General features: G+C 64.3%; 73 protein-coding genes and 1 pseudogene (1 of these 74 only partly in view). 32 read left to right on the top strand and 42 right to left on the bottom strand.

Features of this window, described 5'->3' with window-relative positions:
- The coding region (locus JQ631_RS30665; RefSeq protein ID WP_491018475.1) for a flagellin N-terminal helical domain-containing protein at positions 1-280 on the bottom strand (280 nt) is incomplete at its 3' end.
- Positions 281-599: 319 nt separating this feature from the next.
- Between JQ631_RS30665 and flbT the strand changes: the two genes are divergently transcribed.
- Positions 600-1,040, top strand: a complete 441-nt coding sequence (flbT, locus tag JQ631_RS30660; RefSeq protein WP_212333332.1) for a flagellar biosynthesis repressor FlbT — start codon at positions 600-602, stop codon at positions 1,038-1,040.
- A 72-nt stretch (positions 1,041-1,112) separates the two neighbouring features.
- Here the strand turns inward: flbT and JQ631_RS30655 are convergent, their stop codons facing one another.
- From JQ631_RS30655 to JQ631_RS30615, 9 genes are all read right to left on the bottom strand, one after another.
- On the bottom strand, positions 1,113-2,609 hold the full coding sequence (locus tag JQ631_RS30655) for a pyridoxal phosphate-dependent decarboxylase family protein (protein WP_212333329.1): 1,497 nt from the start codon (positions 2,607-2,609) through the stop codon (positions 1,113-1,115).
- Positions 2,606-3,853 carry an ATP-grasp domain-containing protein gene (locus JQ631_RS30650; RefSeq protein WP_212333327.1) on the bottom strand — a complete coding sequence of 416 codons (1,248 nt, stop codon included), beginning with the start codon at positions 3,851-3,853 and terminating at the stop codon, positions 2,606-2,608. Before JQ631_RS30650 ends, JQ631_RS30655 begins: the two co-directional genes overlap by 4 nt.
- Positions 3,854-3,872: 19 nt before the next feature.
- Positions 3,873-5,474, bottom strand: coding sequence for a hypothetical protein (locus JQ631_RS30645; RefSeq protein WP_212333325.1), 1,602 nt, complete (start codon positions 5,472-5,474; stop codon positions 3,873-3,875).
- Positions 5,475-5,484: 10 nt separating this feature from the next.
- Positions 5,485-6,267 (bottom strand): hypothetical protein, encoded by a 783-nt coding sequence (locus tag JQ631_RS30640; protein ID WP_212333322.1) that lies wholly within the window; start codon positions 6,265-6,267, stop codon positions 5,485-5,487.
- 71 nt (positions 6,268-6,338) lie between these two features.
- Positions 6,339-8,252 (bottom strand): flagellin family protein, encoded by a 1,914-nt coding sequence (locus JQ631_RS30635; protein WP_212333319.1) that lies wholly within the window; start codon positions 8,250-8,252, stop codon positions 6,339-6,341.
- Positions 8,253-8,270: 18 nt separating this feature from the next.
- Entirely contained in the window at positions 8,271-10,151 is a 1,881-nt protein-coding gene (gene flgK / locus JQ631_RS30630) for a flagellar hook-associated protein FlgK (RefSeq protein ID WP_212333316.1), read from the bottom strand.
- 34 nt (positions 10,152-10,185) lie between these two features.
- Positions 10,186-12,492, bottom strand: coding sequence for a flagellar hook-basal body complex protein (locus JQ631_RS30625; protein WP_212333315.1), 2,307 nt, complete (start codon positions 12,490-12,492; stop codon positions 10,186-10,188).
- 191 nt (positions 12,493-12,683) lie between these two features.
- A complete protein-coding gene (msrB, locus tag JQ631_RS30620) occupies positions 12,684-13,196 on the bottom strand; it encodes a peptide-methionine (R)-S-oxide reductase MsrB (protein ID WP_212333314.1) in 513 nt (170 codons plus the stop codon).
- Between the two features lie 86 nt (positions 13,197-13,282).
- Complete coding sequence (locus JQ631_RS30615; RefSeq protein ID WP_212333313.1) at positions 13,283-14,743, bottom strand: NAD(P)/FAD-dependent oxidoreductase; 1,461 nt, start codon at positions 14,741-14,743, stop codon at positions 13,283-13,285.
- Between the two features lie 94 nt (positions 14,744-14,837).
- Here JQ631_RS30615 and JQ631_RS30610 point away from each other — a divergent pair, with 94 nt between their 5' ends.
- From JQ631_RS30610 to JQ631_RS30600, 3 genes are read left to right on the top strand one after another with little or no spacing between them, the layout of a single operon-like run.
- On the top strand, positions 14,838-15,374 hold the full coding sequence (locus JQ631_RS30610; protein ID WP_212333312.1) for a SixA phosphatase family protein: 537 nt from the start codon (positions 14,838-14,840) through the stop codon (positions 15,372-15,374).
- Positions 15,375-15,430: 56 nt separating this feature from the next.
- Positions 15,431-15,856, top strand: a complete 426-nt coding sequence (locus JQ631_RS30605) for a universal stress protein (protein WP_212333311.1) — start codon at positions 15,431-15,433, stop codon at positions 15,854-15,856.
- A 15-nt stretch (positions 15,857-15,871) separates the two neighbouring features.
- Positions 15,872-16,333 (top strand): hypothetical protein, encoded by a 462-nt coding sequence (locus JQ631_RS30600; RefSeq protein WP_212333310.1) that lies wholly within the window; start codon positions 15,872-15,874, stop codon positions 16,331-16,333.
- 212 nt (positions 16,334-16,545) lie between these two features.
- Here the strand turns inward: JQ631_RS30600 and JQ631_RS30595 are convergent, their stop codons facing one another.
- Positions 16,546-16,782 (bottom strand): DUF1127 domain-containing protein, encoded by a 237-nt coding sequence (locus tag JQ631_RS30595; protein WP_212333309.1) that lies wholly within the window; start codon positions 16,780-16,782, stop codon positions 16,546-16,548.
- Between the two features lie 185 nt (positions 16,783-16,967).
- On the opposite strand from JQ631_RS30595, the gene JQ631_RS30590 reads away from it, so the two are divergent.
- Positions 16,968-18,311: an aminotransferase-like domain-containing protein gene (locus JQ631_RS30590; protein WP_212333308.1), complete on the top strand. Its 1,344-nt coding sequence runs from the start codon at positions 16,968-16,970 to the stop codon at positions 18,309-18,311.
- A 10-nt stretch (positions 18,312-18,321) separates the two neighbouring features.
- Here JQ631_RS30590 and JQ631_RS30585 read toward each other — a convergent pair whose 3' ends face one another.
- Both JQ631_RS30585 and JQ631_RS30580 read right to left on the bottom strand, forming a co-directional pair.
- Positions 18,322-18,921: a YdcF family protein gene (locus tag JQ631_RS30585; RefSeq protein ID WP_212333307.1), complete on the bottom strand. Its 600-nt coding sequence runs from the start codon at positions 18,919-18,921 to the stop codon at positions 18,322-18,324.
- A gap of 65 nt (positions 18,922-18,986) precedes the next feature.
- A complete protein-coding gene (locus JQ631_RS30580) occupies positions 18,987-19,574 on the bottom strand; it encodes a hypothetical protein (RefSeq protein WP_212333306.1) in 588 nt (195 codons plus the stop codon).
- Positions 19,575-19,633: 59 nt separating this feature from the next.
- Here JQ631_RS30580 and JQ631_RS30575 point away from each other — a divergent pair, with 59 nt between their 5' ends.
- Positions 19,634-20,068, top strand: coding sequence for a hypothetical protein (locus tag JQ631_RS30575; protein ID WP_212333305.1), 435 nt, complete (start codon positions 19,634-19,636; stop codon positions 20,066-20,068).
- 4 nt (positions 20,069-20,072) lie between these two features.
- Here JQ631_RS30575 and JQ631_RS30570 read toward each other — a convergent pair whose 3' ends face one another.
- A complete protein-coding gene (locus tag JQ631_RS30570; RefSeq protein ID WP_212333304.1) occupies positions 20,073-22,472 on the bottom strand; it encodes a bifunctional diguanylate cyclase/phosphodiesterase in 2,400 nt (799 codons plus the stop codon).
- A 101-nt stretch (positions 22,473-22,573) separates the two neighbouring features.
- Positions 22,574-23,992 (bottom strand): MFS transporter, encoded by a 1,419-nt coding sequence (locus JQ631_RS30565; protein ID WP_212333302.1) that lies wholly within the window; start codon positions 23,990-23,992, stop codon positions 22,574-22,576.
- 226 nt (positions 23,993-24,218) lie between these two features.
- Between JQ631_RS30565 and JQ631_RS30560 the strand changes: the two genes are divergently transcribed.
- Positions 24,219-25,442 (top strand): MFS transporter, encoded by a 1,224-nt coding sequence (locus tag JQ631_RS30560; protein ID WP_212333300.1) that lies wholly within the window; start codon positions 24,219-24,221, stop codon positions 25,440-25,442.
- Between the two features lie 64 nt (positions 25,443-25,506).
- Here the strand turns inward: JQ631_RS30560 and JQ631_RS30555 are convergent, their stop codons facing one another.
- Positions 25,507-26,013 carry a YciE/YciF ferroxidase family protein gene (locus JQ631_RS30555; protein WP_212333299.1) on the bottom strand — a complete coding sequence of 169 codons (507 nt, stop codon included), beginning with the start codon at positions 26,011-26,013 and terminating at the stop codon, positions 25,507-25,509.
- Between the two features lie 428 nt (positions 26,014-26,441).
- Here JQ631_RS30555 and JQ631_RS30550 point away from each other — a divergent pair, with 428 nt between their 5' ends.
- The 10 genes from JQ631_RS30550 to JQ631_RS30505 all read left to right on the top strand — a co-directional run bounded on the left by JQ631_RS30550 (position 26,442) and on the right by JQ631_RS30505 (position 39,415).
- Positions 26,442-27,524: a lysylphosphatidylglycerol synthase transmembrane domain-containing protein gene (locus JQ631_RS30550; protein ID WP_212333298.1), complete on the top strand. Its 1,083-nt coding sequence runs from the start codon at positions 26,442-26,444 to the stop codon at positions 27,522-27,524.
- A 111-nt stretch (positions 27,525-27,635) separates the two neighbouring features.
- Entirely contained in the window at positions 27,636-29,588 is a 1,953-nt protein-coding gene (locus JQ631_RS30545; RefSeq protein ID WP_212333297.1) for an SGNH/GDSL hydrolase family protein, read from the top strand.
- 229 nt (positions 29,589-29,817) lie between these two features.
- Positions 29,818-31,158 carry an MFS transporter gene (locus JQ631_RS30540; RefSeq protein WP_212333296.1) on the top strand — a complete coding sequence of 447 codons (1,341 nt, stop codon included), beginning with the start codon at positions 29,818-29,820 and terminating at the stop codon, positions 31,156-31,158.
- 127 nt (positions 31,159-31,285) lie between these two features.
- On the top strand, positions 31,286-32,191 hold the full coding sequence (locus tag JQ631_RS30535) for a LysR family transcriptional regulator (RefSeq protein WP_212333295.1): 906 nt from the start codon (positions 31,286-31,288) through the stop codon (positions 32,189-32,191).
- Positions 32,192-32,318: 127 nt separating this feature from the next.
- A complete protein-coding gene (gene kdgD / locus JQ631_RS30530) occupies positions 32,319-33,263 on the top strand; it encodes a 5-dehydro-4-deoxyglucarate dehydratase (protein WP_212333294.1) in 945 nt (314 codons plus the stop codon).
- Between the two features lie 26 nt (positions 33,264-33,289).
- A complete protein-coding gene (gene gudD, locus JQ631_RS30525; RefSeq protein WP_212333293.1) occupies positions 33,290-34,633 on the top strand; it encodes a glucarate dehydratase in 1,344 nt (447 codons plus the stop codon).
- Between the two features lie 79 nt (positions 34,634-34,712).
- A complete protein-coding gene (locus JQ631_RS30520) occupies positions 34,713-36,161 on the top strand; it encodes an aldehyde dehydrogenase family protein (RefSeq protein WP_212333292.1) in 1,449 nt (482 codons plus the stop codon).
- 16 nt (positions 36,162-36,177) lie between these two features.
- A complete protein-coding gene (gene garD, locus JQ631_RS30515) occupies positions 36,178-37,719 on the top strand; it encodes a galactarate dehydratase (RefSeq protein ID WP_212333290.1) in 1,542 nt (513 codons plus the stop codon).
- Between the two features lie 29 nt (positions 37,720-37,748).
- On the top strand, positions 37,749-38,954 hold the full coding sequence (locus JQ631_RS30510; RefSeq protein ID WP_212333288.1) for a mandelate racemase/muconate lactonizing enzyme family protein: 1,206 nt from the start codon (positions 37,749-37,751) through the stop codon (positions 38,952-38,954).
- Between the two features lie 191 nt (positions 38,955-39,145).
- Entirely contained in the window at positions 39,146-39,415 is a 270-nt protein-coding gene (locus tag JQ631_RS30505) for a hypothetical protein (protein WP_212333286.1), read from the top strand.
- 51 nt (positions 39,416-39,466) lie between these two features.
- Here JQ631_RS30505 and JQ631_RS30500 read toward each other — a convergent pair whose 3' ends face one another.
- On the bottom strand, positions 39,467-39,823 hold the full coding sequence (locus JQ631_RS30500) for a hypothetical protein (protein WP_212333284.1): 357 nt from the start codon (positions 39,821-39,823) through the stop codon (positions 39,467-39,469).
- A gap of 343 nt (positions 39,824-40,166) precedes the next feature.
- Between JQ631_RS30500 and JQ631_RS30495 the strand changes: the two genes are divergently transcribed.
- A complete protein-coding gene (locus JQ631_RS30495; protein ID WP_212333282.1) occupies positions 40,167-41,309 on the top strand; it encodes a hypothetical protein in 1,143 nt (380 codons plus the stop codon).
- A gap of 31 nt (positions 41,310-41,340) precedes the next feature.
- On the opposite strand, the gene JQ631_RS30490 is transcribed toward JQ631_RS30495, so the two are convergent.
- Both JQ631_RS30490 and JQ631_RS30485 read right to left on the bottom strand, forming a co-directional pair.
- A complete protein-coding gene (locus JQ631_RS30490; RefSeq protein WP_212333279.1) occupies positions 41,341-41,943 on the bottom strand; it encodes a DUF2147 domain-containing protein in 603 nt (200 codons plus the stop codon).
- A gap of 107 nt (positions 41,944-42,050) precedes the next feature.
- The gene (locus JQ631_RS30485) at positions 42,051-43,079 is read right to left on the bottom strand and encodes an NAD(P)/FAD-dependent oxidoreductase (protein WP_212333277.1); all 1,029 of its coding nucleotides are present in this window, start codon (positions 43,077-43,079) and stop codon (positions 42,051-42,053) included.
- Between the two features lie 181 nt (positions 43,080-43,260).
- On the opposite strand from JQ631_RS30485, the gene JQ631_RS30480 reads away from it, so the two are divergent.
- Complete coding sequence (locus JQ631_RS30480) at positions 43,261-43,749, top strand: acyl-CoA thioesterase (RefSeq protein WP_212333275.1); 489 nt, start codon at positions 43,261-43,263, stop codon at positions 43,747-43,749.
- Here the strand turns inward: JQ631_RS30480 and JQ631_RS30475 are convergent.
- Both JQ631_RS30475 and JQ631_RS30470 read right to left on the bottom strand, forming a co-directional pair.
- A complete protein-coding gene (locus JQ631_RS30475) occupies positions 43,740-44,060 on the bottom strand; it encodes a 2Fe-2S iron-sulfur cluster-binding protein (protein ID WP_212333274.1) in 321 nt (106 codons plus the stop codon). The two genes, JQ631_RS30480 and JQ631_RS30475, sit on opposite strands and share 10 nt — an antisense overlap.
- Positions 44,061-44,229: 169 nt before the next feature.
- Positions 44,230-44,574, bottom strand: coding sequence for an Hpt domain-containing protein (locus tag JQ631_RS30470; RefSeq protein ID WP_249161290.1), 345 nt, complete (start codon positions 44,572-44,574; stop codon positions 44,230-44,232).
- 422 nt (positions 44,575-44,996) lie between these two features.
- On the opposite strand from JQ631_RS30470, the gene JQ631_RS30465 reads away from it, so the two are divergent.
- Positions 44,997-50,645, top strand: a complete 5,649-nt coding sequence (locus tag JQ631_RS30465) for an apolipoprotein A-IV repeat region-like domain-containing protein (protein ID WP_212333272.1) — start codon at positions 44,997-44,999, stop codon at positions 50,643-50,645.
- Between the two features lie 219 nt (positions 50,646-50,864).
- Here JQ631_RS30465 and JQ631_RS30460 read toward each other — a convergent pair whose 3' ends face one another.
- Genes JQ631_RS30460 through JQ631_RS30450 form a run of 3 tightly spaced genes read right to left on the bottom strand, consistent with a single transcriptional unit; the run spans position 50,865 to position 53,660 of the window.
- Complete coding sequence (locus JQ631_RS30460; RefSeq protein WP_212333271.1) at positions 50,865-51,737, bottom strand: MlaD family protein; 873 nt, start codon at positions 51,735-51,737, stop codon at positions 50,865-50,867.
- Positions 51,738-51,753: 16 nt separating this feature from the next.
- The gene (locus tag JQ631_RS30455; RefSeq protein ID WP_212333270.1) at positions 51,754-52,524 is read right to left on the bottom strand and encodes an ABC transporter ATP-binding protein; all 771 of its coding nucleotides are present in this window, start codon (positions 52,522-52,524) and stop codon (positions 51,754-51,756) included.
- Between the two features lie 2 nt (positions 52,525-52,526).
- Positions 52,527-53,660: an MlaE family ABC transporter permease gene (locus JQ631_RS30450; protein WP_212333269.1), complete on the bottom strand. Its 1,134-nt coding sequence runs from the start codon at positions 53,658-53,660 to the stop codon at positions 52,527-52,529.
- A 137-nt stretch (positions 53,661-53,797) separates the two neighbouring features.
- Here JQ631_RS30450 and dgcA point away from each other — a divergent pair, with 137 nt between their 5' ends.
- Complete coding sequence (gene dgcA / locus JQ631_RS30445) at positions 53,798-54,793, top strand: N-acetyl-D-Glu racemase DgcA (RefSeq protein ID WP_212333267.1); 996 nt, start codon at positions 53,798-53,800, stop codon at positions 54,791-54,793.
- Here dgcA and JQ631_RS30440 read toward each other — a convergent pair.
- The gene (locus JQ631_RS30440; protein ID WP_212333265.1) at positions 54,763-55,959 is read right to left on the bottom strand and encodes an MFS transporter; all 1,197 of its coding nucleotides are present in this window, start codon (positions 55,957-55,959) and stop codon (positions 54,763-54,765) included. The genes dgcA and JQ631_RS30440 overlap by 31 nt on opposite strands.
- A 75-nt stretch (positions 55,960-56,034) precedes the next feature.
- On the opposite strand from JQ631_RS30440, the gene JQ631_RS30435 reads away from it, so the two are divergent.
- Positions 56,035-57,411: a hypothetical protein gene (locus tag JQ631_RS30435; protein WP_212333263.1), complete on the top strand. Its 1,377-nt coding sequence runs from the start codon at positions 56,035-56,037 to the stop codon at positions 57,409-57,411.
- 172 nt (positions 57,412-57,583) lie between these two features.
- Entirely contained in the window at positions 57,584-59,377 is a 1,794-nt protein-coding gene (locus tag JQ631_RS30430; RefSeq protein WP_212333261.1) for a caspase family protein, read from the top strand.
- A 78-nt stretch (positions 59,378-59,455) separates the two neighbouring features.
- On the opposite strand, the gene JQ631_RS30425 is transcribed toward JQ631_RS30430, so the two are convergent.
- The 4 genes from JQ631_RS30425 to JQ631_RS30410 form a co-directional block, all read right to left on the bottom strand.
- Positions 59,456-60,439: a threonine/serine dehydratase family protein gene (locus JQ631_RS30425; protein WP_212333259.1), complete on the bottom strand. Its 984-nt coding sequence runs from the start codon at positions 60,437-60,439 to the stop codon at positions 59,456-59,458.
- Positions 60,440-60,502: 63 nt separating this feature from the next.
- Positions 60,503-61,546 carry a glycosyltransferase family 4 protein gene (locus JQ631_RS30420; RefSeq protein ID WP_212333257.1) on the bottom strand — a complete coding sequence of 348 codons (1,044 nt, stop codon included), beginning with the start codon at positions 61,544-61,546 and terminating at the stop codon, positions 60,503-60,505.
- A 13-nt stretch (positions 61,547-61,559) separates the two neighbouring features.
- Positions 61,560-62,372 carry a UDP-2,3-diacylglucosamine diphosphatase gene (locus JQ631_RS30415; RefSeq protein WP_212333256.1) on the bottom strand — a complete coding sequence of 271 codons (813 nt, stop codon included), beginning with the start codon at positions 62,370-62,372 and terminating at the stop codon, positions 61,560-61,562.
- A gap of 213 nt (positions 62,373-62,585) precedes the next feature.
- Positions 62,586-63,158: a TetR/AcrR family transcriptional regulator gene (locus tag JQ631_RS30410; RefSeq protein WP_212333255.1), complete on the bottom strand. Its 573-nt coding sequence runs from the start codon at positions 63,156-63,158 to the stop codon at positions 62,586-62,588.
- A gap of 118 nt (positions 63,159-63,276) precedes the next feature.
- Here JQ631_RS30410 and JQ631_RS30405 point away from each other — a divergent pair, with 118 nt between their 5' ends.
- Positions 63,277-63,663 (top strand): DUF4267 domain-containing protein, encoded by a 387-nt coding sequence (locus JQ631_RS30405; protein ID WP_212333254.1) that lies wholly within the window; start codon positions 63,277-63,279, stop codon positions 63,661-63,663.
- Positions 63,660-63,965, top strand: a pseudogene (locus tag JQ631_RS30400) (DoxX family protein); the annotation flags it as partial. The gene JQ631_RS30405 and the pseudogene JQ631_RS30400, both read left to right, overlap by 4 nt.
- 78 nt (positions 63,966-64,043) lie before the next feature.
- Here the strand turns inward: JQ631_RS30400 and thiD are convergent.
- The gene (gene thiD / locus JQ631_RS30395; RefSeq protein WP_212333253.1) at positions 64,044-64,844 is read right to left on the bottom strand and encodes a bifunctional hydroxymethylpyrimidine kinase/phosphomethylpyrimidine kinase; all 801 of its coding nucleotides are present in this window, start codon (positions 64,842-64,844) and stop codon (positions 64,044-64,046) included.
- A gap of 271 nt (positions 64,845-65,115) precedes the next feature.
- Here thiD and JQ631_RS30390 point away from each other — a divergent pair, with 271 nt between their 5' ends.
- Both JQ631_RS30390 and JQ631_RS30385 read left to right on the top strand, forming a co-directional pair.
- Positions 65,116-67,098 (top strand): hybrid sensor histidine kinase/response regulator, encoded by a 1,983-nt coding sequence (locus JQ631_RS30390; RefSeq protein WP_212333252.1) that lies wholly within the window; start codon positions 65,116-65,118, stop codon positions 67,096-67,098.
- An 88-nt stretch (positions 67,099-67,186) separates the two neighbouring features.
- On the top strand, positions 67,187-67,432 hold the full coding sequence (locus JQ631_RS30385; RefSeq protein ID WP_212333251.1) for an Lrp/AsnC ligand binding domain-containing protein: 246 nt from the start codon (positions 67,187-67,189) through the stop codon (positions 67,430-67,432).
- A 27-nt stretch (positions 67,433-67,459) separates the two neighbouring features.
- Here JQ631_RS30385 and JQ631_RS30380 read toward each other — a convergent pair whose 3' ends face one another.
- Positions 67,460-68,386, bottom strand: a complete 927-nt coding sequence (locus JQ631_RS30380; protein ID WP_212333249.1) for a c-type cytochrome — start codon at positions 68,384-68,386, stop codon at positions 67,460-67,462.
- Between the two features lie 152 nt (positions 68,387-68,538).
- On the opposite strand from JQ631_RS30380, the gene JQ631_RS30375 reads away from it, so the two are divergent.
- Positions 68,539-68,958 carry a CHRD domain-containing protein gene (locus JQ631_RS30375; protein ID WP_212333247.1) on the top strand — a complete coding sequence of 140 codons (420 nt, stop codon included), beginning with the start codon at positions 68,539-68,541 and terminating at the stop codon, positions 68,956-68,958.
- Between the two features lie 127 nt (positions 68,959-69,085).
- Here JQ631_RS30375 and JQ631_RS30370 read toward each other — a convergent pair whose 3' ends face one another.
- The 5 genes from JQ631_RS30370 to JQ631_RS30350 all read right to left on the bottom strand — a co-directional run bounded on the left by JQ631_RS30370 (position 69,086) and on the right by JQ631_RS30350 (position 74,208).
- Positions 69,086-70,369 carry a cystathionine gamma-synthase family protein gene (locus JQ631_RS30370; RefSeq protein ID WP_212333245.1) on the bottom strand — a complete coding sequence of 428 codons (1,284 nt, stop codon included), beginning with the start codon at positions 70,367-70,369 and terminating at the stop codon, positions 69,086-69,088.
- Between the two features lie 270 nt (positions 70,370-70,639).
- Positions 70,640-71,089, bottom strand: coding sequence for a cytochrome c (locus tag JQ631_RS30365; RefSeq protein WP_212333243.1), 450 nt, complete (start codon positions 71,087-71,089; stop codon positions 70,640-70,642).
- A 94-nt stretch (positions 71,090-71,183) separates the two neighbouring features.
- The gene (locus JQ631_RS30360; protein ID WP_212333241.1) at positions 71,184-73,493 is read right to left on the bottom strand and encodes a xanthine dehydrogenase family protein molybdopterin-binding subunit; all 2,310 of its coding nucleotides are present in this window, start codon (positions 73,491-73,493) and stop codon (positions 71,184-71,186) included.
- A 113-nt stretch (positions 73,494-73,606) separates the two neighbouring features.
- A complete protein-coding gene (locus JQ631_RS30355) occupies positions 73,607-73,795 on the bottom strand; it encodes a hypothetical protein (RefSeq protein ID WP_212333239.1) in 189 nt (62 codons plus the stop codon).
- Positions 73,796-73,818: 23 nt separating this feature from the next.
- Positions 73,819-74,208 carry a DUF1127 domain-containing protein gene (locus JQ631_RS30350; protein WP_212333236.1) on the bottom strand — a complete coding sequence of 130 codons (390 nt, stop codon included), beginning with the start codon at positions 74,206-74,208 and terminating at the stop codon, positions 73,819-73,821.
- Between the two features lie 362 nt (positions 74,209-74,570).
- Between JQ631_RS30350 and JQ631_RS30345 the strand changes: the two genes are divergently transcribed.
- Positions 74,571-74,813, top strand: a complete 243-nt coding sequence (locus tag JQ631_RS30345; RefSeq protein ID WP_212333235.1) for a hypothetical protein — start codon at positions 74,571-74,573, stop codon at positions 74,811-74,813.
- Between the two features lie 208 nt (positions 74,814-75,021).
- Here the strand turns inward: JQ631_RS30345 and JQ631_RS30340 are convergent, their stop codons facing one another.
- Positions 75,022-75,435, bottom strand: a complete 414-nt coding sequence (locus tag JQ631_RS30340; protein WP_212333233.1) for a helix-turn-helix domain-containing protein — start codon at positions 75,433-75,435, stop codon at positions 75,022-75,024.
- Between the two features lie 217 nt (positions 75,436-75,652).
- Here JQ631_RS30340 and JQ631_RS30335 point away from each other — a divergent pair, with 217 nt between their 5' ends.
- Complete coding sequence (locus tag JQ631_RS30335) at positions 75,653-77,341, top strand: methyl-accepting chemotaxis protein (RefSeq protein WP_212333232.1); 1,689 nt, start codon at positions 75,653-75,655, stop codon at positions 77,339-77,341.
- A 279-nt stretch (positions 77,342-77,620) separates the two neighbouring features.
- Here the strand turns inward: JQ631_RS30335 and murJ are convergent, their stop codons facing one another.
- The 4 genes from murJ to JQ631_RS30315 form a co-directional block, all read right to left on the bottom strand.
- Positions 77,621-79,147, bottom strand: coding sequence for a murein biosynthesis integral membrane protein MurJ (murJ, locus tag JQ631_RS30330; protein ID WP_212333231.1), 1,527 nt, complete (start codon positions 79,145-79,147; stop codon positions 77,621-77,623).
- Positions 79,148-79,194: 47 nt separating this feature from the next.
- The gene (locus JQ631_RS30325; RefSeq protein ID WP_212333230.1) at positions 79,195-80,346 is read right to left on the bottom strand and encodes a DegT/DnrJ/EryC1/StrS family aminotransferase; all 1,152 of its coding nucleotides are present in this window, start codon (positions 80,344-80,346) and stop codon (positions 79,195-79,197) included.
- Between the two features lie 34 nt (positions 80,347-80,380).
- Positions 80,381-81,385 (bottom strand): Gfo/Idh/MocA family protein, encoded by a 1,005-nt coding sequence (locus JQ631_RS30320; RefSeq protein WP_212333229.1) that lies wholly within the window; start codon positions 81,383-81,385, stop codon positions 80,381-80,383.
- 182 nt (positions 81,386-81,567) lie between these two features.
- Positions 81,568-82,980, bottom strand: a complete 1,413-nt coding sequence (locus JQ631_RS30315; RefSeq protein WP_212333228.1) for a mannose-1-phosphate guanylyltransferase/mannose-6-phosphate isomerase — start codon at positions 82,978-82,980, stop codon at positions 81,568-81,570.
- Between the two features lie 428 nt (positions 82,981-83,408).
- Here JQ631_RS30315 and JQ631_RS30310 point away from each other — a divergent pair, with 428 nt between their 5' ends.
- Together JQ631_RS30310 and JQ631_RS30305 are read left to right on the top strand one after the other, a co-directional pair.
- Complete coding sequence (locus JQ631_RS30310; RefSeq protein WP_212333226.1) at positions 83,409-84,368, top strand: lysylphosphatidylglycerol synthase transmembrane domain-containing protein; 960 nt, start codon at positions 83,409-83,411, stop codon at positions 84,366-84,368.
- Positions 84,365-85,372, top strand: coding sequence for an MraY family glycosyltransferase (locus tag JQ631_RS30305; protein WP_349645032.1), 1,008 nt, complete (start codon positions 84,365-84,367; stop codon positions 85,370-85,372). The genes JQ631_RS30310 and JQ631_RS30305 overlap by 4 nt, the downstream gene beginning before the upstream one ends.
- Here the strand turns inward: JQ631_RS30305 and JQ631_RS30300 are convergent.
- Positions 85,360-85,415, bottom strand: the end of a protein-coding gene (locus JQ631_RS30300) for an NAD-dependent epimerase/dehydratase family protein (RefSeq protein WP_212333223.1). The gene runs 892 nt beyond the window's last position; only the last 56 of its 948 coding nucleotides appear in the window; its start codon lies off the right edge, out of view; it ends in the stop codon at positions 85,360-85,362. The two genes, JQ631_RS30305 and JQ631_RS30300, sit on opposite strands and share 13 nt — an antisense overlap.

Here is an 85,415-nt window from a genome sequence, read left to right as displayed (position 1 = left end):
TCGACTTGGCGGAGTCGACGAGCTTCTGCAGCGAGGTGATGCCGGTGTTGGCAGCCTGCAGCACCTGCACGCCGTTGCCGATGTTGTCGAGGAGGTTGTTGATGTCGCTGGCGCGGTTGTCGAGCGACTGGGCCGTGAAGAAGTTGGTCGGATTGTCCAGAGCCGAGTTGACGCTCTTGCCGGTCGACAGACGGTTCTGTGTGGTGGCGAGAAGATCAGCGGTGGACTGGAGGGAGAGCAGGTTCTGACGAACCGATGCGGAAAGAACGATACCGGACATTGGGTGTTACCTTTCTGGTAAACGACGCTACTGTTACGCGTCCTGGGATATTGATCGACCCAGCGACCGGCGGACCGTGGCCCCGAGAATCTAACGAAGCATGAAGTGAAATCCGTGCTTTCGCTGAGTCGCGGCGTGATTCGGGCAATCAGTGCAGCGGCGGCGCAGCGCCGCCCGCCGCTTTCAACATTGAAATTACTGGGCTTTTCCGCGCCGACGGCCCGGATTCACAACTCGTTAACTAATGTTGATGGAGTATTGCACCCTGACCCGCCACAACACGCGCTTGGGTTACGAAAGCGTTGATGGAGAACAGGCAATGGCCCTCAAGGTCGAGCTCAGGCCGCACGAACGCATCATCGTCGGCAACTGCGTCATTACCAATACCGACCAGCGCGCCCGCCTTCTGATCGACGGCGAGAACGTGCCGATCCTGCGCGAGCGCGACATCCTCACGCCCGAGACCGCGGATACGCCCGCCAAGCTCGTCTATCTGGCGGTCCAGCTGATGTACATCTCGCCGGATCCGCAGAGCCAGCACGGCACCTACTTCAACCTGGTGCGTGACATCATCACCGCGGTGCCCAGCGCCTGGCCGATCATCGAAAGCGTCAACAACAACATCATGAGCGGCGATCTCTACCGGGCCCTCAAGGATGCCCGCAAGCTGATTGCCTACGAAGACAAGCTGCGTGAGCAGTTCGAGGCCACTCATCCCAAGAATGAGGCGGACAAGACCGACGTGAGCACGGCTGCCTGATCAGCGCTCCCGTCTCAACGACAACGGCCCCGGATCATCTCCGGGGCCGTTGTCGTTTCAGCCAATGACATTTCACGCCGTCACAAGCGGCGGCGCTTCGACCTCGATCAATCCGCCGGTCCGCTCCGCACCGAACCTGATCACGGCCGACACCAGCGCATCGATATCCGCCTCCGCCGTGCGATGATTGACGATCGCGGCACGGATCGCGAATTTGCCGTCCAGCGTCGTGCCCGACGGCGCGGCAATACCGGACTCCTGGATGTCGGCGACGATCTCGCGATTGACCGCGTCGCCGGCGCGGTAGCGGAAGCAGACGATGTTGAGATTGACCGGCGCGAGCAGCTCGAGCCGCGGATCGGCGAGCACGCGCGTCTCCAGATATTTTGCGAGCGCGCAGCTTCGCGCGATCACCGTACCCAGCCGGTCGGTGCCGAACGTCTTCAGCGTGAACCAAGTCTTCAGCGCGCGGAAGCCGCGCGACAGGTCGGGGCCGAGATCGCAGGGCCAGACAGCGCCGGCCGCGAGCCCCCTCGCCTCGCGGCTGAGATAGGCCGCCGGCTGCACAAAGGCCTGCCGATGCTGTTCGCCGTCGCGCACCAGCAGGAAGCCGGCGTCGTAAGGCACCTGCCCCCATTTGTGGAAGTCGAGCGCGATCGAATCCACAAGCTCGATGCCGTCGAGCAGTGGCGCAAGCTCCGGCGAAAGAATCGCGAGCGCACCGAAGGCCCCGTCGACGTGAAACCAGATTCCCTCTTCGCGGCACAGCTCCGCGATCGCCCTGAGATCGTCGATCGCGCCGATGTCGACGGTGCCCGCGGACGCCGCAACCAGGAACGGCCTGAAGCCGATTTCGCGATCAACGGCGATCTGCGCGCGCAGCGCGGCGACGTCGATGCGATGATCGGCATCGACGTCGATCTTGCGCAGTGCATCAGTGCCGAACCCGGCGATGTCCATCGCTCGCGAGATGCAGCCATGCGCGGCCTTCGACGCATAGGCCGTGAGCAGCGCACCGTCGTTGCCGATACCGAGCTGCCGCGCCAGCGCGCCGAGCGCGTTCGTTCGCGCCACCAGCACCGCCATCAGATTGGCCATCGACGTACCGGTGACGAAGATGCCGCTCACTCCTTGCGGAAAGCCGAACAGGTCGCGCATCCATTCGACGATCTGACGCTCGATCTCGATCGGCATGTGATCGCGTCCGCCAAGATTGGCATTGAGGCCCGCCGCGAGCATCTCCGCAACCATGCCGACAGCAGTGCCGCCGCCGTGCACCCAACCCATGAAGCCGGGATGAACGTTGCCGGTCGCGTAAGGTGCGACGTGCTCGGAGAATTCGCGATAGACCTCCGCAAGATCGGCTGTCTCGCGCGGCACGTCGCTTCGAACCGCGGCGCGAACCTCGTCGGGAATCGGCTGCCAGACCGGACGCGCGCGGACATTGGCGATGCCGTCGATTGCCTCATCCAGCATGCGATGGGCGAGTGCGCGAAACTCACCCCAGTCCTGCGGATCCAGCGATCCCGTCGTCACGTTGACTTGCGTTCTGCGGACGATCTCGTTCATGCTGCGCTTCCCGCATCCGACTTTGCAGTCCCCTTGGCATGCCGCGACAGCATCGCAGTGAATGCGGCAAAGATCTTGCGCATCTGCGGCGGCTTGTATGGGAATACGATTGGCGAATCCATGTTGTGCACGACAGCAGTGTTGTCGGCTTCGAACACCAGCAATTCACCGCTCTGGTTCTCGGCGCAATCGACGATGAAATAATCGAGCCCGACGCGGCGGCTCATTTCGTCGAGCGCGTGCTTGTGGCGCGCGGCGAAGGCGCGATCGAAGTCTTGCATGAAGACGGCTTCTTCGGCGCGCTTCTCTTCGCTGAACGCCATGTAGGCGTTGAGATACCAGATGTCCCAGCGATCGGCGATCGCCATGTGGCAGGCATAGGGCCTGCCATCGACCATCGTGAGCCGGACCTTGCGATAGAGGCCGTCGTGGCTCGCGTAATTGACGAAGCGCGCGACGAAAAAGTCCTGCTCCTGCCGCTCGGCGAGATAGGCAGCCAGCGCCGCCGCATCGTCAACCTTCGCAAGCCCGACGCCGGCATGCGTGCCGCGCGGTCGCACGATCATCGGAAAGTGCAATTCACTCGTGATCTCCGCGCAGGCGATCCTTCCTTCCGAGAGAGCCGTCAATTGCGCACGCGTCGCATTGGCGGTCACGGGAATGTCGAGACCGGGGATGTCAGCGAGCAACCGGAACAGTTTGTCGCGATCAAGATTTCCGATCAACTCGGGGCGATTGAGCAGCGGCCGCGGCCAGTGCGGCGCGGCCTTTTCGATCAACGCAAGCGCTTCGCGGCATTCCTCGGAATCGGATGCGACCACGATGGCGACGTCGTGCTCGGGCAACGCTTCCGGCAGGCCCGTTCCCTTGGTCACATAGAGCGTCAGCAGCTCGATGTCGGAGCCTTCCAGCAAAAATTCGATCGGCGTATTGCCGCCCATGTCGATGTCCGCTGCGAGCGCGAGCACGCGCAAGCCCGGCTTTGGCACGGCGGCGGGCGTGCGAAACAGCTGATGGAAGGAAAGCACCTCGGATTGAATCACGAGTCCTGTTTCCTTCTCGCCCATCAGCTGAGCGATCAGCGACAGATCCAGGCCCTCGCCCGCCTGCGCCGTTCCCTCCGCGATCCGCGCCAGCAGCTGCTCGCGCAACGGGTGCAGGTCAACGCCCTCAAAGGCCTGGCGCGTCAAATGCGCAAAGCCGATGCGGTCGGCATAGTCAGGCGCGGCAAGCGGATGCAACATCTTACACCTCGAATACGGACTACGCCGGCACGGCGGCATTACGGTCAAGCAGCAGTTCGATCTTCACCAGGACATGGGCGATGCGATCGAGGATGAGCTGCACATTGCGTTGCGCTTGCGCGCCATCGGTCGACCAGGCCTCGGTAATCAGCCGCGCGCCGACACATAGCCGCAACGCGGCCTGCGGCGCGCCGTTGGGTCGCTCCAGTCGCACGGGCTGACCGATGAGACAACGTTGCGCGGCGATCTGCCGATCCGCCGAGCCGCTGATGTCATCGCTCATGTCGCGCGCCAACGCACGATAAACGGCGCTGGTGTCGACGATGGGTACCGGTTTTCCGTCGCGCAGCAGCGTGAACGGAAAGATCGAACGTTGCATGAATTCTTCATCATCGGCATCGGCGGTGCCGAGGGGCGCCGATACGGCGCGCAGCCACGGTGACAGCGTGAGCCTGCTTTCGATGCCTTTCGCGAGTTCGGTCATTGCCGCGGCACGGAACGCACCGGGCACGGCATAGTAACTGCCGATCTCGCTCAGCGCCGCTTCCCAGCGCAGCCACTGGCCGAAATTCGGGCGGCGTTCGAAGCGCGAGCGCAGCGCCGTCCAATTCATCGGCCAGTCGCAGCGGCCTGCATAGTCAAAGAAATCAGGCGCGATTCCTTCGATGCGGTCGAGGGCCCGTGACAGGCCTTTTGGCACCAGCAGCGCACCGCTGAAGGCGGGCCCGCCGAAGAACTTCGAGCCAGACGTCAGCACCATGTAGCCGCGATCGAGATAGGAGCGCAGCCGCCGGCGGCCGAGCCGGGCCTGGCAGGCATCGACGACGATCTGAACCTTGCGCGGCCAGCGCCGCGTGATCTCATCGAGACAGAGGGCACTCGGCGCACGCCAGCCTAGCTTTGACGAATCCATGATCTGCAACAGAACCCGCCGGCCTTGCGCGAGGCTGCGCTCGATAGCACGCATGACCGCCGCATCCGCGTCAGCGCGCATCGAGTGGCCGGATGTGGCGTCAAGCAGCGGCACCGCAATGCTGTCGCCGGCGAGACCCGCCATCGCTGCGTCCTTGCGCACCGCAACGCCGCTCGCCGTCATCGTGCTGAAATGGTGACCGCGCGCAGTATTCACCGTGCCGCTGCCGGTCTGGTCGGCCCCGACCACGATCGTGACCGGCGGCGCGCCGAGCACGGCCCGGGCCAGAAACAAGGCATGGAGCTGGGAGTCCGTGCCCGATGGCGAGAACACGACATCGACACGTGGCGGAAGCTGGAAGTGTCCGCGCAATTCATCGCGCATGTCTTCGCAGCGCCGGTCGAAGGCGATCTCGACCTCGTCGAACAGCGATTTGTGGACCAGCTCCTCGCGCGCCAGCGCGGCGCGGTCATAGGCGGCCTGCGAGATCGTCGACGCCGTCGACGACGCGAAATTCCAGATCTCGGGCTCGGGTGACGGCGTACAGCCATAGGCATTGACGCGCTCTTTCAGGTCGAGCGCCAGCCGCCCATCGCCGCCGGAGACGAGCAGCGTATCCAGCGGCGTGAAGAGATCGCGCAGGCGATAGCGCGAGCCGCTCTCGGACGCGCGCTCGTTGTCTAAGGGCTGGGATGCGCCGATGCTCATCCCGACGGGCTCACGCCGCGTCGGCCGCCGCCGCGGGCGCGGCTGCGAATTGCGAGGCGATATCGCCGTGAAACACCGACGGGCCGACGTGGTCGAGTGAGCTCTGGATGTCGGCCCAGATCTCGCCGCCGATATCGGTCCAGCGCTTGCAGAAGGCGAAGTCTTCGGAGAGATAGGTGCCGGTCGCCGGATCGATCATGCATTCGAACAGCGCGAAACGGTTCGGGCTCGTGACGAGCGTGTCGTGCGAGTGCTCACGGAAGAACTGGAGGTTGGCATAATCCGGATGGCGGCACATCGCCTCCAGCGCCTGGCGGCGGATCATCAGGAAGCCGGTGCCGGCGTAGCGCACGCGGGTGAACCCGTTGACCACCACGATGCGATCAGGGTCCTCGATCTCGAGCACGTAGTCGAGCGAAGCCGCCGTGACGTCGCTCCGCCCCGCCTGGATCGCCCGCCTCGCCTTGTCCCAGTTGACCCGCTTGATCGGATAGCAGCCGGCGACGACGTCGGCGCCGCATTCGATCAGGCGGAACACCTGCTCGGGCTTGAAGCCGATATCAGCGTCGATGAACAGGAAATGCGTCGCGTCGGGATCATCGAGAAACATCGCGACCAGATTAGCCCTTGCGCGGGTGATCAGCGCATCGCCGTCGCGCAGCAGCACCTTGAGCCCGAGATTGGACATGCCGTGCACGGCGCGCTGGAGCGCGAAGATCGAGCTTGCGTAAATGCTCGACACCTGCCCGCCGAAACAGGGTGTCGCCACCACCAGTTGCATCTTGTCCGACATTGACGGCTCCGCGTGCCCCAAATCCTCACCAAGAGGTAAAGAGGCATGGTTAACGGCGCCTTAATGCGCCCTTACAGGAACTTGACCAGCGAGAGCTGCGCGAGGTTTGCAGTCGTCTGGTAGGACGCCTGGAGCGCGTTCTGAAGCGACAGGATCTCGCTCGCCACCTGGTCGGGCGATGCCGATTCCGCCTGGTCGACGATGTTCTGAAGCTGCGCCTTGGCCTGGGTCTGGCGCGTGCTCGCGTCCTTCATCGTGTTCTGGGCCATCGCGATGTCGGTCTGGATGTCCTCGATCTTCTGCTGCCCGGCCTGCGGCGTCAGCGCCTGCGTGGTGCGCAGGCTCAGCGCCGCGACCGCGCCGCCCGAGTATTGACCGGTCGGCGAGGTCGAGAACGTGCCGTAGACGGCGACGGCCTGCAACTGCTTGCGGATCGCGTCCTCATCGGCCTGGGCGCCATATTGCACCGTGACGGAATCGTCGACCCGCGCCACCGCAGTCGAGCGCGCCGAGCCCGGACCGTCGTTGCCAGTGTACCACTTCACGGTCGTGGCCGAGCCGTTCACCAGCGTCGTCGCCGAGCTCGCCGGCGAGGAGCCGACGCGGAGTGGCGGCTGTGTCGCCGTGATTGGCGTTGTGCTGAAACCGAGCGCGCCGAGCGCCGCCGTCGCCCCCGGCGTCGAGCCCGAGATGCTCAGGCTCGCGGCATCGTCGGTGTTGATAGTGATCGAGCCGCCATGGATCGTTGACGGCCGCGAGGTCCCCGTGATGGCGTCGATCTTGCTCATCAGGGTCTGGATGCTGTCAGTGACGTTGAGCTGGTTACCGGTCGCGCCCGAAGCGACGAAGCTCAGCGTGGTGCCGTTGACGGTGATGCTGTCGCCGGCGGAGAAGCCCGGCGCAATCGAGTCCGAGGGCGCCGTGCCCGACAGCGCGGTGGTGCCGCTGATCGGTGCGGCCGGGCTCGCCTGGTTGGTCTTGGCAGCGCCGATCGCCGAGCTATCGGTGTTGAAGAAGTTGTCGCCGGCGGTGACGGCCGATGCCGCCACCAGCGAAGTGTTGGCCAGCTTCGTGATCGCGGTGTTCAGCGCGGTGTTGAGATTCGTCGCCGTGGTGACGGGGTTGGGGGCAACCGGCGGAACGGCAGTGGGATTGCCGGTGTCGATCGCAAAGCTGCCGACCGGCGTCGGCGTCGCCGTGGACGCGGTCAGGTCGATCTGCTCGGTCGAACCGTCAGGCAGCGTGAACTGAACACTAAACTTGTCGCCGTTACTGGGGGGCGTGGCACCGATATTCACCGAGAACGACACCGGCGAGCCACTCGGACCCGTGACCGTCGCACCCGTGAGCGTCGATGAGACCGCAGAAATCTTCAATCCGAACGGCGATGCCGCGCTGTCTTCCGCCACCTGCACCGAAGTCGTGGTCGGCTGCGACTGCACCAGCCGACCCATGCCGTTGGCGCCGAGGTCGGCGGCCTGGCGCTCGGCCATGACGGTCTTCAGGCCCGCCTGCGTCGTGGTGCCGTTGATGATGTCGCCGGCGTTGGCGACCGATTGCGTGTTGTAGGCCGTGCCGGAGAACAGATAGCGGTTGCCCGACTGCGTGTTGAGCACGCCGACCATCGAGCCGAACTGTGCGGCGGCGGTGTTCTGTGCCACCGTCTGGCCGTTGACATTGAGGTCCTGCGAGCTGGTGGCGGAACCCGTCTGCACCGTGTTGCGAATCGTCGTCAGCGACTGCAGCGCGGTGTTGGCGAGGTTGATGTTGACGTTGACGTTCGTCATCGTGTCGGTATAGGCGGCGATATTCGAAAGCTGCGCGCGCGAGGCGATCGCAAAGCCTTCGTTGGTCCCCATGCCGGAATAGTTCTGCGACAGCTTGCCGGTCGAGAGCTGCGTCGACAGGTCGGTAAGCTGCTGGTTGATGTTGCGGATCTGCGCGCCGAGGACCGACGAACCGTAATTGATGCTGCTGATCGACATGTTTCAGAGCCCTACTGATTACCCTTGAGCCTGGATCAACGTATTCATCATGCTCTGCACCACCGACATCACGTGGGCGTTGGCGGCGTAGGCATTCTGAAGCTGGATCAGGTTCGACATCTCCGAGTCCAGATTGACGCTGGAGGTCGAGTTGAACTTGGCCTGGAGCGTCGACACCACGACGCTCTGGCCCTGCTGGAGCGCGGTCGCCTGGGTCGAGGCGTTGGCCTGTACGCTCAGGAACTGCTGCAGGAAGTTGGAGACGCTGCCGCTGAACGGTTGATTGGCCGAGCCGAGACCGGTCTGCGGCGAATAGGAAAACACCGTGTTGGTGAGCTGCGAGTAGAGATAGTCCGAGCGCGTGGTGTCGCCGGTGGGCGTCACCGGCGAGGTGCTGTAGATCGACAGCTTGCTCGGGTCAGTGACCAGCGACGGATTGACCGAGATGCGGCCGGCAAGGCCGGTCATCTGCGAGCCCGACGCCGTGATGGCTCCGGTGTAGAGCGCCGTGCTGCCGTCGGTGAACAGCGGCAGTTGCGGGCTGCCCGAGGTCAGCGACGAGATCGTCTTGGTGCTCGTCGCCGAGTTGACCCTGGCGAGGCCAGTGTTGTCGTCCGTGACCCGCAGCGTCGTCGCGGTCGCCGGCGACGGAGCGGCGGAGAAGGTCAGGTGCGCGCCGGATAAGGCCGTGTTGAGCGCAGACGCAATCGCACCCATTCCGCCGGAGAAATTGACTCCGATCTGCATCGGATTCGCATTGGTGGCGTTCTGGAGCGGCAGCGCAGCCGGATCGGTCACGTTCACCAGCGTGATCTGGCGCTGCGTGTTGGTGGCGTCCGTGTAGGTCAGGTTGACGGTATTGCCCGGCTGGGCCCCGGCGAGATCGATGTCGAAGCCCGCGGGCGGACCGGAGACGGTGCTGCCCGCCGTGGTCTTGTCGGACAGCGCGCTCGACATCGTTGCGGCGAGCTGGTCGACCTGATTCTGCGCCTGCACCAGCGTCTGGTCGCGCAGCTTCAGGTCGGCCGCGATCTGGCCGGAAGAGACAACGTTGTTGCCGGCGACGTCGATCGACGAGCCGTTCGGGAGCCTAATGTTGAGTGCGCCCACCCCGGACTTTGCCGGATCGGTGTTGTAGAGGGAGGTCGCCGACAGCGCGCCGCTAGACGCAAAGGTGAATTGCGAGGCGAGCCCCGCGCCAACGAGCTGGATGCCGGTGGTGGTGTAGATGTTGGCCTGGTTCGATCCGTCGGTGGTGACGCGAACGTCGACATATTTCGACAAAGTATTGATGGCCTGGTCGCGCTGATCCATCAGGGTCGCTGCGGACGGATCGTTCGAGGCCAGGCCCTGGATCTTGGTGTTGATGTCGGCGATCTGGTTCATTGCCGCGTTGGCGGCCTGTGCCGAAGTGCCGAGATCCTGCTCGACATTGGAGCGCAGCGACTGGATGCCTCTGGTGGTGACGTTGAGCTGGGTCGCCAGCGCCTGTGCCGCACCGACCGCGACCGTCTGCGCCGACGAGGAGCCGGCGCTTGTCGACAACGCCTGGAGCGAAGACGTGAAATTGTTCAGCGCGGTTTCGAGCGTGCCGCTGTTGCCGGGCGTGCCATACACACTCTGAAGCTGCTTCAGAATGTTGGCCATCTGGTCGGCGTAGCCGCTGCCACCGGTCTCGGTGCGCAGCTGGTTCTGCACATAGCTGTCGATCTCGCGGCTGACGCCTGTCGTCTTCGCCGTCGAGCCGAAATCGCCGGTGGTGACTTCGATCTGGTTCGGCGTCTGGGCGACGTAACCCGGCGTCTGCGAGTTTGCGACGTTCGACGAGACGATCGAGAGCGCAGCCTGGTTGGCACGCAGACCGCTCATCGCACTGGCAAGGGCTGAACTCAAACCCATTTTACTAGCCGCCTTTGGTTACGTCACGCGCCGATCAGCGCAACACGTTCAGGAGGTCCTGCACCATCGAGTTCGCCGTCGTGATCACCTTGGTGTTGGCCGAATAGGCCTGCTGGGTCACGATCAGCTTGGTGAACTCGTCGGCGATGTCGGTGTTGGATCCTTCCAGCGACGAACCGCTGATGGTGCCCGATGCGCCGGCGATCGCCGGACCCGACTGGTCGGTCACGGCGTAGGCGCCGCCGTCCATCGCCTTCAAATAGTTGGTGCCGTTGAAGTGCGACAGCGTCACCTGGGCGAGGTCGAGGTTCTGGCCGTTGGAGAAGGTGCCGACCACGATGCCGTTGTTGTTGACGGAGACCGAACGAAGCTGACCGGCGGCGTAGCCGTTCTGCGTGATGGTGTTGATGGTCACCGCGCCGCTGGTGCTCGCATATTGGGTCAGGCCGCCCGAGGAGATGTTGAAGGCGACCGAGCCGAGCGATTGCCCGCTGACACTGACGTTCGGGATGGTGATTCCCGAGCCGCTCGGCGTCGTGAGCGAGCCGTCGCTGGCGAAGGTGAAGGTCTGGCCGGTATTGACCCAGCCGACCGTCGAGCCGGTCGCGTTCGGATCGGTCTGATAGAAAAGGTTCCAGCTATCGGTATGTCCGGTGCCGAGCGAAGCGCTGTCGGTCTTGGCCCAGCGCAATTGCAGGTTCACGGGCGTGCCCGCCGCGTTGTATGCGGTCACGGCGCCGCCGCTGATCGATTCCTTGGTGAAAGTGGCGATGTCGTTGCCGATCACGGTGCCGGTGCCGGCGGTACCGCCGCCGTCACGGTTCTTGCTGATCGAGGACGTGAAGCCAAGTGCGGCGAAAGCCGCGCTGGCGGTGGACGATCCACCCACGGCAAGCGTGAGATCCTTGGCCGTGCCTGTGTTCAGCGTGATCACGCCGTTGGAGATCGAGGAACCCGTGGCTCCGCTCAGTCCGTCGATCTTGCCGAGCAGGGTCGTGATGTTATCGGTGATGTTGATCTGGTTCGGCCCGGAGGCACCCGACGCCACGAACGTCAGCGTCTGACCCGAGGTCGTGCCGTCGACATAGATGACGTCGCCGGCCTGAAATCCCGTCGACAGCACTTCCGCGTTGCCAGCAGTGGCGGTGCCGCTCAACACGGTCGAGCCGGTGATCGCAGGCGTCGACAGCACGTTGCCACCGCGCGTCACCGTGCTGAGGCCGAGCGCAGTGGCTGCCGCGCCGCTGGTGACCTGTATGTCAGCGGAGGTGCCGCTGGCGATCTGGATATTGCCGCTGGCAGTCATGGTGACGCTGCTGGCGGGGATGCCGGCCGCCGTCGCTATCGCATTCAGGATGTCGGTTACCTGCGCGGCGCTGCCCGATTTCACACCGATCGTGGTGTTGCCACTGGCAGTCGTCACGGTGGTGACGTTGGGATCGAAGGTGATCGTGTGGGGGGTACCGCCGACGCCGGTGATGGTCAGCGTCGTACCCGTCGTGCCGTTGGCGAGCGCATTGAGAATGCTCGTGGCGAGATGGGGTGTCGCCGAAGGATCGAGCGAGGTCGTTGTCGACGCAGCCGCCGAAGCGCTGTCCTGCAACGCGACCGAACTCGTCCCGGTCGTGGACGTATAGGCCGAGCGCAGATTGCCGGTAGCCGCAGCGCCAGAGACCGTCGCGTTGGTGTAGGGCGCGGGCGGCGTGCCGATCGCCAGCGGGTTCGCCGAATAGTCCGACGGATTGAGGCCGCCGGAGGCCAGCAGCGAACCGGTTGCTGCGGTCGAACTCGCCACCGTATTCGGCTGGGTCGGAAGGTTCGCCGCGTACTGGATCGAAGTGGTTGCCTGCGCCGGGACGAAGTTGTTCTGGAATTGCAGCACGGTCGGCACGCTGCCGGTCGGGTTGCCGGTCTTGGGATCGACCGCAACGCCCATCAGATAATAGCCGGCGCCGTTGACGAGGTTGCCGTTGGCGTTGACCTGGAAGTCGCCGCGGCGGGTGTAATAGGAGACGCCGTCGAACACCGGCACGTTGTCGACCACGCCGCTTGCCTTCTGCACCGAGAAGAAGCCGTCGCCGGTGATCGCCATGTTGGTGGCAACCGTTGAGGACGAGATCGTGCCCTGGGTGGTGATGGTCGCCTGCGCGTGCGCGGTGACGCCGCCGGCCACCTGCTTGCTCGGCACGGAGGCGTCGGGGATGAGATCCTCGAAGCTGGTCCCGATGCCCTTGTAGCCGGTGGTGGACGAGTTCGCGATGTTGCCCGAGATGTTCTGAAGCGCGTAGGACTGCGCCTGCAGGCCACCCACCGAGGTGTTCATTGCATCGAAGATACCCATAACTTTGTCTCCAAATCCGATCTCGGCGGCGGGTCGACTTATGGCCGCAGTCGGGGAGACAGTCGCAAGGGCTATGCCAATGCGGGTATTCTCAGGAAATCAATGACTTAAATAGACATGCCCCGGTCAGGCGACCGGGGCATAATTGCCGGACCGGCAACAATTGCCGGGAAAACGCGTCAAATAACGCCTTAGGTCGCCGACGGCGACGCGGGGTGGAAGACCAGCCCGAAACCGTCGATGCAGTAGCGCAATCCGGTCGGCTTCGGACCGTCGTCGAAGACGTGGCCGAGATGGCCACCGCAGCGTCGGCAGTGCACCTCGGTACGCACCATGCCGAAGGTGCGATCCTCGGTTTTGCCGACATTGCCCTCGATCGGCTGGTAGAAGCTCGGCCATCCGGTGCCGCTCTCGAACTTGGTCTCCGACGCGAACACCGGCAGGTCGCAGCCGGCGCAGGCGAAGGTGCCCTTGCGATGCTCCTTGAGCAGCGGGCTGGTGCCCGGCCGTTCGGTTCCTTCCTTGCGCAGAATCTCATATTGCTGCGGCGTGAGCTGGGCGCGCCACTCAGCGTCCGTCTTCTCGATCTCGAACTTCCCGGCGGCCTTCTCTCCAGCCCGGGCCGGGGTTGCTCTCAGCCAGCGGAAGGCCGAAAGGCCGAACAGGCCGGCGACTGTCGTCAACAGGATGCGGCGGTCAAACATCTCATTCTCCGTGCGCAGAAAGTCCACGCCCTGAGATACGGGCTCTAACGGCCGACGTTACACTTCCGGGCGGGATTTTTCTCAACTTATTGCGAGACGCCCTGCTCCTGGGTGGCCGGTTCCGCTTCCGCCGGCGCAGGCGGATGCGGCGGCGCGGCCATCCGCGGTCGAACCCCTGAGGACGGCCGGCGCTGGCCGGTGCCGGCGGCCCTGTTGGCCTCGGCCAACCGCGCCTCGCGTTCCCGATCCTTCATCCGCACCCGCTCGCGGTAGCGGGCAAGCGACCCGGCGGCGGCGGAACTCGCCCTGCCCCACACGCCGACCAATTGGCCCGCGACCCGTCCGGTGGTGCCGCCGGCCCAGACCAGCTCGAACGGCGAGAACAGCTTCCAGCGCTCCTCGCCCCGCAGGATGCTGCGCGCGATCAGCTGCCCAGCCATGGCCGACGTGTTCATGCCCTGGCGGCCGAACCCGCTCGCGACCCACAGGCCTTTGCGCAACTCGCCGATCTGCGGCATGCCGTGCACGGTCTGGCCGGTGGCACCGCCGAATGTCTCCGATATCTCGACATTGCCGAGCTGGGGGAAGATCGACCGGATCCGCCGTTTCACGGGACCTGCAAAGCGCTGCGGCCGCGCAGCCCAGGTCGTCTCCGGGCTCTCCCACATCAGGCGGTCGCCATCGACGATGCGGAAATGATCGACGCCGTCGGAATCCATCACCGATCCCTTGAAGCCGACGATCTCGTGCACGCGCTCGCCGAGCGGCGCGGTGATGCCCGCATAACGCCACACCGGCAGCAGCGTCTCCGACAGCCGCCGCAGCGGCGCGCCGAGATGGATGTTGCCGGCGAGCACGATGTGCGTCGCGCGCAGCCGCGCCGACGGGGTAACGATGCGCTTGCGGATACCGGAATGATCGATGCTGACGACCGGCGTGTCCTCGAAGATGCGGGCGCCCGCGCGCCGCGCCAACGCGGCGAGGCCATGCACATATTTGCGGCCGTCGACCTGGAACGCTTTGGGATAGTAGACGCCGTGGAAGTAACGATCGGTCTTCAGCGCCGCGCGGACGCGGTCGACCTGCCAGCCCTCTGCCTCGGTGTCGAAATCCTCGTTCAGCATCTGGAGCCGGCTGATCAGCCGGTCGCCGGTATCGACATTGGAGACCTCCAGTACGCCGTCGGTGAGGCCGATGCCTGGCATGTTCTCTTCGGTGGCGTTGGCCCGGATGAAGTCGGCCCCCTCCTTGGAGAGCGTCCACAACTCGCTGGCATCCTCGAAGCCGATGCGCTCGATCAGCTCGGTGAGCGGCAGTGCGAAGCCCGGCGTCACGGTGCCGAGCTGGTTGCCGGAGGCGTTCCAGCCGATATGGCGCCCCTCGAGCACCGCGACGCTGGCCCCGAGCCGGGCCGCCTCGAGCGCAATGGAAAGGCCGGCAAGCCCTGCCCCGATCACGCAAATGTCGGCATCAAGATCGAACGACAGCCGGACACGCTCAGGAACGCCGGCTTCTTCCTGGGACACGCTTGTGAAAGTCTCGCTCATGTCGTTTTCTTAAAATATCGAACCGGCGCTTGTCACCTTGTCCTCGACCGGCGCCTGTAGATTATTCTGGACACGGAACGATTCGAGAATCCCAATGCGCCGTTTGATGCTGCTGCGTCACGCCAAGACCGAGACCGACGCGCCGAGCGGCCGTGACCAGGACCGCCGGCTCGACGACCGCGGCCGGCGGGATGCCGCCGAGATCGGCGACTGGATCGCCAACCATCCGCCCGTCCCCGAGACGGTGCTGGTGTCGCATGCCGTCCGCGCTCGGCAGACCTGGGACATCGCCTGGCAGGCGATGAAGGACCGCGTCGCAGCACCTGAAGTCGAAATCCTGCCGGAACTCTACGGCGCCGACCCCGCGCAGGTCCTCGAAACCATTCGCACTGCAACCGTGCCGGCCAACCCGAAGCAACTTTTGTTGGTCGGGCACAATCCGGGCATGCACGAGGCGGCCTTGATGCTGATGGGCGGCGGCGATCCGGCGGGCGCAAAGGCGCTCGCCGACAATCTTCCCACAGCGGGGCTTGCGATCCTGGACTTTGACGTCAAGGATTGGGGTGACGTGGCCTACCGCCGCGGCAAACTGGTGCTGTTCGTCAGCCCCAAGTTGCTTCGACTGGGATGAGACGCGCGGGCGCCGTCTCGTCAGGTTGATCCAGCTTGATCATTAGGGAGGCGCAGATGTTCAAGTCCATTCTCGTGCCCATCGACCTCGCCGATACCGACCTTGCCAAGCCTGCAATCGCGACCGCGACGACGCTGTCGCAGAACTGGAACGGATCGATCCGCCTGCTCAACGTGCTGCCGATGACGCCGGTGATGCTGGCCGAATATGTCCCGGCCGATTTCGACGAACAGCAGCGCCAGACCTCGGAAGAGGCGCTCGCCATCGTCGCGCGCGAATCCGGCATCGAAGCCTCCCACATCTCGAGCGTGGTCCGCCAGGGCGGCATCTACCACGAGATCCTGGAGGAAGCCGTGCACATGAAGGCCGATCTGATCGTGATGACCTCGCACCGGCCCGCGATGCGCACCTATTTCCTCGGCTCGAATGCCGGGCATGTGGTGCGTTACGCCAAGTGCTCGGTGCTGGTGGTCAGGCACTGACCTCGGAGCAATGTCGTGAAGCAATGGTGGCGGAGATGGACCTACGAGGTCCCGCTCGCAATCGGTGATGCGCTGTGGGAGGTGCTGGTCGTGCAACTCGCTGCGATCCTCGACAGGCTGACGCTGCGGAAGGTCATCGCCTTCATCCCCGTCGTCATCCTCATCGGGGCCTACTATCACAGCATCCCGATCCCGCCGGAGCTGATGCTGATCGGCGACTTCCTCGCCTATATCGACATCTTCTCGGTGCTGTTCCTGATCGGCGTGCTCAGTCGCATCAGCACGATCTTGTTTGTCGTCAAACAGGCGACTGCGCGCATCGCGGCGCTAGCCGACAATGTTGTTGCGCGGATGCGCCGCTTCGATGTCGGGCATGGGCGCCAGCGTGGTGCTCCAACGAGGCCTCGCCGCAAACCTAGCGAGCCCGAGAACGATCGAGCCCATGGCGGCGTGTGGGGCCAGTTCGCGTTGGCCTAATCGCGGCGGTGTGAGTCTGGGCTATCACCAACTAGTCATTGCGAGCGCAGCGAAGCAATCCAGGGTCTTTCCGCAGAGGTTGTCTGGATTGCTTCGCTACGCTCGCATGACGATGTGGAGGCAGTCGCGCCCGGAAATTCAGGTCTCGTGCCCCGGACGCTGCGCAACAACGCTCGCGCGTTGCGGCGCGTCCGGGACAAGGGCGAAGACGCTCACAGATACCGCGTCAGCTCGGCCTTGAACTGGCCGTAGACGGCGTCTTCGATCTGGCTGCGATGGATGCCGATGTCGCGCAGGGCGCGGTCGTCGAGCTCGTTCAGCGTCTTGACGGCGGAGCGGCGCTCCAGGCGGTCGAACAGGGCGTAGGCGGCGTTGACGAGCGTGGCAAGAAATCCGCTCGACGAGGATGGGCGTAAACTCTGCCCGGCAGTTTGCGAGATCGTGTTCATTTTTCTTCTCCGGCCTTGTGGCCACGCGGCGATACGGATGCCGTTGACGCAAACGCTCTCAGCGCCTGCACCTCATTTGCCGTCGGATTGCTCTCGCTTTCCTCGGCTCAATCGTGGACCTTGATGGAACTTAAATGCTCCAGTACATTGCTCGGAGCAAGGAAAACATTGCTCTCGGTGCAATAATGTCCAAGTTCGAGTACGTGAAGCTCGCGGATGCCATTGCCGCGGATATCTCTAATGGCACGTTAAGGGCCGGCGACCGCCTGCCGCCGCAGCGTAATTTTGCCTATGACCGTGGCATTGCGGTCTCGACCGCGAGCCGTGTTTATACGGAGCTGTTGCGCCGCGGGCTCGTGGTCGGCGAGGTCGGCCGCGGCACCTTCATCTCCGGCGACATCAGGCGCGAGGTCGAGATCGTCAGCGAGCCGCGCGATGCGCGCATCGATTTCGAGGTGAATTATCCGCTGCTGCCGCAGCAATGGGCGATGATCGCCAAGAGCCTCGCCGGGCTCGAGCGCGTCGATGCGCTCGAAGCCGTGCTGCGCACCTCGACCAGCACCGGCACCAAGAGCGCGCGCAATGCGGCGGCCGCCTATCTCGCGCGCAAGGACTTTGCGCCGCAGGCCGAGCAGATCGTATTCACCGCGAACGGCAAGCAATCGCTCGCGGCCGCACTCGCCGCGCTCGTTCCGACCGGTGGCCGCTGCGGTGTCGAGGCGCTCACCTATCCTTACGTCAAGAGCATCGCCGCGCGGCTCGGCATCACGCTGGTGCCGATCCCGATGGACGAACATGGCGCCCGACCCGACGCGATCCAGAAAGCGCATCGCGAAGCGCATCTGTCGGCGTTGTATCTCCAGCCCATCATCCAGAATCCGCTCGGCGTCACCATGAACGCGACGCGACGCACCGACATCATGCGCGTCGCAGAGAAGCTCGATCTCACCATCATCGAAGACACCGTCTACGGCTTCCTCGCCGACGACACGCCGCTCGCCGCGCTCGGGCCGGACCGCTGCATCGTGCTCGATAGTCTGTCCAAGAAGGTTGCACCTGGTCTCGCGCTCGGCATTCTCGTTGCACCGCCTCATCTGCGCGAAAGCATGATGAGCGCCGTTCGCACCGGTGGCTGGGTCGCGTCGGGCCACGCGCTCGCATCCGGGCAGCGGTTGATGGCCGACGGCACCGTCGCCGAGCTGACGCGACTGAAGCGCATCGACGCCGCGCGGCGCCAGCAGACCGCAGCACGGCTGCTCGCCGGTTACCAGATTGCCGCCGACGCGCGCTCCTATCATCTCTGGTTGACGCTGCCGCCGCACTGGCGCTCGCAGACATTCGTTGCCGCGGCCGCGCGGCGCGGCATTGCGCTGACGCCGTCCTCGACCTTCGCGGTCGCGCATGGCCACGCGCCGAACGCGGTGCGACTCGCGCTCGCCCCACCCTCGTTTGAGCAACTCGATTCCGGGCTGCGCACGCTCGTCTCGCTGCTCGGCACCAAGGAGGAAGATTTCGACTCGACGGAGTAATTCCTCTCCGTCAGCGCTCCGGCCAATCCGCGATAAAATTCTTCGCCCTGTATGGCTCGATCTTGTCCCATTCGTGCAGGATCCGACGACGAAACTCGGCGTCGGTATGCCAAAGCGTGCGCGGCGTCGCAAAACTGTCGACGGTGAGCAGCAGCTTCGTCACTTCCGGCCAGTGCCGGTGCAGCGTCATCGGATAACGTCGCGCCGTCCAGGTGTTGCCGAGGCAAATCACGCTGCGGATGTTGTGCAGTCCCAGCGCCGCATCGATGACCGGCAGCGAGAAGATCACGTTCTCACCGGTGTTCATCGCACGATGCTCTTCGAGAATCCGGTCCGCCGGAATGCCTGCCGCGACCATCGCCGCCTTGATGATCATGCACTCGGATTGCTCCGAGCCGGCCGTGACACCGCCGCTGACAATCGACCAGCGGAAATAGCCCTCGCGCCAGAGCCGCGCCGCGGTCGCGACACGGAGCGCAACGTCCTCGCGGGTACCGAACAGGAACAGCAGATCGGCCGGCTGAAGCGGCGTATCGATCAGATGGGTGCGATTGATCTCGGCGATCTCGTCCGCCGTCGGCAGGCGCCTAGCGTGGTCCGTGACTGTCATCGCATCACGATGCGGGACCGGCGCGCGACTGCGAAGTCACGTTTGATTGCGGCCGATTGCAGGCGCTACGGCAGCAAGGACCGGGGCAACTGGTCGAAGGTGTAGCGGCGCGGCTGGTTGCGCCGGACGAAACCGCCGACCTGCCAGACGAACAGCGCGGCAAAGCCGAGGATGAACAGCACGCCGGCGAATTCACCGATCATCAGCGCGCGGATCAATAGTCCCGCCATCGCCACCGCCAGCAGCGCCAGGAACGCCAGCACTGCGGCATAGGTGTTGCGGCCGAGGCCGGCGGTCAGCGTGGCGCGGCTGCCGGCCTTCGCCATCCGCGCGTGAAGCTCGACGATGAAGTCGCGAAAGCCATTGTCCTGTGGCGCCATCAGCGCCGCGGTCTGCCAGCTCGTCGACAGGATCGCGATTCGACCGCCACTGGCGCGACTGACATCGGCGCGAAAGCGATGCTGCTGCATCGAGACCGGACGGAACGACAGCCTGATTGCACTGATTTCGTCATAGCGCCAGAGGCCGGAACGGCCGGCAATGTGCCAGGACAATCCGTCCTCGGTGAGCTCGAAGCGATGCGCCGAGCCGATCAGCGACGCCTTGTAGGCATAGCCCGTGACCGATCCGCCCTGCCCGTCCAACACCTGCATGCTCAATCCCATCTGCGATCCGCTTGCGCGATCGCCCTTCCCCATCCTACAAGCGGGGCATGGCTGAGACGATCTATTTTCCGCGCCGCCTGATTCTCGGAGCCGCCATGATCGCGGGCGTGCTGCTCGCGCTCGCGGTGCACATGCTGGGCGCGCGCTATGGGCTCGACCTCGGCGGCCTCTGGCGCTCCGACACGCACGAATTCATGCCGACCGGTGCTGCGATCGCCTGGTGGCTGATCGCGACCGTCGGATTCTCGGGCGGCTATTTCACGGCGTCGTTGATGCAAAGCGCCGTCTCCGGCCAGATCCCGCAGAGGATGCGCCAATTCCTGATCGCGGTCGGCGTGCTGCTGCTTGCCGGCGCCGGACAGGCAGCTTCGGCGCCGAGCCCGATCCCGACCGTCTCCGGCGTGCTCGCGGGTCTCGCGGCGCTTTGCCTCGGCGCCGTGATGGCGTTTTGCGGCGCGCATTTCGCGCTGCGCCGCGGCTAACTCCTCAAGCCGAAGCGCGCAGTCGCGGCCGGTCCAGCATCATCGCGACATCGGAGGCCGGCCGCGGCTGGCTGAACAGATAGCCTTGCGCCTGGGTGCAACCTTCGCGCCTCAGCAGCTCGAGCTGCGCGTCGTTCTCGACGCCCTCCGCCGTGGTGACGATGCCGAGGCTGCGGCCAAGGCCGGTCACGGCGCGGATGATCGCCACCGAATCCTCGCGCGTGGCGAGCTCTGACACGAAGGAGCGGTCGATCTTGATTTTGTCGAAGGGGAAGCTGCGCAGGTAGCTCAGCGACGAATAGCCGGTGCCGAAATCATCGAGCGAGATGCGCACGCCCATGGCGCGCAGATCGTGCAACGTGGTCAACGTCGCTTCGCTGTTCTGGAGCAGCACGGATTCGGTGATCTCGAGCTCGAGCCTGTTCGCCGCGAGCCCCGATTTCTCCAGCGCCTCGGTCACCGATGTGATCAGGTTCGGATTCTTGAACTGCACCGGCGACAGGTTGACGGCGACCCCGATGTCAACGGGCCAGGTCGCGGCATCCGCACAGGCACTATGCAACACGATTTCGCCGAGTTGCACGATGAGTCCGGTCTCCTCGGCGAGCGGAATGAAGTTGAGCGGCGAGATCAGGCCGCGCTGCGGATGATTCCAGCGCATCAGCGCCTCGAAGGCGACGACGCGGTCGCTGGCGACATCGCGGATCGGCTGATAATAGGGCTGGAACTCGCTGCGCTGAAGCGCCGCCCGCAGATCCATTTCCAGGAGGCGCCGCGCCTGCGCGCGGGCATCCATGCCGGTCTCGAAGAAGCGGTAGGTGCCGCGGCCATCAGCTTTGGCGCGGTACAGCGCGAGGTCGGCGTTCTTCAAGAGCTCGTCGGGATTGCTGCCGTCCTGCGGTGAAAGCGAGATGCCGATGGAGACGCCGATCACGATCTGGTGGTCGTCGATCTCGTAAGGCGCGGAGATCACCTCGACGAGGCGGCCGGCGAGCGCTCGCGCAGCAGCCTCTTCCGACCGGCCGATCTGGACAACGGCGAACTCGTCGCCGCCGAGACGGGCGACAGTGTCGTGCTCTCCGACGGTCGCCTTCAGCCTGCGACCGACCTCCTTCAGCAGTGCATCGCCAATCGGATGGCCAAGCGAGTCGTTGATATCCTTGAAATGATCGAGGTCGAGGCAGAGCACCGCGAGTTGGTCGTCCGACGCTGCCCGGCGCAATCCCTGTTCGAGCTGCTCGTGGAACAGCACGCGATTCGGCAGATTGGTCAGCGCGTCATGGCGCGCCATGTGCGAGATCCTGGCCTGCGCCTCCAGCCATTCGGTGATGTCCTCGAAGGTGGCGACCCAACCGCCGCCCTGCATCGGCTGGTTGACGACGCGGATCGAGCGATCGAACCGGCGAATGACATCCGTCGTCGTACGTCCTTCCCGGGCATCCCCGACGAGGCGCGCGAAGAACTGCTCGGGATCGCCAGTCCACTGTCCCTTCGCCGCCTCCTCGCGGAGAACCTCGATCAACACGCGCCCCGTAAGCTGCATGTCGGAGCGGCGGAGCATCGCCGCATAGCGTTCGTTGAACAGAATGATCTTGCCCTCGGCATCGAACATGCACAGTCCCTGCGACATGTTCTCGAGCGCGGTGTCGAGCACAACCTGCTGGCGCCCGATCTCGCCCTTGGCGCGACGGTCGAGCACGGCCGCCACAAGTGCGATAGCGAGAATGGCCACAGCCGCACCGGCGGTCATGATGGACAACGATGCCGGCGGGATCGAAAGGCCGTCAATCGCAAGCGTCGGATCAGGCGTCAGTTCCAGTGCGCCCATCGCGGTGAAATGGTGCGAGACGATGGCAACCGTCAACAGGACCGTCGCGCCAAGTGCGTTGGACAGGCTGTCGCCTCGTCCTGCGACGAACAGCGCGCACGATCCGAAGATGATGCCGAGCAGGATCGAGAGCGTCACGGTTCCGGTGGCCCAGCCGACATGGGCAGGAATCTCGAACGCCATCATGCCGGTGTAATGCATCGCTGCGACACCGCCGCCAACGACGGCCCCGCCGAGCGCGATCAGAATTCCGCGCGTCGTCGAAACCGAGATGCTGAGACCGATGAAGGTCACCGCGATTGCAAAGATCAGCGAGAGGATCGTCACGGGGATATTGTAGGCACCACCGGCGCCCGGACCGTAGGCCTGCATGGCGATGAAATGTGTTGCCCAGATTCCGCAGCCAGCCACGACGGCATCGAGCGTGATCCATACGAGGCGAGCACCGCCGTTCGTCGCACGCGCCCTGTGGAACAGGCTGATCGCCGCCGCGCTCGCGAGAAGGCACACCGCGCCACCGAGTGCGACCAGACGCCAATCGTGCTGGTCCGTAAGACAAAACAGAACTTGATACATTGCCGGCCCCTATTCCATCGGGCACTAGAACCGGCAGAGGTGGACAGTCGGTAACTGGCTATGCGGCGGTTAGCGGAATGGTGAACAGGTAATGTGTGCGGTCACTCACATTGTTCGTCCGCCTGCGCCTTTGCACCGAAGCCCATCAGGCCGGCGGCCACCAGTAGCACGGCCGCCGATATGATTAGCGACTGGTGAAAGCCGCTCATGAATGCATCACCGGACGCGACCAGCGACCCGAACAACGCGACACCCATGACGCTGCCGGTCTGCCGCGTCGCATTGAGGACACCCGCGGCAATCCCCGAGCGCGCTTTCTCGACGCTGCCGAGCAAGGTCGAAGTCAGCGGCGGTACCAGGAGGCCAAGTCCCCCGCTGATCGCAATCAGCTGCGCGAAGATCGCCCAATAGCTCGTCCCAGCCTCGATCCAGAGCAGGCCGAGACAGCCAAGTGCGGAGATAGAGGCACCGACGACGATGGTCGGGCACGCGCCGATGCGCTCGGCCAGGCGCGGCGCCAGCAGATTGACCGGCAACACCGCGCCCATCATCGGCACGAAGGCAAGCCCGGTCCACCACGGCGACAGGCCGTTGATCCGCTGGAAATAGAGGCTGAGCACGAAGATCAGTCCGTAGATCGCGACGTTGACGAGGAGGCCGACGATCGTTGTCAGGGTAAACAACCGGTGACTGAACAGGGACAGCGGTAGCATCGGCTGCGCCGTGCGGCTCTCGCGCCAGACGAACAGCGCCGCGAGGACAGCCGAGGCCACGAACGCGGTGATCACGGCCGGGTGGTTCCATCCGAGCGCGCCAGCTTCGATGATCGCGCCCGCGAGCGACCCAAGCGCGCCGATCGCGGCAAGCTGGCCGGGCAGATCGATCTCACGCGATCGCGCCCGGGTGGTTTCGGTCGCATAGCGCCAGCTTAGCCACAGGCCGGCAAGGCCGATGGGCAGATTGACAAGGAAGATCGCACGCCAGCCGACCAGCGTGATCAGTGCGCCGCCGACGAAGGGGCCGGCGGTCAGCGCCAGGCTTGCGCCTGCCGCCCAGACCGCGACGGCGCGGCCGCGGGCGCGGTCATCGGTGTAAGCATGGTTCAGCAGCGCCAGCGAATTCGGCACCAGGATCGCCGCCGCCAGTCCCTGGATCAACCGTGCACCGATCAGCGCGATCGCATTGGGAGATAATGCACAGGCCAGCGAGGCCGCGGTGAAGATCGCGAACCCCGCCATGAAGATGCGTTTGGCGCCGATGCGGTCGCCGAGTGCGCCGGCCGTGAGAATGAAGGCGGCAAAGGCGATGGTGTAGGCACTCACCACCCATTGCAATTCGGCGACGCCGCCGCCAAGCGTCTTGCCGATGGCGTCGAGCGCGGTGTTGACGATGGTGACATCAAGCTGCACGACGCCATAGCCGAGGCTCATCGCGGTCAGCGTCAAAGCGGACGCAGCTTGCGCGCCTCGCGTGTTCCTCGCGCTCAGAGACGAATGCGCATGAAGAAATTCTGCCGGCATGATCCACCTCGATGTTTGCGGGTGAACGCCAGCGATACGCTTTCGTTGCGTGAGCATGCTTCGGTTATGATCGAAACATCATTGTGAAATGAATCGTATGCTGCACTGGAAAACATCGAGGCTTTCGCCCTGCATGCCATGCAAGCCCCGTTCACGCGCAAGCATGGGAACAGTGCGAGATCACTTCGTGTTGAACCGCTTATCTTACCTTCAAGGCATCGAAGTCATGGCAAGAGTTGGCAACACCTCAGTTCCCTCGCGCGCGAGTTCGGAGTTCGGCAAGACCGCAACCATCATTGCTGTCGGATGCCTGATCGGCGCACTGTTTGCCGGCAGCACGGTCGCAACCCCGCTCTACGTCATCTACAAACAGCAACTGGGCTTCTCCCAGATCACGTTGACCCTGATCTACGCCGTCTATGTCGTCGGAAACCTGACGGCACTCATGATCTTCGGCCGGATGTCCGATCAGGTCGGGCGGCGGCGTTCCGCGATCATTGCCGTCGGCATCGCTGCCGTGGGCGCGCTCGTGTTCCTGTTCGCGCATGGTGTCGCCTCGCTCTACGTCGCACGCGTGCTGAGCGGCCTTGCGATCGGGATTGGTGCCGGAACTGGCACCGCATGGCTTGCGGAACTGATCGCCGAACAGGACCGCTCTCGCGCGACCGTGATTGCAACAATCACGAACTTCACCGGCCTTGGCCTCGGCGCATTGATTTCCGGCCTGCTCGCCGAATATGTCGCGTTTCCGCTGCGAACACCGTTCATCGCTTATCTCGCGGTGCTGGTCGTGGTCGCAGCCCTTCTGGCCTTCGCCCGCGAGACGGTCGATCGTCCCCTCGCCGACTTCGCGCAACTGTCGATGCGGCCGCGCGTCGGCGTTCCGTCGTCGATCCGGTCGCGGTTCGTGGCGCCCGCGGTCACCGGCTTCGGTGGCATGGCCCTCGTCGCCTTTTTTGCCGCGCTTGCGCCGAGCGTGCTTGCGGGCGAGCTGCACGTCACCAGCCACGCGATTGCCGGCGCGATTTTCCTCGAGCTTGCAGCTGCCGTTGCACTCGTCATTGCACTGACGCGCAAGCTGTCGAGCCGTGCCGCGATGCTATGGTCGCTCGGCCTGATGCTGCCGAGCCTTGCCCTGCTCGTCACCGCACAGTTCGCAGGATCTCTTGGCGTCATGATCGCGGCGACCGCCACCTGCGGCGTCGCTGCGGGGCTCGGCTATCGCGGCAGCCTTCAAGTGGTGAACCAGATCGCACCGGATGATCGTCGCGCCGAGGTAGTCTCGGCCTATTTCATCTGTTGCTTTCTCGGCAACGCGCTTCCGGTGATCGGAATCGGAGTCCTCTCGACCCTGATCAGCTCGACTGTCGCGAGCCTGATCTTCGCCGTGACCATTGCGGTGTTTGCGGTGGTTGCACTGGTGTTCGGCCTGAAATACCAGGCTAGCTAGACTCGGCTAAAAAAGTGAGACGCCGCGCGGAAGCACGGCGTCTCCTGAAAGCGGTATCTCGCTCTTAGCTTGCCGCCCGCAAATTCACCTTGCTCTCGGCAAGCGACGTCAATTTCTTGTCGGTCGCCTTCTCTTCCTCGAGCGTCTTGGCGAGCACCGCAGCGCAATCGCTGCGGCCGAGCTGCTTGGCCCAGGCGATCAGGCTGCCGTAGCGCACGATCTCGTAATGTTCGGCGGCCTGCGCCGCGTTGATCAGCGCCGCGTCGAGCACCGCCTTGTCCGCGACTTCACCCGCGGTTTCGTCGGCCTCCTCGATGATGCCATCGATTGCCGGACAGTCGACAGCCTTGACCTTGGCGCCGTGCATCTTGAACACTTCCTCGAGCCGCGTGACGTGCTGCTTGGTTTCCTCGAGGTGCGTCAAAAAGCCCTGCTTCAGCTGCGGATCGGTCGCCTTATCTGCCATTTTCGGCAGCGCCTTGGTGAGCTGCTGCTCGGCATAATAGATATCCTGTAGCTGATGCACGAACAGGTCGTTCATGGTCTTGATGTCCTTGGTGAACAGTCCCATCGTTCCGATCCTCGCAGGTTTCGGGAACACGACGACGCCGGCTTGTAAGAAAAGCCGGGACTTTCGCCGTGTTCGATTGCTGATGGGGCGCTAACCGGTGCCCAGCACCGTCGTTCCAAAAATGCCTCGCATCGTTTGCGCCGGAACAATGCTTGCGAGCGCAGGATTTGAAACCATCTGAACATACGGGCGCGCGATCGAAGCCTGGCCGCCGACTCATATGCTTAACGCGCCGGCCATGTGAACCACTTATGACAAAAATGGCCGATCGGGCGCAGAACCTATCGTTGTCAAGGGCTGCACAAGTCGCTGATTTTGCCTTAAATGAGCTACATCATGCCTAGCGATCGACGCCCATTTCGGGCAGTGATCGCAACCGACTGGCCAATGTCTGGCCCGGTCGGCCTTGCCCCCCGCCGGGAGGATGAATGCACGGACTGCTGCCCGCGCTGAAACGCGGCTTCAAGAGATGGATCGGCTGGCGCCGGCTCGGAGTTGCCGCGAGCGTGATGATCATCGCCTTCGCGATCACGACGCTGCTGCGCACCCTCAAGGGCATCGATACCAGCGTAATCCTGACTGCGTTGACCGAAATTCCCCGCGGGCATATCGGGCTTGCCGCGATTTGCGTGTTCTTCGCGTTCTGTACGCTGACTTTCTACGACTTTTTTGCACTGCGAACGATCGGCAAGAAGCACGTGCCCTATCGCATCGCAGCGCTGTCGAGCTTCACGTCCTATTCAATCGGCCACAACATCGGCGCCACGGTATTCACGGGCGGTGCGATCCGCTTCCGGATTTATTCGGACTACGGGCTGAACGCGATCGACGTCGCCAAGATCTGCTTCCTCTCCGGCCTGACTTTCTGGCTCGGTAACATCTTCGTGCTGTCGATCGGCATGGCCATCCATCCGGACGCAGCCTCCTACATGGACCAGTTGCCGTCGTCGATTAACCGGCTGATCGCGTTCGGCGGCCTTGCCTCGATCGGCGCCTATCTGGTCTGGCTGTGCATGGGCGAGAAGCGCCGCGAGCTCGGACAGAAGGGCTGGAAAGTGGTGCTGCCGTCAGCGCCGCTGACGCTGGTGCAGATCCTGATCGGGGTGGTCGATCTCGGCTTCTGTGCCTTTGCGATGTATCTGCTGATACCGTCCACTCCGCCGATCGATTTCCTGTCGCTCGCGGTGGTGTTCATCCTGGCGACCCTGCTCGGCTTTGCCAGCCATGCGCCCGGCTCCATCGGGGTGTTCGACGCCGCCATGCTGGTGGCACTGCCCGAATTCGGCCGCGAGCAGTTGCTGGCGACCCTGCTGGTCTTCCGCATTCTCTATTTCGTGATCCCGTTTGGCCTCGCCATCTCCATCATGGGCACTCGCGAGCTCTGGATGAACGTCGTCCAGCCCTGGCAGGAGCGGCGGCGACTGGCAGAAGCCTGCGCGCAGGCCAACCTGCCCAAGCAGGTGACGGCGATGGAGCACGAGCGGTCGCTGCGCCAGGCCAGCAAGCGGTAAGGCCGACCGACGATCGCGCCAGCGGCCCGTACCGGCCGCAGACAAAGGTTGCAGGCCGAACGGCAATCCTCTCTTATTTCCGCCTCAACTTTGCCGTTGAAGACGCGGGCCATGATCCCTGTTTCCCTTCGCCGATGTATCGCGGGAGCCCTGCTGCTGGCAGGACTTCTCGCCGCTTTGCCGTGTCAACCCGCAGCCGCGCAGGATGCCGGTGCCCTGCAGATCAATTGGGAGGTCCGCAATCGCTTCCGCCTGTTCCGCGAGGAGCGCGACTTCCTGCTGCATGTCGAGAATGCCCGCAATCGCAGCATTCTCGCCGCCGAACAGTCGCTGGAGTTGCAAAGCGAAGGCCGTGGCTGGGCCCGCAACATGGTCAACCGGCTCTGCATCGACCTCCAGGGCCGGGTCAACCAGCCCTGTACCCGCGATAACGTCAAAGAGAACTACCTCACCCCGATCGACCATCCCATCACCGTGCGCCTGACGGGTGCGGTGCCGGTCGGCGCCACCTGCGCGTGGTCGTTCGACGATGGCGACGGACCGCAAACCTCGACCTTCGACTGCGCCGAGCCGGTCAATCTGCGGGTCCGCTACGGCAAGCAGACGGTGGCGACCGTCGACGTCTCCTCCGGCTCCGATCCGAGCCAGCGCATCCAGACCGAGATCCAGGTCCGCGACATCTTCATCGCTGGCCTTGGCGACAGCATCGCCTCCGGCGAAGGCAATCCGGACCGGCCGCTGGCGCTGTCGGACGAGGGTTTTTGCTTCCGCTCTTATCTCGGCACTGCCGGCGGCCAGTATTACCGGCCGAGCCGCGCCGGCTTCAAGGGCGGCCGCGCCTGCGAGGCACCGGATACGCTCGCGAACTGGCAGCGCTACAGCGCCCTCTGGTTCAACTCGCCCTGCCACCGCTCGCTTTACAGCTACCAGGCTCGTACCGCGCTCGCGCTCGCGGTGCGCTACACCCATATCGCCGTCACCTATCTTCCGCTCGCCTGCACCGGTGCCAGCATCAGCGATGGGCTGCTCGGTTCGCAGCGCGCCCGCGAATGCCCGCCTGGCAAGACCGGCGTCTGCAACACCAGCGTGAACGCCCAGGTCGCCGAGTTGCGCGAAGCGCTCACCGCAGCGAAGAAGCGCCAACCGGACCGCAACCTCGATCTCGTGCTGCTCTCGATCGGCGCCAACGACGTCTACTTCTCCGGCCTTGTCGCCGACGTCATCGTTGAAACCGCGACCGAGCGGGCGCTGTTCCGCCGCTCCGGCGTGATGGCGACCGTCGACGAGTCCCGCGACGCATTGCAGCGTGAGCTGCCACAGAATTTCGTCAAGCTGCGCGAGGCGCTGAAGCCGTTGGTCGGCGGCGACCTATCGCACGTGGTCTACGTCTCCTACGCCAATCCGGCGCTGGCCGATGGCGGCGTGCCCTGCCGCGGCGGCCGCGCCGGCTTCGACATCCATCCCGCGTTCAACGCCGATCCGCAGCGCCTCGCCCGCGTCTCGACCTTCGTCGATACCGAGTTTCTTCCGCAGTTGAAGGGGCTTGCCACCTGCACCCGCGGCGCGCTGTGCCGCGATCCGGAAGCCGACCGCATGACCTTCGTCGACACGCATCAGGCTGCGTTCGCCGATCACGGTTTTTGCGCCCATTCCGGCAATGACCCCGAATTCGATCGCACCTGCTTTGCCGAGAATGGCCAGAGCTTCAATCCTGACATCGTCAGCGCAGCGAGCCAGCCCATGCTGTGCGGCCGCGGCGCCTCGGAATATCGCGCCTACCTGCCGCGTGCGCGCTGGATCCGCGACGCCAACGACAGCTATTTCGCGGCGATGACCTATCCGCAAGGGTTGCCGGCGGCGAGCCAGCCGAACGACATCCACGACGCGACCTGGGGCGTGCTTTCGGCCGTCTATGGCGGCGCCGTACACCCGAGCGCCGAAGGCCACGCGGCGATGGCGGATGCGACACTGCCCGCCGCAAGCGCCGTGCTCGGCCTGGACGCTGTGCCACCCAACGTGACGCGCGGCCTGCTCGCACCGCTGTTGCCGGGCGTGCAGCAGTAGCTGCTCCGCATCATTGCGAGCGGAGCGAAGCAATCCAGAGTCCCACAACGGAAAGATTCTGGATTGCTTCGCTCCGCTCGCAATGACGAGTTTGCGGTACGTTCCCCACCTTGCCGTTCCATCAATTCAAAAACGGCATCAATCGATACTCCCTTGAACTTGGACACTTTCCTGCATGCGCCTCTAGGAGTCGCCTCGAGGAAACATTCGAGATCTAAGGAGGCGCCTGATGAGCGCAGTGGTGTCCGTAACGGACGTGAGGAGATCTCGCGTCAGGCTGTTCATCGTGACCATGCTGTTCCTGGTCACCACGGTCAATTACGCCGACCGCGCCACGCTCTCGATCGCGGGCCCCGCACTCTCCAAGGAATTGCATCTCGATCCTGTCGCGATGGGGTGGATCTTCTCGGCCTTCGGCTGGTCCTATGTCGTCGCACAGGTGCCGGGTGGCTGGCTGCTCGACCGCTACGGCTCGCGCCTCGTCTATGCCTTCAGCATCATCATCTGGTCGCTGTTCACGGTGATGCAGGGCTGGGTCGGCTTCTTGAGCGCCGGCACTGCCGTCGCCGTACTGTTCGCGCTTCGTCTGCTGGTCGGCGTCGCGGAAGCGCCGTCCTTTCCTGCCAACGCCCGCATCGTCGCGGCGTGGTTTCCGGGCAATGAGCGCGGCACCGCGTCGGCCTTCTTCAACTCGGGGCAGTATTTCGCCACCGTGATCTTCGCGCCGCTGATGGGCTGGATCGCCCATGATTACGGCTGGCGCTACGTGTTCTTCGTGATGGGCGCACTTGGCGTCATCATGGGCCTCGCCTGGATCAAGACCGTCTACGGCCCGAAGGAGCACCCCTCGATCAACGAGGCCGAGTTCGACTACATCAAGGAAGGCGGCGCGCTGGTCGATCTGGATGCACCGAAAGACGAGCGTGCGCCGGAATCCGGCCCGAGATGGGACCATATCCGCCAGTTGCTCTCCAACCGCATGATGCTGGGCGTCTATCTCGGCCAGTACTGCATCAACACGCTGACCTATTTCTTCCTGACCTGGTTCCCGGTCTACCTGGTCAAGGAGCGCGGCCTGTCGATCCTGCAAGCCGGCTTCGTGGCGACGTTGCCCGCTCTGTGCGGCTTCATCGGCGGCGTGCTTGGCGGCGTCATCTCCGACGCCATCCTGCGCAAGACCGGTTCGCTGACCATGGCGCGCAAGATCCCGATCGTCGGCGGCATGCTGCTGTCGATGTCGATCATCGCCTGCAACTATGTCGACGGTCAGGCGCTGGTGGTCGGCTTCATGGCGCTCGCCTTCTTCGGCAAGGGCATCGGCGCGCTCGGCTGGGCGGTCGTCTCCGACACCTCGCCCAAGGAGGCCGGCGGCGTCTCCGGCGGCCTGTTCAATTCCTTCGGCAACCTCTCCTCGATCACCACGCCCATCGTGATCGGCTACATCGTGGCCGCGACCGGCTCCTTCAACGGTGCCCTGGTGTTCGTCGGCATCAACGCGCTGGTGGCCGCGGTGGCCTATCTCGTGGTGGTCGGCAAGATCGAGCGGGTGGTGCTCAAACGTTCCTCCTGAGCGCTCTGAGTAATCGGAGTGGGACAGGCAACTCAACGGCGGCCCTAAAAAGCCGCCGTCTTTGTTTTGGGGATGATCGATGCTAGAAGTGCCGGGGAAACGCCTTATCCATCTAAGGCATGTATCGATGTTCGACCTCAACCAGCTCCGCTGTTTCGTCACGGTGGCGGAAGAACTGCATTTCGGCCGCGCCGCCGCGCGACTGAACATGACCCAACCACCGCTGTCCCGGCAGATCCAGGTGCTGGAGCACATCATTGACGCGCCGCTCCTGGAGCGCACCAGCCGCTCGGTGCGCTTGACCCCGGCCGGCCGCAGCTTCCTGCCCGAGGCCCGCCGGATCCTGAAGCTTGCGGAAAGCGCATCCCAGGTTGCCCGGCGGATCGCGCTCGGCAAGACCGGTTCGCTGAAGATCGGCTTCACGGCCGCAGCCGCCTACGGCTTCCTGCCCGAACTGGTCGCAGCCTGCCGTGCCAAGCTGCCGGAGGTCGATTTCTCGCTGAAGGAGATGGTCTCAGGCGACCAGTTCGAGGCGCTGACCTCGGGCCAGATCGATGCCGGCCTGCTGCGGCCGCCGATCGCGCGGCCCGAGCTTGCCAGCCGCCGCGTCGTCGCCGAGCCCCTGCTCGCCGCCATCCCGAAAAAGCATCCGCTGGCGAACGCGGACAACATCACCATCAAGGATTTCGACGACCAGCCCTTCGTGATGTATTCGCCCTATGAGAGCCGATACTTCCATGATCTGCTGGTGGCCCTGTTCACCCGCGCCGACATCCTGCCGCGCTATGTGCAGCACTTGAGTCAAATCCACTCGATCCTCGCCATGGTGCGCGCCGGCCTTGGCCTCGCTATCGTCCCTGCCGCGGCAGCGGGCCTCAAAATCTCCGACGTCCGGCTGCGGCCCCTCAAGCTGCGCACGCGTGTTCCGGTCGAGTTGTTCATGGTCTGGCGCCGCGACAACGAGGATCCGCTGCTGTCGGCGCTGGTCAAACTCGCCGGCGAATTGTCCTCGGCCGAGGTGATGGAAGATTGATGCTCAATCCGCATCGGTCGATATAGGCTTTGGCTTGGACGCGCATCGAACGGTCTCCTAAACAACGGCGCATGGACGCGCGGCCTTCTTGCGTCCTCCACAACATGAGAAACAGGGAGCAGCGCCCATGAGCAAGATGACCCCGCAGGAAATGGCCCAGAAGATCGGATCGGGCCTCCTGTCCTTCCCCGTCACGCCGTTCAAGGCGGACTATTCCTTCGACGAAGCGACCTACCGCGCCAACATGGATTGGCTGTGCGGCTATGATGTCGCAGGTCTGTTCGCCGCCGGTGGCACTGGCGAGTTTTTCTCGCTGACCCCGACCGAGGTCCCTCAGGTGGTCAAGGTTGCCGTCGAGGAGACCAAGGGCCGCGTGCCCGTGCTCGCCGGCACCGGCTACGGCACCGCAATCGCCCGCGAGATCGCGATCGGCGCCGAAAAGGCCGGCGCTGACGGCCTGCTGCTGCTGCCGCCCTACCTGACCCATTCCGAGCAGGACGGCCTTGCCGCTCACGTCGAGGCCGTCTGCGCCTCCGTGAAGATCGGCGTCATCGTCTATAACCGCGACAACGCCATCCTCCAGCCCGACACGGTCGCCCGCCTCGCCGAGCGCTGCCCGAACCTCGTCGGCTACAAGGACGGCATCGGCGACATCGAGCTGATGACCCGCGTCCACACCAAGCTCGGGGATCGCCTCACCTATGTCGGCGGCCTGCCGACCGCCGAGACCTTCGCGCTGCCCTATCTCGACATGGGCGTGACGACTTATTCCTCGGCCGTGTTCAACTTCGTGCCGGAGTTTGCCACCAACTTCTATGCCGCCGTGCGTAAGCGCGACCACGCGACGATCCACGCCGGCTTGAAGAATTTCATCCTGCCGCTGATCGAGATCCGCAACCGCAAGAAGGGCTATGCAGTCTCGATCATCAAGGCCGGCATGAAGGTGATCGGCCGCGATTCCGGTCCGGTTCGCTCGCCGCTGACCGATCTTACCGAGCAGGAGATTGCGGAACTGACCGCACTGGTGAAGAATCAGCCCGCCGCAGGATCGACACGGCAGGCGGCAGAATAAAGCAAGACAGCAAGGAGGAGCGTGCGATGGCCCAGACTGAGATCTCCGGCGCGCCGGTCGTCACCGCGATGCAGGTGATCCCGGTCGCAGGCCGCGACAGCATGCTCCTCAATCTGAGCGGCGCACACGCGCCCTTCTTTACCCGCAACATCGTCATCCTCACCGACAATGCCGGACACACCGGCGTCGGCGAGGTGCCGGGCGGGCAAAAAATCTGGCAGACGCTCCAGGACGCCAGGGATCTCGTGATCGGCAAGACCGTCGGTGCGATGAACAACATCCTCGCCGATGTCCGCACGGCCTTCGCCGACCGCGACGCCGGCGGCCGCGGCAAGCAGACCTTTGATCTGCGCGTGATGATCCACGCCGTCACCGCGATCGAATCCGCGCTCCTCGACCTGCTCGGCCAGCATCTCAATTTGCCGGTCGCAGCCCTGCTCGGCGAAGGCCAGCAGCGCAAGAGCGTCGAGACGCTCGGCTATCTCTTCTTCGTCGGCGACCGGCGGAAGAGCAAGCTCGACTATGTAAAAGGCGAAACCGGCAAGGCCGAATGGTTCAACCTCCGTCATCAGGAGGCAATGACGCCGGAGACGGTGGTGCGGCTGGCGGAAGCCACCCACGACCATTACGGCTTCGCCGATTTCAAGCTGAAGGGCGGCGTGCTGCGGGGCGAGCAGGAGATCGAGGCGGTCACAGCCATTGCCAGGCGCTTCCCCAACGCCCGCGTCACGCTCGACCCGAACGGCGCCTGGTCGCTCGACGAGGCCATCAGCCTCTGCAAGAACATGCACGGCATCCTCGCCTATGCCGAGGATCCCTGTGGCGCCGAGGCGGGCTTCTCCGGCAGAGAGATCATGGCCGAGTTCCGCCGCGCCACCGGCCTGCCGACCGCAACCAACATGATCGCGACCGATTGGCGCCAGCTCAGCCACGCGCTGCGCCTCGGCGCGGTGGACATTCCGCTGGCCGATCCCCATTTCTGGACGATGCAGGGCTCGGTGCGCGTCGCCCAGACCTGCCGCGACAACGGCCTGACCTGGGGCTCGCACTCGAACAACCACTTTGACATTTCGCTCGCCATGTTCACCCATGTCGGCGCCGCGGCTCCCGGCAAGGTCACCGCGATCGATACTCACTGGATCTGGCAGGATGGCCAGGCGCTGACGAAAGAGCCGCTGCTGATCCGCGACGGCAAGATCGCGGTCCCGGATCGCCCGGGCCTCGGCATCGAGATCGACCGTGCGGCCATCGAGGCCGCGCATGAACTCTACAAGCAGCATGGCCTCGGCGCCCGCGACGACGCCACAGCCATGCAGGACCTGATCCCGGGCTGGACGTTTGACGACAAGCGGCCCTGCCTCGTTCGGTAAGAAACTTCAGACATGACCTCGGAAGAGTGGACACCGGTTTTCCGATAAGGATCATGCCCCTTAAACAAGGAGGAATGAGATGACTGCGATCTTGAAAAACTTCATCGGCGGTGAATGGGTCGACGGCTCCGCCGTCACCAAGAACATCAACCCCTCCAATACCAACGATCTCGTCGGCGAGTACGCCAAGGCCGACAAGGCTCAGACCGAAAAGGCGATTGCGGCTGCGAAGGCCGCGTTCCCCGCCTGGGCGCAGTCGACGCCGCAGGTGCGTTTTGATGCACTCAACAAGATTTCGCTCGAGATCCTCGCCCGCAAGGAAGAGCTCGGCCGCCTGCTCGCCCGCGAGGAAGGCAAGACGCTTCCCGAGGGCATCGGCGAGGTCGCCCGCGCCGGCCAGATCTTTGCGTTCTTCGCCGGCGAGGCGTTGCGCCTGATCGGCGAAAAGGGTGCATCCGTCCGTCCCGGCCTCGACGTCGAACTCACCCGCGAGCCGGTCGGCGTCGTCGGCATGATCACGCCCTGGAATTTCCCGATCGCGATCCCGGCCTGGAAGATCGCGCCCGCGCTCTGCTACGGCAACACGGTCGTGTTCAAGCCTGCCGAACTGGTGCCGGGCTCGGCACATGCGCTGTCCGAGATCATCACCCGCTCCGGCATTCCGGCCGGCGTGTTCAACCTCGTGGTCGGCTCCGGCTCAGTGGTCGGCCAGACGCTGCTCGATCACCCTGATGTCGCCGCGATCTCCTTCACCGGCTCTGTGCAGACCGGCCGCAAGATCGCGCAGGCCTGCGTGCTCTCGAACCCGATGAAGAAGTTCCAGCTCGAGATGGGCGGCAAGAATCCGCTGGTCGTGCTCGACGACGCTGACCTGAAGACTGCCGTCGAAGTTGCCGTCAACGGCGCCTATTTCTCGACCGGCCAGCGCTGCACGGCATCTTCCCGCCTGATCGTAACCGAAGGCATCCATGACCGCTTCGTCGCCGCGATGGCCGAACGTCTGAAGGGACTGTCGGTGGACGACGCGCTCAAGACCGGCGTACATATCGGTCCCGTCGTCGACCAGAGTCAGCTCGACCAGGATCTGCGCTACATCAAGATCGGCCAGGACGAAGGCGCCAAGCTCGCCTGGGGCGGCGAACTGCTCAAGCGCGAGACGCCCGGCCACTACCTCCAGCCCGCGCTGTTCACCGAAGCCAACAACAACATGCGCATCGCGCGTGAGGAAATCTTCGGCCCCGTCGCCGCCGTGATCCGTGCCAAGAACTACGAGGAAGCGCTGGCGATCTCGAACGACACCGAGTTCGGTCTCGCTTCCGGCATCTGCACCACCAGCCTGAAATACGCCTCGCACTACAAGCGCAACAGCGAGTCCGGCATGGTGATGGTCAATCTGCCAACCGCCGGCGTCGACTATCACGTGCCGTTTGGCGGCCGGAAGGGCTCGAGCTACGGCGCCCGCGAGCAGGGCTCCTATGCACGCGAGTTCTACACAACGGTGAAGACCGCCTATACCTATCCCGGCTAACCACGGGGAAGATCAAATGGACCAGGACGTCGCAGCGAAAGAGCAGCCCCGCTATATCAAGCTCAACGAGCGCGATAATGTCGCGATCGTGGTCAATGATTTCGGGCTTCCCGCCGGCTCCCGCTTTGCCTGCGGACTGACGCTGCGTGCCTTTGTGCCGCAAGGGCACAAGACCGCCCTGGTCGACATCGCGCAAGACCAGCCGATCATCCGCTATGGCGAGGTGATCGGCTACGCGCTCTCGCCAATCCTGGCCGGCGAATGGGTCGACGAGGCGCGCATCCGCATGCCGGAGGCCCCGGCCCTCGACAAGCTGGAAATCTCGACAGCAGTGCCAGCGCCGCTGCCGCCGCTCGAAGGATTTAGCTTCGAAGGCTATCGCAATCCGGACGGATCGGTCGGCACCAAGAACATTCTCGGCATTTCCTCCTCCGTGCAATGCGTCAAAGGCACGATGGAATACGCAGTGAAGCGCATCCGCGCCGAGCTGCTGCCGAAGTACCCGAACGTCGACGACGTCGTGCCGTTGACGCATGCCTATGGCTGCGGCGTCGCCATCACCGCGCCCGATGCTGTCGTGCCGATCCGCACGCTGCAAAACCTCGCGCTCAACCCGAATTTCGGCGGCGAGATCCTGGTCATCAGCCTGGGCTGCGAAAAGCTAGCGCCCGAACGGCTTGTGCCCGAGGGCGTCAGCGATGCCATCGTCCGCATGCAGGACGAGGCCTTCGACGGCTTTGGCGCGATCGTGGACGCGATCATGACGCAAGCCGAAGCCCGCCTGAAGATCCTCAACAAGCGCACCCGTGAGACCTGCCCCGCGGCCGACCTCGTGATCGGCCTGCAGTGCGGCGGCAGCGATGCTTTTTCCGGCGTCACTGCGAACCCCGCTCTCGGCTTTGCAGCCGATCTGCTGGTTCGAGCCGGCGCCACCGTGATGTTCTCCGAAGTGACGGAGGTGCGCGACGCCATCCAGCTTCTCACCCGCCGTGCCATCAACGAGGACGTCGGCCGTGCGCTGGTGCGCGAGATGGCCTGGTACGACTCTTATCTCGCTCGTGGCGGCGCCGATCGCAGCGCCAACACCACGCCCGGGAACAAGAAGGGCGGCCTCGCCAACATCGTCGAGAAATCACTCGGCTCGATCGTCAAGTCCGGCTCGAGCGCCATCACCGGCGTGCTCTCGCCCGGCCAGAAGGCGACGCAGAAGGGCATGCTGTTCGCGGCAACGCCGGCAAGCGACTTCATCTGCGGCACGCTCCAGCTCGCCTCCGGCATGACCTTGCAAGTGTTCACTACCGGCCGCGGCACACCCTACGGGCTCGCCGCCGCGCCTGTGATCAAGGTCGCGACCCGCACCGAGCTCGCGCGTCGCTGGAAGGATTTGATCGATTTCGACGCCGGCGGCATCGCCACGGGCGCAAAGACCATCGAGGAAACCGGCTGGGACCTGTTCCGCCTGATCCTCGACGTCGCCTCCGGCCGCACCAAGCCGTGGTCGGATCGTTGGGGCATCCACAACGATCTCACGTTGTTCAATCCGGCGCCGGTGACCTGAGCGCCCGCAACGCGTCCAAGAGGACATCGATGTCCCGCATCACGACCCTGCGCACGATCCGCATCGACGAGCGGCCGAACCTGATCTGGGTCGAGATCGAGACCGACGAAGGACTGACCGGCCTCGGCGAAAGCTTTCGCGGCGCGCAGGCAGTCGAAGCTGCCGTGCACGAGCTCACCGCACCGCTGGTGCTCGGCCAGGACTCCCGGCGCATCGAGGCCATCTCGCGCCAATTGCTGACGCCTTATCTCGGATTTCACAGTGTCAGTGCCGAGGTACGCGCGGCCAGTGCGATCGACATCGCGCTGTGGGACCTCAAGGGCCAGCGTCACGGCATCCCCGTGCACGAAGCGCTCGGCGGCGCGAGCCGGCTGGAAATCCGCGCCTACAACACCTGCGCCGGCTACGCCTACAACACGAGGAGCGCAAAACGCCGCGAGATCGGCGCTGATGATGCCGCGCTCGGCCCCTATGACGACCAGATCGCCTTCATGCGCGACGCCGGTGCGCTTGCCGAGAGCCTCTTGAGCGAAGGCTATGGCGCCATGAAGATCTGGCCGTTCGATCCCTTCGCCGCCAATGGCGGCCATGCGATTTCGCTCACGGACCTGAAAGCCGGACTGGAGCCGTTCCGCAAGATCCGCGACGCCGTCGGCGATCGCATCGAGATCATGTGCGAATTGCACAGCCTGTGGGGCATGCACACCGCCGAGCGCATCTGCCGTGCGCTGGAAGATTACGGCGTGTTCTGGGTCGAGGACCCTCTCAACAAGATGGACGACGTGCGGGGCCTCGCCGATCTCAGGCGGCGCGTGAAGACGCCGATCTGCGGCAGCGAGACGCTGGCGGGCGCGGCGAGCTTCCGCAATCTGCTCGCCGCCGATGCCGTCGACGTCGTGATGCTCGACATCGCCTGGTGCGGCGGCCTCAGCGAAGCGCGCAAGATCGCGGCGCTGAGCGAGGCCTACAACAAGCCGCTCGCGCCGCACGACTGCACCGGGCCGGTGGCGCTGATGGCGGGACTGCATCTGGCGCTGCATGCGCCGACCGCGATCTTCCAGGAAGTGGTGCGCGCGACGCTGTCGACCTGGTATCGCGATCTCGTCACCGCGCTGCCCGTCGTGAACAACGGCATCGTGTCGGCACCGACCGCGCCCGGTCTCGGACTGGCGCTCAATCCGGACCTGTGCCGCCGTGCGGATGCAGTGGTGCGAGAGTCCAGATTCGGCGCATAAGGCGCGATCTGCGCCGTCTCGCGAAACGGTCCTGAAACATTGACGCAGGAAACTTCGTCTTCGCTTCGTCGCGACGGCGTCGCGCAACCAAATTCCCATCCTGTGGAAGACGAATGTTCGCACACGAGCGAACCTGTCGCGGCACTGCCGCGACCAAACTTCCGATTGTCATCTTTCTCGGAGATTTTGAAATGCGTACTCTCTCCATGATTGCCGTTGCCGGCGTAATGATTGCAAGCTCAGCCAGCGCATTTGCCGGCGAGATTCCCTCTTACGAAGTGAAGTCGTTTCCGATTTCGACGATGCAGGTGCAGGTGCTCGGCGGCGCCGGCGTTCAGGAGCAGTCGACGGCGCCCGCGATGATCGTCGCCGGCATGCCGGCCTCGCCTGCGCAGATGTCCGTGCTGTCGCCGCGCGTCAAGCGGCTCGCCAGCGCGAGCTCCGATAGCGAGGCGCGCTAAGGCTTCCATCGATCACGGCGCCCGCATCAGTTGCGGGCGCCGTGATCGTTTTCAAGTCATGCTGCCCGGCATGAAGCATCGCACGCGCGGGTGGCCGTCGATATAATGCTTCCACACCATGGTGCGGCCGATCCTGTTCGGCTCGGTGACGACAGCGCCGTCGGGCACGACGACCCACTCCTCGTCGAGATGCACACGATAGTGTCCCCTGTCGGACTCCCAGTCAACGTCGGCAACGACATAGCCGTCAGCGTCCGAGCAGCACTGCCCGTACTCGCTGCGCAGGCTCTCGAACCAGGGTTTGAGCGGCGAGTTGGCGTAGCGTCCGTCGTCGCGCGCGAGTGCCGATGTCGCCAGCGGCAGCATCAGCCCCAGCAGCGTCATCGCACGCAGTTTTGCAGGTCTCATGACGTCGTCTCACAGATCGAGGCCGGCACCGCGAGGAACCCGCGACGCCGCTCGCGTCCTTGAACAGGCGCGGAAGCGGCGACTCGTTCCTCCGGCAGATTTGTCGACAGCTATGCAAATCCAACGCCAGCGCGCATTCCGGGGAACTACTGGCGATAGCCACGCTTGATCCGGCCTGATGTCCTGCTTTTGTGACGTGCCGACGGCTGGCGGAGGCGCGTTCTGGAGGCTTTCCTTGGCGTGTCAGGACGTGTACGAAGCGGGGCGCGACCGCAATCGTTGACCGACTGTTTCGAATGGCTGAATTGGGTATCGGCGTGACCGGCTTTGGACCGCCAGCGCCATGAGCGACTCCAGAGACCTGCTTCCCGGTCAAACGGAGCCGACCGATTTGCCCGCAAACCAGGTGCAGTTTGCGCTGGTGCTTTCGCGCATGCTTGACACGGTCAAGGACGACGCCGAAGCCAGGCGGCAGATGGTCTACGATCTTGCCCGCTACAAGCTCCAGGAACAATTCACCTACGCCGACGCCAAGAACGTCGACAACATGAAGCAGGCCCTCGAAGTCGCGATCGAAGGGGTCGAAAAATTCTCGCGCGAGCAGGCGCCGCTGGAGCGCTTGCCGCAACACCAGCTCACGTCGTCCAAGGTGACCGAAGCGGGCCCTGTTTTGGTGTCCGGCGATGCGACCGTCTTGTCGTCGGGGATCGGCAGGTCCCGCGGCAAGCTGCCTGCGGTCTCAGGCCCGCTTTTGCCGGTGATCAAGCGTACAGCGGCCATCCTTGTCGTCGTCGGCGTAGTCATGGTGATCGTTTCGCAGCGAGACAGGATCGCCGCCATGCGCCGGGTGATCTCGTCGCAGACGCCAGAGATCGCGCTGGTCGCGCCCAAGCCCGAGACTTCGATCACGGTGGCCAAGCCGGAAATGATGCCCGCTGCCCCGCCTCAGCCAACACGCGTGCTTCCGACCGACTACGGTATCTACGCCTTGATTGACGACAAATCGCTGACTGAGCTGAGGGCGATCGCCGTGATGGCGCCGGACATGCGCATAGCGATTTCACCGGAGTTCAAGAAGCCTGATCGACCGCATCTGTCGAATGGCCGCGTCAAGTTCATCGTGTTTCGCCGCGACATGTCAAATGTGATCCCCGAGCGCGTCGAAGTCCGGGTGGTCGCGAAGGTCAGAGAGTTTTCGACCGGCACCGTCAAAACGCCGGGTGATGGAGAGGACGCCGGCGTCATCCGCAACTTCTCTTATCCGTTTCGGATCTCGCCGATTCCGGGAAAAGCGGAAATGTACGAGCTTCACGCCAGCGATGCGGACCTCGAACTTCCGCCGGGACATTACGTCCTGAGTCTGGGATTGCAGGCCTATTATTTTCAGGTGGACGGCGAGATCACGGATCCCCGGCAGTGCCTCGAGCGGGTCGCGGCCGGCAATGGCACCTTCTATTCGCCGTGCCAGAAGGCACCGACATATTGACTGTCGTAGTCTGGACCGTCTGAAAGCAAGCCTACTTCTTCGCTGCAGGCGCCATCATCATCGCGCCGCCCTTCTTGGCAGCGGGCGCTCCCTTCGGCGCAGTCGTAGCGGCCTGTGCTGGGAGATATTTGGCGATGATCGCGGGATCGAGTTCGGCCATGCTGGAATCCGGCAGGCGCTGCCAGGTCTCGTCCTTGCCGAACAGCGAGATACCGAGGAAGCCGCGCATCGTCAGGACCTGACCATCCGGACTCACCGACATCTTCGCCTTCCAGATGTTGCCGTCGCGCGGATTGACCACGTTGCCGCCCTCATACTTCAACCCTTCGCGCTTCATGTCGCGGATGAAGGAGAGCCCGAGCACCGGCTGGTTCTTGCGATCATCCGTGCATTTCGCGCAGACCTCGTTCGGGTCGTCGCCGGGGCGCGGAAACGTCTTGGCAATGACGCCTTCGAAGATGCCGTTGTGGTCGACGAAGAGGAACCAGCCCACCGGCTTGCCATCCTCGACCTTCTGCCAGAGGCCCGCAGCGGTTGGTTGCTGAGCGGCGGCCGGTTTCGCCACGCCAATCGACAGCGCGACGGCAAGTGTAAGGAGCGAGAGCAGCCGAAAGCTGGAAAACAGATTCCGCATTATGATCACCTTGCTGAGCCGCCACTGCAATGGCCGCAGACTACGGCGATTTCGCGAACGGTTCCAGCACCAGGAACATCGGATGCCCGGCCCCGTTCGCGCCGCGGTCAGTTGACCCCGAGTTTCTTTTGCAGGCTGGAGGACGAGGTCGTGTACTGGAACACGAGCCGCTTCTCCGGATAGACGTAGCGGTGGGCTTTTTGCGACATCAGTGCGCCCTCGTGGAATCCGCACAGGATCAGCTTGATCTTGCCGGGATAGGTGTTGATGTCCCCGATTGCGAAGATGCCGGGCACATTGGTCTCGAACGCCGATGTCTCGACCGGCACCAGATTGTTCTCCAGCGCAATGCCCCAGTTCGCGACCGGACCGAGCTTCATGGTCAACCCGAAGAACGGCAGCATGGCGTCGCAGGGAATCTCGCTGAGATTGTTGTCGTTGGCCTTGACGGTGGCGCCGGTCAATTGGCCATCGGCGCCTGAGAGCGCGGTGACCTGGCCGAGCCTCAGATCCATCTTTCCGTCGGCCACCAGCGCGCGCATCTGCTCGACACTGTGGGGGGCGGCACGAAAATCGTCGCGCCGATGCAGCAGTGTGATGCGCTTGGCCAGCGGATGCAGATTGAGCGTCCAGTCGAGCGCGGAATCGCCGCCGCCGACGACCAGCACGTTCTTGTCGCGAAACGTTTCCATCTTGCGCACGGCGTAGTGCACCGAGGTGCCTTCGTAGGCTTCGATGCCCGGCACCGGCGGACGCTTGGGCTGGAACGAGCCGCCGCCGGCCGCGATCACCAACACCTTGCATTCGAACACCTTGCCGGCGTCGGTGGTGCAACGGAATGCCGGATCGCCGATCTTCTCCACGGTCTCGACCATCTCCCCGAGATGGAAGGTCGGATGGAACGGCTTGATCTGCTCCATCAGCGCATCGGTGAGGCCCTGTCCCGACACCTGGGGAATGCCGGGAATGTCGTAGATCGGTTTTTCCGGATAGAGCTCGGCACACTGGCCGCCGACCTTGTCGAGAATGTCGACGAAATGCGCCTTCATGTCGAGAAGGCCAAGCTCGAAGGCGGCAAACAGGCCGCACGGGCCGGCGCCAATAATCAGCACATCGGTTTTGATCACGTCGCTCATGTCGTCTCTTTATCGGTCGTTATCGGTTGGACGGCGCCCTGTGGGCAGAGGAACCTTTCCTGTCTAGCCAACGGGGATGGATCAGGGAAGGCATAAAAGCGGGAGCTCCCCGCAAGCACGCCCACTTGCCGGGTCGAACTAACTGGGCTGTAACGAGGCTGGATTTGACGGAGATCAATCGGTGAACGCACCAAGCCGCCTCGATACGACGCCGCGCCTGGAGGATTACCCTTTTCGCCTCAGCGACAACGTCCGCTTCGGCGACCTCGACCCGAACCAGCACGTCAACAACGCGGTCTACGCCACCTATTTCGAGACCGGCCGTGTCACGCTGATGAAGCTTCCCCAGTACGGGTTGACCCCGCCGGGCTTCGCCTGGATCATGGTGCGGCTCGACATGCATTTTCGCGCCGAGTTGCACTGGCCGAATACGATCGAGCTCGGTCTTGGCGTCGTGAAGCTCGGGCGCACGTCGGTGACGTTCGAACAGGTCGTATTCTCGAATGGGACGTGTATTGCGTCGGCGACATCCGTCGGCGTCTTGCTCGACGAGGCGGCGCGCCGGCCGGCACCGCTGACCGCAGAGGTGATCGCGAAATTCAAACCCTGGCACAAGCGCGGCATCGAGGTCGCGCCGCCGAGCGGGTTAAGTCAGGCAGATCAGGCCTGACGCTCCGGCGTCGACACCACGAGCCCGTCGAGTTCGTCAGAGACTTTGATCTGGCAGGACAGTCGCGAGTTCGGACGCACATCGAAGCCAAAGTCCAGCATGTCTTCTTCCATCGGCGTCGGGCTGCCGACCTTCTCACGCCAGGCTTCGTCGACATAGACATGGCAGGTCGCGCAGGCGCAGGCACCGCCGCACTCGGCCTCGATGCCGGGAATGCTGTTGCGGATGGCGGCTTCCATCACGGTCGCGCCGTTCTCGACTTCCACCGTGCGGGTTTCGCCCTTGTGGTCGACAAAGTGAATTTTGGCCATGTGTTCTCGTGCTGCCGCGATCTGGGGAAAATGGAGGGTCCGGGTTGTCCTATAACGGGTCGCTCCGGACCGCGCCATAGCGTTTTCAAGCGAAGGGGGGACCGGTTCGCGGAGAGAAAACGCGTCAAAACAAAAGACGAGTGCGCAAGCCAGACGGCTCTCTGCCCGGCTAATGCTTCAAGATCGTTGCAATGGCAGCGCGGACCTCGGCAACCGCCTCTTTCAGCGCCGCCAAGGCTCGGGGTGGGTTGTTGCCGGTCCGGACGGCTGTCTCGAGGCTGGCGGCGGCATCCGCGACTGCAAAGGCACCGATCCCCCGTGCTGAGCCTTTGAGCTTGTGCGCGAGCGCGCCGGTCTCGGCCGGCAGCGCGGCCATTGCCGCGACCAGGCGAACTGCCTGTTCCGCAAACATCGCCAGCACTTCCTGCTCAAGCTCGGCGTCGCCGAGCGTCATGCGCGAGAGGTGGTCGAGATCGAGCGGGCTGTCGATGGGCGCAAGCGGGGGCGAGGGCATCCAGTGCATCCGTTGCATTTCAGGCATCATGGCGCAGGCCCCGGCATCGCGCGACGGTCCGCCGGTCCGGCGGTTCCGCTCCACCGAAGCATGGAAATGGTTAACGAAGTGTTCGCGTTGATTTACGCAAATCCGCCCGTTTCTTGACGAAAAGTTGCCGCAATCTGCCGAGTCCGGTGGAGAATTTCATTTAGCCCTAAGGTGTTACGGCCCACTCCTGTTAACGATGATTAAGAATGTCTTAATCGCGGGCATTTCATTCGCCACGCTCTGCCAATAGGATGTTGCGGAAATTGGCGGACAAGCCGTCCGGGTGGGGACGGCTCGGAGATCCGCGCAAGCGGCATGATCCGGTCTGTGGGCTTGCGTAGCGCGCAGGGCTCGCGGGGGACGCGTACAAGTAACGAGGGCTCGGACTGAACATGGCCAATACTCCCAAAAAGGTCAAAGACCCCACAGAAGTTGCGCTTTCTGCGATCCAGGAAGCCCTCAACATCAGCGACACGGCTGCCGATACCAGCCGCAACGCGTCGATGCGCAACGAAACGGCGCCGCCGGTCGCAGCGCCCGCACCCCCCGTGTTCGACGAGTCAGCCTTCGAACCGCGGCCTGCCGCCAACGAGCGCGCCGTGTTCGACCCGATCGAGGAACCCCGCAGCTCGCGCCGCGCCGCCAATGACGACCGCGAGACCATCGGCCAGCTGCTCCAGTCGCTGCAGACGGGCCGCCCTGCCCGCAACATCTACACCGGCGCGACTATCTTCACCGTGATCTGGCTTGCCGCCTGCGCCGCGTTGACGGTCGGCTTCCTGCCCTCGATCCGGGCCGCCATTGGCGAGAGCGGCGGCGTGCTGGCGATCGCCGGCCTCGTCACCATGTTCTTTGCGCCCATCATGCTGTTCTACTTCCTCGCCAGCCTGGTCTGGCGCGGCCAGCAGATGAGTCAGGTCGCGCAAGCGATGGCGCAGGTCGCGATCCGCTTCTCCGAGCCGGAAGGCTCGGCGTCCGATTCCATGGTCACTGTTGGCCAGGCCATCCGCCGTGAGGTCGCGGCGATGGGCGACGGCATCGAGCGCGCGATCGCGCGCGCCGGCGAGCTCGAGACGCTGGTCGCCAACGAGGTCGCCGCACTCGAGCGCGCCTATTCCGACAACGAGGTCCGCATCCGCGCCCTGCTCCAGGACATCGCGCATCAGCGCGACAATCTGGTCGGCCAGGCCGAGCAGGTTCGCAGCGCCATTTCCGGCGTGCAGATCGACCTCCGCCACGACATCGCGCTGATCTCCGACGCGATCGCTTCCCGCGTCGACGAGGTCGCGAAATCCATCACCGGCGCGCTGGAAGAGCGCGGCGCCCACATCACCGGCGCGCTGAGCCATGCCGGCGACAACATGATCCTGGCGCTCGGCGAGCGCGGCGGCGACCTGCTCGACCGCCTCGAGGAAGCCAGCGCCGAGACCACGCGCGCTGTGCTCGACGCCAGCGAGCGGCTGACTACCAGCCTCAACTTCAAGACCGGCCACGTTCACGACGAGTTCGTCGACCTCGCCGATCGCGTCCACGAGATGCTGAACGAGCGCATCGACCGCATCACCGGCGAGTTCGAGCAGCGTTCTGCCGCGATCGTCGACGGCATCTCCGAGCGCACCGAGCAGGTGCACGACAGCCTGAAGAACTCCTCGGACTCGCTGCTGCTCGAGCTCGAGCTGCGCTCCAACGACCTCTCCGCCAAGATCGACGACGCCGGCAACCGCCTCGCCGGTCAGATCATGACCTCCGGCGACAAGGCGAGCGAGGCGCTCGACGCCACCGTCAATACGCTGGTCGCCAAGGTCGTCAGCCAGACCGAGACCGCGCACGACTCGCTGTCGCTCCAGATGAGCGCGTTCGACGAATTGGTGAAAAACCAGGGTTCCGAGCTGGTCGAGAAGTTCGCCCGCGATTCCGGCACGCTGGGTGCCCTGATCACCCGCCACATCTCCGAATTCGATCGCACCGTGAAGACTTTCGGCGGCGAGATCGTCGAGCGCATGGGCCAGCGCACGCACGACATCCATGAGTCGCTGAAGACCTATGTCGAGAATTTCGATACCCGCTTCACCTCCAACGGCGGCGAGATCACGGCCATTCTCGACCAGCGCCTGGTGGAGTTCCAGACCACCATCGGCGAACGCGTTTCCAACTTCGATGCCTCGCTGAACGGCAAGATCGCCAGCCTCGACGGCACCATCGAAGGCCACATCAAGACCTTCGATGAGCAACTCGGCGGCCGTGTCGGCGCGCTCGAGCAGTCGTTCGATGCGCGTGCGAAGTCGGTCACCGAGACCATCGACGGCCGTCTCAACACGCTGTCCACGACGCTGACCGACGGTGCGACGCAGGCGATCCAGTCGATCGACTCCCGCCTCACCCACCTTACGGCATCGCTGACCGATGGCGCCTCGCAGACGATCCAGTCGATCGATACGCGCCTGACCCACCTCACCACTACCTTCACCGGCGGCGCGACGCAGGCACTCGAATCCATCGACTCCCGCCTGACCTATTTGACCTCGGCGCTGACCAACGGCGCCTCGCAGGCGGTGCAGTCGATCGATACCCGCCTCACCCTGCTGACCTCGACGCTCACGGACGGCACCGCGCAGGCGATCGAGGCGGTCGATCGCCGCATCACCAGCGTTGCCGACCTCATCGACGGCCGCAGCATGCACCTGACCGACACGGTCACGGCGCGCTTCCAGGACATCCACCAGGCGATCGAGACCAAGGTCGGCTCCGTGGCCAACGACATCGACGTCCGCGTGGCGCAGTTCGAAGACCTGCTCGGCTCGCGTGTCGAGGCCGTCGCCGGCCGCATCGAGAGCAGCGGCCGCCAGGCCAGCGAGGACATGATGTCCCGCGCCGAGATGATCTCGACCGCAATCCGCTCGCATGTCGAGGACGCCGAGCGCTCGCTCACCAACCTCGTGGTCAACACCAGCGAGACGATCCAGACCGGTGCACGCACCGCGCAGCAGTCGCTGATGACCGTCTCCTCCGACGTCAACGCCCAGCTCAAGATGACCTCCGCCGATGTCGAGCGCGCGCTGACCGCGGTCGGCACCGGTGCAGCGAACTCGATCCTGACCAGCGCCCGCGAGGCGCAGTCGTCACTGGTCGCGGCCTCCGGCGATGCCTCCACCCAGATCAAGGGCCTCGCGGCCGACGTCGAGCGCACGCTGTCCGCAGCCGGCTCGGCCACCGCGGCCTCGATCCTGGCCGGCGCCCGCGAGGTGCAGACCACGCTCGTCACCGCCTCCTCGGACGCGGCCAACCACGTCAAGACGCTCACCGCCGACGTGCAGCGCTCGCTCTCGATGGCTGGCACCTCGACGGCGGAATCGATCACTGCCGGCGCCCGCGATGCTCAGGGCACGCTGATCGCGGCCTCGACCGAGACCGCCAACCAGATCAAGGCGCTGTCCTCGGACGTCCAGCGCTCACTCTCGATGGCGGGCACCTCGACGGCCGAGACCATCATGACCGGTGCACGCGAAGCCCAGAGCACGCTGGTCAACGCGTCCTCGGATGCGGCAAGCCAGGTCAAGTCGCTCGCGGCCGAGGTGCACCGCTCGCTCTCGCAGGTCGGCCAGACCACGGCCGAGACGATCACGACCAGCGCCCGCGACGCCCAAAGCACCCTGCTCGCGGTCTCTGCCGAACAGACCGGCCAGGTCCGTTCGCTCGCAGCCGAGATGCAGCGCGCGCTGGCGACCGCCGGCGGCGCCACCATCGAGGCGCTCACCAGTGGTGTGCGTGAAGCCCAGGGCACTCTGATCTCCGCGTCGACCGACGCGGCGAGCCAGATCAAGTCGCTGACGACGGACATCGAGCGTACGCTGACCTCGGTCGGCGCCGACACCGCCTCGACCATCCTCAACAGCGCCCGCGAGGCCCAGACCTCGTTGACCTCGACCTCGGCGGATGCCGCGAGCCAGATCCGCACGATCTCCACCGAGATCGAGCGCGCGCTGAGCACGGCCACGTCGAACGCGACCAACGACATCCAGACCAGCGCGCTGAACGCGCAGAACGCGCTGATCTCCGCCTCCAACGAGGCGAGCTCGCGGGTCAAGTCGAGCTCGGCCGACGTCGAGCGTTCGGTGCTCGCCGCCAGCTCGAGCTTCGGCCAGGCCATGACCGGCAAGACCGACGAGATCGTCACCTATGTGCAGCAGCAGGCCGACCGTCTCTCGAACATGATCGACGCCAAGCGCGGCTCGCTCGTCGACGCGATCAGCTCGAAGACCAGCCAGCTCACGCTCGACATCGATCGCGTCACCTCCGACGCGCTGAAGTCGATCGAGACGCGCGGCCATGCCTTCTCGCAGACCATGATGGGCAACGGCAACGAAGTCGCCCGCACCATCAACGCGGCGAGCGAGATCGCGACCGGTGCGGTCGGCAAGTCCCTCAAGGACCTCGAAACGGCCTCGCGCGCGGCGATCGACCAGTCGCGCCAGGTCTCGATTGCGGCCGTCACCGAGATGCAGGAGACCAGCAAGATCCTGCGGACCGACACGGTGGCGCTGTTCGAGCGTCTGCGCGAGGGCAACATCCTGCTCCAGGAGGTGCTGACCGGTGCACACGACAACCTCAACTCACTCGAGCGGGCGCTGGTGACCCGCGTCGCCGACTTCGTCTCGGCGATGAACGACGTCACCTCGCGCAACGGCGCGGCAACGCAAGGCCTGGAAGACCAGCTCAACGTCTTCAACAGCAAGACGACGAAGGCGCTCCAGGACCTCGGCGAGCTGTCGACCCAGTTCGACGCACACGGCAAGGCACTCGTCGATGCCGCGCAGGTCGTCGAGCAGAGCAACAAGAACACCACCGCCTCGCTCGCCGAACGCAAGTCGGCGCTGGAATCGCTCGTCACCACCATCGACCTGCGCACCGCCGATCTCGACCAGCGCCTGTCGCGCTTCACCGGGCTGCTCGATGAGTCGCTCGCTGCGGCCGAAGAGCGTGCCCGCGACATCGCCCGTGTGGTTGCGGAGACCGCCGGCGCAGGTTCGGCCGCGATCACCCGCCAGTTCGAGGCGGTGCGGGCCGCGTCCGAAGAGGAGCATCGCCAGACCGTCGAGTCCATGCACGACATCTACCGCCAGACCACCGACGAGGCGGATGCGATGTTCAAGCAATCGACCGAGAAGTTCGGCAATCTCGTCTCCAGCATGAAGCAGATGGCGTTCGAGATGCACAACGAGCTCGAAGCCACCCGCAACGAACTGCGCCGCGGCGTGCTCGAAATGCCGCAGGAGGCCGCCGAGAGCACCGCCCAGATGCGCAAGGTGATCGTCGACCAGATCGAGGCGCTCGCCGAGCTCAACCGCATCGTGGCCCAGCACGGCCGCGGCCTCGACGTCACGACGACGGGCCGCGCGTCCGTCGCCGTCCAGCGCCAGGAAGAGCCATTGATGGCAAGCGCGGGCGGTCGTGGCACCGAGACTCGCGTGCGCGACACTGGTAGCGCCTCGACGCTGCCGCCGCCGGACCTCGGCATGCCCGCCCCCTCGCGTCGCACCGAGGCTCCGCCGGTTGCTCCCGGCGGCAACGACCAGGGCCGCGACGGCTGGCTGTCGGATCTCTTGAACCGCACGGACGCCGCCCCGGCTGCTCCGACCGGTCGTGAGGCCCCGCGTGGCCGCCCGGCTGCACCCGCTCCGCAGCCGCAGGCCCCGCAGGCGAGCAGCAATCCGCTGGAATCGCTGTCCCTCGACATCGGCCGGCTGATGGACCGCAACCTCGCCTCCGAGATGTGGGATCGCTACCAGCGCGGCGAGAACAAGGCCTTTACCAAGCGCCTGTACACGCCCGCCGGCCAGAAGGCCTTCGACGAGGTCGCCCGCAAATACCGCGCCGACCGCAACTTCAAGGGCACGGTCGACCGCTACATCGGCGAGTTCGAACGTCTGCTCGACGAAGTCGCCCGCGACGGCCGCGGCCCGCAGGAATTGCGCAGCCATCTGACCTCGGAGACCGGTCTGGTCTACACGCTGCTCGCGCACGCGGCGGGCCGGCTGGGGTAAGCGGCGCGCAACGACAGCGAATACAAATGAGAACGGAGGCTTTTCGGCCTCCGTTTTTGTTTGAGCGCGCGTCATTCGCAGGGCTCTCGTGCCCCAGACGCAGCGCGTCGGGACACGAGACCTGTGTACGCTCTCTCCACATCGTCGTTGCGAGCGAAGCGAAGCAATCCAGACCGCCTCTATGGCAGCAGTCTGGATTGCTTCGTCGCGAGAGCTCCTCTACCGCCTGCCGCTCGCGGGTGCGGGCTTCGGCGGCTCGGCCGGCGGCGGAGCCGGTTGGGCGCTGTTGCTGGCGCCGAACAGCACGCGGGTCGGGTTGCGGTCGAAATTGTTCACGGCGCGGCTGATGTCGCCGAGCGTGCGGCGGCCGTCCGTCATCAATGCACCCGAGCGCTTGTCGAAATCCTCGGCGAGCTCGCGGATCGACTTCACCGTCTGGAACAGCTCGCCGCCGTCCTTGCCGCCGGCGAGCGAGTTGAGGCCGAGCATGAGGCTGTCGGCCTTGAGCATCACGCCGTCGACCCTCGCCATCACGCCGTCGATCTTTTCGGAGTTGCGGGCGAGCGAGTTGGTGAAGGTCTCGAGATTCTTCAGCGAGTTCTTCACTGACTCCTGATTGTCGGCGACGATCTTGTTGATGTTCTGGAGCGTGCCGCGGATTGCCTCGGTGACGTCCTGAAGCTTGTTCGGATCGGCCATCAGCGTCGGAATGCCGTCCTCATCGAGTGGCGGCGGCGGTGCCGCCTCCTCCCCGCCCTTGAGCGAGATCGCGGCAACGCCGGTCAGACCCTGGAATTCGAGGCCGACCAGGGTGTCCTTGCGGATCGGGGCGTTATTCTCGACCATGGCGAGTGCGACAACCCGCCGCGGATTGTCGAGCTTCACCGAGACCACCTCGCCGACCCGGATACCGTTGAAATTGACGCTGCCGCCGTTGCGCAGGCCCGCGGCAGGGCCCTCGAATACGACGCGCAGAGGGCTGCGCTGCTTGGTGGTGTGCAGCGACTGGAACCACAGCACGAAGCCGATCGCAGCCGCGATCACCGCCAGCGTGAAGGATCCGATCAATACGTAATTGGCCCGCGTTTCCATCAGGTGCTCCGGCTACTCAACTCATCACCGCGCGGGCGCGCTTGCCATGGAAATACTGCCTCAGCCAGGGATGCTGCGAGGCCTGCATGTCGGCGATCGACCCTGCCGCAATGATCTTACCGTTCCCTAAAACGGCGATGCGGTCGCAAGCTGTGTAAAGGCTGTCGAGGTCGTGGGTTACCATGAAAACGGTCAGCCCCAAAGTACGCTGGAGCGTCCTGACCAGCTCGTCAAAGTCGCCGGCGCCGATCGGATCGAGGCCCGAAGTCGGCTCGTCCAGGAAGACGAGATCGGGATCGAGCGACAGCGCGCGAGCCAGCGCGACACGCTTGATCATGCCGCCTGACAGTTCCGAGGGAAAGCGCTCGGCCACTTCAGGCTTGAGCCCGACCATGGCGAGCTTGGCCATGGTGATCTCGTCCATCAGCCGTTGCGACACGCGAAGATATTCGCGCATCGGAAACTGGATGTTCTGCCGCACCGTCAGCGAGGAAAACAGCGCGCCCTGCTGGAACAGCACGCCCCAGCGCCGCTCGACATTGCGGCGCTGCGATGTGCTCGAGGAATCGAGATCGACGCCGAACACTTCGATCGAGCCCGCAACCTTCGGAACCAGCCCAATGATGGTGCGCGTCAACACGGACTTGCCTGCACCCGAAGGGCCGACAAATCCCAAAATCTCGCCGCGCCTGACGTCGAGGTTGAGGCCGTCGAGCACGCGCGTCGTGCCGAATTGCACGGTGATGTCGCGGACGCGGATGATGGGATTCTGGATCTCGCCTGCCATCGTCACATTCCGATCGAGGCGAAGAAGATGGCGAACACGCCGTCCATGACGATAACGAAGAAGATGCCCTTCACCACGGAGGCCGTCGTGTGCTGTCCGAGCGATTCCGCGCTGCCCTGCACCGCGAGGCCTTCGACGCAGGCAACAATGCCGATCACCGCGGCCATCACGGGCGCTTTCACGATGCCGACGATGAAATGGTCGATCGAGATGGCATCGCGCAGGCGCAGCAAGAATGCCTCGGGATCGACGCCGCCATAGAGCCAGGCGACGAGACCGCCGCCATAGAGCGCGGCCATGGCGCCGAGGAAGGCGAGGATCGGCAACGCCAGCACCAGCGCCAGCATGCGCGGAAGCACCAGCACCTCGATCGGATCAAAGCCCATGGTGCGCAGCGCGTCGATCTCCTCGCGCATCTTCATCGAGCCGAGCTCGGCGGTGTAGGCGCTGCCCGAGCGGCCCGCGACCATGATCGCGACCAGCAGCACGCCGATCTCGCGCAACACCAGCACGCCAAGCATGTCGACGACGAAGATATCGGCGCCGAACCGGCGGAAATGGAAGATGCCCTGCTGCGCGATAATGCAACCGATCAGGAAGGTGATCAGCACCACGATCGGCACCGCGCGCCAGCAGACCTGCTCCATATGATGCACGGTCGAGGTCAGGCGGAACGACCGCGGGTGAATCAGTGTGCGCGCGGCCGCCGCGAGCACCGCGCCGAGCATGTCGATGAGGCCCGCAACCGTGCCGGCGAGACCGGCCACGGCCCGGCCGATCTGTTCCAGCATGCCGGTGATGGTGATCGTGCTGGTGTCGATGACGGGCGTGGCCTTGACCCGCCTGACCTCGTCCACAAGGCTCGAATAGTTGGTCGAGAGCCCGGCGATCTGCGCCTCGACGGTGCCTTTCGTCAGGCTGCGGCGCAGCCGCTCGATCAGCCAGGCGCCGAACGTGTCGAGCTTGGCGACCTCGGAGACGTCGATGAAGATGCTTTGGGGACTGCCGGCCAGCTTCTCGGCGTCGGCGACCATCCGCTCCAGCACCGGCGCGAAACTCGCGGTCCAGGTTCCGGTGGCGCAGAGGGCCAGCGCGTTGCCTTTGGCAATCCGTTCCAGCTTCGGATCGCCGCTCAAGGTGTCCGCTCCCGTACGACCGGGGCGGATAAAATCAGTCTGTTGCGCACGCGCCCTTACCCAGAAAAGGTATCCCCAACTGGTTAATGTTAGTTGCTAGAGGTAACCAGCAGGTTCAGATTTCGCCAGAGTTCAAAATGACTTCCAGCAAAGTTCCCGGTGTTGCCGCCCGAATCGAGCGGTTTCCCATCGCCGGCAGTTTCACGATCAGCCGGGGCGCCAAGACGGAAGCGGTCACCGTTGTGGCCGAGGTTAGCCAAAATGGCCTGACCGGCCGCGGCGAATGCGTGCCCTATCCCCGCTACGGCGAGACCCCCGAGGCCACCTTGGCCGCGATACAGGCGATGCAGGCGGCCTTGGCGGACGGACTGACGCGGCGGGGCCTCCAGACCGCCATGCCGCCGGGGGCTGCCCGCAACGCCCTCGATTGCGCCCTGATCGATCTGGAGGCCAAGGCGGCAGGCCGGCGGGCCTGGAACCTCCTGGGCCGCCCTGTGCCGGGTGAGCGCACCACCGCCTACACGATCTCGCTCGGTACACCCGAAGCCATGGCGGCGGCGACCGCCAGGGCGGCACACCGGCCCCTGCTCAAGATCAAGCTCGGCGGCGACGGCGACCCAGAGCGGATCGCGGCGGTTCGCAAGGCAGCACCTGAGTCCGAGCTGATCGCCGATGCCAACGAGGCCTGGACCGAGGCCAATCTGGAGCAGAACCTTGCCGCCTGCGCCGATGTCGGCGTCACGCTGGTCGAGCAGCCTTTGCCGGCAGGTCGGGACGAGGCCCTGGCGCAGATCAAGCGGCCGCTCGCAGTCTGCGCTGACGAGAGCGTGCACACCCGCGGAACCCTCGCGGCGCTCCGCGACCGCTACGACGCCGTCAACATCAAGCTCGACAAGACCGGCGGGCTCACTGAGGCGCTCGCCATGGCCGACGCCGCACAGGCGCTCGGCTTCGAGATCATGGTCGGCTGCATGGTCGCGACGTCGCTGTCGATGGCGCCCGCGATGCTGGTGACACCGCAGGCGCGCTTCGTCGACCTCGACGGCCCCTTACTGCTGGCACGCGATCGCGATCACGCCCTGCGCTATGACGAGAGCCTGGTCTATCCGCCGGATGCCTCACTCTGGGGCTGAGCTATCAGCCGATGCCGGGCCGACCAGATCACGAGCGCGCCGGCAGCGGCCATCGCCGCCATGACGTAGTACAGATTATCGCCGATGCGCGCGTAGATCGCGCCTGACGCGATCGAGGTCGACGCGCCCAACAATCCGCTGCATGCGGCGAGATAGCCCTGCCCGCGCGCGATCTGATGCGACGGCACGCGCTGCACAAGCAACGTCATGGTGCCGACGATGGTCATGCCGAAGGTGAGACCGTGACCGAGCTGCGCAATCGCGAGCAGCGCCAGCGGCGGCTCGTTCGCCGTGACGATCCAGCGCAGCACCGCACTCAGCCCGCCGATCGCCATCAGCGATGACGGATGCAGCGAGAACCGCGGTGACAGCGCGAACACGATGATCTCGGCGATCACCCCCAGCGTCCACAGCCCCGCGATCGTCAGGCCGCCGAGACCATGGAGCTGCCAGTTGATGGCGGAAAACGTGTAATAGGCGACGTGGCTGCCCTGGATCAGCGCGGCCGAGGCGATCACGGCCAAGAAGCCGGCATCGCGCAGCAGCGACTTGCCGACATGCGTCTCCGCCGTCTTGCGCCTGACATCGTCGAGCGGCCGAAGCAGCAGGCTGGCGAGCACCGCGATGACGGCCCATGCGACGATGATCCAGATCAGATCGCGCGCCGCGATGATGTCGACCAGATAGCCGCAGGCGAGCGAGCCCGCCGCGAACGCCGCCGAGCCCCACAGCCTCACGGGTCCGTAGTCGAACCCGTAACGCGCGACCCCGCGCAGCGCGTAGGCATCGGTCAACGGCGTCGTGGGCGTCCACATCATGCAGGTGAGTGCGTAGATCAGGAACAGCGCCAGCGGCTGCTGCTGCAGGCCGACGGCCGCAAAGCCGACCGCGGTGGCCAGCACCGAGATCATCATGGCCGCACGAATCGCCTGTCGCTTTTCTGCAAAGGCGGCGATCTGCGGCAGCGTGGTGAAGCGTGTCAGCGCCGGCAGTGCATTGATCAGACCGATCCAGGACGCGTCGATGCCGATCGCCTTGAGCCAGACCGGGAAGAACGGCAGATGCGTGCCTGATACCGCGAACACGGCCGAATAAAACAGCGCGAGACTCACGGCGAATCGCCGCTTGACCGATGCTGGCGTGGGGATTTGTGATTCGGGTGGCATCAAACCAATTGCGATTCGGTCGATATCGTGGTGATCGTTACAGTAACGCGTAGTGATTTGCGCGACGAGATTGTCATGGCCTCTGAAGCATTCGCCCTCTCGCCTATGTCTGCCCGCGCGGCCGAGCCGAACGAGCAGGATTACGACGCGATCAGCGAAGCCTTCATGGAGACCGCGCGCGGCCGCTGGTTCCTCGGCGAATACGCCAAGCGCAACCGCAATGCCGACACCCGAATGGTGCTGGATGCGGTCGCGAAAATCGAAGAAACCCTGGCGGCACAGCGCCAACCCGTCGTCGAGGATCGTCTGCCCGAAGCACTGGTTGCGATCCGCCGCGCGGTCGAGGAGGCGGAAATCGCCGCCGCCAAGGCGTTCGATCCTGCCGTGCTCGAGGCGAGCCTTGCGCCTATTCCGCGCGGCGTGCGCATCATCAAGGAGATCTCCTGGCGCTGGCGCGAGATCGGCGCCGACGGGCGAATCTGCGACCTCATTGATTCGCAGCTCGCCTCGATCGAAGCGGCCTGCGCCCAGGTGCCGACCATCGACCCGCGCGGCGACCTCAAGGCCGCCTTCGATCTGCTGAGGGATCGCGTCGAGCAGACGGACGCTGGCGGCGTCGCAGCGCCTCAAGCGGCAGCGCGGCCTGCTCCGGCGCCTGCGCAGGCAACAACACCGGTCGCGGAGGCACCGGCCGCCGAAGCGCCCGTTGCGATGGCGACCGAAGAACCCGCGGCTTTTACGGAGACGCCACAAGAGATCGCTTCTGAACCCAAGGCGGCCGCAGATGTGAGCGGCATCGCCGAGGACGCGATGATGGACGTCGCGGTCGAACCCGAGATTGCCGAGAGCCACGCCGTCGTCGAGGAGAGTTTTGCTGCGGCCGATGACAGCGTCGTCGCTCACGCGGGCGTCGCCGAGATCACTGACGAGTTCTCGCTCGATGCCGCCGCCGAAGCCGAGGACGAAGCCATACTCGACGCCATCGCGCTGGAGATGGCCGCGCCAGATCCGGAGTTCGACGCGATCGTCGAGCCCATGGAGATGGAAGCCCCCGTGCCGGAACCGATGCCGGAGCCGCTGGCAGCGGAGCCCGTCGCGATGGGGGCGTCGGTCGCACCCCTCGTCGAGGAGCCTGATGCCGAAGAGCCTGATGCCGAGGAGCCTGTCGCCGAAATCCCGATCGCAATGGAATCGCTCGCGCGCCTCACAGACGCCATCGCGGAAGCAGCTGCCGAAGTGATGGAGCAGCCGGCCCCCGCCATGGTGGCCGCCGCGTCATTCAACGCAGCTCCCAGCGCAGCGCTGCCGATGCCGTCCCCGCTGCCCGAGCCTTCGCTCGGCGCCACCATTCTCGCCAGCGGCATCCTGCAGAAGCCTCGCCCCGCTGCCAACGACGCGCTGGCGCCGATCCGCCGCATGACCCAAGCTGAGAAGATCGCGTTCTTCTCGTAAGGGCTCTTGCCTCGGGCTGAGCTGGCTTCGGATCCCTCCTCATCGCGGTTCCGTTCGTGACCCAGATCACGCATCGCGCCAGGGGTGACCACGATCACGGACCGTGGCTCGAACGCGACCTAGTTTCCTCGCAACCAATCTCGCATCGAGATTAGCCCCGAGGGAGCACGTCATGTTCCGCCTGAAATCCACCCTGATGACTGCGGGCCTGCTGGGAAGCCTGTTCGGCTTCGCCTGCGGTCCGGTTTCCGCCCAAGTCGCCCCCGTCGAACCCGCCCCGACCGCGCTGCAAGGCCCGGAGCAGCGCGTGGCGCTGGTGATCGGCAATTCGAACTACCAGAACGCGCCGCAACTCGCGAACCCCGACAATGACGCGCAGTCGATGGCGCAGTTTCTCAACTCTGCCGGCTTCGAGGTGATCTCGGCGACCGACCTCGGCCAGAACGACATGCTGCGCGTGGTGCAGGACTTCTCGGCCAAGGTGTCCGCGCGGGGCCCGAACACGGTGGCGATGGTCTATTATGCCGGTCACGGCGTGCAGCTCGCCGGCGAGAACTATCTCGTTCCCGTCGATGCGAAGGTCACGAACCAGAACGAGCTCGTCAACGATTCCGTCCGCCTGGTCGACGTGATGTCGACGCTGGAGACGATCCCGAGCCGCATGCGCATCGTCATCCTCGATGCCTGCCGCAACAACCCGTTCCCCAACGTCAACGACGCCAGCCGCGGCTTGGCCATCGTCGATGCGCCGAACGGCTCGATCGTGGGTTATTCAACCGCGCCGGGCGCCGAAGCGCTCGACGGCAATGGCGGCCACAGCCCCTATACGCAGGCCTTCCTGAACGTCGCGCGTGAACCCAACGTGCCGATCGAGCAGCTGTTCAAGCGCGTGCGTCTCGCGGTGAACCAGACCACCAGCGGCGCGCAGACGCCGTGGGAGAGCTCATCGCTCACCTCCGACTTCACGTTCTTCGGCGACACGGCCGTGGCCGCCAACCGCGCCCCGGTGCATTCACCGGTGGTGCAGATGGCTTCCAACCTGCCGAGCCGCTCGGCGCGCCAGGCCTATGACTACGTATTGTCCGAGGGCCGACCCGAGTACTATCAGGAGTTTGTCGCGATGTATCCGCACGACCCGCTGTGCGACCACATCCGCTGGCTGCTTGCGAACCTCTTGATCTCGCAGGCCTGGCACCAGGCGGTGCTGACGAACTCGCCGCTCGGCTACAAGAGCTTCTACGACAGCTACGGCAACAGCCCCTATGCGCAAGTCGCGCTGAAGCTCGAAGCGCATCCGAAGCTGATCCCCCTGATGCAGCCGACGAAGTTCCTGGCTCCGCAGAACATTGCCCCAACGTTCAAGGTCGGCAATCTCGGTCAGCCCAAATACATGCCGCTGATGCAGCAGGGCAACGGCTCGCAGATGAACGGCAATTTGCCGGTCGGGCAGAAGCCGGGCGACGGCAACGTCATCGGCAAGCTCGGCAATGGTGGCCAGATCACCAACCTGCCGACGGGCAACACGCAGAACGGCACGCCGTCACAGAACCCCGGCAAGATCGTCACCCTGCCCGCGCCGACCAACGCGACCAATAACAATGGCGGTATCGGCAAGATCACGACGCTGCCGGTGACCACCACGACGCAGAACACCGGCAACAACAATACCGGTACGCCTGGCAAGATCGTGAGCATGCCCGTGAACATCGGCAAAGGCTCGACGGTGGACGTCAAGACCACCGGCGTGAAGACGACGACCGTGCAGACCCAGAACAACCCGATCCGCGTCAACACCGGCGTTGTGAGGCTCAACAACAATCCGGTCAACAAGGTGCAGGTGCTGAACAATCGCCCGCAATTCAATGCGATGGGTAATGGCGGCGGCAACAACTTCCGCCAGTCGATGAACCAGTCGCCGATGATGGGCGGCGGCGGTGGCGGTGGTCACCACGGCTTCGGGCGCTGATCGCAGCCGATCAAGCAACGACAAAGGGGGGCAGAGCGGAAACGCTCTGCCCCCTGGTCATCTCGGAAGATCAGAATCTCAGGCCACCAGTTCGGCAAACAGATCCGCATCGACATTGCCGCCGGAGAGCACGATGACGACGTTCTTCCCGGCGACGTCGAGACGGCCAGCGAGCAATGCGGCAAGCCCGACCGCACCGCCGGGCTCGACCACAAGCTTCAGCTCGCGATAGGCAAAGGCGACGGCCGCGCCGACTTCCTTGTCCGACGCCGTGACGCCGCGCGCGAGCAGCTTGCTGTTGATCGCGAAGGTCATCTCGCCGGGGATCAGCGCCATCAGCGCGTCGCAGATGGTGCGGCCGGCCGGCGGGTGCGGCTCGCGATGGCCTGCGGTCAGCGACAGGCCGTGATCGTCGAACGCCTCGGGCTCGGCCACCACGATCTGGGCCTGCGGATAACGCGCCTTTACGGCCGTTGCGACGCCTGCGATCAGGCCGCCGCCGGAGGCCGGCGCCACCACGATGTCCGGTGACAGGCCGAGCGTTGCCATGTCGTCCGCAATCTCGCGGCCCGCAGTGCCCTGGCCGGCGATCACGAAGGGATCGTCATAGGGCCTGACCAATGTCGCGCCGCGCTTCTCGGCAATGCCGCGCGAGATCGCCTCGCGGTCGTCGCGATCGCGGTCATAGAGCACGACCTCGGCGCCATAGGACTTGGTGCGCTCGCGCTTCGACAGCGGCGCATCCATCGGCATCACGATGGTTGCCTGCATGTCCAGGATCTTGGCTGCCGCCGCCACGCCCTGGGCGTGGTTGCCGGAGGAGAACGCCACGACGCCGCCGGCGCGCTTGTCCTGCGGGATCGAAAACACCTTGTTGAAGGCGCCGCGGAACTTGAAGGAGCCGGTGCGCTGGAGCATCTCCGGCTTCAGGAACACCTTGGCGCCAACGCGCTCGTTGAGCACGGGAAAGGATAACAGTGGGGTGCGGACGGCAAACGGCGCGAGCACGCGCGCTGCGGCGTCGATATCGGCGGGGCCGATCGGAAGGGGCTGTTCGGACATGGCGCGATGTTATCGCGGCCGGCGAGGTGCGGGCAAGACACCTCCGCGCGAGGATTTTTTCCCTTAAGCGACGAAACGCGGCTGCTCCGCCCCGTCCCGGCCGGGCAGCACGGCACCGACCGCGCGGATGCTGTCGATGAAGGCCTGCGCCGAGGCCTCCCAGGTGTAGGCGGCGGCGAATTCGATGCAGACCTGCCTGGAAATGTCGAGCGCCGCGAAGCAGGCATTGCGTAGGTCATTGTCCAGCGCACCGACCGGCGCATTGCCGATGACGTCGAGCGGCCCCTTCACCGGGAACGCCGCAACCGGCAGGCCGCTGGCAAGCGCCTCGAGCAGGACGAGCCCGAACGTGTCGGTCTTGCTCGGAAACACGAAGACGTCGGCCGCCGCATAAATGTCGGCCAGCTCCTCGCCGTGCTTTTCGCCCAGGAAAATCGCCTCGGGATAGGCCTCTTCCAGCGCGTTGCGCGCCGGTCCGTCGCCGACGATCACCTTGGTGCCTGGCAGATCGAGGTCGAGAAACGCTTCCAGATTCTTCTCCACCGCGACGCGGCCGACCGAGAGGAACACCGGAGCCGGCAGGCAGAGGTCGACGGCCCGAGGATGGAACAGATGCGTGTCGACACCGCGCGGCCACAGCACGACATTGTCGAAGCCGCGCTCGCCGAGTTCGCGGGCCAGCGCAGGCGTCGCCGCCATCACGGCCCGGCTCGGACTGTGGAAACGGCGCAGCGCCCGCCAGATCAGCGAACCCGGAACCGGCACGCGGGCGCGAACATATTCGGGGAAGCGGGTGTGGAAGCTGGTCGTGAACGGCAGCTTGCGCTGCCGGCAATAGCGGCGGACCATCAGGCCGATCGGCCCTTCCGTCGCGATATGGATGCTGTCGGGCCGTGCTTCCGCGATCAGTTTTGCGATGCGCGCCGGGCGCGGCATGGCGAGTCGTACGTCGCGATAACTGGGCATCGCAAAAGTGCGAAACGATTGCGGCGTCAGGAATGTGAACTCGACGTCGAGCGTCTTGGCGGCATCAGCGAGCTTGGTCAGCGTCCGAACCACACCGTTGACTTGCGGATGCCAGGCGTCGGTCGCGACCAGGATGCGCATCAAGCAGCTCTCGTCAGGCAGCTCTGGCCGCCACCTGCGGAACCTCTGCCGGCTTCTGCAGGTGATCCGCCCAAGTGATGATCTCGAAACGGCCGTCGTCGTGCTCGACGAGCGCAGTGCAGCTCTCGACCCAGTCGCCGCAATTCATGTAGCGGATGCCGTTCTCGTCGCGGATCACGGCGTAGTGGATGTGGCCGCAGATCACGCCGTCGGCGTCATGGCGCCGCGCCTCGGCTGCGAGCGCCTGCTCGAACGCCCCGATATAGTTGACGGCGTTCTTGACCTTCTGCTTGGCCCATTGCGACAGCGACCAGTAGGGCACTTTGAACATGCGACGGAAGAAGTTGACGAAGCGATTCATCTGGATCGCGAAGTCGTAGGCCTTGTCGCCGAGATGGGCGAGCCAGCGTGCGTTCTGCACAACGAGGTCGAATATGTCGCCGTGGATGACGAGATAGCGCTTGCCGTCCACGCCGGTGTGGACGGTGTTCTCGACGACGTCGATGCCGCCGAAATGCGTGCCGTAATAGTTGCGCAGGAACTCGTCGTGATTGCCCGGAATGTAGATGACCTTGGCGCCCTTGCGCGCCTTGCGCAGCAGCTTCTGGACGAGGTCGTTATGCGATTGCGGCCAGTGCCAGCTCGATTTCAGCGCCCAGCCATCGACGATGTCGCCTACAAGATAGATGGTGTCGGCATCATGATAGCGCAGGAAGTCCAGCAAAAGGTCGGCTTGCGAACCGCGGGCTCCGAGGTGAACGTCGGAGATGAACAACGTGCGAAAGCGCCGCTCCGGGCTCTCGTCACTCACATCGTAACTTCCCATGCGACAGCCTGTAACAATATCCCGTGACAGGGGGATGACGATTGAACCTTTGAGGCACCCTCAGATACGAATCAGACCTTGCCTCGCCCTCCCCGCGAATATCAGCCGCATGCGACAATCAGGCGACATGGCCGGGCGATGGCTCTTCGCAAAGCCCGAACCAGGGCGGTAGAAGACGTCCCACATCCGACACAGTGCAAGCCGAACCAGCGGCTATTTTCCAGAAGCAACCACGGCCCGAACAACAAGCGCGATACGTTCACCGCGCATGTTGGGCCTTATACGGCCCGAACGTTCGAGTTCGGCAAGCCCATGCAGCGCCGCCCAAAACGCCTCGGTTGCAACAGCCACATCGGCGCAAAACGGCGTCACCACTGCAGCAAGAGCTTCGAACCCGGCCCGCAGTTCCGGTCTGGTCTCGGCGGAGGCGAAGCGCAGATCTGTCGGAAGGATAAACATGGCTTGATAGAGCGCGGGATTATCGAGCGCGAAGGCGAGATAGGCCGTCGCGACATTCTTGACGGCGTTTCGTCCGGTCGATCCATTCGCTGAGTCGCGAAGAGCGGCTGCGATCTCCCGGAATCCTTCCAGCGCAACCGCACTAACGATCGCATCCCTGTTTTCGAAATGCGAGTAGAGCACGGGCTGGCTATGTTCGATCTCATCGGCGAGACGACGGATCGTCACGGCGCTCCATCCCTCGCGCTCGGCGATCACGCGCGCGGCCGCGATGATGCGGCGTTCACGCTCGGCACGCTGCCTATCCTTCCGTTCCGCGATCCCCACTTTCGAGCTCCCAGACCAAACGCCACCAACAATCTATGATCAACGCTTGACGATCTAGCAACGCTAGTTTAAATAAACTAGCATCGCTAGATTAACTTGGAATGATAGGAAGATTGTCATGCATGGGCTTCCGCTCGGAGCGGCGCTGCTCCTGGCTCTCGCGATTATCGGGATCGGCATCCTTTATCTCCTGAACCCAATGATAGCGATACGCAGTTTCGGCCTGCCGCTCCCTGAAGACAGCGCCAACATCGCCTGGTGGCTCCGGCTCAAGGGTGTTCGTGACATCGCGTCCGGATTGATCCTACTGGCGTTCATGGCGAGCAACTTCCCGCGCGGGGTCGGCATCGTCCTGCTTGTTGAAGCCATCATCCCCGTTGGCGATATGCTGCTCGTGCTTGCAGCCAAGGGCTCTGTACGCAGCGCTTTGGGCATTCACGGCCTCACGGCGGTCATCATGATTTTGGCGGCCATCCCCATGATGACGGATGTGCCCCTGACATGATCCATGTTGTTTCGCTCTGCCTGCTCGTTGCGGCACTCCTTGGCGCAGGCCTCTACAACGCCATCGGCACATCCGCGACGCAGGACAACTTCGCGCGATGGGGTTATCCGCGCTGGTGGAGCAGCCTCACCGGCGGACTGGAGATGGTAAGCGCCGCTCTGATTGCGGTCCCCGCCAGCCGCATCGTGGGCTTGGCACTAGGCGCGACCATCATCTTGGCTGCCATCTTGACCATCCTGCGCCATCGCGAATTTTCCCACCTCGTACCGCTTGGTGTCTTCGCCGCCTTGATTGCGCTTGCAGGGACATGTCTTGAGCACCAGCGTGCCAAACAGAATTCATGGCCGCTGACACGAGCAGGCCTGGCGTTCGCAGCGGCGTCAGTAGAACTTGTGGAAATGATGGATCGGCCCGTGGCCGTGCCCGACACTGAAGCGGTCGGCAGAAGCAATTGCCGCGCTGATCCAGCTCTTGGCATTGCGCACGGCCGTCTCGAGATCGTCGCCCTTGGCAAGGCCGGCCGCAACGGCCGAGGACAGCGAGCAGCCGGTGCCATGGGTGTTGCGCGTGGCGACGCGCGGCGCGGCGAGTACGATCGTGGTGTCGGCGCTGACGAGATAGTCGGTGCTCTCCGCACCCTCGCCGTGCCCGCCCTTGATCAGGACCGCGCGGCAGCCGAGCCCGAGCAGACGACGCCCCTGGCTTTCGATCTCGGCCTCGCTTCGCGCGACCGGCTCGTCGAGCAGTGCGGCGGCCTCAGGCAGATTGGGCGTGATCACGGTCGCCAGCCGCATCAGCTTCGTGCGCAAGGCTTCGACGGCGTCAGCGGCCAGCAGGCGGTCGCCTGATGTCGCGACCATCACCGGGTCGAGCACGATGTGCCGAGGCTTCCAGCGCGACAACGCCGCGGCGATCGCATCGATGCTGCCTGCCTGCGCCACCATGCCGATCTTGACCGCTCCGACCTCGAGATCGGAGAAGACCGCGTCAATCTGTGCGGTGACGAAATCGGCGGGCACCGCGTGAATGCCGGTGACGCCTCTGGTGTTCTGCGCCGTCAGCGCCGTGATCGCCGAGGCGCCAAAGACACCGAGCGCGGCAAAGGTCTTCAGGTCGGCCTGAATGCCGGCGCCGCCGCTCGAGTCGGAGCCGGCGATGGTGAGCGCAACGGGTGTGGTCATCGCAGGATACGCTTGCTTGGAGAAAACATGGTCATCACCGGTCCTGACATGGCTCATCCCTAGCGCGCTGGCGGAGCCCCAGCAAGCCGACGAATCAGGCGAGGCCGATGCTTCGCGGCATTGTCGTCCCCCAAGCGTGCATACCCTGCGAAAATAAGACCACGGCATCGCCCGGCCTTGGCGGCCAAGCGTGCGAATGACACGTTAGTCGGTGGATTCGTCCAGCGACTCAAAATTGCGGGCTCCGGCCTGCCCCTCTCGGGAACCAACCATGTGGGCCTATTTCGAACGTCTCCTCGACTCCTCGACGCTGTCACCGCACGGCATCTGCCTGCTGTGGGAGCCTGAGCTGATCTGGCTCCATGTCGTCTCGGACGCCTGCATCGCGGCGGCTTATTTCTCGATCCCGTTTGCGCTGGCGATTCTCGTCACCAAACGGCGCGACCTCCAGTTCGGGTGGGTCTATTGGGCGTTTGCGATCTTCATTACGGCGTGCGGTCTGACGCATCTGCTGTCGATCTACACGCTCTGGGTCCCGGTCTATGGCATCGAGGGCCTGGTCAAGGCGCTGACCGCTATTGCGTCGATCTTCACCGCGGCGGCACTGTGGCCGCTCCTGCCCAAGATCCTGACGATCCCCTCTCCGTTCGAGCTGGAAAAGGTCCAGGCCGCGCTCGAAGTGGAAGAGATCAAGCGCCGCGATGCGACACTGCTGCTCAAACAGGTCGGAGAGGCGCAGCGCGCGATGCGCGAAAGCGTGGCGCGCCTCACCGCAGTCGTCGAAACTGCGGTCGACGGCGTCATCCTGTTCGATGCGCAAGCCCGCATTCTCCTGTTCAATCCTGCCTGCGAACGGCTGTTCGGCTATCGCGCCGGCGAGGTCATGAATCTCGACATCGGCATGCTGATGTCCGACCAAGGGAAGCGTCTGCCCGCCGCCCATGCGCAGCGTTTCGCAACTGGGGAGACCACCGGCCTGCGCAAGGACGGGTCACACTTTCCGATGGATCTGTCGGTCGGCCAGGCGTGGCAGGACGGCGAGCTGATCTATGTGGGCATCGTCCACGATCTCACCGCGCGCAAGCTGACCGAGCAGCAGCTCCAGCAAGCGCAGAAGATGGAGACGGTCGGCCAGCTCTCCGGCGGGATCGCGCATGACTTCAACAACCTCCTGACCGTCATTATCGGTAATGCCGAGCACCTCAGCGAGCAACTCAAGGGCCGGCCCGATCTGCGGCAATTCGCCGACGACATCTGCCAGTCCGGTGAACGCGGCGCGGAGCTCACGCAGCGGCTGCTCGCCTTCAGCCGTCGCCAGCTGCTACGGCCGCAGACGATCGATTGCCGCGAGCTGATCTTGTCGATGCTCAAGCTGTTCAAGCGCACCCTGCGCGAGAACATCGAGATCAGCACCGCCTTCGGGCCCGGCACGATCCAGGCCTTTGCCGACCGCTCCCAGCTCGAATCCGCCGTGCTGAATCTGGCGCTGAACGCGCAGGATGCCATGCCGTCAGGTGGACATCTGACGCTGAGCACGGAGCTCGCCGCGGTCGACGACGACTATCGTGCGCTGCACCCGGAAATGGCGTCCGGCGCCTATGCGCTGATTTCCATCACCGATGACGGCGAAGGCATGACGCCCGAAGTGATCGAGCACGCCTTCGAGCCGTTCTTCACCACCAAGGAGGTCGGCAAGGGTTCAGGGCTCGGCCTGAGCATGGTCTATGGCTTCGCAAAGCAATCCGACGGCCATGTCTCGATCTATAGCGAACAGGGCCTGGGCACGACGATCCGGATCTACCTGCCGTGCGCCGGCGGACAATTGCTGACCGACGCGACGGACAACGAAGACGCCGCGCCGCGCGGCCATGAGACCATCCTGATCGCGGAGGACGATCCGTTCGTGCGCTCCTCGGTGATCCTTCGGGTGGAGGCGCTCGGCTATCGCGTCGTCGCGGCCGTCAATGGCAAGGAGGCCTTGCAGCGGCTGCGCGCCGACCCCGGCATCGACATGCTGTTCACCGATATCGTGATGCCCGGCGGCATGAGCGGCTGGGAGCTCGCCGACCAGGCCCGGCGCATTCGACCGGGACTGCCGGTGCTGTTCACCTCGGGCTATGCGCTGGAGACCTTGGTCGAGCAAGGCCGCGCGCAGGCGCAGGCGGTTGTCCTGACCAAGCCCTACCGCAAGGCCGAACTCGCTCAGCGACTCAGGGACGCCTTTTCCGCCGCGGCGGTGATTTCAGGGCCCTGACCGGCATCTGGCGGTCGGCGAGTCCGCTTGCTAAATCGGGGCGGTTTTGGCCTATTAGCCGGCGAGATATGCCTTCGGAGTGACTGCAATGGTTCCTTTCTTCGTCCAGATCAAATGCAAGCTCGGCCAGTCCTATACGGTCGCCAATGCGCTTGCCGAAGCCGAGATCGCCTCCGAGATCTATTCCACCGCCGGCCAATACGACTTGCTGGTCAAGTTCTATGTCGACAACGACACCGACATCGGCCACTTCGTCAACGAGAAGGTGCAGGTGCTGCCGGGCATCCAGGACACCCTCACCATCATAACCTTCAAGGCGTTCGGCACGAGCTAGCGGCGTGTCGATTGAAATGGACCCGCTCTAGCCGCCACCCTCTTTACGCTTGGGCGGCGTCGGACCATCGATCGGCGGCAACGACTTCAGGTACGCGGCCATCGCCGCGCGATCCTCTGATGTCAACAGCGCGAGGTTCTTGATCACCGGCCGCATCGAGCGCGATGCGCTGTCGCCCTCGGGCATGTCGCCGGTCTCAAGGAAGTCGGCGATATCCTTCTCGCTCCAGCTGCCCAAGCCCTTCTGCGTGATGTTCGGCACCCAGCCCTCGCCTTCGGGATTGGGGCCCCCCGCGAAGCGCTCGCCGCGAATGACGCCACCGAGGGTGTTGCGCGGGCTGTGGCACTCGGCACAATGGCCAAAGCCGTTGACGAGATAGGCGCCGCGATTCCATTGCGCTGAGCGCGTCGCATCCGGCATGAACGGCCTGACGTCCATGAACAGCAATTTCCAGATGCCGACATTGCGGCGGATGTTGAAGGGAAACGGCAGGTCGTGATCGCGCACCCGCCCCGACACCGGCGGCAATGTCTTCAGGTAGGCAAAGAGATCGCGGACATCGTCGACCTTGGCGATGTGGTAGGACGTGTAGGGAAACGCCGGGAAGTAGTGCGTGCCCTCGGGCGAGATGCCGCGCATCACCGCGTTGACGAAATCGGCCTCGCTCCAGCGGCCGATGCCGTCGGTGATATCAGGCGAAATGTTCGGCGCATAGAACGTGCCGAACGGCGAGCCGAGCGCGAGACCACCGCCGAGCCGCAAACGATCCGGCTGGTTGGGCACTGCATGGCAGGACGAGCAGCCGCCGGCATTGAACAGCTCCTGCCCGTTGGCGAGATCAGGCCCGCGCGTCGGAGCCGGCAAGGCCAAAGCGGTCGGCGCGGTCAGCCACCAGTAGGCGGCAAGGGCTGCGACACCGACAATCAAAATGACACAAATTGTTCGTCGCAGCATTGAGGATCCCATCGCGCCCGAGCGAATTTACGGATCATCCCGCCGCCGCTCCAGCCACGAATAATTTAGATGGTTTGATCGGAATCCGGGAATAAAGTCGGAACCGCACTGTTTGCAAGTTGACCGTAATCGGGCGTCAACAGGAGAGACCCATGAACAAAGCGCTTTTTGCCACGCTGGCACTCGGAGCCGCCGTCGCATTCGCAGGCTCGGCCAGCGCGGAGAAATTGAAGGCGACGCTGGACGGCAAGTCCGAAGTCCCTGCCACCACCAGCAGCGGCACCGGCAAGGCCGATCTCGACTATGACGCCGCCACCAAGAAGCTCTCCTGGAAGGTGACCTATTCCGGACTCACCGGCGCCGCCACCGCCGCCCATTTCCACGGCCCGGCTGAGGCCGGCAAGAATGCCGGCGTGATGGTCCCGATCCCGGGCATCGCCAGCAGCCCGGTCGAAGGCAGTGCGACGCTCACCGACGCGCAGGCCTCCGATCTCCTCGCCGGCAAGCTCTACGTCAACATTCACACCGCGGCCAACCCGGGCGGCGAAATCCGTGGCCAGGTGACGAAGTAAGTTTTAGAGCGACTTTTCGCGAAGGCCGGACGCGCGAAGCGTCCGGCCTTTTCGATTCCGGGCGGGCTCTTCCCGCAGCCGAATGGAACCAACGGGCACGAGGCAAGATTTTCCATTGGCGCGGCGTTCAAGCTGCACTCAGCGCGTGCTCGAGATCCGCGATCAGGTCCGACGGGTTTTCAATGCCGATCGACAGCCGAATGGTGCAATCGAGCACGCCAATCTTGCGGCGGATGTCGGCCGGGACGCCGGAATGGGTCATCGTCGCCGGCAGGCTCGCCAGCGATTCCGTTCCGCCAAGGCTGACCGCGAGCTTGAAGATCTGCAAGCCGTTGAGAAACGCCTCCGCCGCCGCCTGACCGCCGGCAATGTCGAACGAGAACGTCGATCCCGCCCCCAGGCATTGCCGCGCGAACACGCGCCCGGCTGGCGACGTCTCCGCATGATGGCCGAGATAGTGGACCTTGGCGACCTTGGCATGGTCGCGCAAGAAGTCCGCGACGAGGCGCGCGTTGCTGTTGGCCTTCTCCATGCGCAGGCTCAAGGTTTCCAGCGAGCGGTTGATCATCCAGCAGGAATGCGGATCGAGCTGGGTGCCGATGGCGCCGCGCAGCGCCTTGATGCCCTTCATCACCGCCCTGGTGCCGAGCGCGGCGCCCGCAATCAGGTCGGAGTGACCTCCGACATATTTGGTCAGCGAGTACAGCGAGATGTCGGCGCCGTGCTCGATCGGCCGCTGAAACACCGGGCCGAGGAGCGTATTGTCGCATGCGATGATCGGCGTGTGGCCCTGGGCCTTGCCGATGACGTCGGCAACGCGGCGCATCAGCGCGATGTCGACCAGGCCATTGGTCGGGTTGGCCGGAGTCTCCACCAGGATCATCGAAACCCGGCCCCTGCGCATCGCCTCTTCGGCAGCCTGGTTGACGACGGCTTCGTCAACGCCATCGGCAAAGCCGACCGCGCCGATCGAGAAACGCGACAGCGTGTTCGTCAGCAGCGTCTCGGTGCCGCCATAGAGCGGTTGTGAATGGAGGATGACGTCGCCGGGACGAACGAAAGCGAGAATCGTCGTCGAGATAGCCGCCATGCCGGATGCGAACAGCGCGCAGCTTTCGGTACGCTCGTAGATGGCGAGCCTGTCCTCGACGATCTCGCTGTTGGGGTGGTTGAAGCGCGAATAGACCAGGCCCGCGCCCATGCCTTCCGGCGGCTCGCGCCGGCCTGCGACGTAATCGAAAAAGTCCTGCCCGTCCTCGGCCGTCTTGAACACGAAGGTCGAAGTCAAGAACACCGGCGGCTTGATGGCGCCTTCCGACAGCTGCGGATCGTAGCCATAGGTCAGCATCAGCGTTTCCGGATGCAGCATATGGTTGCCGATATGGGTTTTCGACGGGAACGGTTTTGCCATGGCCTGTCTCGCTGTTGACTGAGATCCCCGCCGCGCGTCGGAACTCCTGACAGCGTGAGGCATCAACGCCGCGGCGGCGCGAGCAAACATAGTCGTTCTGACGGCAATCCGTCAGGGCGTGGGAGGAGAATTGATCGTGGTCATCTCCGAATCATGAGTCCCGTAGCCCGGATGGAGCGGAAGCGTCATCCGGGAACAGTCTCACCGCCTCAACAGCGCACTCGGATTTCGCTTCGCTCCATCCGGGCTACATGTGGACGAGCCGCAGCCTTACTTCAGCTTCAGCCGGTACGTCTCGTGGCAATCGTTGCAGCGGTCATTGATCGAGGTGTAGGCCGCCTTGAGGCTGGCGACATTGTGGATTTTGCCTTTGACATCGGCGATCGCCTTTTGCACCGGCGGGATCTTCGAATCGAAATCAGCCTTCTGCTGCCACACTTTCGGTGACGAGCCGTAGGTCGCGTTCACCACGTCCTGCTTCGGATTGGTCTCGAACGTCTTGGCGATCTTGGCTACGTCCGCATCCAGATTGGCGATTGCCTCGTCGACGGCCTTCTGGTTGTAGGGAATGTCGCCCTTCGTCATCTTCAGCATGACGGTGTAGAGGCTCTTGGCCTGCGAGCGCATCAGATTGTCCTGCTGGACGGCAATCTCCTGCTGCGCCATGACGGCGCCCGCACCCAGCACCAAGGTGCCCGCAACAATCAACGTACGTTTCATCGGCTTTCTCTCCGCTCGCAAGTCGGTTTGGGGATGACCATTGAGGTTAGAACCCGGCCGCGGGCAGTTAATTCCCGCGGGCCGGACGACCGCCTTACAGGCTATGGCGGCGACGATGCTCGTTGATCGCGATCCACACCCGCTCCGGCGTTGCCGGCATGTCGATGTGGTCGATCTTGTATTCGCGCCAGAGCCCGTCGACGATGGCGTTGACCACCGCCGGACAGGAGCCGATCGCACCGGCTTCGCCCGCCCCCTTCACGCCCATCGGATTGGTCGTGCAGGGAATGTTGTTGGTCTCGAACACGAAGGAAGGACCGTCGGCCGCGCGCGGCAGCGCGTAGTCCATGAAGGTCGCGGTGATGAGCTGGCCGTCGCCCGCGCCATAGACCACCTGCTCCATCAGCGCCTGGCCGATGCCCTGCATGGCGCCGCCATGCACCTGGCCCGCCAAAAGCAGCGGATTGAGTGTCTTGCCGAAATCATCGACGATCACATAGTTGACGATCTTGATGATGCCGGTGGCCGGATCGATTTCGACCTCTGCGACATGTGTGCCATTGGGATAGGTACCGTCGGCGCTGGCAAAGGTCGCGCTCGCGTTCAGCTTGGACGGATCCGCGCCGGGTCGCTTGGCGAGATCGGCGAACGAGATCGAGCGGTCGGTGCCGGCGATGCGTACGATGCCGTCGGTGATCTCGAGGTCACCAGCGCTCGCTTCCAGCGCCTGTGCCGCGATCTCCTTCAGCTTCTGGCCGAGTTCGCGCGTAGCACGTTCGACGCTGACGCCGCCCGAGGGGATCGAGGCCGAGCCGCCGGTGCCGAGGCCCGTGGCGATCATGGCGGTGTCGCCCTGGTGAACGTGGACGCGCTCCGGCGCAACACCGAACTGCTCCGCGACGATCTGCGCATAGGCGGTCTGGTGGCCCTGCCCGCTCGACTGCGTGCCGATCAGGACGGTGATGTCGCCATTGGGGTCCATCCGTACATTGGCGGTCTCCTCGCCCATGGTGCCGCAGACCTCGACATAGCTCGCCAGCCCGATGCCACGGATCAGCCCGTTCTTCTTGGCCGCCTTGGCGCGCTTTGAAAACTCCTTCCAGTCGCCGATCTCCATCGCACGCTTGAGATGCGCGGCGAAATCGCCGGAATCGTAGATCTTGCCGGTGGCAGTCTTGTAGGGCAGCGCCTTCGGCTGGATGAAATTCTTGCGGCGGATCGCGTCCGGCGTCATGTCGAGCTTGCGCGCACAGGCATCGACCAGGCGCTCGATCACATAGGCGGCCTCAGGCCGGCCCGCGCCGCGATAGGCATCGACAGGCACGCTGTTGGTGAAGATCGTGCGTACCCGGCAATGGAAGGCCTGGATGTCATACAGGCCCGGCAGCATGCCGGCGCCACCATGCGGGATATAGGGTCCGAAGGTCGACAGATACGCGCCCATGTCGCCCATCAGGTCGCAATCCATCGCGAGGAACTTGCCGTCCTCGGCCAGCGCCATCTTCGCGGTGGTGACGTTGTCGCGGCCCTGCGCATCGCCCACGAAATGTTCGGTACGGTCAGCCGCCCATTTCACAGCCTTCTTCAGCTTTCGCGCGGCAACTGCCAACAGGGCGTATTCCCGGTAGGGAAACAGTTTTGTGCCGAAACCGCCGCCCACGTCGGGGCAGATCACCCGCATCCTGTCAGTCGGGATGTTGAGCACGTTCTGGCAGAGGATATCGCGCAGCCGATGGCTGCCCTGGCTGCCGACAGTCAGCGTCAAATGATCGTTCTTGGCGTCGTACTCGCAGACGGCCGCGCGCGCTTCCATGAAGCTCGCGACCACGCGCGGATTGACGATGGAGATTTCGGCCACCGCGTGTGCCTTGGCGAACGCAGCTTCGGTCGCCGCCTTTTCGCCGATGGAGACGTCGAACAGGACGTTGCCGGCCTTATCCGGCCAGACCTGCGGCGCGCCCTTCTTGACGGCGTTGACGACGCCGGTCACCGAGGGCAGCGGGCTCCATTTGACGTCGATGGCCTCGATCGCATCACGGGCCTGGTCGATGGTCTCGGCGACGACGAAGGCGACGGAATCGCCGACATGCCGCACCTCGTCCTTGGCCAGGATCGGGTAAGGGGGGCCGGTGAACGGATCGGTCTCGAGATTGAACAGGCAGGGCAGATGGCCGAGATCTCCGACCTCGGCCGCGGTCAGGATCAACGCAACGCCAGGAAGAGTGCGGGCGCGGCTGGCATCGATGGTGAATTTGGCATGCGCATGCGGCGAGCGCAGCATCAGGCAGCGCAGCGCGGCTTGCGGCGCATAATCATCGGTATAGCGGCCCTTGCCGCGGATGAGCGCGTCATCCTCTTTGCGCAGCACGCTTTGGCCAACGCCGAACTTGATGGGAGCCGCCATTTTTCTTATCCCGTCCTATGGTTGTTTTGCCGGCATATTGCCGTGGAAAAAGTGGCAGTGCAAACGGGATTAGGCAGGCCAGGCCCGCGAAAAATTGCCTCGTGCTTGGCCCGTCAGAGCGAGATCGGACGGAAGGGCCGCAGCGCGGTCATTTCCCTGAGAAGGTCGATGATCTCCAGGGCGTCTTGGATGGGCTCTGCCCCGGCCAATTGGCCGACGGCAGAACTGCTGCCGAACTCGCGCCGCAGCGCACGCCTGAGAACAAGCGGCCGTAACGACCGCCATTTGCTCTCAGAGCGCATGCCCGCTTCTTGCACTTGATCATTTACATCCCTCCACGGCTCCAGAGATACCGCGTGCTGTCTCTCAGGTTATCGAGGGCGCGCTGAGGCGTGAGATGGTCGATCTCGCCGCGCGTCAGGCCTATGTCCATCAGCTCCCTGTCGCTCAGATCCTGCAAGTTGAGCCGGGGATTCCTGCGCCGCTGCCGGGCCGCAAGCCAGGCTCGCCTGAGAAGATCGAGGACGCCTGGCGCCGTCGGCCCGGCAGCATCCTTGTCCGGCGAAGCGCCATCCAACGCCGCGGCGGACGCCTTGAGGCGCGCGGCCAAAGCCCGGTCGACCGCGTTCTTCGCCGACATGATCGAGAGGCTGAGGCCGCGCCTTGCGGCATCGCCCTCAATCCCGGGCGAGATGTTCGATATTTGTGGTGGCATCGTACGCTCCTGCTGTTGTGCCGGCAGCGAGCGTGGCCAAACAAAAGGCCCCGTCCGACGCCGGCGGGGCCTTTGTGAAAAGATGTCGTCGACGAAATGCTAGCGCACGACTCCTTCCACGGCCCAGCCGAAGCGGGTCATGTGGTTGAAGTTGACTTTGCGCGAGCATTTAATCATGGGCGGCTGATACCACGACGGCCTTGCAAAATCAAGAGATGTGCGGAGGCCGGCTGCACCCTGGGCGCGAGCCCGCACCAGCGGCATTAGTCCTGCGAGGCTGGACCGCACTGTTGCTTGCTGGGGAGGGTCGGCATTATGCTCGTCGTGAAGGCCGCGAAACATCAGTCTAGTTCGGGTGCCTCATGATTAGAACAGTGATTGGCGCTTTGATACTTCTTGGCAGCCTTGTCATCGCTGCCGAAGCGGAAAACTGCGGGCAATATCCGCCAGGGCATTTCCGCTTTCAGTGCAAGGCGGAGAAACATCCGGAAATTGTCGAGAAAAAGGAAACGTGTCGCGACGAAGCCAGTGCGATGGGTCTCTACAAAGCCAAGAAAGACCCGGCACGTAAGGAATACGTCCAGGCCTGCATGCACCGTCAATAGACTGATCCGGGAGCTAGCAGCCTTGGGCTAGTTTCGGCCTTTCAAGAGCCGAACTGCGGCCTCCGGCGGCCAGCAGCATCAGCGTCACTTCATCTCGGCATCGCGCCCAATCCAGAACCGCCAAAGCGTGCGATCCGCCATTCCGCCCGATCGGATATCGCCTCCTGGCCGGCACGATGGGACGGCCACAAACTCTCCAGAGGAATGCTCAAGGGACCGTCTTAGCGTGCCCTCCAAGAGCAAGACTGGACGCCTTCAGACTCTTCTCGGCAGCATTGAAGATGCGCATCGCTTCGGTGACATACTTCGTCCGGTTGCGCGCGCGTTCTTCCGACAGCAGATAGAAATTGCCGTGACGCACGACTACGCCGATCCTCGTGAACTCGTTGAGCTTGCGAATGACTGTCGAGCGCGGCAGGCCCACGTAATGCGAGATTTTCGTTGCATTCATGGGTTTATTCTCTGCATGGCCCACCATGATTGCAGAGCCGATCAGCAGGAGCGAGTGATCAGCGGGATCCTTGCCGAATACAGAGTCGACCATCACGCGCGTGAGCTCAATGTACGCCTTTGCCAGTGCGAGCCGCTCAAAACGATGCATTATCGGGTACGCCGCAAGCATATGACCCTCCTTCGATTGGTGTCGCCTCAAGACCGACGTCCGCGGCTTCGGCTTTATGCGGCGACCTCAGCGCAATGAGATAAGTGTCCAGAATGGACGCTGCATAAGGTCTTGGTCAGAGGTTACCACAGATTGTGATGCAGGCTCCCCTCATCGGGCGCGTCAATCCGGACTGTCGTCATCCAAAGCGCCCGAGCGCATAAATCGCGGAGTGCCCATGTTCAACAAGTTCTCAATCCGTTCAAAAATCATCTCGATCGTCTCCCTCCTGCTCCTCGGCATGGTTGCTTTGGGGCTGCTTGCCGGTCAGAGCATGCGGGTCCTGCACGCCAATGCTCACAACATTTCGGCCCACTGGCTACCGAGCGTGAAAGTGCTGGGCGAATTGCATGCCGGTACAATTACATACCGCGCGACGCTCCGCGCGCATCTCCTTGCTGAAACGGTCGACGAGAAAGCCGCAGTCGAGAAGGCGCTCGAAAAGGTCGTCGAAAACAACATCGCAATTGGCAAATCCTACCAGGCCATGATCACCTCTCCCGAGGAACGCGCGCTGTACGAAGACTGGTCGAAGAATTGGCAGGACTACAAGGATATCGCGATCAAAGTGATGGCGCTGTCACGCAAGGAAGCCGGCAAGCTCCCGCGCGAAGCCCTCGAGTTGAACAAACAGGCCGTCAAGATTGGCAACGAGTCCGACGATATCCTGCGGAAGGATATTGGTTTCAATAACAGGGGGGCGGAAAGCGAGACCGCGCTGGCGTCCGAGACCTATTCCTCGGCGTTGACGACCCTCGCCATCATCGTCGTGATCGCGATCATTCTGGGCGTCGGCTTCAGTTTTTACGTCGTCCGCGACATCTCGACGGCGATCGCTTCCATCATCCATCCGATGCAGGCCCTCGGCCAGGGCGATCTCGCCGCCGAAGTGCCTCATCAGGGCGACCGGACCGAAATCGGCGCGATGGCTGGGGCCCTGCAGGTATTCAAGGAGGCCTTAATCGCCAAAAGAATTGCCGACGAAGCCGCCGCGAGTGACGCCGAAGCCAAGATTGAGCGCGGCCGACGGGTTGACGGCATCACTCGTGAATTCGAACAGATGATCGGCGAGATCGTCAACAACGTCTCCTCTGCCTCGACCCAGCTCGAAGCTTCCGCCGGCACGCTCTCCAGCACCGCCAAGCGGTCGAAGGAGCTGTCCACCACCGTTGCCGCCGCTTCCGAAGAGGCTTCGGCCAACGTGCAGTCGGTCGCCTCCTCAACCGAGGAATTATCTTGCTCAATCAACGAGATCAGCCACCAGGTACAAGAATCGGCGCGAATGGCAAGCGCGGCGGTGGCCCAGGCGCGCGCCACCAGCGGTCGCGTCAGCGAGCTCTCCAATGCTGCGACGCGCATAGGCGACGTCATCGAGCTGATCAACACGATCGCCGGCCAGACCAATCTGCTCGCGCTCAACGCCACGATCGAAGCGGCTCGCGCCGGTGACGCGGGACGCGGTTTTGCCGTGGTTGCCTCCGAAGTGAAGGCGCTGGCGGAGCAGACTGCCAAGGCAACCGGCGAGATCGGCACGCAGATCAATGGTATTCAGGGGGCAACGCAGGAGTCTGTCAACGCCATCAGGGAAATCTCGGACACGATCGACAAGTTGTCCGAAATCGTCTCAGCGATCGCTGCGGCAGTCGAAGAACAAGGCGCAGCAACGCAAGAAATCTCCCGCAACGTGCAGCAGGCCGCCCAAGGCACCCAGCAGGTCTCGTCGAGCATCACCGATGTGCAGCATGGCGCGACCGAAACCGGTTCGGCTTCCTCACAGGTTCTTTCGGCGGCGCAGACGCTTTCCTCCGACTCCGGCCGCCTCAAGAGCGAGGTATCGAAATTCCTCACCGGCGTACGAGCCGCCTGACGCAGGTCCAAGCAACAGCGATTGACCGGCAGCGATCGCGCTACAACATGAGCGTCCAGACTGGACGCTCATCCCCGAGACCGTCATGAGGCTCCGGTGCTACCAGCAGATAGCGATCCGCGGAGTCTTCAGGGGGGCGGATCGTGGGCGACCCTGGCGACATCGAAAAGATGGTGCCAGGGCCGTTCGGCGTCAGAAGCGTATTGCACCTGTAACCGACGCGCGTGGTTGTCGCAGTTCTAGCAGGCGGCGACTTACAACGAATATATTGATGCGCGCCTAGCCGCGCACCAGCGAGATCAGCCAGCTTCGACCAAACAGCACGAGGATCGCGAGCGCGTAGACGATCGTGCCCCCGACGGCTAGTAACGCCAGCGTCACCTCATCGTGGAAGTGCATCGTGCCCAGCGCGGAGCCGCCGACACGCGCGATCAGCCAGAACGCCACAGCGAGGATGATTCCGGTCAGCAGGAATTTGGCGAGCGACATCAGCCAGGCGCGATCCAGCACGAGAAAGCCGCGCCGCACGGCGAAGAAAAGCACCAGCAGCAGATTGGTCCAGACACCGACGGCGGTGGCTAGCGCGAGGCCGATCTGGGCGAGCGATCCCATCAAGGCGAGTTTCAGCGCGACGTTGACCGCGATGCCCGACAGCGAGGCGCGGACCGGCGTTGCCGTGTCCTTGCGGGCGTAGAAGGTTGCGACCGCGCTGCGGATCAGCACGAAGGGAATCAAGCCGATGGCGTAAGCCGCGAGCGTGCTGCCTGCGGCAACCGCGTCGGCCTTGGAGAACGCGCCACGCGCAAACAGCGCACGCATGATCTCGTCGGGCACAGTGAGGAAGGCCGCGACGAAAGGAACCGAGAACAGCAGTGTGAAGTCGAAGGCACGGCGCTGCGCCTTCATCGCGCCGTCGTGGTCGCTGGCCGTGATCCGCCGTGACATTTCCGGCAGCAGCACGGTGCCGATGGCGATGCCGATGACGCCGATCGGCAATTGATTGAGACGGTCGGCGTAGTACAGCGCCGACAGCGCCCCAGCGGGCAGGAAGGTCGCGATGATGGTGTCGGCGAACAGCGCGACCTGCGTGCCCATCGAGCCCAGCGTCGCAGGTCCGAGCGCTTTGAAGAAGCCGCGGACGTCTTCATCGAGCCTCAGCGGCGCGAAGCGCGGCAGGCCGCCATGACGTGCGAGGTCGCCCGCGAGCAGGAAATATTGCAGGAAGCCCGAGATCAGCACGCCCCAGGCCGCGGCGTGGCCGGCCGTCGGAAACCAGGCGGCGAGCGCCAGCGTCATCATCATCGCGACGTTGAGGAAGATCGACGCGGCGGCGGCACTGGCAAAGCGCTGCATCACATTGAGCATGCCGCCATAGAGTGTCACCAGCGTGATCAGCAGGAGATAGGGAAAGGTGATGCGGGTCAGCTCGATCGCGAGCCTGCGCTGCTCGGCGTCGTCGGAAAAGCCGGGCGCCAAAAGGCTCATGGCCTGCGGCATGAACAGCCAGGCGACGATCAGCAGGAATACCTGTGAGGCCAGCAGCAGCGTGAAAATGCGGTCGGCGAACAGCCGCGCTGCCCCCTCCCCGCGCTCGCCATGGACATGGGCATAGGCCGGCACCCAGGCGGCGTTGAAGGCCCCCTCCGCGAAGATCGCGCGGAAATGATTGGGCAGCCGCAGCGCCACGAAAAAGGCGTCGGCCACCGGGCCGGCGCCGAGGATCGCCGCGAGCATGATGTCGCGGGCAAATCCCGTCAGCCGCGAGAGCAGCGTGTAACCACCGACCGTGAAGATGCGTCCGAGCATGCGCCTGTTCTAGAGGAAGAGACGGCCCGCTGCAAAATCAGGGCAGATCAGCCCGCGAGCGCGCCGTGCACGGCCGCGACGATTCGCTCCTGATCGGCTTCGGTCAAATAGGCATGCATCGGCAGGCTGATGACGTCCTGCGACAGGCTTTCGCAAGCAGCCAGGCCGCCCTCGGCGACGGGATACTGCTTATAGGCGGTCTGCTGATGCATCGACTTGCCGTAATAGATCGCGGTCGGCACGCCCTGAGCCTTGAGCGCAGCGGCAAAGCCGTCGCGGTCTACGCCCTTCGGCAGACGGATCGTGTACTGCGCCCAGACCGAGGTATTGCCGGGCGCCAGACGCGGCACGGTGACGACCTTCGAGAGGCCCCGCGCATAGCGCTCGGCAACCTTGTTGCGGGCGGCAACCTCGTCGTCGAAGATCTTCAACTTCTCGATCAGGATCGCAGCCTGCATGGTGTCGAGCCGGCCGGTCAGACCAAGGCGGACGTTGTCGTATTTGTCGACGCCCTGCCCGTGCACGCGGATGCTGCGCAGCGTCGCGGCGAGTTCGTCATCATCGGTGAGGATCGCGCCGCCGTCACCGAAGCAGCCGAGCGGCTTGGCGGGGAAGAAGCTGGTTGCCGTGGCGAGCCCGAAGGTGCCGAGCTTGCGGCCCTTGTAGCTCGAACCGAACCCTTGCGCGGCGTCGTCGATCACGAACAGACCTTCCGCCTTGGCGATCTCGGCAATCGCATCATGATCGGCGGGCTGGCCGAACAGATCGACCGGAATCACCGCGACGGGCTTGAGACCGGCCTTGCGTGCAGTCGCGATGCCGCGCTTGAGCGACTCCGGGCTCATGTTGAAGGTCGTTTCGTCGACGTCGACGTAAACAGGCGTCGCGCCGGTCCGTGCCGCCGGCGACGCGGTTGCAATGAACGTGAAGGACGGGCACAGCACGGCATCGCCCGGCCCGACATTCTTCGCCATCAGGATCATCAGCAGCGCATCGGTGCCGCTGGCACAGCCGATCACATGCTTGGCGCCGCAATAGGCGGCAAGCTGCTTTTCGAACTCGATGACCTCCGGGCCGTTAACGAACTGGCAATGGTCGAGAACGCGCTTGACCGCGGCATCGAGCTCCGCGCCGAGCCGGCGGCGCTGCGAGGCGACGTCGATGAAAGGAATGGGTTCGGATCGCAGATGCTGGTTCATGGCACCTTCTTGAATGGTCGACATGGAAAGGGTTTTAGCCGGCAACGCGGCGCGGGCCCTTGCGGGCGGGCGCCGTCGCTGCGGGCCGCGACGGCGTCTCGAGGCATTGCGTCGCGATCTCGAGACTTGCGACGCCCTCGTCGCCGGTAACAGCCGGCGTCTCGCCGTTTCGCACGGCCTTGAGGAAGGCGATCAGCTCCGCTCGCAGCGGCTCGTCATGGCCGACGGGCAGATGCCGCATCGAATAGCTGCCGTCAGGCTTGAAGCCGAAACATTCGGTGACCTGGCGCGTGAGCAGATCGCCCATCACGTATTTGCCACGGGTCGCGACCGTGACGCTCCGCGCCTTGAACGGGGTCAGCCAGTTGGTGTTGATGTGCGCGAGCACGCCGCTGGCGGTACGGAACTGAAGCAGCGCGATGTCCTCGCGTTCGGCGACCGCGCTCGACAGCTGCGGCTGCACCTCGACGATGTCGGATTCGGTGAACCAGCGGATCAGATCGATGTCGTGCACGGCGAGGTCGATGACGACGCCGACATTGGACATGCGCGGCGGGAACGGACCGACGCGCGTGATCGCGATGGAGAGAATGTCTTCGCCTGCAATCGCCTGCTTGACCGCGGCAACCGCCGGATTGAAACGCTCGACATGGCCGATCATCAGCGTGACGCCGGCCTTCTGCGCGGCGGCGACGATCTCACGGCCCTCTTCGACCGTCGAGGCGATCGGCTTCTCGACCAGCACGTGGATGTTCTTGGCGATGCAGGCGAGCGCGACCTCGTGATGCAGATGGGTCGGCGCTGCGATGGTGACGGCATCGACGCCCTCGGCGAGGAGCCGGTCGAGCGTTTCAAAGCTGTTGCAGTTGGCAAGCTCGGTCGCGCGCGCGCGATGCGCGGGCGAAGGATCGACCACCCCAACAAGGCTGACGCCGGGCAGACCGGCGAGCACTCGCGCGTGGTTGCTGCCCATCACGCCTGCGCCGACGACGCCGACGCGCAAGCCGGCCTTAGCCGGTTGTGATCCCATGGAACTCATCTGATCGAACCCCGATTCACCGCAAATCCCCGGGCCGCTTCTAGCACGGGTGCCACAGATGTGGCGAATGCCGGCCTGATTGCCCGGACACGATTTGATTCAAAAAGTTACACGTTCTCCGGGCCTTAAGCCGCAAAGTGCGGGCTTGTGGAGCCCGGATAGCGTGATTCGGAGTTTGCTGGTTACGACCTTTGATAGTCGTCTTCAATCCGTATGATGTCGTCTTCCCCGAGATAGCTTCCAGTCTGAACCTCGATCAGTTCCAGCATGATTTTACCGGGGTTCTCCATCCGGTGCACCGCGCCCATCGGAATGTAGATGGACTCGTTCTCGTGCACCGTCTTCACGGTCTCGTTGACGGTGACCCGAGCCGCACCGCGGACCACGATCCAGTGCTCGGCGCGATGGTGGTGCTTCTGCAGCGACAGTCGCCCGCCCGGCTTGACCACGATGCGCTTGACCTGATGGCGCTCGCCATTGTCGACCGACTGGTAGCTGCCCCAGGGGCGGTGCACCTTGAGATGCTCCTCGGTGACCTTCGGCGCGACCGCTTTCAGTTTCGTCACGAGGCGCTTCAAGCCGTTGGCATCCTGCTGGCGCGAGACGAGAACGGCATCCGCAGTCGCCACGACGACGAGATCGTCGACGCCCTCGAGCGCGACCAGCGCATGATCGGTCGTGACGTTGCAGTTGCGCGAGTCCTCGAACACGGCGGTGCCGTGCGCCGAGTTGCCTTGCGCATCCTTGTCGGACAGCTCCCACACCGCGCGCCAGGAGCCAACGTCGGACCAGCCGCAGGACACCGGCACCACCGCCGCGCGCGAAGTCTTCTCCATCACGGCGTAATCGATCGAGATCGCCTTGGCCGCACCGAACGCCTGCGGTTCCAGTGTGACGAAGCCGAGATCGCGCCCCGCGCCGGCCACCGCGCTGGACACCGCCTCCACGCTCGCCGCATCCACCTTGCCGTATTCGTCGAGCAGCAGCGCCGCAGGAAACATGAAGTTGCCGCTGTTCCAGAGGTAGCCCGAATTGACGTAGTCGGCAGCTTTCACCGCATCCGGCTTCTCGACGAAGCGCGCAACCGCGTGCACCTCGCCCGATATCACCTCGCCCGGGCTGATATAGCCGTATTCGGTCGCCGGCCGTTCCGGCTTGACGCCGAAGGTGACGATGCGGCCCGTGCTCGCGGCCGCGAGGCCCTCACGGCACGCCGCGACGAAGGCGGCGTTGTCCTGCACGACGTGGTCGGCGGCGAGCGCGAGCACGATCGCTTCATTGGTGCGATTCTGCGCGAATGCCGCGCCGGCGGCGATCGCGGGCCCGGAGTCGCGGCGCATCGGCTCGAGTATCACGTCGGCCTCGATGCCGATCTCGGCGAGCTGCTCCAGCACCATGAAGCGATAGGAGGCGTTGGTGATGACGATGGGGCGATCGAACAGCGTACCGTCCGAGACGCGCAGCAGCGTGTCCTGGAAGGTCGAACGCGCGCCGAACAGCGGGAGGAACTGTTTCGGGCGCACCTCGCGCGAAGCCGGCCACAGCCGCGTGCCGGCGCCGCCGCACATGATCAGGGGGATAATGCGTTTGTCCATCGTCATCTCAAACCTTGAAGTCGCCCTGATACCGGGTGACAAAATTGTGGACCCTGTGCGATCGGCTTGGATACTACACGGGTCGCGGCGTCAAGATAGGTGACGCCGCGGCGCATTTGGCCCTGATCAAGGAGCCGGATCGGCGGACCGGTCATGATGACGTTTCCAGGCAGAAACATGCGCGAACAGTGCGACGTGAAAGCCTGTGAAACCGGCCGGTCGCGCGACCAAAATCGATCCGTCATCCTGTTCCCAAGCGATCCCCAAAGCCTGCCCGGGGCACCGCCCTGGCCGGTATCGAGGGGCTCGCAATAACCTTCCGCCGCCGATCACAGCTATTGCAAGATCGACGCCAAAACCATACCAAAGCGGCCGAATTCGGCGCCGTGCGTCGGGTTGCCTCAATCTTAGCAAACCCCGCGGGCGAGATGCGCCGAATCCTGTTGTCGACAGCCAAAATTCTGATCTCCGCAGCGCTGCTCTATCTGGCGCTGCGCAAGGTCGACCTGACCGAGCTGCTGTCGCGCTTTACCGCGACCAGCCTGTTCTGGATCGGCATGGCGATCGCGATCACGTTCCTGCAAATCTTCGTCGGCGTGCTGCGCTGGCGCGAGATCAGTGCCGAATGCGGTGCGCCGCTCGAGCTCGGTCGCGCCATGCGCTACAACGTGATCGGCTCGTTCTTCAACCAGACGCTGCCCTCCGCGATCGGCGGCGACGCGGTCCGGCTCTGGCTGGTGGCGCGCGCCGGCGCAGGATGGCGTGCGGCGACCTATTCGATCTTCGTCGATCGCGCGATCGGCCTCGTCGCGCTCGCGATCCTCATCGTCGCGAGCCTGCCATGGAGCTATCAGCTGATCACCGATCCGCATGGTCGTTCGGCGCTGCTGCTCGTCGACTTCGCGGCCCTTGCCGGCGGCATCGGCTTCCTGATCTTCGGCGCGCTGAAATGGCCGTGGCTGAAGACGTGGTGGGCCACCCACCACATTCACGCCTGCGCCGTGATCGCCAACCGCGTGATCTTCAGCCGCACCCGCGGACCCGCGATCGCGGTCCTGTCGCTGCTGGTTCACGTGCTGGCCGTCGTCATTGCCTGGTGCGTGGTGCAGTCGATAGCAGCGCCGGTCACGTTCGCCCAGGTCTTCCTGCTGGTACCGCCGGTCATGCTGATCACCCTGATGCCGATCTCGATCGCCGGATGGGGCGTGCGCGAGGCGAGCATGGGACTGGCCTTCGGCTTCGCCGGGCTTGCTGCCAATGAAGGCGTCAACATCTCGCTGCTGTTCGGCGCGGTCTCGTTCATCGTCGGCGCATTCGGCGGCCTGGTCTGGATCCTCAGCGCGGAAAAAGCCGCGCAGGGCTCGGCGCACCTCGGGGTCCCGGAGTGACCACGCCCACGATCGTGACCTCGCTGCTTGCCGTTGCGATCGCCGCGCTGACGTCGGCTCTCATCACCTGGACCTGCCGTCCCCTGCTCCAGCGCTACGCACTGGCGCGACCGAACGCGCGCTCCTCGCATCGCATCCCGACCCCGCAGGGCGCGGGCATCGCAGTGGTATCGGCGACGCTCGTCGTCGCATTGGCGTGGGCAGCCTGGGTCAACGTTGCGATCCCCCCGGCGCTGGTCATCGCAACAATCGTGATTGCGCTGGTCGGGCTCGCCGACGACATCGTTTCACTTCCGGTCCTGGTGCGGCTCGTGCTTCAAGCCGCCTGCGTCAGCGCTGTCGTCTTCACAGCGCCTGACGATGCGCGCATCGTCTCGGCCCTGCCGCTGGCGCTGGAACGCGGCCTGATCCTGCTCGCCGGAATCTGGTTCGTGAACCTCGTCAATTTCATGGACGGGCTTGATCTCATGACGGTGGCAGAGGTGGTGCCGGTCACTGCCGCGCTGCTGCTGCTCGGACTGCTCGGCGAACTGTCATGGCCGGCGGTGTTGATCGCAACCGCCCTTTGCGGCGCGATGCTAGGCTTTGCGCCGTTCAACAAGCCGGTCGCAAAAGTGTTTCTAGGCGATGTCGGCAGCCTGCCGATCGGCCTTCTGCTCGGCTGGTGCCTGCTCGAGCTCGCCTGGCACGGACAACCCGCCGCGGCGCTGCTGCTGCCCGCCTATTATCTCGCGGATTCCACCATCACATTGTTCCGCCGCGTCGCCAGGCGCGAGCAATTCTGGTCGGCGCACCGCTCGCATTTCTATCAGCGCGCCACCGATAACGGGTTTTCGGTTCCGCGCGTCATCGGCGACGTGTTTGGGCTCAACCTCATGCTGGCGGCGCTTGCCATTCTCACCGTCCGCGCCGGGTCGATGACAGTCACGTTGATCACGCTTCTGACGAGCGCCATCGCGGTTGTGGTCGTGATGCGGCGGTTCTCCCGCCTTCAGGCATCCTGAGCCGCCAGCGCCAGGCGCAGACCCTCGTCGAGCGAGATCTCCG

It is taken from the genome of Bradyrhizobium manausense (assembly GCF_018131105.1).
GTDB lineage: Bacteria > Pseudomonadota > Alphaproteobacteria > Rhizobiales > Xanthobacteraceae > Bradyrhizobium > Bradyrhizobium manausense_B.
Note: the sequence above shows the minus strand (reverse complement) of the source record. Positions and strands in the feature narration are given on the sequence as shown.

Excerpts from the sequence above, each read along its gene's own strand:
- JQ631_RS30470 (WP_249161290.1), bottom strand. The coding sequence starts at position 44,574 with ATGCCCTCGCCCCCGCTTGCGCCCATCGACAGCCCGCTCGATCTCGAC.
- JQ631_RS30560 (WP_212333300.1), top strand. The coding sequence starts at position 24,219 with ATGGCAAGAGTTGGCAACACCTCAGTTCCCTCGCGCGCGAGTTCGGAG.
- JQ631_RS30505 (WP_212333286.1), top strand. The coding sequence starts at position 39,146 with ATGCGTACTCTCTCCATGATTGCCGTTGCCGGCGTAATGATTGCAAGC.
- JQ631_RS30320 (WP_212333229.1), bottom strand. The coding sequence starts at position 81,385 with ATGAGTTCCATGGGATCACAACCGGCTAAGGCCGGCTTGCGCGTCGGC.
- murJ (WP_212333231.1), bottom strand. The coding sequence starts at position 79,147 with ATGCTCGGACGCATCTTCACGGTCGGTGGTTACACGCTGCTCTCGCGG.
- JQ631_RS30540 (WP_212333296.1), top strand. The coding sequence starts at position 29,818 with ATGAGCGCAGTGGTGTCCGTAACGGACGTGAGGAGATCTCGCGTCAGG.
- msrB (WP_212333314.1), bottom strand. The coding sequence starts at position 13,196 with ATGTTTGACCGCCGCATCCTGTTGACGACAGTCGCCGGCCTGTTCGGC.
- JQ631_RS30360 (WP_212333241.1), bottom strand. The coding sequence starts at position 73,493 with ATGGCGGCTCCCATCAAGTTCGGCGTTGGCCAAAGCGTGCTGCGCAAA.
- JQ631_RS30370 (WP_212333245.1), bottom strand. The coding sequence starts at position 70,369 with ATGGCAAAACCGTTCCCGTCGAAAACCCATATCGGCAACCATATGCTG.
- JQ631_RS30335 (WP_212333232.1), top strand. The coding sequence starts at position 75,653 with ATGTTCAACAAGTTCTCAATCCGTTCAAAAATCATCTCGATCGTCTCC.
- flgK (WP_212333316.1), bottom strand. The coding sequence starts at position 10,151 with ATGGGTTTGAGTTCAGCCCTTGCCAGTGCGATGAGCGGTCTGCGTGCC.
- JQ631_RS30565 (WP_212333302.1), bottom strand. The coding sequence starts at position 23,992 with ATGCCGGCAGAATTTCTTCATGCGCATTCGTCTCTGAGCGCGAGGAAC.
- JQ631_RS30390 (WP_212333252.1), top strand. The coding sequence starts at position 65,116 with ATGTGGGCCTATTTCGAACGTCTCCTCGACTCCTCGACGCTGTCACCG.
- JQ631_RS30605 (WP_212333311.1), top strand. The coding sequence starts at position 15,431 with ATGTTCAAGTCCATTCTCGTGCCCATCGACCTCGCCGATACCGACCTT.
- JQ631_RS30635 (WP_212333319.1), bottom strand. The coding sequence starts at position 8,252 with ATGTCGATCAGCAGCATCAATTACGGTTCGTCGGTCCTCGGCGCGCAG.
- JQ631_RS30655 (WP_212333329.1), bottom strand. The coding sequence starts at position 2,609 with ATGAACGAGATCGTCCGCAGAACGCAAGTCAACGTGACGACGGGATCG.
- JQ631_RS30430 (WP_212333261.1), top strand. The coding sequence starts at position 57,584 with ATGTTCCGCCTGAAATCCACCCTGATGACTGCGGGCCTGCTGGGAAGC.
- kdgD (WP_212333294.1), top strand. The coding sequence starts at position 32,319 with ATGAGCAAGATGACCCCGCAGGAAATGGCCCAGAAGATCGGATCGGGC.
- JQ631_RS30640 (WP_212333322.1), bottom strand. The coding sequence starts at position 6,267 with ATGTCGGACAAGATGCAACTGGTGGTGGCGACACCCTGTTTCGGCGGG.
- JQ631_RS30340 (WP_212333233.1), bottom strand. The coding sequence starts at position 75,435 with ATGCTTGCGGCGTACCCGATAATGCATCGTTTTGAGCGGCTCGCACTG.
- JQ631_RS30385 (WP_212333251.1), top strand. The coding sequence starts at position 67,187 with ATGGTTCCTTTCTTCGTCCAGATCAAATGCAAGCTCGGCCAGTCCTAT.
- JQ631_RS30365 (WP_212333243.1), bottom strand. The coding sequence starts at position 71,089 with ATGAAACGTACGTTGATTGTTGCGGGCACCTTGGTGCTGGGTGCGGGC.
- JQ631_RS30625 (WP_212333315.1), bottom strand. The coding sequence starts at position 12,492 with ATGGGTATCTTCGATGCAATGAACACCTCGGTGGGTGGCCTGCAGGCG.
- JQ631_RS30610 (WP_212333312.1), top strand. The coding sequence starts at position 14,838 with ATGCGCCGTTTGATGCTGCTGCGTCACGCCAAGACCGAGACCGACGCG.
- JQ631_RS30345 (WP_212333235.1), top strand. The coding sequence starts at position 74,571 with ATGATTAGAACAGTGATTGGCGCTTTGATACTTCTTGGCAGCCTTGTC.
- JQ631_RS30580 (WP_212333306.1), bottom strand. The coding sequence starts at position 19,574 with ATGCAGGTGTTGGACGGGCAGGGCGGATCGGTCACGGGCTATGCCTAC.
- JQ631_RS30645 (WP_212333325.1), bottom strand. The coding sequence starts at position 5,474 with ATGAGCATCGGCGCATCCCAGCCCTTAGACAACGAGCGCGCGTCCGAG.
- JQ631_RS30585 (WP_212333307.1), bottom strand. The coding sequence starts at position 18,921 with ATGACAGTCACGGACCACGCTAGGCGCCTGCCGACGGCGGACGAGATC.
- JQ631_RS30490 (WP_212333279.1), bottom strand. The coding sequence starts at position 41,943 with ATGCGGAATCTGTTTTCCAGCTTTCGGCTGCTCTCGCTCCTTACACTT.
- JQ631_RS30500 (WP_212333284.1), bottom strand. The coding sequence starts at position 39,823 with ATGAGACCTGCAAAACTGCGTGCGATGACGCTGCTGGGGCTGATGCTG.
- JQ631_RS30510 (WP_212333288.1), top strand. The coding sequence starts at position 37,749 with ATGTCCCGCATCACGACCCTGCGCACGATCCGCATCGACGAGCGGCCG.
- JQ631_RS30495 (WP_212333282.1), top strand. The coding sequence starts at position 40,167 with ATGAGCGACTCCAGAGACCTGCTTCCCGGTCAAACGGAGCCGACCGAT.
- JQ631_RS30435 (WP_212333263.1), top strand. The coding sequence starts at position 56,035 with ATGGCCTCTGAAGCATTCGCCCTCTCGCCTATGTCTGCCCGCGCGGCC.
- garD (WP_212333290.1), top strand. The coding sequence starts at position 36,178 with ATGGACCAGGACGTCGCAGCGAAAGAGCAGCCCCGCTATATCAAGCTC.
- thiD (WP_212333253.1), bottom strand. The coding sequence starts at position 64,844 with ATGACCACACCCGTTGCGCTCACCATCGCCGGCTCCGACTCGAGCGGC.
- JQ631_RS30455 (WP_212333270.1), bottom strand. The coding sequence starts at position 52,524 with ATGGCAGGCGAGATCCAGAATCCCATCATCCGCGTCCGCGACATCACC.
- JQ631_RS30475 (WP_212333274.1), bottom strand. The coding sequence starts at position 44,060 with ATGGCCAAAATTCACTTTGTCGACCACAAGGGCGAAACCCGCACGGTG.
- JQ631_RS30520 (WP_212333292.1), top strand. The coding sequence starts at position 34,713 with ATGACTGCGATCTTGAAAAACTTCATCGGCGGTGAATGGGTCGACGGC.
- JQ631_RS30415 (WP_212333256.1), bottom strand. The coding sequence starts at position 62,372 with ATGGGAAGTTACGATGTGAGTGACGAGAGCCCGGAGCGGCGCTTTCGC.
- JQ631_RS30405 (WP_212333254.1), top strand. The coding sequence starts at position 63,277 with ATGCATGGGCTTCCGCTCGGAGCGGCGCTGCTCCTGGCTCTCGCGATT.
- JQ631_RS30380 (WP_212333249.1), bottom strand. The coding sequence starts at position 68,386 with ATGCTGCGACGAACAATTTGTGTCATTTTGATTGTCGGTGTCGCAGCC.
- JQ631_RS30440 (WP_212333265.1), bottom strand. The coding sequence starts at position 55,959 with ATGCCACCCGAATCACAAATCCCCACGCCAGCATCGGTCAAGCGGCGA.
- JQ631_RS30425 (WP_212333259.1), bottom strand. The coding sequence starts at position 60,439 with ATGTCCGAACAGCCCCTTCCGATCGGCCCCGCCGATATCGACGCCGCA.
- JQ631_RS30615 (WP_212333313.1), bottom strand. The coding sequence starts at position 14,743 with ATGAGCGAGACTTTCACAAGCGTGTCCCAGGAAGAAGCCGGCGTTCCT.
- JQ631_RS30485 (WP_212333277.1), bottom strand. The coding sequence starts at position 43,079 with ATGAGCGACGTGATCAAAACCGATGTGCTGATTATTGGCGCCGGCCCG.
- flbT (WP_212333332.1), top strand. The coding sequence starts at position 600 with ATGGCCCTCAAGGTCGAGCTCAGGCCGCACGAACGCATCATCGTCGGC.
- JQ631_RS30590 (WP_212333308.1), top strand. The coding sequence starts at position 16,968 with ATGTCCAAGTTCGAGTACGTGAAGCTCGCGGATGCCATTGCCGCGGAT.
- JQ631_RS30310 (WP_212333226.1), top strand. The coding sequence starts at position 83,409 with ATGCGCCGAATCCTGTTGTCGACAGCCAAAATTCTGATCTCCGCAGCG.
- JQ631_RS30575 (WP_212333305.1), top strand. The coding sequence starts at position 19,634 with ATGGCTGAGACGATCTATTTTCCGCGCCGCCTGATTCTCGGAGCCGCC.
- JQ631_RS30535 (WP_212333295.1), top strand. The coding sequence starts at position 31,286 with ATGTTCGACCTCAACCAGCTCCGCTGTTTCGTCACGGTGGCGGAAGAA.
- JQ631_RS30595 (WP_212333309.1), bottom strand. The coding sequence starts at position 16,782 with ATGAACACGATCTCGCAAACTGCCGGGCAGAGTTTACGCCCATCCTCG.
- JQ631_RS30325 (WP_212333230.1), bottom strand. The coding sequence starts at position 80,346 with ATGAACCAGCATCTGCGATCCGAACCCATTCCTTTCATCGACGTCGCC.
- JQ631_RS30460 (WP_212333271.1), bottom strand. The coding sequence starts at position 51,737 with ATGGAAACGCGGGCCAATTACGTATTGATCGGATCCTTCACGCTGGCG.
- JQ631_RS30570 (WP_212333304.1), bottom strand. The coding sequence starts at position 22,472 with ATGTATCAAGTTCTGTTTTGTCTTACGGACCAGCACGATTGGCGTCTG.
- JQ631_RS30420 (WP_212333257.1), bottom strand. The coding sequence starts at position 61,546 with ATGCGCATCCTGGTCGCGACCGACGCCTGGCATCCGCAAGTCAACGGT.
- JQ631_RS30650 (WP_212333327.1), bottom strand. The coding sequence starts at position 3,853 with ATGTTGCATCCGCTTGCCGCGCCTGACTATGCCGACCGCATCGGCTTT.
- JQ631_RS30375 (WP_212333247.1), top strand. The coding sequence starts at position 68,539 with ATGAACAAAGCGCTTTTTGCCACGCTGGCACTCGGAGCCGCCGTCGCA.
- gudD (WP_212333293.1), top strand. The coding sequence starts at position 33,290 with ATGGCCCAGACTGAGATCTCCGGCGCGCCGGTCGTCACCGCGATGCAG.
- JQ631_RS30350 (WP_212333236.1), bottom strand. The coding sequence starts at position 74,208 with ATGCCACCACAAATATCGAACATCTCGCCCGGGATTGAGGGCGATGCC.
- dgcA (WP_212333267.1), top strand. The coding sequence starts at position 53,798 with ATGACTTCCAGCAAAGTTCCCGGTGTTGCCGCCCGAATCGAGCGGTTT.
- JQ631_RS30315 (WP_212333228.1), bottom strand. The coding sequence starts at position 82,980 with ATGGACAAACGCATTATCCCCCTGATCATGTGCGGCGGCGCCGGCACG.
- JQ631_RS30550 (WP_212333298.1), top strand. The coding sequence starts at position 26,442 with ATGCACGGACTGCTGCCCGCGCTGAAACGCGGCTTCAAGAGATGGATC.
- JQ631_RS30355 (WP_212333239.1), bottom strand. The coding sequence starts at position 73,795 with ATGCGCTCTGAGAGCAAATGGCGGTCGTTACGGCCGCTTGTTCTCAGG.
- JQ631_RS30545 (WP_212333297.1), top strand. The coding sequence starts at position 27,636 with ATGATCCCTGTTTCCCTTCGCCGATGTATCGCGGGAGCCCTGCTGCTG.
- JQ631_RS30465 (WP_212333272.1), top strand. The coding sequence starts at position 44,997 with ATGGCCAATACTCCCAAAAAGGTCAAAGACCCCACAGAAGTTGCGCTT.
- JQ631_RS30555 (WP_212333299.1), bottom strand. The coding sequence starts at position 26,013 with ATGGGACTGTTCACCAAGGACATCAAGACCATGAACGACCTGTTCGTG.